This window comes from Asticcacaulis benevestitus DSM 16100 = ATCC BAA-896, from assembly GCF_000376105.1.
Classification (GTDB): domain Bacteria; phylum Pseudomonadota; class Alphaproteobacteria; order Caulobacterales; family Caulobacteraceae; genus Asticcacaulis; species Asticcacaulis benevestitus.
The window spans coordinates 1-112,589 of sequence record NZ_AQWM01000007.1; the positions used below are offsets into that span (position 1 = coordinate 1).

General features: G+C 59.5%; 112 protein-coding genes (1 of these 112 running past the window's edge). 50 read left to right on the top strand and 62 right to left on the bottom strand.

The features are described 5' to 3' along the window. Positions 1-1,040, bottom strand: a 1,040-nt coding sequence (locus tag B060_RS0110145; protein ID WP_018081671.1) for an IS701 family transposase, incomplete at its 3' end; no start/stop codon positions are given. Positions 1,041-1,152: 112 nt separating this feature from the next. After that, positions 1,153-1,380 (bottom strand): hypothetical protein, encoded by a 228-nt coding sequence (locus B060_RS0110150; protein WP_018081672.1) that lies wholly within the window; start codon positions 1,378-1,380, stop codon positions 1,153-1,155. Positions 1,381-1,630: 250 nt separating this feature from the next. Here B060_RS0110150 and B060_RS0110155 point away from each other — a divergent pair, with 250 nt between their 5' ends. Beyond that, the gene (locus B060_RS0110155; protein ID WP_018081673.1) at positions 1,631-2,272 is read left to right on the top strand and encodes a TetR/AcrR family transcriptional regulator; all 642 of its coding nucleotides are present in this window, start codon (positions 1,631-1,633) and stop codon (positions 2,270-2,272) included. A gap of 18 nt (positions 2,273-2,290) precedes the next feature. On the opposite strand, the gene B060_RS0110160 is transcribed toward B060_RS0110155, so the two are convergent. From B060_RS0110160 to B060_RS0110180, 5 genes are all read right to left on the bottom strand, one after another. Next, positions 2,291-4,357, bottom strand: coding sequence for a protein-disulfide reductase DsbD family protein (locus B060_RS0110160; RefSeq protein ID WP_018081674.1), 2,067 nt, complete (start codon positions 4,355-4,357; stop codon positions 2,291-2,293). A 167-nt stretch (positions 4,358-4,524) separates the two neighbouring features. Then, positions 4,525-6,780, bottom strand: a complete 2,256-nt coding sequence (ptsP, locus tag B060_RS0110165; protein ID WP_031220277.1) for a phosphoenolpyruvate--protein phosphotransferase — start codon at positions 6,778-6,780, stop codon at positions 4,525-4,527. A 193-nt stretch (positions 6,781-6,973) separates the two neighbouring features. After that, a complete protein-coding gene (locus tag B060_RS0110170; RefSeq protein WP_018081676.1) occupies positions 6,974-8,659 on the bottom strand; it encodes a methyl-accepting chemotaxis protein in 1,686 nt (561 codons plus the stop codon). A 210-nt stretch (positions 8,660-8,869) separates the two neighbouring features. Further along, entirely contained in the window at positions 8,870-10,561 is a 1,692-nt protein-coding gene (locus B060_RS0110175; protein WP_031220279.1) for a methyl-accepting chemotaxis protein, read from the bottom strand. 171 nt (positions 10,562-10,732) lie between these two features. After that, the gene (locus B060_RS0110180) at positions 10,733-12,001 is read right to left on the bottom strand and encodes an aspartate kinase (RefSeq protein WP_026172738.1); all 1,269 of its coding nucleotides are present in this window, start codon (positions 11,999-12,001) and stop codon (positions 10,733-10,735) included. A 129-nt stretch (positions 12,002-12,130) separates the two neighbouring features. Here B060_RS0110180 and ubiG point away from each other — a divergent pair, with 129 nt between their 5' ends. From ubiG to B060_RS0110195, 3 genes are all read left to right on the top strand, one after another. After that, a complete protein-coding gene (ubiG, locus tag B060_RS0110185) occupies positions 12,131-12,919 on the top strand; it encodes a bifunctional 2-polyprenyl-6-hydroxyphenol methylase/3-demethylubiquinol 3-O-methyltransferase UbiG (protein WP_018081679.1) in 789 nt (262 codons plus the stop codon). Positions 12,920-13,001: 82 nt separating this feature from the next. Next, a complete protein-coding gene (prmC, locus tag B060_RS0110190; protein WP_018081680.1) occupies positions 13,002-13,871 on the top strand; it encodes a peptide chain release factor N(5)-glutamine methyltransferase in 870 nt (289 codons plus the stop codon). A gap of 288 nt (positions 13,872-14,159) precedes the next feature. Then, on the top strand, positions 14,160-15,191 hold the full coding sequence (locus tag B060_RS0110195) for a DUF4167 domain-containing protein (protein ID WP_157405630.1): 1,032 nt from the start codon (positions 14,160-14,162) through the stop codon (positions 15,189-15,191). Positions 15,192-15,232: 41 nt separating this feature from the next. On the opposite strand, the gene B060_RS0110200 is transcribed toward B060_RS0110195, so the two are convergent. Genes B060_RS0110200 through B060_RS24220 form a run of 4 tightly spaced genes read right to left on the bottom strand, consistent with a single transcriptional unit; the run spans position 15,233 to position 17,713 of the window. Continuing rightward, positions 15,233-15,715: a DUF1178 family protein gene (locus B060_RS0110200; protein ID WP_018081682.1), complete on the bottom strand. Its 483-nt coding sequence runs from the start codon at positions 15,713-15,715 to the stop codon at positions 15,233-15,235. Beyond that, positions 15,712-16,578 (bottom strand): carbon-nitrogen hydrolase family protein, encoded by an 867-nt coding sequence (locus B060_RS0110205; RefSeq protein WP_018081683.1) that lies wholly within the window; start codon positions 16,576-16,578, stop codon positions 15,712-15,714. The genes B060_RS0110200 and B060_RS0110205 overlap by 4 nt, the downstream gene beginning before the upstream one ends. Continuing rightward, entirely contained in the window at positions 16,578-16,832 is a 255-nt protein-coding gene (gene grxC, locus B060_RS0110210; protein ID WP_018081684.1) for a glutaredoxin 3, read from the bottom strand. The genes B060_RS0110205 and grxC overlap by 1 nt, the downstream gene beginning before the upstream one ends. 5 nt (positions 16,833-16,837) lie before the next feature. Continuing rightward, positions 16,838-17,713 (bottom strand): ComF family protein, encoded by an 876-nt coding sequence (locus tag B060_RS24220; protein WP_023447274.1) that lies wholly within the window; start codon positions 17,711-17,713, stop codon positions 16,838-16,840. 14 nt (positions 17,714-17,727) lie between these two features. Here B060_RS24220 and B060_RS0110220 point away from each other — a divergent pair, with 14 nt between their 5' ends. Further along, positions 17,728-18,627, top strand: coding sequence for a methyltransferase domain-containing protein (locus B060_RS0110220; RefSeq protein WP_018081685.1), 900 nt, complete (start codon positions 17,728-17,730; stop codon positions 18,625-18,627). 132 nt (positions 18,628-18,759) lie between these two features. Here B060_RS0110220 and B060_RS0110225 read toward each other — a convergent pair whose 3' ends face one another. The 3 genes from B060_RS0110225 to B060_RS0110235 form a co-directional block, all read right to left on the bottom strand. After that, entirely contained in the window at positions 18,760-19,317 is a 558-nt protein-coding gene (locus B060_RS0110225; RefSeq protein ID WP_081606833.1) for a YqhG/Tai3 family protein, read from the bottom strand. A gap of 112 nt (positions 19,318-19,429) precedes the next feature. After that, positions 19,430-19,828, bottom strand: coding sequence for an 8-oxo-dGTP diphosphatase MutT (gene mutT / locus B060_RS0110230; protein WP_018081687.1), 399 nt, complete (start codon positions 19,826-19,828; stop codon positions 19,430-19,432). 61 nt (positions 19,829-19,889) lie between these two features. Continuing rightward, positions 19,890-20,192: a DUF1330 domain-containing protein gene (locus B060_RS0110235; RefSeq protein ID WP_018081688.1), complete on the bottom strand. Its 303-nt coding sequence runs from the start codon at positions 20,190-20,192 to the stop codon at positions 19,890-19,892. A 129-nt stretch (positions 20,193-20,321) separates the two neighbouring features. Between B060_RS0110235 and B060_RS0110240 the strand changes: the two genes are divergently transcribed. Further along, entirely contained in the window at positions 20,322-20,750 is a 429-nt protein-coding gene (locus B060_RS0110240; RefSeq protein ID WP_018081689.1) for a hypothetical protein, read from the top strand. A gap of 40 nt (positions 20,751-20,790) precedes the next feature. Here B060_RS0110240 and argJ read toward each other — a convergent pair whose 3' ends face one another. After that, on the bottom strand, positions 20,791-22,221 hold the full coding sequence (argJ, locus tag B060_RS0110245) for a bifunctional glutamate N-acetyltransferase/amino-acid acetyltransferase ArgJ (RefSeq protein ID WP_018081690.1): 1,431 nt from the start codon (positions 22,219-22,221) through the stop codon (positions 20,791-20,793). A 117-nt stretch (positions 22,222-22,338) separates the two neighbouring features. After that, positions 22,339-23,445: a peptidylprolyl isomerase gene (locus B060_RS0110250; protein ID WP_018081691.1), complete on the bottom strand. Its 1,107-nt coding sequence runs from the start codon at positions 23,443-23,445 to the stop codon at positions 22,339-22,341. A 246-nt stretch (positions 23,446-23,691) separates the two neighbouring features. Here B060_RS0110250 and secA point away from each other — a divergent pair, with 246 nt between their 5' ends. The 4 genes from secA (at position 23,692) to B060_RS0110270 (ending at position 29,522) form a co-directional block, all read left to right on the top strand. Beyond that, positions 23,692-26,589: a preprotein translocase subunit SecA gene (gene secA / locus B060_RS0110255; protein ID WP_018081692.1), complete on the top strand. Its 2,898-nt coding sequence runs from the start codon at positions 23,692-23,694 to the stop codon at positions 26,587-26,589. A 140-nt stretch (positions 26,590-26,729) separates the two neighbouring features. Beyond that, positions 26,730-27,317 (top strand): hypothetical protein, encoded by a 588-nt coding sequence (locus tag B060_RS0110260; protein WP_023447275.1) that lies wholly within the window; start codon positions 26,730-26,732, stop codon positions 27,315-27,317. A gap of 39 nt (positions 27,318-27,356) precedes the next feature. Next, positions 27,357-28,292, top strand: a complete 936-nt coding sequence (locus B060_RS0110265; RefSeq protein WP_155847606.1) for a hypothetical protein — start codon at positions 27,357-27,359, stop codon at positions 28,290-28,292. Between the two features lie 102 nt (positions 28,293-28,394). After that, a complete protein-coding gene (locus B060_RS0110270) occupies positions 28,395-29,522 on the top strand; it encodes a succinylglutamate desuccinylase/aspartoacylase family protein (RefSeq protein WP_018081695.1) in 1,128 nt (375 codons plus the stop codon). Here the strand turns inward: B060_RS0110270 and B060_RS0110275 are convergent. From B060_RS0110275 to B060_RS0110290, 4 genes are read right to left on the bottom strand one after another with little or no spacing between them, the layout of a single operon-like run. Further along, entirely contained in the window at positions 29,519-30,250 is a 732-nt protein-coding gene (locus tag B060_RS0110275; RefSeq protein WP_018081696.1) for a lysophospholipid acyltransferase family protein, read from the bottom strand. The two genes, B060_RS0110270 and B060_RS0110275, sit on opposite strands and share 4 nt — an antisense overlap. After that, positions 30,250-30,930 carry a YdcF family protein gene (locus B060_RS0110280; RefSeq protein WP_018081697.1) on the bottom strand — a complete coding sequence of 227 codons (681 nt, stop codon included), beginning with the start codon at positions 30,928-30,930 and terminating at the stop codon, positions 30,250-30,252. Before B060_RS0110280 ends, B060_RS0110275 begins: the two co-directional genes overlap by 1 nt. 46 nt (positions 30,931-30,976) lie before the next feature. Next, entirely contained in the window at positions 30,977-31,873 is an 897-nt protein-coding gene (locus B060_RS0110285) for a cell division protein FtsX (protein WP_018081698.1), read from the bottom strand. Then, positions 31,870-32,658 (bottom strand): cell division ATP-binding protein FtsE, encoded by a 789-nt coding sequence (locus tag B060_RS0110290; RefSeq protein ID WP_018081699.1) that lies wholly within the window; start codon positions 32,656-32,658, stop codon positions 31,870-31,872. Before B060_RS0110290 ends, B060_RS0110285 begins: the two co-directional genes overlap by 4 nt. Positions 32,659-32,809: 151 nt before the next feature. Between B060_RS0110290 and B060_RS0110295 the strand changes: the two genes are divergently transcribed. Together B060_RS0110295 and B060_RS0110300 are read left to right on the top strand one after the other, a co-directional pair. After that, positions 32,810-33,748, top strand: a complete 939-nt coding sequence (locus tag B060_RS0110295; protein WP_081606834.1) for a zinc-ribbon domain-containing protein — start codon at positions 32,810-32,812, stop codon at positions 33,746-33,748. Positions 33,749-33,775: 27 nt separating this feature from the next. Beyond that, positions 33,776-34,306: a phosphoribosyltransferase gene (locus B060_RS0110300; protein WP_018081701.1), complete on the top strand. Its 531-nt coding sequence runs from the start codon at positions 33,776-33,778 to the stop codon at positions 34,304-34,306. A gap of 133 nt (positions 34,307-34,439) precedes the next feature. Here the strand turns inward: B060_RS0110300 and B060_RS0110305 are convergent, their stop codons facing one another. From B060_RS0110305 to argH, 4 genes are read right to left on the bottom strand one after another with little or no spacing between them, the layout of a single operon-like run. Continuing rightward, complete coding sequence (locus tag B060_RS0110305; protein WP_018081702.1) at positions 34,440-34,976, bottom strand: DUF4175 family protein; 537 nt, start codon at positions 34,974-34,976, stop codon at positions 34,440-34,442. Between the two features lie 23 nt (positions 34,977-34,999). After that, positions 35,000-36,316, bottom strand: coding sequence for a diaminopimelate decarboxylase (gene lysA / locus B060_RS0110310; protein WP_018081703.1), 1,317 nt, complete (start codon positions 36,314-36,316; stop codon positions 35,000-35,002). Positions 36,317-36,326: 10 nt separating this feature from the next. Next, the gene (locus tag B060_RS0110315; protein WP_023447276.1) at positions 36,327-36,671 is read right to left on the bottom strand and encodes a hypothetical protein; all 345 of its coding nucleotides are present in this window, start codon (positions 36,669-36,671) and stop codon (positions 36,327-36,329) included. Then, on the bottom strand, positions 36,668-38,035 hold the full coding sequence (gene argH / locus B060_RS0110320; RefSeq protein ID WP_018081705.1) for an argininosuccinate lyase: 1,368 nt from the start codon (positions 38,033-38,035) through the stop codon (positions 36,668-36,670). Before argH ends, B060_RS0110315 begins: the two co-directional genes overlap by 4 nt. Before the next feature lie 58 nt (positions 38,036-38,093). On the opposite strand from argH, the gene B060_RS0110325 reads away from it, so the two are divergent. Continuing rightward, entirely contained in the window at positions 38,094-38,900 is an 807-nt protein-coding gene (locus tag B060_RS0110325; RefSeq protein WP_018081706.1) for a TlpA family protein disulfide reductase, read from the top strand. 2 nt (positions 38,901-38,902) lie between these two features. Beyond that, a complete protein-coding gene (locus B060_RS0110330; RefSeq protein ID WP_018081707.1) occupies positions 38,903-39,481 on the top strand; it encodes a CDP-alcohol phosphatidyltransferase family protein in 579 nt (192 codons plus the stop codon). Between the two features lie 9 nt (positions 39,482-39,490). Here B060_RS0110330 and B060_RS24225 read toward each other — a convergent pair whose 3' ends face one another. The 5 genes from B060_RS24225 to B060_RS0110355 all read right to left on the bottom strand — a co-directional run bounded on the left by B060_RS24225 (position 39,491) and on the right by B060_RS0110355 (position 43,810). Next, complete coding sequence (locus B060_RS24225; RefSeq protein WP_018081708.1) at positions 39,491-40,672, bottom strand: DUF418 domain-containing protein; 1,182 nt, start codon at positions 40,670-40,672, stop codon at positions 39,491-39,493. Continuing rightward, on the bottom strand, positions 40,669-41,118 hold the full coding sequence (locus B060_RS0110340) for a hypothetical protein (protein ID WP_018081709.1): 450 nt from the start codon (positions 41,116-41,118) through the stop codon (positions 40,669-40,671). The genes B060_RS24225 and B060_RS0110340 overlap by 4 nt, the downstream gene beginning before the upstream one ends. 2 nt (positions 41,119-41,120) lie before the next feature. Further along, positions 41,121-41,996 carry a 3-hydroxybutyryl-CoA dehydrogenase gene (locus tag B060_RS0110345; protein ID WP_018081710.1) on the bottom strand — a complete coding sequence of 292 codons (876 nt, stop codon included), beginning with the start codon at positions 41,994-41,996 and terminating at the stop codon, positions 41,121-41,123. A gap of 127 nt (positions 41,997-42,123) precedes the next feature. Next, a complete protein-coding gene (locus B060_RS0110350) occupies positions 42,124-43,062 on the bottom strand; it encodes an electron transfer flavoprotein subunit alpha/FixB family protein (RefSeq protein ID WP_018081711.1) in 939 nt (312 codons plus the stop codon). Between the two features lies 1 nt (position 43,063). Continuing rightward, positions 43,064-43,810, bottom strand: a complete 747-nt coding sequence (locus tag B060_RS0110355; RefSeq protein ID WP_018081712.1) for an electron transfer flavoprotein subunit beta/FixA family protein — start codon at positions 43,808-43,810, stop codon at positions 43,064-43,066. Positions 43,811-44,065: 255 nt separating this feature from the next. On the opposite strand from B060_RS0110355, the gene B060_RS24230 reads away from it, so the two are divergent. Further along, on the top strand, positions 44,066-44,368 hold the full coding sequence (locus B060_RS24230; protein ID WP_018081713.1) for a hypothetical protein: 303 nt from the start codon (positions 44,066-44,068) through the stop codon (positions 44,366-44,368). Here the strand turns inward: B060_RS24230 and B060_RS0110365 are convergent, their stop codons facing one another. Genes B060_RS0110365 through B060_RS0110375 form a run of 3 tightly spaced genes read right to left on the bottom strand, consistent with a single transcriptional unit; the run spans position 44,369 to position 45,712 of the window. Continuing rightward, positions 44,369-44,872, bottom strand: coding sequence for a hypothetical protein (locus B060_RS0110365; RefSeq protein ID WP_018081714.1), 504 nt, complete (start codon positions 44,870-44,872; stop codon positions 44,369-44,371). A gap of 14 nt (positions 44,873-44,886) precedes the next feature. Beyond that, entirely contained in the window at positions 44,887-45,453 is a 567-nt protein-coding gene (locus tag B060_RS0110370; protein ID WP_018081715.1) for a cob(I)yrinic acid a,c-diamide adenosyltransferase, read from the bottom strand. Between the two features lie 55 nt (positions 45,454-45,508). Continuing rightward, the gene (locus tag B060_RS0110375) at positions 45,509-45,712 is read right to left on the bottom strand and encodes a twin transmembrane helix small protein (protein ID WP_018081716.1); all 204 of its coding nucleotides are present in this window, start codon (positions 45,710-45,712) and stop codon (positions 45,509-45,511) included. 224 nt (positions 45,713-45,936) lie between these two features. Between B060_RS0110375 and B060_RS0110380 the strand changes: the two genes are divergently transcribed. Continuing rightward, positions 45,937-46,611 (top strand): TetR/AcrR family transcriptional regulator, encoded by a 675-nt coding sequence (locus B060_RS0110380; protein ID WP_236621557.1) that lies wholly within the window; start codon positions 45,937-45,939, stop codon positions 46,609-46,611. Positions 46,612-46,618: 7 nt separating this feature from the next. On the opposite strand, the gene B060_RS0110385 is transcribed toward B060_RS0110380, so the two are convergent. From B060_RS0110385 to B060_RS0110395, 3 genes are all read right to left on the bottom strand, one after another. Then, the gene (locus tag B060_RS0110385; RefSeq protein ID WP_157405631.1) at positions 46,619-47,869 is read right to left on the bottom strand and encodes a glycosyltransferase family 87 protein; all 1,251 of its coding nucleotides are present in this window, start codon (positions 47,867-47,869) and stop codon (positions 46,619-46,621) included. A gap of 56 nt (positions 47,870-47,925) precedes the next feature. Further along, complete coding sequence (locus B060_RS0110390) at positions 47,926-49,026, bottom strand: aromatic ring-hydroxylating oxygenase subunit alpha (protein ID WP_018081719.1); 1,101 nt, start codon at positions 49,024-49,026, stop codon at positions 47,926-47,928. 99 nt (positions 49,027-49,125) lie between these two features. Then, positions 49,126-49,980 carry an NAD(P)/FAD-dependent oxidoreductase gene (locus B060_RS0110395; protein ID WP_018081720.1) on the bottom strand — a complete coding sequence of 285 codons (855 nt, stop codon included), beginning with the start codon at positions 49,978-49,980 and terminating at the stop codon, positions 49,126-49,128. A 185-nt stretch (positions 49,981-50,165) separates the two neighbouring features. Between B060_RS0110395 and B060_RS0110400 the strand changes: the two genes are divergently transcribed. The 3 genes from B060_RS0110400 (at position 50,166) to rarD (ending at position 52,844) form a co-directional block, all read left to right on the top strand. Further along, on the top strand, positions 50,166-50,567 hold the full coding sequence (locus tag B060_RS0110400; protein ID WP_155847607.1) for a response regulator: 402 nt from the start codon (positions 50,166-50,168) through the stop codon (positions 50,565-50,567). Positions 50,568-50,796: 229 nt separating this feature from the next. Further along, entirely contained in the window at positions 50,797-51,825 is a 1,029-nt protein-coding gene (locus B060_RS0110405; protein WP_018081722.1) for an aspartate-semialdehyde dehydrogenase, read from the top strand. A gap of 116 nt (positions 51,826-51,941) precedes the next feature. Next, complete coding sequence (gene rarD / locus B060_RS0110410; protein ID WP_018081723.1) at positions 51,942-52,844, top strand: EamA family transporter RarD; 903 nt, start codon at positions 51,942-51,944, stop codon at positions 52,842-52,844. 3 nt (positions 52,845-52,847) lie between these two features. On the opposite strand, the gene B060_RS24235 is transcribed toward rarD, so the two are convergent. After that, the gene (locus B060_RS24235; protein WP_018081724.1) at positions 52,848-53,243 is read right to left on the bottom strand and encodes a hypothetical protein; all 396 of its coding nucleotides are present in this window, start codon (positions 53,241-53,243) and stop codon (positions 52,848-52,850) included. After that, on the bottom strand, positions 53,243-54,379 hold the full coding sequence (locus B060_RS0110420; RefSeq protein WP_018081725.1) for a serine hydrolase domain-containing protein: 1,137 nt from the start codon (positions 54,377-54,379) through the stop codon (positions 53,243-53,245). Before B060_RS0110420 ends, B060_RS24235 begins: the two co-directional genes overlap by 1 nt. Positions 54,380-54,530: 151 nt before the next feature. On the opposite strand from B060_RS0110420, the gene B060_RS0110425 reads away from it, so the two are divergent. Both B060_RS0110425 and B060_RS0110430 read left to right on the top strand, forming a co-directional pair. Next, positions 54,531-55,049 carry a protoglobin domain-containing protein gene (locus B060_RS0110425; RefSeq protein WP_018081726.1) on the top strand — a complete coding sequence of 173 codons (519 nt, stop codon included), beginning with the start codon at positions 54,531-54,533 and terminating at the stop codon, positions 55,047-55,049. Between the two features lie 61 nt (positions 55,050-55,110). Next, entirely contained in the window at positions 55,111-55,923 is an 813-nt protein-coding gene (locus tag B060_RS0110430; protein WP_018081727.1) for a class I SAM-dependent methyltransferase, read from the top strand. Between the two features lie 10 nt (positions 55,924-55,933). Here the strand turns inward: B060_RS0110430 and B060_RS0110435 are convergent, their stop codons facing one another. Together B060_RS0110435 and B060_RS0110440 are read right to left on the bottom strand one after the other, a co-directional pair. Further along, on the bottom strand, positions 55,934-56,755 hold the full coding sequence (locus B060_RS0110435) for a TIGR03915 family putative DNA repair protein (protein ID WP_018081728.1): 822 nt from the start codon (positions 56,753-56,755) through the stop codon (positions 55,934-55,936). Next, entirely contained in the window at positions 56,752-57,984 is a 1,233-nt protein-coding gene (locus B060_RS0110440) for a putative DNA modification/repair radical SAM protein (protein ID WP_018081729.1), read from the bottom strand. The genes B060_RS0110435 and B060_RS0110440 overlap by 4 nt, the downstream gene beginning before the upstream one ends. 38 nt (positions 57,985-58,022) lie before the next feature. Here B060_RS0110440 and cutA point away from each other — a divergent pair, with 38 nt between their 5' ends. Together cutA and B060_RS0110450 are read left to right on the top strand one after the other, a co-directional pair. Then, positions 58,023-58,355 carry a divalent-cation tolerance protein CutA gene (cutA, locus tag B060_RS0110445; protein WP_018081730.1) on the top strand — a complete coding sequence of 111 codons (333 nt, stop codon included), beginning with the start codon at positions 58,023-58,025 and terminating at the stop codon, positions 58,353-58,355. Between the two features lie 79 nt (positions 58,356-58,434). Continuing rightward, positions 58,435-58,857, top strand: coding sequence for a DUF3597 domain-containing protein (locus B060_RS0110450; RefSeq protein WP_018081731.1), 423 nt, complete (start codon positions 58,435-58,437; stop codon positions 58,855-58,857). Between the two features lie 118 nt (positions 58,858-58,975). On the opposite strand, the gene ahcY is transcribed toward B060_RS0110450, so the two are convergent. Both ahcY and B060_RS0110460 read right to left on the bottom strand, forming a co-directional pair. Further along, positions 58,976-60,367, bottom strand: a complete 1,392-nt coding sequence (gene ahcY, locus B060_RS0110455; protein WP_018081732.1) for an adenosylhomocysteinase — start codon at positions 60,365-60,367, stop codon at positions 58,976-58,978. A 90-nt stretch (positions 60,368-60,457) separates the two neighbouring features. Further along, complete coding sequence (locus B060_RS0110460) at positions 60,458-61,564, bottom strand: aspartyl protease family protein (protein ID WP_018081733.1); 1,107 nt, start codon at positions 61,562-61,564, stop codon at positions 60,458-60,460. 116 nt (positions 61,565-61,680) lie between these two features. Between B060_RS0110460 and bioB the strand changes: the two genes are divergently transcribed. The 3 genes from bioB to B060_RS0110475 all read left to right on the top strand — a co-directional run bounded on the left by bioB (position 61,681) and on the right by B060_RS0110475 (position 65,857). Beyond that, a complete protein-coding gene (gene bioB, locus B060_RS0110465) occupies positions 61,681-62,673 on the top strand; it encodes a biotin synthase BioB (RefSeq protein ID WP_018081734.1) in 993 nt (330 codons plus the stop codon). A gap of 25 nt (positions 62,674-62,698) precedes the next feature. Continuing rightward, positions 62,699-64,216, top strand: coding sequence for an AMP nucleosidase (locus tag B060_RS0110470; protein WP_018081735.1), 1,518 nt, complete (start codon positions 62,699-62,701; stop codon positions 64,214-64,216). A gap of 237 nt (positions 64,217-64,453) precedes the next feature. Next, positions 64,454-65,857, top strand: coding sequence for an anthranilate synthase component I family protein (locus B060_RS0110475; protein ID WP_018081736.1), 1,404 nt, complete (start codon positions 64,454-64,456; stop codon positions 65,855-65,857). Here B060_RS0110475 and B060_RS0110480 read toward each other — a convergent pair. The 3 genes from B060_RS0110480 to B060_RS0110490 form a co-directional block, all read right to left on the bottom strand. Next, entirely contained in the window at positions 65,854-66,570 is a 717-nt protein-coding gene (locus B060_RS0110480; RefSeq protein ID WP_236621558.1) for a TadE/TadG family type IV pilus assembly protein, read from the bottom strand. The two genes, B060_RS0110475 and B060_RS0110480, sit on opposite strands and share 4 nt — an antisense overlap. Beyond that, entirely contained in the window at positions 66,468-66,992 is a 525-nt protein-coding gene (locus tag B060_RS0110485; protein ID WP_018081738.1) for a TadE/TadG family type IV pilus assembly protein, read from the bottom strand. Before B060_RS0110485 ends, B060_RS0110480 begins: the two co-directional genes overlap by 103 nt. 111 nt (positions 66,993-67,103) lie before the next feature. Further along, positions 67,104-67,565 (bottom strand): pilus assembly protein N-terminal domain-containing protein, encoded by a 462-nt coding sequence (locus tag B060_RS0110490; RefSeq protein WP_035422946.1) that lies wholly within the window; start codon positions 67,563-67,565, stop codon positions 67,104-67,106. 441 nt (positions 67,566-68,006) lie between these two features. Here B060_RS0110490 and B060_RS0110495 point away from each other — a divergent pair, with 441 nt between their 5' ends. The 10 genes from B060_RS0110495 to B060_RS0110540 all read left to right on the top strand — a co-directional run bounded on the left by B060_RS0110495 (position 68,007) and on the right by B060_RS0110540 (position 77,904). Further along, on the top strand, positions 68,007-68,189 hold the full coding sequence (locus B060_RS0110495; protein WP_018081740.1) for a Flp family type IVb pilin: 183 nt from the start codon (positions 68,007-68,009) through the stop codon (positions 68,187-68,189). A gap of 129 nt (positions 68,190-68,318) precedes the next feature. Continuing rightward, positions 68,319-68,513 carry a Flp family type IVb pilin gene (locus B060_RS0110500; RefSeq protein ID WP_031220289.1) on the top strand — a complete coding sequence of 65 codons (195 nt, stop codon included), beginning with the start codon at positions 68,319-68,321 and terminating at the stop codon, positions 68,511-68,513. A 90-nt stretch (positions 68,514-68,603) separates the two neighbouring features. Beyond that, a complete protein-coding gene (locus B060_RS0110505) occupies positions 68,604-69,110 on the top strand; it encodes an A24 family peptidase (protein ID WP_051081053.1) in 507 nt (168 codons plus the stop codon). Between the two features lie 209 nt (positions 69,111-69,319). Continuing rightward, positions 69,320-70,273: a Flp pilus assembly protein CpaB gene (gene cpaB / locus B060_RS0110510; RefSeq protein WP_018081743.1), complete on the top strand. Its 954-nt coding sequence runs from the start codon at positions 69,320-69,322 to the stop codon at positions 70,271-70,273. Next, the gene (locus B060_RS0110515; RefSeq protein ID WP_018081744.1) at positions 70,270-71,817 is read left to right on the top strand and encodes a type II and III secretion system protein family protein; all 1,548 of its coding nucleotides are present in this window, start codon (positions 70,270-70,272) and stop codon (positions 71,815-71,817) included. Before cpaB ends, B060_RS0110515 begins: the two co-directional genes overlap by 4 nt. A gap of 8 nt (positions 71,818-71,825) precedes the next feature. Continuing rightward, a complete protein-coding gene (locus B060_RS0110520; protein ID WP_018081745.1) occupies positions 71,826-72,521 on the top strand; it encodes a CpaD family pilus assembly protein in 696 nt (231 codons plus the stop codon). 64 nt (positions 72,522-72,585) lie between these two features. Further along, a complete protein-coding gene (locus tag B060_RS0110525) occupies positions 72,586-74,085 on the top strand; it encodes a CpaE/TadZ family protein (protein WP_018081746.1) in 1,500 nt (499 codons plus the stop codon). Positions 74,086-74,199: 114 nt separating this feature from the next. Next, positions 74,200-75,789 carry a TadA family conjugal transfer-associated ATPase gene (locus B060_RS0110530; protein WP_018081747.1) on the top strand — a complete coding sequence of 530 codons (1,590 nt, stop codon included), beginning with the start codon at positions 74,200-74,202 and terminating at the stop codon, positions 75,787-75,789. An 84-nt stretch (positions 75,790-75,873) separates the two neighbouring features. Continuing rightward, positions 75,874-76,875, top strand: a complete 1,002-nt coding sequence (locus tag B060_RS0110535; RefSeq protein WP_018081748.1) for a type II secretion system F family protein — start codon at positions 75,874-75,876, stop codon at positions 76,873-76,875. Positions 76,876-76,887: 12 nt separating this feature from the next. Continuing rightward, positions 76,888-77,904: a type II secretion system F family protein gene (locus tag B060_RS0110540; RefSeq protein WP_018081749.1), complete on the top strand. Its 1,017-nt coding sequence runs from the start codon at positions 76,888-76,890 to the stop codon at positions 77,902-77,904. Between the two features lie 133 nt (positions 77,905-78,037). Here B060_RS0110540 and B060_RS0110545 read toward each other — a convergent pair whose 3' ends face one another. The 3 genes from B060_RS0110545 to B060_RS0110555 all read right to left on the bottom strand — a co-directional run bounded on the left by B060_RS0110545 (position 78,038) and on the right by B060_RS0110555 (position 81,298). Beyond that, on the bottom strand, positions 78,038-79,867 hold the full coding sequence (locus B060_RS0110545; protein WP_413783234.1) for a ribonucleoside-diphosphate reductase subunit alpha: 1,830 nt from the start codon (positions 79,865-79,867) through the stop codon (positions 78,038-78,040). Positions 79,868-80,164: 297 nt separating this feature from the next. Then, positions 80,165-80,542, bottom strand: coding sequence for an aspartate 1-decarboxylase (gene panD / locus B060_RS0110550; protein ID WP_018081751.1), 378 nt, complete (start codon positions 80,540-80,542; stop codon positions 80,165-80,167). Between the two features lie 81 nt (positions 80,543-80,623). Further along, a complete protein-coding gene (locus tag B060_RS0110555) occupies positions 80,624-81,298 on the bottom strand; it encodes a TetR/AcrR family transcriptional regulator (RefSeq protein ID WP_018081752.1) in 675 nt (224 codons plus the stop codon). 277 nt (positions 81,299-81,575) lie between these two features. Between B060_RS0110555 and B060_RS0110560 the strand changes: the two genes are divergently transcribed. After that, positions 81,576-82,655, top strand: coding sequence for a glycosyltransferase family 4 protein (locus tag B060_RS0110560; RefSeq protein WP_026172743.1), 1,080 nt, complete (start codon positions 81,576-81,578; stop codon positions 82,653-82,655). Between the two features lie 42 nt (positions 82,656-82,697). On the opposite strand, the gene phnD is transcribed toward B060_RS0110560, so the two are convergent. The 3 genes from phnD to B060_RS24240 all read right to left on the bottom strand — a co-directional run bounded on the left by phnD (position 82,698) and on the right by B060_RS24240 (position 85,851). Next, on the bottom strand, positions 82,698-83,750 hold the full coding sequence (gene phnD, locus B060_RS0110565; RefSeq protein ID WP_026172744.1) for a phosphate/phosphite/phosphonate ABC transporter substrate-binding protein: 1,053 nt from the start codon (positions 83,748-83,750) through the stop codon (positions 82,698-82,700). 112 nt (positions 83,751-83,862) lie between these two features. Then, positions 83,863-84,972: a serine hydrolase domain-containing protein gene (locus B060_RS0110570; protein WP_018081755.1), complete on the bottom strand. Its 1,110-nt coding sequence runs from the start codon at positions 84,970-84,972 to the stop codon at positions 83,863-83,865. Positions 84,973-85,041: 69 nt separating this feature from the next. After that, complete coding sequence (locus B060_RS24240; protein WP_018081756.1) at positions 85,042-85,851, bottom strand: helix-turn-helix domain-containing protein; 810 nt, start codon at positions 85,849-85,851, stop codon at positions 85,042-85,044. A gap of 363 nt (positions 85,852-86,214) precedes the next feature. Between B060_RS24240 and B060_RS0110580 the strand changes: the two genes are divergently transcribed. From B060_RS0110580 to B060_RS0110595, 4 genes are read left to right on the top strand one after another with little or no spacing between them, the layout of a single operon-like run. Continuing rightward, entirely contained in the window at positions 86,215-87,489 is a 1,275-nt protein-coding gene (locus B060_RS0110580) for a type III PLP-dependent enzyme (protein ID WP_018081757.1), read from the top strand. Between the two features lie 32 nt (positions 87,490-87,521). After that, positions 87,522-88,097: a flavin reductase family protein gene (locus B060_RS0110585; RefSeq protein WP_236621559.1), complete on the top strand. Its 576-nt coding sequence runs from the start codon at positions 87,522-87,524 to the stop codon at positions 88,095-88,097. Between the two features lie 56 nt (positions 88,098-88,153). Then, positions 88,154-88,615, top strand: coding sequence for an Rrf2 family transcriptional regulator (locus B060_RS0110590; protein ID WP_026172745.1), 462 nt, complete (start codon positions 88,154-88,156; stop codon positions 88,613-88,615). Beyond that, positions 88,605-89,516 carry an NAD(P)/FAD-dependent oxidoreductase gene (locus tag B060_RS0110595; protein ID WP_018081760.1) on the top strand — a complete coding sequence of 304 codons (912 nt, stop codon included), beginning with the start codon at positions 88,605-88,607 and terminating at the stop codon, positions 89,514-89,516. The genes B060_RS0110590 and B060_RS0110595 overlap by 11 nt, the downstream gene beginning before the upstream one ends. A gap of 11 nt (positions 89,517-89,527) precedes the next feature. Here the strand turns inward: B060_RS0110595 and B060_RS0110600 are convergent, their stop codons facing one another. Then, a complete protein-coding gene (locus B060_RS0110600) occupies positions 89,528-90,547 on the bottom strand; it encodes an AraC family transcriptional regulator (protein WP_018081761.1) in 1,020 nt (339 codons plus the stop codon). 516 nt (positions 90,548-91,063) lie between these two features. On the opposite strand from B060_RS0110600, the gene B060_RS0110605 reads away from it, so the two are divergent. After that, positions 91,064-92,119, top strand: coding sequence for a 1,9-bis(guanidino)-5-aza-nonane synthase (locus tag B060_RS0110605; protein ID WP_018081762.1), 1,056 nt, complete (start codon positions 91,064-91,066; stop codon positions 92,117-92,119). Between the two features lie 313 nt (positions 92,120-92,432). Here B060_RS0110605 and B060_RS0110610 read toward each other — a convergent pair whose 3' ends face one another. Then, positions 92,433-93,896 carry an ArnT family glycosyltransferase gene (locus B060_RS0110610; protein ID WP_155847608.1) on the bottom strand — a complete coding sequence of 488 codons (1,464 nt, stop codon included), beginning with the start codon at positions 93,894-93,896 and terminating at the stop codon, positions 92,433-92,435. 250 nt (positions 93,897-94,146) lie between these two features. Here B060_RS0110610 and B060_RS0110615 point away from each other — a divergent pair, with 250 nt between their 5' ends. Next, positions 94,147-94,425: a hypothetical protein gene (locus B060_RS0110615; protein ID WP_023447280.1), complete on the top strand. Its 279-nt coding sequence runs from the start codon at positions 94,147-94,149 to the stop codon at positions 94,423-94,425. Here the strand turns inward: B060_RS0110615 and B060_RS0110620 are convergent. The 6 genes from B060_RS0110620 to B060_RS0110645 form a co-directional block, all read right to left on the bottom strand. Next, positions 94,422-95,132 (bottom strand): MarR family winged helix-turn-helix transcriptional regulator, encoded by a 711-nt coding sequence (locus tag B060_RS0110620; RefSeq protein WP_035422952.1) that lies wholly within the window; start codon positions 95,130-95,132, stop codon positions 94,422-94,424. The genes B060_RS0110615 and B060_RS0110620 overlap by 4 nt on opposite strands. A 104-nt stretch (positions 95,133-95,236) precedes the next feature. After that, positions 95,237-95,998: an inner membrane-spanning protein YciB gene (locus tag B060_RS24245; protein ID WP_018081766.1), complete on the bottom strand. Its 762-nt coding sequence runs from the start codon at positions 95,996-95,998 to the stop codon at positions 95,237-95,239. Positions 95,999-96,000: 2 nt separating this feature from the next. Then, positions 96,001-96,954 carry a signal recognition particle-docking protein FtsY gene (gene ftsY, locus B060_RS0110630; protein ID WP_018081767.1) on the bottom strand — a complete coding sequence of 318 codons (954 nt, stop codon included), beginning with the start codon at positions 96,952-96,954 and terminating at the stop codon, positions 96,001-96,003. Then, positions 96,951-98,237 (bottom strand): tRNA (N(6)-L-threonylcarbamoyladenosine(37)-C(2))-methylthiotransferase MtaB, encoded by a 1,287-nt coding sequence (mtaB, locus tag B060_RS0110635; protein ID WP_018081768.1) that lies wholly within the window; start codon positions 98,235-98,237, stop codon positions 96,951-96,953. The genes ftsY and mtaB overlap by 4 nt, the downstream gene beginning before the upstream one ends. After that, positions 98,234-99,067 carry a diaminopimelate epimerase gene (gene dapF, locus B060_RS0110640; protein WP_018081769.1) on the bottom strand — a complete coding sequence of 278 codons (834 nt, stop codon included), beginning with the start codon at positions 99,065-99,067 and terminating at the stop codon, positions 98,234-98,236. Before dapF ends, mtaB begins: the two co-directional genes overlap by 4 nt. 180 nt (positions 99,068-99,247) lie before the next feature. Then, the gene (locus tag B060_RS0110645) at positions 99,248-101,383 is read right to left on the bottom strand and encodes a M3 family metallopeptidase (protein ID WP_018081770.1); all 2,136 of its coding nucleotides are present in this window, start codon (positions 101,381-101,383) and stop codon (positions 99,248-99,250) included. A gap of 147 nt (positions 101,384-101,530) precedes the next feature. On the opposite strand from B060_RS0110645, the gene B060_RS0110650 reads away from it, so the two are divergent. Genes B060_RS0110650 through B060_RS0110660 form a run of 3 tightly spaced genes read left to right on the top strand, consistent with a single transcriptional unit; the run spans position 101,531 to position 104,342 of the window. After that, the gene (locus tag B060_RS0110650; protein ID WP_018081771.1) at positions 101,531-102,397 is read left to right on the top strand and encodes a glutamate racemase; all 867 of its coding nucleotides are present in this window, start codon (positions 101,531-101,533) and stop codon (positions 102,395-102,397) included. Between the two features lies 1 nt (position 102,398). After that, a complete protein-coding gene (locus B060_RS0110655; RefSeq protein WP_081606836.1) occupies positions 102,399-103,358 on the top strand; it encodes a TraB/GumN family protein in 960 nt (319 codons plus the stop codon). Between the two features lie 51 nt (positions 103,359-103,409). Next, a complete protein-coding gene (locus B060_RS0110660) occupies positions 103,410-104,342 on the top strand; it encodes a TraB/GumN family protein (RefSeq protein ID WP_018081773.1) in 933 nt (310 codons plus the stop codon). 163 nt (positions 104,343-104,505) lie between these two features. Here the strand turns inward: B060_RS0110660 and ahpF are convergent, their stop codons facing one another. The 3 genes from ahpF to ahpD all read right to left on the bottom strand — a co-directional run bounded on the left by ahpF (position 104,506) and on the right by ahpD (position 107,516). Next, entirely contained in the window at positions 104,506-106,092 is a 1,587-nt protein-coding gene (ahpF, locus tag B060_RS0110665; protein ID WP_026172747.1) for an alkyl hydroperoxide reductase subunit F, read from the bottom strand. 191 nt (positions 106,093-106,283) lie between these two features. Continuing rightward, complete coding sequence (gene ahpC / locus B060_RS0110670) at positions 106,284-106,847, bottom strand: alkyl hydroperoxide reductase subunit C (RefSeq protein ID WP_018081775.1); 564 nt, start codon at positions 106,845-106,847, stop codon at positions 106,284-106,286. A 135-nt stretch (positions 106,848-106,982) separates the two neighbouring features. Continuing rightward, positions 106,983-107,516 carry an alkylhydroperoxidase, AhpD family gene (ahpD, locus tag B060_RS0110675; protein ID WP_018081776.1) on the bottom strand — a complete coding sequence of 178 codons (534 nt, stop codon included), beginning with the start codon at positions 107,514-107,516 and terminating at the stop codon, positions 106,983-106,985. A gap of 74 nt (positions 107,517-107,590) precedes the next feature. Here ahpD and B060_RS0110680 point away from each other — a divergent pair, with 74 nt between their 5' ends. Continuing rightward, positions 107,591-108,511: a hydrogen peroxide-inducible genes activator gene (locus B060_RS0110680; protein WP_026172748.1), complete on the top strand. Its 921-nt coding sequence runs from the start codon at positions 107,591-107,593 to the stop codon at positions 108,509-108,511. A gap of 3 nt (positions 108,512-108,514) precedes the next feature. Continuing rightward, positions 108,515-108,934, top strand: a complete 420-nt coding sequence (locus tag B060_RS0110685; RefSeq protein WP_018081778.1) for a hypothetical protein — start codon at positions 108,515-108,517, stop codon at positions 108,932-108,934. 3 nt (positions 108,935-108,937) lie between these two features. Here the strand turns inward: B060_RS0110685 and B060_RS0110690 are convergent, their stop codons facing one another. After that, the gene (locus tag B060_RS0110690; protein WP_018081779.1) at positions 108,938-110,947 is read right to left on the bottom strand and encodes an NAD(+) synthase; all 2,010 of its coding nucleotides are present in this window, start codon (positions 110,945-110,947) and stop codon (positions 108,938-108,940) included. A 230-nt stretch (positions 110,948-111,177) separates the two neighbouring features. Here B060_RS0110690 and B060_RS0110695 point away from each other — a divergent pair, with 230 nt between their 5' ends. Further along, positions 111,178-112,380, top strand: a complete 1,203-nt coding sequence (locus B060_RS0110695; protein WP_018081780.1) for a threonine ammonia-lyase — start codon at positions 111,178-111,180, stop codon at positions 112,378-112,380. Positions 112,381-112,453: 73 nt separating this feature from the next. Further along, positions 112,454-112,589, top strand: partial view of an FKBP-type peptidyl-prolyl cis-trans isomerase gene (locus B060_RS0110700; protein WP_018081781.1) — the beginning only. 308 nt of this gene lie beyond the right edge of the window; the window shows 136 of its 444 coding nt (coding positions 1-136); the start codon lies at positions 112,454-112,456; its stop codon lies beyond the right edge, outside the window.

A 112,589-nucleotide genomic window follows, 5' to 3' on the forward strand; every position in this document is an offset into this window, starting at 1 on the left:
AGTGACGTGTCGGCTGGCAGGGTGGCAAGCCAGTATTTGAGCGGCGCTTCATCGCCTTCAGGCCATTCGATCAGCAGCCATTCCTCAGGGCGGGGTTCTGTCAGGTTATAGTCGCGGGAGGCCNGGTGCAGCCAAAGAGCTGTAAAGCGTGAACTCAGGTCCACATTCGTACCTTCTCGCCAGCAGACCGTTTTCCAGGCCTCGGGCGGCAGCTCCCGTGCCAGCGCCTTGGCCGAGATGGGCGCGTGGTCGGGATTACGTTGCAGCAACGACGGTGGTCGTCCCCGGCCACTCCAAGGTTTTGGAGGCAAAGGGGCTTGCCCTGGACGCCAGACACTGAGTGTCGGCTGTACACCCACGACATAGGTGAGGCCAAGCGTGGTCAGGCCAGCGNGGAAGCTGCCATCCGCTCCGTAGCCAGNGTCAGCCAATACCACCCCAGGCGCAACACCGGCAGNCTTAGCGGTGCGGACCTGATCAAGTGCGATAGCTGGCTTTGTTTGGAAGCCTATCTCCTCAGGGACCTTCACTTTACGCCGCCGCTCTGGATCATCGCACCAAGTCTCAGGCAAATAAAGCCGATAGGCGATCGGTAGGCTGGCCGCAGCGTTCGCAACCGACAGGCTGACGGCGACCTGACAGTTATCCTGCTTGCCGAGTTGACCACAATATTGTCGCGCTACGCCCACTGAGTGCTTGCCCTTTTTGGGAAAGCCGGTGTCGTCGATGATCCAGGCCTTAATCGGTCCACGCTGCTCGATTTGCGGAAGCACCCTCTCGCGAACCCGCGCCAAAAGCGCCTCGTCCGACCACGGTGCCTGCCCAACAAAATGCAACAAAGATTGGTGTTTCGATGAAACTCGCGAAGGCGAAGTCACCGCTGCCAACGGCTCAACGCTCTTTCGTTCAACGGGCAAAAGCAGTCCAAGACAGTAATCCTTCAACGGAACTGCACGGTCAGCATGGCCGATTACATCAACCAGGCTATGGACAAAATCCGAAAACGCTGTTTCACTTATACCGGTAATTACGCCACTCATACAGCTTCTCCTGCTGACTATGAATCGCTCTGGCTAACATATTTTAAAACAGCGCGAATCCCGTATTTTATGACTCAGTAAGATTAGGGCTTTCCGAAAAGTGCTCTAAGGCTTAAGGCCGCACCGTCGCCGGGTCCATGACCTTTCGCACCTTACCGGCGTAGCTGGCGCCATCGACCGGCTGATATTTGAGCAGTTTAGGCAGGTCATTGCTCATCAGCGCCATATCACGATCCCAGTCGCGGTCCGGCATACTGAACGCGCGCAGATTGGCGCTGGCGGCCTGAAAAGCGACCACAACAGCCACCGCAGTAACGGCGATAAAGATCAGGCGTTTCATCTCGAAAATCCTCAGAGGAGGCGGGCGACGGCCCAATGCCGCCGCCCGTTACGCTTCACAGTGCAATACCCCCCGTTTATCCGGACCGATATTCTGGCCCCCCAGACTCCGGAAGTACGTGTGAACTAAGCCCTTTCTCATGGGGGCGAACCATGATATGAACATCGTTCACAACATCTGTATAGCTCTACCTTGAACGTCGTTCAAGCTATTTTGTGAACTTTGTTCAAATTTATTGAGAATCGTTGCCATGCCCACCAAAACCCCTGTTAAAGCTTCGGCAAAACCTGCCAGCGCGACCACCGCCGATCGCCGTCAGGCGCAATTGGGGGCTTTGATCTCCGCTGCGGAAAAGCGCATCTGCGAATCGGGCACGCATGGCCTCAAGGCGCGTGATCTGGCGGCCGATATCGGCGTGGCGCTGGGCGGGCTCTATAATATCGTGCAGGACATGGACGCTTTGTTGCTGCTGGTGACGGCGCGCACGCAAGGCCGTCTGGATGCCGCCTTCGCGCAGCAAACGGGGCATTTGCCGATGACCAGCCGCACCGAGGCCGTAGAGCGCCTGGTGGCGGTGGCAGAGACCTATCTCAGGTTCGCGCGAGAGAACCTGCCCCTGTGGCGGATGATGTTCGAGGTGCGGATATCCGCGCCTTTGCCGGAGTGGGCCGCGCAGGATCAGCTTCGTCTGTTCCGCTATGTCGGGGAACCGCTATCGGTCGTCATGCCGCATCTGTCCGCCGAGGCCCTGACCGTCCGCGCGCGCACCCTGTTCTCGGCCGTGCACGGCGTCATCTATATCGGGCTGGAGGAACGCCTGATCGCGGTGCCTGCGCAACAACAGGCCGAGGAGATTAGCTGGCTCGTCCGCTCGGCGTGCGGGGTATCCTAAGGCGCATGGAGGAAGCCCTTATTTTCCGGCGCGCACCAGCTTGACCACGTCGGCCGTCTTGAGGATCTGCGGCAGCACCACAGGCTCGGCGTTATTCGGCCCGTAATAGACATAGAGCGGCACGCCCGAACGTCCGAACAGAGTCAGGTAATGGGCGATCTCGGCGTCCTGATTGGTCCAGTCGCCGACCATATAGACCGTGCCGGTGTCATTGACGGCTTTTTCAAATTCCGGCGTGGTCAGGACAAGGCGTTCATTGACCTTGCAGGTGACACACCAGGCGGCCGTGAGATCGACAAAAACCGGCTTGCCCTCGGCGCGCAAAGCGGCCAGGCCCTCGGTGCTGAACACCTTATGCGCCATCAGTCCGGATGAGGCCGACGGCGCCTTTTCAGCACGCGGCAGCGAGGCCGCCAGCCCGCACAGCACAAGGCCGCCAACCAGCACCACCGGCTTGATGAATTTCGGCAGCGGGCTTTTCAGCACAGCGATAACGACCAGCACCAGCGCGAAGGCCAGCAGGATCACGCCGTAAACCTGCACCTGCTGGGCGAACACCCAGATCAGCCACACGCAGGCGGCGTACATCAACAAAGACAGGGCGTGTTTGAGAATATCCATCCACTTGCCGGGCTTCGGCAGGGCCTTGGCTACGGCCGGCACCAGGGTGATCAGATAGGTCAGGACCACGAACGGCAGGGCGAAACCGACGCCAAGCGCCACGAAGATGGCAAAAGACACAAGCCCGCCTTGCGCCAGCGCCACGCCGATGGCGGTGGCCATGAAGGGCGCGGTGCAGGGTGCGGCGACGACCACGGCCAGCACGCCGGTCAGGAAGGCGCCAAGACGTGGGCGGTTGGCAGACACCTGAAGACCACCAACGGCTTGCAGCGATGCGCCGACCTCGAACAGGCCGGACATATTGAGCGCTACCAGAAGCATGATCAGGCTTAAGCCTGCGGTGACGTAGGGGCTCTGAAGCTGAAAACCCCAGCCGATCGACTGTCCGAACAGACGCGCCGCGGTCAGGATCAGGGCCAGACTGACGAAGGTAATGATTGTGCCCGCGCCATAAAACAAGGCTTCCTGTTGCGCCAGTCCTTTATCGTGGCCGGAACGCGCCAGGCTGAGCAACTTCATGGAGAGCACCGGGAAGACGCATGGCATTAGGTTGAGGATCAGTCCGCCGACAAAGGCGAAAGCCATGGCAATCAGCACGCCGGTCAATGTGGTGTCGGTCTGGCTTACCGGTGCCGCGCCAAGGCCATGCACCGAGGGCGACAGGGGGGCGCGCGTCAGCGTAACGCGATAGGCCTTGCCGTCTGCCAGTTTAAGCACACCTGAAAGCACGCCATCGGGCAGGGCCGCGCCCGCCGCCTTGCCGCTCAACGAAAAGCCGGCCGAGCCTGTGTCCAAAGCCTGCGGTGATGCCGCCGCGATGACATTGCCCTGCTCGAAGAAGAAATAAGCGCCTTGGGCTTTGATATCCTTCACGGGGAAACCGAGTTCCACCTGATCGCCACGCAGATCGACCGTCGCTTGTGCACCGAATGGCGCGGGCATGGCCTGCCTGGCCTTGTCAATGACCCCGGCATCCGGTCCCGGTTTCGGCGCACCCACCTTAAGATCGAGGCTGACATCGAGGCTTTCGGGGATACAGACATCGGCGCAGACGAGGAAATCGACATGGGCCTTGATCGGCAGTGTATCGCCCGCCGTCAGTTTCGAACCGTTGTGGGCGGGGATCAGCAGGACGGTCTGGCCGTTGAAACCGTAACTCACCAACCCAAAGGTCGGCAGCAGTTCCGGCGCGGGGAATTGCGCATCCGCCACACTCAGGCCATCGGGCAGGTTCCATTTGAAACGCGGCGGCAGGCCGGTATCGCCGGGATTGATCCAGTAGGTATGCCAGCCAGGCGCAGGCGTATAGTCAAGCGCCAGAGTGATGTCGCCATTAGGCGCCACGGTTGCCGATTCCGCGATCAGACGGGCGGTGATATGGGCGGACTTGCCCTCTTCAGCCTGCGTGGGCAGAGCAAAGGCCAGCAGGAAAAGACAGACGACAAAGCGAAGAACTGAAGACACACGCCACCCGTTTAGAATTGGTTTCGTTTCTCTATACGTCGGAAGCGGCCGTTTGGTGACACAAATTTTCAGCTACAAAGCGCGAAAATCGCACTTCCTGTAGCGACAAGACATCGGCGCGTAAAAATGTGAGGTTTGAGACGAGGTCTTGGCCAAAAATCGCGTTTTTACATATCCAGGTCCAGCTTGCGGGCGAGCGACAAGACCTCGTTGCGCAAACTGCCATTGGAGCTCGACATCAGCTTGTTGATCGCCTTGTTGGCGGCCTCACGATCGCACGACAGGATCATGCGCTTCACCTGCCCCAGACCGGCGGGCGGCATGGACAGGCGGTCAAAACCGAGCGCGATCAACACAAAGGCCTCAAGCGGACGGCCGGCAATTTCACCGCACACCGATACCGGTGTGCCTGAGTCTCTGGCGGCCTTCTGGATCATCGACAGCGCCGTAAGGAAGGGCGGCGACAACGGATCGTAGCGATCCGACATCTTCGGATTGGTGCGATCGGCGGCGAAGAGATACTGCATCAGGTCGTTGGTACCGACCGAGGCGAAATCGACCAGCGGCAACAGCGCATCAAGATGGAACAGCAGCGAAGGGCATTCGATCATGGCCCCGACGCGCAGAAGCGCTGGCAGCGGGCGCCCGCGTCGCTTGGCCCAGGCGCATTCCACATCGACCATCTCGCGCGCCTGACGGAACTCATCAATCGAGGCGACCATGGGGAACATGATACGCAGTTCGCGACCGCGCGCCGCCGTGATCAGGGCGCGAAGTTGCATCCGCAGCAAGGCCGGGCGATCGAGCCCCATGCGGATGGCGCGCCAGCCAAGCGCCGGGTTTTCCTCGCGCTCCATCTCCATATAGGGCAGGATCTTGTCACCGCCGAGATCGAGCGTGCGGAAGGTGACAGGACGGTCGCCGGCGCCATCCATGATGCGCTCGTAAAGCTCGGTCTGGCGCTTGAGGCGCGGCAGATCGTCCGACACCATGAACTGAAATTCGGTGCGGAACAGGCCGATGCCCTCGGCGCCGGTCTCATTCATGATCTCGATATCAAATTCGAGGCCCGCGTTCATCAGCATGGTGATGCGGTGGCCATCGCGCGTGACGGCCTCGACATCCTTGATCTTGCTGAATTCGGCGCGCTGCTGAGTGCGGACATCGATACGCGCCAGGGCGGCGTCGATAATATCCGGCCGCGGCCGCAGATAAGCCTCGCCAGTTTCGCCGTCGACGATGACCTGATCGCCCTGTGACACGCGGTCACGCAAGGCTTGCAGGCGGCCGACACACGGGATTTGCAGGGCGCGCGCCACGATGGCGGCGTGGTTCGAGGCCGAGCCCTCTTCGAGCAAGATGCCCTTGAGGCGGGTGCGATCGTATTCGAGCAGATCGGCCGGACCGAGGTCACGGGCGACCAGGATCGAGTTTTCCGGGATTTCGCGCGCCGTGGTGATGACGCCGGCCAGAACGCGCAACAGGCGATTGGCCAGGTCTTCGAGATCGTGCAGGCGCTCGCGCATATAGGCGTCGCGGGCGTTGTTGAGCTTGGCGCGCTGTTCGTTACGTACGCGATCGACCGCCGCCTCCGCCGTCAGGCCGTTGCGCACGGCCTCGGTCAGGTTGCGCACCCAGCTCGTCGAGTGCGCGAACATGCGGTAGGTTTCGAGCACATCAAACGTAGGCCCGGCAAGGCCGTGCGTGCCTTCGAACATGGCGTCGATCTGCTCACGCAGGGACACGATGGCATCGTTGAGGCGCACCTCCTCGACCACCGAATCGTCGCTCAGTAAATGATCGGAGGTGACCGGCACTTCGTGCAGGATGACCGTGCCGATGCTGATGCCGTCGGCGAAAATCGAACCCTTCAGACGCTCCGGCTTCTGCGGCGCGAGTTCGATGTCCTTCAGTTCTTCGAGCCCGACCAGCTCGCCCGCCGTCACGATCTCGGACAGCACCATGGCGATGATCTGAAGGTCTTCGACCTCATCTTCCTCGTAGCGGCGGGCAGCCATGTTCTGCACGACCAGCACGCCGATGGTGCGGCCACCGCGCAGCAGGGGCACGCCCAGGAAGGATCGATACGGATCTTCACCGGTTTCGGGACGATAGGAGAAGCTCGGATGCGCCGGGGCATCCATCAGATTGAGCGGTGCACCGGCGCGCGCCACCTCACCGACCAGACCTTCTGAGAGACGCATCCGCGTCTTGTGGACGGCCTCTATGTTCAGGCCCTCGGTGGCGAAAAGTTCGAGTTCTTCAGATGTGCGGCGCAGATAGATAGAGCACACCTCGGCCACCATGGAGGAGGCGATGATGCGCACCACCGTATCGAGACGCGACTGGGCCGACTGGCCCTCTTCCATCGTTTCACGAATCTGGCGCAGCAGGCCGCGCTGGCCGCGCACGGCGCCCGGCATCTTCGGAATTTCCTCTAGCGGCCCCAGCTTGCCCACATCACGTCCCCTTTGGTGCGCCACATGCGGCACCACAATCCATACCCTAGTTTGGGACTTCTTGTGCGCGCTGTCTAGCGGCTGGCGTTACGCCAAGGCAAGTCACGAACCGGTTACAATCACATTGGTTTAACAGTATGATACAAATAGAGGAAAGTCAGGCCGCGCGCAGGCTTTTGACAAAATTTTGCACTTCTTTTTGCAGATCGCCGGCCTGCTCGCTCAGGTCTCCGGACAGCCCCATCAGTTGCGTCGAGGCGGCTCCGGTCATTTCCGCCGCGCGACCAACGCCAAAGATGTTTTCGGTCACCTGATGCGTGCCGTCTGACGCCTTCGCCGTATTGCCGGCGATCTCATGCGTCGCCGCCCCCTGCTGCTCGACCGCCGAGGCGATATTGGCGGAGATATTGCGCATGTCATTGATCGTGGCGACGATCTTGCCAATCGAACTGACCGTGCGCTCAGTGGCCTCCTGAATCTGATCAACCCTGTCACCGATATCCTTGGTGGCGCTTGCCGTCTGCGTAGCCAGGGTCTTGACCTCGGAGGCGACCACGGCGAAACCCTTGCCGGCCTCGCCGGCGCGGGCGGCCTCGATTGTGGCGTTGAGCGCCAGAAGATTGGTCTGGGAGGCGATATCGTGGATCAGCTTGACCACGGCCCCGATACCCGCCGCCGCTTCGGAAAGGGCGCGGATTTCAACCTCGGTATTGCCAATCTCATCGGCGGCCTCAGTGGCGACCTGCGCCGCACGCACCACCTGAGCGTTGATCTCATGCACCGAAGCAGCCATTTCCTCAGTGGCGGCGGCGACGGTCTGGACGTTGCTGGCGGCTTCCTCAGCCGCGCCGGTGACGACCTGCGCCTGACGCGAGGTCTCCTCGGCGGTCGCGGAAAGACTCTGCGCCGCATCGGACACTTCAGAGGATGAACGGACGAAAGAGTCGGCAAGATTAACCATCTTGCCCTGGAACGATTCGACCACATGGCGTTCGCGTTGCAGGCGCTGAAGCTCGGCCGCCTTGGCGGTTTCTGCTGCTTCGCGCAGGTTCACGGCCTCTTCCAGTCCCTTGCGGAAGGCTTCGAGGGTGCGGGCCATGCCACCCAGTTCGTCCTTGCGTTCCTGACCGGGCACGGCCACGTCAAGCGTGCCCTTGTCCATAGAGGTCATGGTGGCGTTGAGGTTCGAGAGGGGGCGGACGATGCTTAAGCGCGTCACCATCACGGCGGCCAGCATGACAAGAACCAGACCGAACCCGACGCCGGCCCAGGTCGTAACGATCGTCTGGCGCGTGTCTTCGCCCGCGGCGGCGGACGCGGCGGCATTGGCCGCGATGGTTTCATCGACCACCACAGCCATGGTCTTTTCCAGTTGGGCTATGGCAGGATCACACTTTGACTGCATCAGGCGCAAGGCGGTGACATCATCGCCCTTATCGGCCAGGGCCTTCGTTTCGGCGCAGGTTTCGTCAATGGCGGTGTTATAGCTGGCCTGAATGCCCTCGATGCGTTTCGTTTCTGCGGGCAGAGCCTTCAAGGCCTCGCTTGTTTCCTTGGAAAAAGAGCTTTGCGCCTGCTTCAACTCACTGTTGGCGTTGGCGATATCGTTGGGATCACTCGACGACACTAGCTTATAGAAGGCCGTCTCGACGCGCAGGATGTTCTTGCTGGCGCGCTCCATATCCACCGAAGCGACACCCGGCCCGGAGATCACAGCGCTGTAATCGGCGCTGATGGCGTGCATACGGGACGTGGCGAACGCGACCGCCAGAATGGCGACCAGACCCAGGCAACCCAGCAAGCTCAATATCTTGCCAAGCATGGGCATATTCTTCAAAGACATCCGAAACCCCTTACAACTCATACTGTACGCCCGGCGATCTCAAAAAGCGCCTCATCCCGGCACGCGGGATTGCCTATCTGAACGTTAGAGGCTCAAAGTTGTAGCAAACTGTTATTAACGCTCGCTTAACCCAATAAACAAAGGTTTTATATTACCGTTCAATAAGTATGGTTCCTTTTAAGAACTGACCTTAAGGAGAAAGAATGCTCTTTAAGCCGCGCGGTGTTGCGCCACGAAAGCCTGCACCTCTTGCTGCAGATCTGCTGCCTGATCGGTCAGATGGCCGGACAGGCCCATAAGCTGGGTACTTGCCGCGCCGGTCATTTCGGCCGCGCGCCCAACGCCGAAAATGTTCTCGGTCACGGCCTGCGCGCCATCGGCGGCCTGCGCCGTATTGCCGGCGATCTCCTGCGTGGCGGTGCCCTGCTGTTCCACGGCCGAGGCCAGTATCGTCGAGATGCTGCGAATATCGCTGATGGTTGTGACAATCTTTTCGATAGAGACGACGGTGCGTTCTGTAGCGCTTTGAATTTGCTGCACCTTGTTGCCGATATCCTTGGTAGCCTGAGCGGTCTGGGTGGCCAGCGCCTTGACCTCGGAAGCGACGACCGCAAAGCCCTTGCCGGCGTCACCGGCGCGCGCCGCCTCAATGGTGGCGTTGAGAGCCAGCAGATTGGTCTGGGCGGCAATGTCGTTGATCAGATTGACCACTTCACCAATGCCCTCGGCGGCTTCGGCAAGAATGCGGATGTCCGCCTCGGTGCGGACGGCCTCGCTGGCCGCTTCATGCGCCACCTCGGCAGTGCGCCCCACCTGTCCGTTGATCTCACGCACTGACATGGCCATTTCTTCGGTGGCGGCAGCGACGGTCTGGACATTGATAGCCGCCTCTTCGGCGGCGCCCGAAACGACGCCCGCCTGCCGCGAGGTTTCCTCGGCCGTGGCGGCCAGGCTCTGTGCAGCATCGGAAACCTCAGCCGACGAACGAACGAAGGCATCGGCCAAGGCCCCCATGCGACCCTGGAAGCGGTTAAAGGCCTCAAGTTCGCGCTTCATACGCGCGGCGGCGGCCTGCTCTCCGTTGCGAGTCGCTTCGCGCATCTCTTCAGCTTCGATCAACCCCTTGCGGAAGACCTCGACCGCGACGGCCATCGCGCCCAGTTCATCACGGCGGCTCTGTCCTGCAACCTGCGTATCGAGCTGTCCGTGAGTCAGGCTCTGCATGGTGTCCGTCAGGGCGCGGATCGGGGCCACAATCCCTGAGCGGGTCAGCCAGACCGCGAGGCCAAGCACAAGCGCCAAGCCTGTCAAAACGACAGCATAGGTCACGATGATGATTTCGGCGGTGTCCTTCGATGTCTTGTCGCTGATAGCGTCCAGATGAAGGACCGTATCGTCAACCACCCTTGTGACGCGGGCTGAGATGGCCTTCAACTCGGGGTTACAGCTTGTGTTCATGGACGCGGCGGCCTGTGCATTGGCAGCAGGATCAAGCGAGGCCGCCTCTTGGATGGTCGCGGCGCAAGCCCCCTCCAGCGCGGCATGCAGCGCGGCTTTTATGCCTGTCAGTTCCGCCGCCTCATCCGGCAGGGTCGATACGGCGGCATCGAGATAGGTATCGAACTTGGCTATGGCGGCGGCGCGATCGGATTCCGCAGTAGCATTATCGGTCTCGGTCACCGCCGTGGCCTTCATATAGAGGGAACTGGTGATCATATTGACCTGACGGTTGGCCCGCGCCATGGCGACCACGCCTTTTTCCGGCTTGGCGATAATCTCACTGTAACGATCGTTGATAACGCGCATCCTGGAGGTGGCGAACACGGTGGCCCCGAGACTGACCAGCCCCAACAACATCAGAAGTACGACGATCTTACTGATCATGCGAAGATTATTGTACATATGAACCATCCCCCAAACGCCTTATGCGAAAAGACCGGGGCACAGATAAGCGGTATCGGGTTAATTGTAACTTAACTCATCACACATTGTTTTAAATCATGAAAAACCCCGCCGGCCCACGCAGCGGGGTTGTGTTGACACAAGAATATGTTCGCCAAAGCGCCCCTCCGATCAGGCGCCGATTTTGTCGAGGCCATAAGCCGCGTGCAAGGCCCGCACGGCCAGTTCGGTGTAGGCTTCGTCGATCAGGACCGAGATCTTGATTTCCGAGGTCGAGATGACCTGAATATTGATGCCCTTTTCCGACAGGGCGCGGAACATGGTCTCCGCCACGCCGGTGTGCGAACGCATGCCAACACCGACGATCGAAATCTTCGACACGCCCTCGTCCACCTTGAGGTCGTCAAAACCGATATCGGCCTTGGCCTCGTTCATGATCTCGGCGGCGCGCTGCGCATCACGACGACCAACGGTAAAGAGCTGGTTGGCGTAATCACCGGAGCGCTTTTCCGACTGGACGATCATGTCGACATTGATATTGGCGGCGGCCAGACGACCGAAGATGGCGGCCGAAACGCCGATCTTGTTGGGCAGGCCCAGAAGGGTGATCTTGGCCTCATCACGGCTGTAGGCCACGCCGGAAACGATATGTTTTTCCACGATTTCTTCCTCGTCGCACACCAGGGTGCCTTGATTAAGGTTTTCGCCGGGTTCGACGAAGGATGAGAGCACGCGTACCGGCATGCGGTAGGCCATGGCCAGCTCGACCGAACGCGTCTGCAGCACTTTGGCGCCGAGCGACGCCATTTCCAGCATTTCCTCGAAGGATATCTTATCGAGGCGCTTGGCCTTGGCTTCGATGCGCGGGTCGGTAGTGTAGACCCCATCGACATCGGTATAGATATCGCAGCGGGTAGCCTGGGCGGCGATCGCTACGGCGACGGCGGAGGTATCCGAACCGCCGCGGCCAAGCGTGGTGATGCGGCCATCATCGCTGATACCCTGAAAGCCGGGAACGACGACGATCTGGCCGGAATCCATGGCGTTGATCAGGTTATCGGCCGGGAAATCGGCGATGCGCGCCTTGGCGTGCAGCATCGAGGTCTTGATCGGCACCTGCCAACCCATCATCGACCGCGCCGGATAGCCGAGATTGCGCAGCGTGATGGCCAGCAGGCCGGCGGTCACCTGTTCACCCGAAGCCACGACCACATCGTATTCGTCGTCGCTGTCGGCATGGACTTCGGCGGCCTTGCCCGTGGGCTGGCCCGCGCCATCCGTCCAGGCGACCAGTTCATTGGTCTTGCCGGCCATGGCCGACACGACCACCGCCACCTTATGACCCGCGTCAACCTCGGCCGCCACCAGTCTTGCCGCCCTGCGGATGCGTTCGAGGTCGGCCATGGAGGTGCCGCCGAACTTCATCACTAACCGCGTCATTTCGCCACTTTCTTTCTGACGGACAGGGTTCTATCCTTGTCCTGACTTATTGCGCGGCCTAATTAGCGGTTAAGCCCCTGTGCCGCAAGGCCGATTCCGGCGACAAAAGATGAGAAATAGGCAGTCAAAATGACCGAAACGCTAAACATTTTGGATTCAGGTTCTGCGGCCGGCTTCAGCATCGACGAGGGCGAGGTTTCACGTTTCTCCGCGCTGGCTGCCAAATGGTGGGACGTCAAAGGGGAATTCGCGCCCTTGCACCGCTTCAACCCGACCCGCGTGAAGTTCGTCCGCGAGACCTGCCTTGAGCACTTCGAACGCAGTTTCCGTGAGCGCGCACCGTTTGGGGGCTTGCGCCTGCTCGATGTTGGCTGCGGCGGCGGACTGCTGAGCGAGCCGATGCGCCGCATGGGCTTTACCGTTACCGGCCTCGACGCCTCGGAAAAGAACATCGGCACGGCGTCGGCCCACGCCACTCAGGGCGGGCTCGATATTCGTTACCTCAACCAGACGGTCGAGCAACTGGCCGCTTCGGGTGAGCCGCTTTACGATGTGGTGCTGACCATGGAGGTGATCGAGCACGTCAGCGATCCGGAAGCCTTCCTCAAGACCTGCGCCGCGCTGGTAAAACCAGGTGGTCTGCTGTTCGTGGCAACACTCAACCGGACGATCAAGGCGCACGCCCTGGCCATTGTCGGCGCCGAATACGTGCTGCAATGGGTGCCCAAGGGCACGCACGACTGGAACAAGTTCCTGATGCCTGGCGAGATCGCATCCTTCCTCGATGGTACCGATCTGGTGCCTGAGCCGCCCGTCGGCGTCACTTATAACCCGCTGACGCAGGAATGGGCCTTGTCGGAGGATACCGATGTGAACTACATGGTGGTCGCGAAATATCCGGTTACGGCCGCGTTTTAAAACCGTAAACAAGACACCCCACCACCACGCCTTTCTTGCGCGGTCCCCCTCCCCGGCAAGCGGGGAGGTATAAGAGATTTTCATGACCACACTCGTCAAAGCCTGGACCGGCGCGCAGCAGCGCCTCAAAGCCGCCTCGATCGATTCCCCCGCCATCGACGCCCGCCTACTGCTGGAGGCCGCCACCGGCGCCACCCGCGCCGATATCCTCACCGATCCGTATCGTGAGTTGACGCAAGAGCAGGAAGCGACACTTGACGGCTATCTCGATAAGCGCATCAAGCGCATGCCGGTGGCGCGCATCCTCGGCCGCAAGGGCTTCTGGAAACTGCTGTTGAATCTGTCCGAACATGTGCTGATCCCGCGGCCGGAAACCGAGGTCATCGTCGACATGATCCTCAAACGCAGCCTGCCCGGCGACAGCTTCCAGCTTGCCGACCTCGGCACCGGCTCGGGCGCCATCCTGCTATCGGTGTTAAGTGAGCGCCCGGCCGCAAAAGGGCTCGGCACCGACATCAGCGAGGATGCCCTGGCCGTGGCGCGCGACAATGCCGCCAATCTCGGCCTGACAGGTCAGACCGCCTTTCTGCGCACCTCGTGGGGCTCAGGCCTGCAGGATGAAACCTTCGATGTCGTGGCCTCCAATCCGCCCTATATCCGCTCCGATGTCATCCCCACGCTCGATCCGGAGGTCAAGAATCACGACCCGATTCTGGCGCTTGATGGTGGTCAAACCGGCCTTGAGGCCTACGAAGTGCTGGCGCCGGAGATTTTCCGCCTGCTCAAACCGGGCGGCATGGCCTATCTCGAAATCGGTTTCGACCAGGCGACCGACGTTGAAAACCTTATGAAAAATGCGGGTTTTGATGACGTGACGACCTATCTTGACCTATCCAATCTGCCGCGTGTCGTTACCGGACAAAAGCCGACACAAAAATTCCGCTTGGCATGACGCTTCAGAGAGGTTAGACATATTCCTGTCTTCCTCCCTTCGTGAACACGCCCGACTTAATCTTTAAGCGGCATTATCGCGCCAGGGGACTGTGAGAGCGTGAGGTTTCGGGTCAAAAAAAGCATGACCCCCGCGCATCCTTTAAAGCCAAGACAATTGCAAGGTTCCTTATCGTCCGGTCCGCTTTGACGATGTCCCTTGAAATTCTAAGCACATATCGCCGCCTGCATCACATCGACAGGCGGAGCGTAAGAGAGACGATAAGACCACATGAAAGATTTCAGGGGCATGAAACGGCAACGCAGCCGTAGCAACCGCAAACCCGCTGGTAATTCGAACAATCCCAACCGTGCCTACGAATCGAATGGCCCGGAAGGTACGAAGGTCCGCGGCAACGCCCAGACCATCTACGAAAAGTACCAGCAATTGGCGCGTGATGCGAACTCGTCCGGCGACCGCGTGCTGGCCGAAAACCATCTGCAACATGCCGAGCACTATTTCCGCATGATCCGCCAGATGCAGCCGACCCGTCCGGTGTCGGAATTCGTGCAGCGCGATCCGTTTTCCAACGGCTTCGACGATTACGATGACGAGATGGACAACGACGGCAACGACGATGAAAATACCGTCGTCGGTCCGGAAGATCCTCAGCCGAGCTTCGACGAGCCGCGCTATGAGAACCGCGACAACGGCAACAACCGCGATCGCAACAACAACCGTGATCGCGATAACCGCAACAATCGTGATCGCGATAACAACCGCAATTTCAAGGATCGTGACAACCGCGAGCCGCGGAATAACGAACCCAGAAACGAACAACGCTCGTTCGAGCCGCGCAACAACAATCAACCGCGTGACAATGCGCCCAGAGATAATGCGCCGCGCGATAACGATCCTCAGTTCGATGAGAACGGCAATCGCCGCGAGACCCGCCGCGAACGCTATGAGCGCCGCCGCCAGCAGCGCTTCGCCGAGCAGGAGCAGATTGTTAGCGCACCCGCCAGCTTGGCGCCTTCGGAAGACGCCTATATCGCACCGGCCTTTATCGCCTCGACCCAGCCGCTCGGCGCCCCCCCGCGTCCTACGCAGGTTGAGTCAGCGCCTGAGCCTACCGCTGATGCGGCACCGGTAAGAGAGAAGCGCGAACGCAAGCAACGCAGCAACGCCTCGGCGGATGCCGCGCAACTGCCGGCCTTCCTGCACCGTCCCACGCCGGTGAGCGCAGAACCTGCGGCCTCTGTTGCCGAAGAAGCGCCCGCCAAGCCCAAGCGCGCGCCACGCAAGCGCAAGGAAGACGCCAGCGCCTCGGAAGAGGCCTGAGATTAAAAAAAGCCTCCGGTTTCGCACCGGAGGCTTTTTTTTTAATTCAATTTCTTGTCGATCGCCGGCGGAATGACCGGCACAACCGGCTGCACCTTAGCCTCTTCGACCTTCGGCTTGAAAACCGGCAGGGCCGCGACCGGCACACCGTCCTCGACCAGCCCCCTCACCTCGTCCGGCGTCGCTTCGCCATAGATCGGCCGGTCGGGCGCCATGCCCTGATGGATGTCACGCGCCTCATCGGCAAAACCGTCACCGACATAATCATGCGTGGTCTCGACATGGCGACGCAGACGATGCAGGGCCTCGGCCACCGCCTGTTGCGCTTCGGCCAGAGAGCCCGGCGCGTCCTTGCCCTTGGTGGTGCGCACCATCGGCGCCATGATCGCCTTGGTCACGGCCTTCGAACCGCACATCGGACATTCGACAAGGCCTTGCGCCACCTGTTCGTCAAAACCATTCGACGATGAAAACCAGGCCTCGAACTCGTGCTCAACGATGCATTTCAACGCATAACGGATCATACGGAAAAATCCCGGTCGTGGCGCAGCGATGGCAAGGCCTGACGTGCGGCGGCGACCTCACCGAAATCGAGTTGCGCTTCCAGCACCGCCGGACGATCATGGTCAAGCCGGGCGATGATCTCGCCCCACGGATTGACGACGAGCGAATGACCATAGGTGACACGGCCATCGGCGTGTGATCCGCCCTGCGCCGGCGCCAGCACGAAACAGCCGGTTTCGATGGCGCGGGTGCGCAGCAAAACTTCCCAATGGGCGCGGCCGGTCGGCACGGTGAAGGCTGCGGGGACGGCGATCATATTGGCGCCGGCCTTGGCCAGCGTGCGGTAAAGATGGGCGAAACGAACATCGTAGCAGATGCTGAGTCCCAGACCTCCCCACGGCGTCGTGGCCACCACCGCCTGCTCGCCCGGTTTGACCGAGGCACTCTCGCGATAGACCTTGCCGTCGGGCGTATCCGCATCGAAAAGATGGATCTTGTCGTAGCGCGCCACGATATCACCATGGGTATTGACGAGGAGCGTGCGGTTCACATTTCGCATTGCACTACCGCTATCGCTGCTTGAGTGCTCCCTCTCATCCACGCCGGATTTCACGATCGCCGAACCGATCAGGATCTCAACGCGCATCTGTTTGGCCAGATCGCGCACGCCTCGGATAAAGACATCCTCATCCTCGCCGGTGACCACCAGCGCCTTCTGTTCCTTGCGCGCCTCCATTAGGTTGGCGCATTCAGGCAGCAGGATGAACTGCGCACCATTGCTGGCGGCCTGCATCAGCAGCGGACGCGCGTGCTCCAGCGCCTCGGCCGGATGGGCCGGGGTACGCGTCTGGATCAGCGCCACGTTGAGGATATCAGCCGACATCAGGCCGCCAGCAAAGGATCAAGTGCGCCGCGCGACTCGAGCGCCATCAGGTCATCACAGCCGCCAACATGGGTGTCGCCGATAAAGATCTGTGGATAGGTCAGGCGACCCGAACGTTCGTTCATTTCAGCCCGTAAAGCGGGATCGTGCGAGGCGATGATTTCGTTGAACTCGACACCCTTCTTTTCCAGCAACGCCTTGGCGCGCTCGCAATAGGGACAATAGGGTTTGGTATAGATATCGATCTGGGGCATGGACTCTACTCTGAAAGAAAAATACTTTTTTTAATATAGGGCAAACAGCGCAGAATTAAAGAGTTGAAGACAGAACCGCCCGCGCCAGTACACAGACATCGACACGTGCCGCGCCGCCTTTTCAGCAGGGTTTCCGTGCAGGCCCTGAGCGTGGCGCCGGTGGTGAAAACATCATCGACCAGCACGATGCGCTTATCCCTGATCTGCGCCACGCCACGCGGGCTGAGCGCAAAGGCGCCGCGGACGTTTTCCCAGCGCGCTTCCGCCCCCTTGCCAAGCTGATTGGTCATGCGTGTGCGTTTCAGCACGTCGCCGAGATAGGTGCGTTGCAGCCGCCGCGCTACCGGCCGCGCCAGCTCGGCCGCCTGATTGTAGCGACGATGCAGCAGGCGACGCGGATGCAGCGGCACCGGCATAACGATATCGGCCGCCAGAATGACATCGGCGCCGGCGCGTTCCAGCCAGCGCGTCAGCATAGGGGCCAGGTCAAGCCGGTCGCCGTTCTTGAAGCCTAGGATCAACCCTCTGACGGCCTCATCATAGATACAGGCGGCACGCGCCTGTGAGAAAGGGAAGGGCTTGTCGGAACACGAACTGCACAACGTATCGGCGCCAAGAAACAGACCGCCTTCAAACGGACGGGCGCACATGGCGCAGCCGTCGTGATCGAGAAAACGCACACGCGACCAGCCTTCGCTCGCCAGTCCGGCCCCCATCAGCGGCAGAGGCGCGGCCTCCTCATGGTTATCGAAGCTGTGCGGGGGAAAGACGGTATCGAGCATATGGCCCAGCGAAGCGCGCACATGCGACAGGCTCATCCGGTCATCGACAAAGGCCTTAACCTCGGAACGAATTTGGCCTAAACGGGAGGTCAGTCGCATTCCGAGTGCCCCATATGTCCGTTCCCCCCCGTTTATTTGACCGCAACCTTCTGGCATCCCGTCTTGATCGCGCGGCGGCCGGTTTCGCGCAAGCACAATTTTTACGCGACCGCGCGGTTGAAGATACCATCGAGACGCTGTCGGCCATCAACCGCCAGTTCGATGTGGCGCTCGACATGGGCGCACGCGACGGCAGCTTCGGGCGCGCCATCGTCGGTACGCCGGTAGCCGATAAGATAGGCTTCCTCATCGAGGGCGAACTGTCGCCGCGCCTGAGCGCACAACAGAGCGGCACCGCCCGCCTGATCATGGACGAGGAAGCCCTGCCCTTCGGCGATGACAGCCTGAACCTGATCGTCAGCAGCCTGGGCCTGCACACTGTCAACGATCTGCCGGGCGTTCTGGTGCAGGTGCGACGCGCCCTGCGACCAGACGGTTTGTTTATCGGCACGCTGTTTGGTGGCGAAACGCTAAAGGAACTGCGCGGGTGCCTGATGGAGGCCGAGCTTGAGGCGCGTGGCGGCTATGGCCCGCGCATCGCGCCCTATGCCGAAAGCCCCGACCTGATCGATCTTTTGAAGCGCACAGGCTTCAACATGCCGGTGGTCGATTCGGACCGCGTAACGGTCTCCTACGCGCATCCTCTGCGCCTGATGGCCGACCTGCGCGCTATGGGCGAGAGCAATGTGCTGCACCAGCGCCCGCGCAAGGGCCTCAACCGCGCTATTATCGAGAAGACCTGCGCGCTCTATGTCGAGCGCTTCGCCGACGATGAGGGCCGCGTATCGGCCACCTTCGAGATCATCACCCTGTCCGGCTGGAAGGCTCACGACAGCCAGCAGAAACCGCTACGGCCGGGGTCAGCCAAGATGCGCCTGGCTGATGCTTTGGGGGTGAAAGAGGGGAAGCTATGAAATCCGATGATCTATGTGCGACAATAGCGCTAAGAGCTTGTGTTTAAGTCTTCGAATGCATGAGTAGAAGATGCTCGAACAGACTGGCACTTGCTGGCGCAGAGCTCATTGCACAGACCATCCAGGTGAAACCTACAAAGAAGACTGAGCGTCTTGTGCCTTCATGTCCGCATTAGACTTGATAAGTCTGTGCCGCAGACTTTCGCCACGTGAACCAGTGATATCGTGAATGCGCCAGCCGCCTTTGACCTTCACCAGATCATAGACCAAGGCGAGAGTCGATGGCGGCGTAACCCCACTATCGCTCAGGACCACACGGGCCTGTGCAGACGTCTGGGTGAGGTTGATAACCTTTATGTCTGCCGTCAGCTTTCCATAATCCTGACAATCACAAATCGGGTCGGCCTCGATAGCCCCAGTATACCCTTCGTTCAGACGCGCATCTTCCTGCATAAGCGCCACCATGGAGGGGGCGAACCAATCCGCAGCGCGCACCCCCATCGGACTCCAATCGCTGTCGACCGTATAATGATCATAGAGCGCTGTGAGAAACGCCTTAGCCTCGACCGCATCCGGCGATAGCTTGGCCAAGGGCGTATCAACAGGTAGACGTCCAGACAAAGCAAAGCCGCCGGCCACAACGAGCCCGGCAACACACACCAGTCCTGCAATCAATGATGATGTTTTCATACGTCCCCCCAAGCGATTAAACCTAGCGGATCATTGCCGTTTTGGCCAGATCCTTGGGGCGAGCCTTGTGCGTTTGTAGCAGGTATTGAGGCCCGCGACCGCTCCCGCGGCCTCAGATAAAATCGCGCAGCCAGGCGACCAGCGGATCGTCGGCCGGCGGCATGGGGTAGTTGCCCATATCGTTGGGGCGCACCCACTTGATCGCCTTGTGCTCCTTGGCTTCCGGCTCGCCTTCCCAGCGGCGGATCAGATACAGCGGCATCAGCAGGTGGAAGGTCTCGTAGGTATGCGAGGCGAAGACAAACGGCGCCAGACAGGCCTGTTTGACCGTGATGCCCAGCTCTTCTTCGAGTTCGCGGATCAGGGCGATTTCCGGCGTCTCTCCCGGCTCGACCTTGCCGCCGGGAAACTCCCACAGACCCGCCAGTTGCTTGCCTTCGGGGCGCTGGGCGATCAGCACACGACCATCTGAATCAACAAGCGCGGCGGCAACGACGAGAACGGTTTTCATGAAAGGCTTTCCTGACGGTTTCAGCCCTTTTGAAACAAAAAACACATCAAGGCAAACAGTCTCAGTCGAGATAGGTCACGAACTGATCGGTGACATAAAGGCGCGCATCGCGGATAGCGTGCCGCCGCTGTTCCATTTTCGACAACGAATCCGGATCGTTTCTGAAGTCGTCAAAGGCCTGCATGTCTGGAAACTGGAGAATATGGATTTCGTCCGGATCGCCGGGGCGCGGTGCGGAAGGGTGCGAGGCTGAGACAATCTGCCCGCCATGGCGGTAGATAAGCGGCACCATTTCCGCCTCGTGCGCCCTGAGCGCCTCAATGCCACCATCGCCCACATAAAGAAGCACCACAATCTGGATCATACACGCACCCTTTACGCAACTCTTTGATAATCATTGTCTTTATATGACGCATCACTTTCGAAATCATAAACACGCTTGCCTTGCAGCCGTCACGGGTTCATGATCATCACCATATCAGGGGGATTTATCATGCTGCGCGCGTTTATTCTGTCACTGGCTATGCTGTTCGCCATGCCCACTCTGGCGCATGCCGAGGTATCGGAAGCGGACAAGAAGGCTATAGACGTCAAGGTCGACGCCTTTTTCAACGGCTTGAATGCCGGCAAGACGGAAGAGGCGATGGTGACGATCTTCCTGCCGCGCATGACCGACAAAAAACTGGAACTGCAAAATCTGGCTGGCCAGACCGACATGGCAGTTAAGTATGCCGGAACGCCGGTCAAGTGGGTCGTCATGGACCAGAACGCGTTGGCGGACATGCTCGTCTACCGCAAATATCTTGTTTACAGTGACGACATGCCGTTCAAATTCACCTTCGTCTTTTTCAAGACGTCAAAAGGCTGGTTTGCACAGAGCGTCAACTTTTCCGATATCAATCCAAGCGATCTGGAGAAATAGTGGGCAACAAGACGGCCGCCTTTAAGCGGCCGTTATGCACCTACGACCGGTAGTCGCCGTTGATGCTGATATACCCGTGGGTCAGGTCGCACGTATACACATGCGCCATGGCGCGGCCGACACCGATATCGACGCTGATTTCCAGCTCGGCGTTCTTCATATAGGCACTCATCGCAGCCTCGTTGTAGCTCAGCGACACGGCGCCATGCTCGGCCGCCACCAGATCGCCGAAGCGGATGGCGATGCGGTCACGATCCACCGGCTCTTCGGTCTTGCCGACGGCCATGACGATCCGGCCCCAGTTGGCGTCTTCGCCGGCTAGCGCCGTCTTCACCAGCGGGCTTTCGGCGATCGACTTGGCGATCTTGCGCGCCGAGGCCGGTGAGGACGCGCCGGTCACATTGACCTTGACGAACTTGGTCGCGCCCTCGCCGTCACGGATCAGTTGTGTGGCCAGAGAGTGCATGACCTTTTCCAGCTTGGCCTTGAAATCGGCCAGGCGCTTGTCACCCGCACGGGAGATTTTCGGTGCGCCGGCCGCGCCGGTAGCGAACAGCAGGCAGGTATCGTTGGTCGAGGTATCGCCATCCACCGTCACCGAATTAAAAGTGGTGCGAGTGTAGAGCGCCAACAGGCTTTGCAGCACGCCGGGAGACAAAGTGGCGTCCGTAGCAATGAAAGCCAGCATGGTGGCCATGTCGGGCGCGATCATGCCCGAGCCCTTGGCGATGCCGTTGATACGCACGGTGACGCCATCGATGACGGCCGTTTCCGAGGCCCCCTTGGGGAAGGTGTCGGTGGTCATGATGGTGGCGGCGGCCTCAGCCCAGGCATCGGCGCGCAGGTCTTTTTCAAGATCGAACAGGCGCGCCGCGATCTTGGAATCATCGAGCACCTGCCCGATCACGCCTGTGCTGGCCAGCATGATGTCGCGCTGGCGGCAATCGATGCGGCGGGAAAGCGCCGAGGCCGTGCGGCGGGCGGCGTCGGCGCCGGGCTTGCCGGTGAAGGCGTTGGCGCAGCCGGCATTGCAGATCAGGGCGCGGACATCGCAGCCGTCATTGGCTTCCAGTTGTTTCTTGCACCAGTCGACCGGCGCGGAGCCGATGGTGTGGCGTGTGAAGACGCCGGCGCAGGTCGTGCCCTCGACGAACTTCATCAGCAGCGTATCCTTGCGGTCGTGCTTGTAGAAACCGGATTGCGCGGTCGAAAGCTGGACACCGCCGACCGGCGGCATGGGCGGAAAGGGCACGGCCAGGGGCGAGACGGCGAGACCGGGCTTGCCGGGTGCGGCGGCCTTGGGGGCCTCTTCGGTGGCCGTATGCGTCAGGTTGGCCACGGCGTCCGCGCCGGTCTGGACCGCGCGTTTGACCGCGTTGGTGAAAGGATCAAGCGCACGCTCAAGCCCCTGCGCCGCCAGAGTGGTGATCTTGGGGGAGGAAGGAGTTTTGGACACGGGCGGCTTGGTCACAGGCGCGGCTCCTGAAGTAAGGAAAAACAGTCCTGCCCCTTACCAGACCCCCACCGCTTCGCCAAACACTTTAGGCACTTTATCAGGCTCAAAACGCCGTGTCAGCGGCGGACGGCCCTAACCCTTATGTCCAGCGCTGGCAGGCGGGAAGAATTTCTTGCCCGCCGGCAGGGGCGGATCGGCGGCGATCAGGCGTGTGGACGCATCAGTCGCCTTGCCGAGCGGCTGCGAAAGCGCCACGACCTTTTTCTTCGCCGGCACTGCCGACGCGCTTGAACTCTCGGCTGAAGCCGAAGCGCCATCATCCGACATGGCTTCGGCAGACGCCGGCGCCGAGTCCGGCTCCTGCTGGCCGCCGCCGGTCGGTTTGGCGATCAGGAACTCAACCTTGGCCTTCTTGCGCAGCGAATTGAGCATGCCGGCGACCTGGTTATAGATCAGGTAACGCATGATGATCGGACGCTCTTCCTCAAGCGTCGGCACCTGTTCGGGACGGCGATCCTCAACGCGCAGCAGCGCCCAGCCGCCATCGGTCTGCACCGGCCCGACCGTATCGCCGGCCTTGGCTGTGGCCAGCACGCCCTTATAGGCCTTGGGCATGATATCGGTAGTAAAATACCCCATGTCACCGCCATTGAAGCGCGTGGTCTGGTCGATGGACTTCTCCATGGCCATGGCCTCGAACAGAGCGCCGGCCTGAATGGCCTTGAGCGCGGCATCGGCTTCGGCCTTGCTCTTCAGCAGGATCAGGCGCGTGCGGATTTCCTCGGACTGCTTGGAAAGCTGCACCTGCTCGTCATAATGTTCCTTGACCGTCTTTTCGTCGATATCCCGGTCGATGCTGTTTTCCACCAGCATATCACCCAGAATGCGATCGTGGGCGGCGCGCAAACGGCGCTGCGCGGTGGTCGATTTTTCCAGCCCCTTGGCCATGGCGGCCTTGGCCAGCAGGCGCTGGTCGATCACCTCTTCCATGGTACGGGCAAAAAGGTCGGAGGTAATATCGAGCGGTTCGCCCGGCCCGATCTGGCCTTGTGCGATGGCTTCGGCGCGCACATCCGAGGTCCAGATGGTTTCGCCGTCGATGCGCGCCACGGCGACATCGCCCGGTTCCGGCGGCCGTTCGTTGCTGACTGTGGTCTTGTTACAGGCGGCAAGGGTAAGAGAGAGCGCCGCGATCATCGGAATAACCGCCAAAAGCGAAAGGCCGGACCGTTTCTTCATAAATCTTTCCCCAACTTAGGCCCTCCGCCGGGCTCCAGATTGACATACACTAACGGGCCGCTTAAGTCAGTGCCCGTGCTTGAAAAGCGCAGATCGAGGCCTATTTGACGTAACAGTCGTTTCTTTCAGGTTACGAACCCGTCAATTAAGTAGATTTCGCGCAGCTCACACAACTCTCTACATCCAGCAGGCTAATCCGGCGCATATATGTCCGGGCCTGTGAAGGTTTTATATTTAAGGTTTCTCATGCTGGCCATCGCCAAAATGCTCTTCGGCTCCTCCAATGACCGCAAGGTCAAGTCCATGATGACGCGGGCCGCCCGCATCACCACGCTGGAGCCCAAATACAAGGCGATGAGCGATGAGGAACTGCGCGGCCAGACGCAGATTTTTCGCGATCGCCTGTCCAAGGGCGCCAAGCTTGATTCGCTGCTCGATGAAGCCTTTGCCGTCACCCGCGAAGCCGCCTGGCGCGCTATCGGTCAGCGCCACTATGATGTGCAACTCGTCGGCGGCATGATCCTGCATGACGGCGGCATCGCTGAAATGCGCACCGGTGAAGGCAAGACCCTCGTCGCCACCGCGCCGGTCTATCTCAACGCACTGGCCGGCAAGGGCGTCCACCTGATCACGGTCAACGACTATCTCGCCAAGCGCGACGCCGACTGGATGGGCCGCGTCTACCGTTTCCTGGGACTCTCGACCGGCGTCATCGTCAATGGTCTGAGCCAGGGCCAGCGCAAGCAGGCCTATAATGCTGATGTCACCTACGGCACCAACAACGAATTCGGCTTTGATTATCTGCGCGACAACCTGGCCTACCAGACGCAGGAAATGGTCCAGCGCGGCCACAATTTTGCGATTGTCGACGAAGTCGATTCGATCCTGATCGATGAAGCCCGCACCCCGCTGATCATCTCCGGCCCGACCGAAGATCGCTCAGAACTGTACAAGATCCTCAACGCTATCACCCTGGAACTGATCAAGGATCCGGATACGTTCGAACTCGACGAAAAACAGCGTCAGGTGCTGTTGTCCGAAGCGGGCTCCGAGCGTCTCGAAGAAATGCTGGAAGCCGGCGGTCATCTGGCGGAAGATTCGGCCGGTCTCTACGATCCGGTCAATATCTCGCTGGTTCACCACTCCAACCAGGCCCTGCGCGCTAATACGTTGTACCAGCTCAACAAGGATTATATTGTCAAGGACGGCGAGATCATCCTGATCGATGAATTCACCGGCCGCATGATGACGGGCCGCCGCCTGTCGGAAGGTCTTCACCAGGCTATCGAAGCCAAGGAAGGCGTCGATATCCAGCCGGAAAACCAGACCCTCGCCTCGGTCACCATCCAGAACTATTTTCGGATGTACGGCAAACTGTCGGGCATGACCGGCACGGCCGCAACCGAAGCGCAGGAATTCGGCGACATCTACAAGATGGATGTGTTAGAGATCCCGACCAACCGTCCGATCAAGCGGATCGATGACGACGATGAGGTCTATCGCACCGAGGCCGAAAAATTCAACGCCATCGCCGCCCAGGTCGCCTACTGCTACGTCAAAGGCCAGCCGATCCTCGTCGGCACCGCCTCCATCGAGAAGTCGGACGACCTGTCGAAGTTCCTCAACAATTACAGCTACAAGGTCGAGCAGTCGCGCGAATTGCGCGCGTCGTTCGCCAATGCTGACAAGAAGGACATCGCCAAGGCCGGCGACGACGCCTACGATATCGTCTACAAGTCCGGCAAGGGCATCCCGCACAGCGTGCTGAACGCACGTTTCCACGAGCAGGAATCCGAGATCGTCGCCGACGCCGGCGTGCCGGGCGCCGTCACCATCGCCACCAACATGGCCGGCCGCGGCACCGACATTCAACTCGGCGGTAACGTCGACATGCGCGTGCAGAAATGGATCGCCGAACAGGACGCCGCCGGCATCGAGGTGACGCAGGACGCCCTTCTGGCCAAGCGCGCCGAGATCGAAGCCAATATCAAGGACCTGAAGCAGCAATCCCTGGCCGCCGGTGGTCTGTTCGTGCTCGGCACCGAGCGCCACGAAAGCCGCCGTATCGACAACCAGCTCCGTGGCCGTACCGGCCGTCAGGGCGACCCCGGTCAGTCGAAGTTCTTCCTGTCGTGCGAAGACGACCTGATGCGCATCTTCGCCGGCGACCGTCTCAACGCCATGATGAAGAGCCTGGGCGTCGAAGAAGGCGAAGCGATCACCCACAAGCTGCTCAACGGCGCCATCGCCACCGCGCAAAAGCGCGTGGAGCAACGCAACTACGAAATCCGCAAGAACCTGCTCAAATACGACGACGTGGTCAACGACCAGCGCAAGGCCGTCTTCGAGCAGCGTCAGGAATTCATGGATTCGACCGATCTGTCCGAACTGATCAACGAATTCCGCACCGACACGATCCACGATCTGGTCGAACGCCACATGCCGCCCAAGGCCTATGCCGAAAAGTGGGAAATTCCCGAACTGAAGGAAGCGATCCTGTCGCTGACCGGACTTGACCTGCCGCTCGAAGACTGGGCCGCCGAAGAAGGCATTGCCAACGAGGAATTTGAAGAGCGCATCCAGAAGCTGGCCGACGAGAAGATGGCCGAGCGTCTGCGCCTCCTGGGCGACGACCAGATGAAGGCGCTGGAAAAGCAGTTCCTGCTCCAGATGATCGACATGCACTGGCGCGAACACCTGATGCACCTCGATCACCTGCGCGCCGTCATCGGCCTGCGCGGCTACGGCCAGCGCGATCCGCTCAACGAGTACAAGACCGAGGCCTTCACCCTGTTCGAGACCCTGCTGACCAATCTGCGTCACTCGGTCACGCGCTGGTTAATGACCATGGAAATCCGCTTCGAACAGCCGGCTGAAGAGATCGAGCCTGTGCCGGTGGCGCCGGCCCTGCCGCAACAACCCGATTCTTCTTTAAGAATGAGGCAGTTCCAGGAAGTCCACCTCGATCCGAATACCGGCCTCAACGAGCGTGCAGCCAAGCTGACCGACGATCTGACGTCGGAACAGCGCGCCGCCCTGCCGCCGCAGGCCCTGCCGGCCGGCTGGGAACAGACCTCACGCAATGGTCTGTGTCCTTGTGGCTCGGGCAACAAGTTCAAACACTGCCACGGCACACTGGTTTAAAAACAAAAAAAGGGGCGGCGGTGAAGACACACTGCCGCCCCTTTTGCCTTTCAGCGTATCCCATTTGGATTCCGCCATTGCCATGACCTGTGGATAGCGTTAACCTTAAGATGTGACCAGTGATGTAGCGGAGGTGGGCCGTGATCAGCCAGATTTTCAAGGCAATGATGTTGACGGGTGGCCTGGCTGCCCTGGCTGCGCCGTGTATGGCGCAGGATATCGCTGACGCTCATCCGTCCAACCAGTATGCCCTCGCCGCCGGCGATGTGGCGACCTCTGCTGTCGCCCAGCTCAATGATGCCGCCGAAAACTCCAGACTTCATGAAAAGGTCGAGCTTTACAAGCAGTTGATGGAGCTGAACGGCGTATCGCGCAATGTCCGCCAGGTCATCAGCAACACCAAGATCGCCACGCGCCTGATCGTGATCGATCGCGCCGGTCTGACCACCCTGACGCCGGAACAGGACGCGCGTTACAACAAGATCGCCGACGGTATTCTGCTCGATACGCAAAACACCCTGATCGACAATATCGCCATGGCTCAGGCGCCCGCCTTCAGCGCGGAAGAAATTCAGCAGCTTATCACCGCCAATGCGTCGATCGCAGCTGCCAAATACAATGCCGGCAAGTTCATGGGGCAGGACGAAGCCGCCACGCAAGTGCAGAACTATATGATCGAGGCGGTGATCAAGATCATAAAGACCTTTACTGAATCACAAGCCAGCTAAGGCAGCAGCGAAGTAACAAGCTTTTGGGGGATATGGGTGTTGCTGACTTTTCGAACTTACCTGCTGGCGGGTGTGCTGGCTCTGTGCGCCGCCTCCGCCTCGGCGCAAAGCCCTCTGACGTTAGAACAGGCCTCGCAACTCAAGGCCTATCTCAAGGATAGCGCCGCCCTGCATAACCGGGTGGCTGCGCCCCTGCCCTCCGCGACATCCGTAGCCCTGAATGACGCCTTTCTGGCGGTTGTTGGTCAGGCCCAGGCCGCCGCGCCGGTTCTGGCGGCCTCCGCCACGCCCGCCACCGGCGATACGGGCGCCGCCCTTGTCACGAAGCTACCGAAAAGCAAAGGCATGCTGGCGATCCTCAATCTTGGCGCGCCGGCCTCTTCGATCTCCGGCATCACCTATGGTCTGTCTGCCGGTCAGGGCGTGGCGCCCGCCGTGCCGGTCAGCGAAACTTTCAACCATGATACGGCGCTGGCTGTCGTGGCGGCCATGAAAACTCCCGGCAACACCACCGCCGAGGCCGCTGCCGCCTATGCTGCTACGCCCGCCATCGATGCCGAACCTCTGCTGGAAGAGCGCATCGCCCTTGTCCGCGCCGTCTACCGCATCGATGGCACCGAAGAGCTTATTCGCCACTTCGTCGGCACCCAACATATGCAACTGATCGTCGGCGAGGTGGCGCGGCATATCGATTTCTCCAAACTGTCTGAGACCGACAAGTACCGGCTGGCCGCCATTGCCGCCGTGGCCCAGACAGATCTGGAAGACAAGATCATCCGCATGAACGCACTCGTGCAGGCCCAAAACATGTCCAAGGCCGATCTGCTGCAACTGCTGGCGGCCTATGATAACGATGCCCAGCGCAAATTGACCGACCTGCGCCTGCATGATGATGGCAAGGTCGATCGCGCCGCCGAACTCGATATCCGCCTGGCACAATATCAAATCACCAAGGCCTTCGAGAGCGGGCAATAAGCCGCTTGCCGCCGCGGGGAAACCGGTTAAGACTGATCGACGCTCGTAGGTTTAACCGTTCATGACGTGTTGACCGCGCCTGTCAGACATGGGTTACCTCACATGAAACTTGCTCACCTGCTTACCGCAACCGCCCTGATCGCTGCCTTCAGCCTGCATCCGGCCACGGCCCAGACTGTTTACACCGGCGACCGCATGGATGGCGCGGCGGTGATCGACCGGTTGGACGTCAGCGATCTGCCAGCAGGCCTGACGCGGCTCTATTTCCGCGTCACCGACACCTCGATCGGCCAGGGCTGGTTTGTGCCGGTCATCGTCGTCAAGGGGGCGAAGCCAGGGCCGAAACTGCTCCTCACGGCGGGTATCCACGGCGATGAGCTGAACGGCATCGCCGTGCTGCAAAAGCTGGCGCACGATCTCGACCCGCAGACACTTTCGGGCACCCTAGTCGCCATTCCCGGCCTCAACACCCCCGGCCTGTTGCATTCAACGCGCGGCTTCACGGCCGACGAGATCGGCACCAATGGCGATAATCTCAACCGCACCATGCCGGGCGACACTGAGAACGGTGGCCCGTCATCGCGCTATGCCGGTCGTCTGTGGAAACAGCTTTTCATCGGCAATGCCGATTTCGCCGTGGATCTGCACACCCAGTCGCGCGGCGGCGCCTATCCGGGCTATGTCTTCGCCCAGACCAGCGCGGCGCGCAAGATGGCCGACGCCCTGCGTCCCGACGTTATCGGCATGGACGCCGGCATCGAAGGCACGGTCGAGAACATGCTCAATCCGGCTGGCATTCCGGCGGTGACCTATGAACTGGGCGCGCCCGAGACGTTCGACGCGGCCATGGTGGCGCGCGCCTTGCGGGGCGTCCGCAACCTGATGATCGACAACAAGATGCTGACCGGCCAGATGGATCTTAGCGATCCGGCGCCCTTCGTCGGCAATGTGGTGACCGATATCCACAGTCCGCGCGGCGGCTGGGCGCATGTCGCGGTCAAGCTGGGCGACAAGGTGAAAAAAGGCCAGACGGTCGCGGTCGTCGCCAATCCGTTCGGCGACGCCATCGCAACCATCACCGCGCCGATCGACGGTCAGGTTCTGTCGCTCAGCACCGATCCGCGCACCGAACCTGGCGATATGGTGGTGCGGCTGATGAGCTGGTCGGACTCAGGCATCTGCACCAGGGACGGCTGCCCGGATACCGCGCAGATGGTCAAGGCGCATTAAACTTTAGCGTTTTGCTCGATCAGAAGGTTTGAGGCGGCGTCGAGCTGCGCCTTCATCTCCTTCATCAGTTCACCGCGTTTCAGTCCGGCTGGCAAAGGTGGCAGGAATTCGAACACCACCGTGCCCGGCTTACGATCAATGCCATGCGCCGGCCAGAACTGGCCACTGTTCGTGGCCAGCAGATGACACGGCACGTCGAGATCGCGGTAGAGGGCCGCGACACCCGGCTTGTAGTCCGAATCCTGGCCCACCTCGGCGCGCGTGCCTTCGGGAAAGATCACAATCTGACGGCCGGCCTTCAGGCGATCGCGACAACGCGTCACCATGCCCTTGAGCGCCTTGGCTGCGTCTTCGCGGCGGATCGGCACCATGCGGGTACGCGCGGCGTACCAGCCGAGAAACGGCATATATATCAGGGATTGCTTCAGCACGTAGCAGGTATGCGGCAGGATGGTGAACGGCGCGATGGTATCGAGCATACTGAGATGCTTGCCGGCCACCAGAGCCGCACCGGCCGGGCGATGCTCAAGCCCGCGGAACTCGACCTTGATCCCGACGATCCAGCGCGCACCGAACAGAACCGTATGCGCCCAAAGGCGGATCACCCACATGGACGCCGCCTGCGACACCAGCAAAAGGGGCGAAAAGCCCAGACCGATCAGAGCCATGGAGCCATACAGCCACAGGATAAAAAGCAGCGAGCGCACCCGCGTTACAAGCGATGTCATCAGGATGTTTTACCTGCGGCGACCGGGGCATCAGGCGCCGCTTCTGTTTCAGAACCCGCCTTCGGCGCGGGCGTGCTGCCCTTGTCACCGAATTTGCGCGACACGCTGAGAATGGCGTCGCGGCCCAGGATGGCGAGATATTTGCAATATTCCAGCACGATGAGGCGCTGGCCTTTGCGTGATTTCCACCAGCCGCGCGCCACCAGATCGGGCGTCGTCACCGGATAGGCGATCAGCTTGGTGCCCGGCATGTCGGCCTTAAGCTCCAGCAGCGAGCGTGGCATGTGATAGTCGGAGGTCACCACGATCAGGGTGTAGAAGTCGTGGCCGCGCGCCCAGTCGGCGATCTCCTTGGCGTTGCCCACGGTGTTCTCGGCCTCATAGCCAAGATCGACGCAACACTCATAGAGACGCTTCGAGCCTTCGGTGACATTGCGCAATTCGCTGCGCTTGACCTCGGGATTGACGCCGGAAATGAACATGCGCGCACCCTTGCGGCGCTCCAAAAGGCTCATGCCCTGCTTGAGGCGCTCATCGGAGGCGCCCGTCAGCACGACGATGGCGTCCGCCGGTTCGGCGGGTTCGAGCGCGGGCGTGGAATCAATGACGCGGTCGGCGAAGACGAACAGGCCCGCCGTCCACAGCAGCAGGACCACGAACAGGGCGATCAGGGTGCGCATGTGCTTAAGAATGATCCACCCTCCCTCTAGACAAGATCTTGGCCCTCTAAACGTTATTGGCCAGAAGCCGCAACGTGACCATCCGCGCCGTGATCGCACCAATTAGCGCCACCAGAAACGGACATGGAATTAATATTAACAGGTCAAGCCATGAAAAGGGAAGAGCTATGGCGAAGCTTTGTGATGAGCCAGTGGTTTTTATGATAGCCATGGCGCCCGAAGCGATGGTGGCGCCGAGCAATCCGGACTCGAATGTCATGCGTGCAAAGCGCCACTGGAAGCGTTCGGCGATGAAAATATCGCTGGCACCGCACAGCGACAGCACCTCGACGATATTGGCGCGCGCCGTCAGGCCCGCCCGTGTGGCGAAACCGATCACCGCCGCCGTGGCCGAGAAGATGATGAGGAAAATACTGAGCGCGATCAGGCGCATGATCATGGCGCTCTGCTCGATATCCTTGAGCCAGGTCGAGTGATCATCAAGGCTGGCGTCGATTTCTGCGTTCTCCAGCGCCTCCATCATAGCCTTCGGCGTGGCCGGATGGCGCGGATCGAGCGTCACCTCGACCAGGTTGGGGATCGGCAGGTCATCGATGATGGCGTCACCGAGCCACGGCTTGATCAGTTCCTTGGCTTTTTCCGGTTCAAGCGCCGTTACCTGCCCCACGCCCTTGACGCCGGCCAGAACCTCCGCCGCCTTGGCCGCCGCCACTGAGCCGCTTTCCAGGCCGGTAGGGCGCACCTGCACGGTGACCTCGGCGCGGATATCGCGTGACCAGCCGTGCGCCGCGCGATCAGAGGCCATGACGACCAGCGCCGCCATGCAGGCGAGGAAGCACAACACGCCGATGACATAATGCAGGGCGATCTCGCGCTGATCCTGCTGCGGCAGCAAGCGATTGGCCCGCATGGCGCGCAGGTGTGTGACGAGCGGCCCGATCATTTCGCATTCCGTGTTAAGTCGGTCTTTGTCAGGTCGCGCCGGTGCAGTTCGCCATTGGCCAGCTCCAGCACCGGCATCCCCGAAGCGCGCACCAGACCTTCATCGTGCGTGGCGATCAGCACCGTGGCGCCCAGTCGGTTCAGTTCGATGAACAGACGCATGATGCGCAGGCCCATGGCGTAGTCGATATTGCCGGTCGGTTCATCGGCCAGAATAAGCGTCGGGCGCGTCACCACCGCGCGGGCAATGGCGAGGCGCTGCTTTTCTCCGCCGGAAAGCACATGCGGCATAGCGTCGAGACGGTTTTTCAACCCCACCCAGTTGAGCAGTTCGGTAACGTCGTCGCGATAGCTCTTGAAGCTTTCGCCATGCACGAACAAAGGCAGGGCGGCGTTATCGAAAACGTTAAGATGCTCAAGAAGGCGGAATTCCTGAAACACGATGCCGAAGCGACGGCGCAATTGGGCCGTCTGGGTACGGTCGCCGGTCCGCACGGTCTCGCCGAACAGCTCGATCGTGCCGATGGTCGGCTTCTGCGCCAGATAGATCATTTTCAGCAGCGAGGTCTTGCCGGCACCCGATGGCCCGGTCAGGAAATGGAATGATCCGGCAGGCAGTTGAAAGTTCAGGTTTTTCAGGATCAGGTCATCGTCATTGACGCCAAGCGACAGCGCCTTGGGCATGCCGAGGTCATAGCCAAGCGACACGTCGTGAAAGCTCACGACGATCTCTTCATCGGCGGTGGCCCTGGTCTGGCCGGATGTCCGTGAGGTCTGGGGACTCATACGCGGGCGAAGCTGTTCTCTCGTGGTGGGGCTTGATCAGTTGTTAAGACTTTTGCGGCTAAAAGGTTAAAAAACCCCAAGATGGTTAACACGGGTTTTATGTACTGATTCGCCTTGTTCCCACGGTTTTTGGGTCTGATTAAAGCTGCTCATGATCCTTAGTTGTCCTAATTGCGCGACAAAATACACCCTGTCTGAGGCTCAATTGGGGCCCAGGGGGCGCACCGTGCGCTGCGCGGCCTGCAAAACAACGTGGCACGCCGAGGTTCCCGAAAAGCCGATCGATCTTTCCTTCAACGATATGAAGAAAAAAGAAAGCGTCGAAGACCTGCAAAAGGTCAAGGCCAAGAAGCTTCCGCTGAAATATCGCGCCATCCTCGAAGACAAGAAACGCCTCAAGGCCCTGACCGCTCAAGCGATGATCTGGGGTGGCATGGGCGCGGCCTTCGTGGTCATTCTGGCGCTCGGTTTTTTCCTGCGTGTAAATATCGTTCAGGCCTTCCCCAGTGTTGCCGGCGCCTACGCCATGGTCGGCATGAAGACCAACGGCACCTATCTCGATTTCGGCGCTGCCGAGTTCGACCGCGGCGTCAAGGCCGGCCGCTTCATCATTACGGTCAAGGCTCAGATCAAGAACACCAGCAACAAGCCGGTGCCGGTGCCGCCGGTGCGCGTCAAGCTGTATGACGACACCACCCAGCAGTTTGATTCCGTGCTGATGCCGTCAGGCGGACTGGTGGTCGAGCCGCACGCCACGCGGACGCTGGTCTTCGATGTCAGCGATCCGACGAACAAGACGGCATCGCTGGCGATGGATTTCGATCTCGTCGCCATGAAGAAGATGAAGAAGGCCGGACCAAACCTTCGCGTTACGCCGACGGATCATGGTGAAGGCGGCCACGGTGAGGCCGCCGCGGCCGCGGATGCCGGTCATGAAGCCGCCGCCACCGCACCTGAGCCCCCCCACGAACAGGCACCCACCGCCGATGCGCATGGCGCGCCGGCCGAGAACCACGCGGAACCTGTGTCGAACCATGCCGCCCCGCCGCTGCGCAATACAGCTCCCGCTGAATCGGCTCCCCATCATTAAATTTCAGTTTTCAGTAGAGAGTAAACGATGACGCTCCCCGCCGTTCTGCTCAGCGAAGAGGAAGTTCAGGGCCGCGTCACCGCGCTGGCCGAGCTGATGAGCGATTACATCAAGCCCGATTGTGTTGGCATCTGCTTGCTTACCGGCGGCATCTGGTTCGCCGCCGATCTTAGCCGCGCACTCAATCGCGCCGGCCGCGACATCGCCTTTGATGCCCTGTGGCTCTCCTCCTACGCCGACAACCATGAAAGCGGCGCCATGCTGATCCGCGCGCCTTTGCAGCGCTCGGTCGAGGGCCGGCAAGTGCTGATCATGGACGATGTGCTCGATACCGGCGCCTCGTTGAAAATCGCCTGCGAAATCGCCCGCGAGGCCGGCGCGTCCCAGGTGCTGACGGCGGTTTTCGCCTGCAAGCCGGATCCTATGAAGGATGGTAAGGCGCGTGACATGGAAGCGGACTTCTCTGCCTGGGAAGCCCCGGCGCGCTATCTCGTCGGTTATGGTCTGGATGACGGCGGCCGTTTCCGCGCCCTGCCCTATGTCGGGGTTATGGATTAGGTTTTAAAAGTAAGAAACCCCAGCACCATCTTCGCTTCGCTCTAGGTACAAGGTTCCCATTTTCTTATACCTCCCCAGTTTACTGGGGAGGGGAACCGCGCCTCACTTGAGGCGTGGTGGTGGGGGTTCTTGCTTACTTCTCCGCCATACTCAAGCTGGCGAAAGTCTGCGGCAGGTTGCCAAACAGGGCAAAGCCGCTGGCCAGGCGCTCGACCGGCACCGGCCCCAGGATCAGAAACCCGAGAAGGGCCGCGGCCAGCGCCACATAGCGCAGGGCGAGCGGATCGGACGCCGCAATGCCCGCCTTGGCCTTGCCGATTTTCAAAGGCGGCTGCCTCTTTTCATGGCGCATGGCCAGCAGGCGCTCCGGGCGCAGGGCGTTATCGACTGCCAGCCGCGTGTTGATCTCCGTAAAAGTCGGCATACGGAAGCGCAAGGCAGCGCGCACCGACGCCACCACCGCGAGGACGAGACCGGCGCCCAGAAGCGCCAGATGCGCAAGTCTCGGCAAAGGCGCGAACAGCCCCCATTGTCCGGCCACAACGATCAGCAGGACCAGCAGCACATAGGGGAACAAAAACGGCAGAACCAGACGCTCCCAGATCATCGTCATCTTCGTAAAGAAGAGCCCGCGATTGAGTGGCGCCAATGGTGATTTGTTGCTCGACATAAGTTCCCCCAAACTCTTTCGCTTTAAGCCGTCTTCACCTTCGGCGCCGGCGTAAACCAGGCCGGTATCGGCTCACGCGCCATCATCTCATCATAACTCGGCCTAGGGCGCACGATCGACCAATCGGCGTCACGCACCAACACCTCAGGGGCGAGCGGACGCGAATTATATTCGCTTCCCATCACCGCGCCATAGGCCCCGGCGCTCATGAAGGCGACCAGATCGCCGGCCTTCATGACCGGCATATCGCGGCCACGCGTGAAGGTGTCGCCGGTTTCGCAGATCGGGCCTACGACATCATATTTGGCCGTCTCGTTACCGGGACGGGCGACGGGGCGGATATCGTGGAAGGCATCGTAAAGCGCCGGACGAAGCAGGTCGTTCATCGCCGCATCGAGCACCAGGAACTGCTGGCCGCTGTCTTCGCGCTCATGGACATGGATGACACGCGAGATCAGCACGCCGGCATTGGCGGCGATCAGGCGGCCAGGCTCGAAGGTATAGCGAACCCCCAGATTGCCCACGGCCAGCGCGGTCATGTCGGCGTAATCGGCGATGGTGGCCGGTTCTTTCTGGTTGAAATAGGGCACGCCCAGGCCACCGCCAAGATCGAGGCGCTCGACGCTCAGGCCGTTGGCGCGCAGTTGTTCGACCCAGCCGCGCATCCTCGTGAAGGCTTCCTGCAGCGGCTTCAGATCAAGGATCTGGCTGCCGATATGACAGGCGATGCCCATGGGCGCGAGATTGGGATGACCGGCCGCGCCGGCATAGAGCGAAAGCGCTTCTTCGGCCGAAATACCGAACTTATCCTTGGCGCCGCCCGTGGTGATCTTTTCGTGACCGCCAGCGCCCACGCCCGGATTGATGCGGATAACAAACGGCGCGACCATGTTCAGTTCGGCCGCCACGCGCGCCAGACGCTCAAGCTCCGGACGCGACTCGACATTGAGCTGATAGATGCCGTCTTTCAGCGCGAAGGCCATTTCCGCATCGGTCTTGCCGACGCCGGAAAAAACGATGCGATTGGCCGGCACGCCGGCTTTCAGCGCCTTGCGGATTTCGCCCTCGCTGACCGTATCGGCGCCGCAGCCCTGCGCCGCCAAAGTGGCCAGAACGCCCATATTGGAATTGGCCTTCATGGCGTAGGCCACGAGCGGCGCTTCATCACGCGGACTGCGCAAGCCCGGCTTCGATGACAGCGCGTCGGCGAAGACGTTATAATGGCGTTCCAGCGTGGCCGACGAATAGACATAGAGCGGCGTGCCGACCGTATCGGCCAGCTCGGTCAGGGAGACCTGCTCGCAGTTCAAAGCATCGTCGTGGTAGTCGAAATGGTTCATCTAAGGCTTTTTACTTAACGGGCGGATTGTTGAAGCCGGTATTGTTGCCCATGCCTTCGAGCGGGGCGTCCTGCATCTTCTTGTTGCCGGTGTAGGGACTGGCCATGCTGTTCTTGGCGTCGGCATCCGGCAGGGCCCGTTCAGTTTCGCGCGAGGCTGAGCTATCGGTGGTCAGGGTGATACCGCCGTCAGGGTTTTTCGAGGCCGACCACGAGGCCTCAGCCTTGCTGTTCATCACCGGCGGCGCGGTTTCCAGATCGCCCAGCTTGCCGCAGGCGCCAAGAAGCGACGCGCCGATCAGGGTGGCGCCGAGCGCGGTGATCATCACGAGGCGGGTTTTTGTAGGGTGGCTCATGAACGGAGATCCTTCCAGCGCTGGATTTGCAGTCGAACCTGATCCGGCGCAGTGCCGCCGTAGCTTTGACGGCTGGCGCAACTGGCCTCAGGGGTTAAGACCTTATACACATCATCTGTGATCCTGGCTTCCAGATTTTGCAGATCGGACAGGCTTAGTTGCGCCAAATCCACACCCTGCGTTTCGGCCAGCTTCACCGCCGCGCCGGTAATATGGTGAGCGTCGCGGAAGGGGATGCCAAGGTTGCGCACCAGCCAGTCGGCGAGGTCCGTGGCGGTCGAGAAACCGGCGCCGGCGGCGGCGGCCATCCTCTCGCGGTTGGCCTGAAGATCGAGTACCATGCCGGTCATGGCGCGGATGGCGAGATCAAGCGCATCGAAGGCCTCGAACACCGGCGGCTTGTCTTCCTGCATATCCTTGGAATAGGCCAAGGGCAGGCCTTTCATGACCGTGGACAGCGCGATCAGCGAGCCGGTGATGCGGCCGGTCTTGGCGCGCACCAGTTCGGCGGCGTCCGGGTTGCGCTTCTGCGGCATGATGGAGGAGCCGGTCGAGAAGGCATCACTCAGGCGGATAAAGTTGAAATAGGGCGTCGTCCATATGACGATTTCCTCGGCCAGGCGCGACAGGTGACCGGCGCAGATGGCGGCGTGGCTTAAAGATTCCAGCGCGAAATCGCGATCGGACACGCCATCGAGGCTGTTGCCGGTAGGGCGATCAAAGCCGAGCGTTTTTGCCGTGTCATGGCGGTCGATCGGGAAGGGCGAACCGGCCAGAGCCGCCGATCCGAGCGGATTTTCGTTCATGCGGGCGCGGGCATCGACGAAGCGCGAGCGGTCACGGCCAAACATCTCGACATAGGCCATCAGGTGGTGGCCGAAGGTCACCGGCTGGGCGGGCTGGAGGTGCGTGAAACCCGGCATCAGGGCGTCAGCATACTCTTCCGCGCGCTTCAGCAGCGCACCTTGCAGGTCATAAAGCTGCTGGATGGTGATATCGACCTGATCGCGCACCCACAGCCGGAAGTCGGTCGCCACCTGATCGTTGCGCGAACGGGCGGTATGCAGGCGGCCCGACACCGGCCCGACCAGCTCACGCAGGCGGGCCTCGACATTCATATGGATGTCTTCAAATTCGGCGCGAAAAGGGAAAGTGCCGTCTTCGATCTCGGCCGTGATGGTTTCCAGCCCGTTCAGGATGATTTGGGAGTCGCCAGAACTTATGATACCTTGCTTGGCGAGCATGGCACAGTGCGCCTTCGATCCGGCAAGGTCTTGTTGCCAAAGGCGTTTGTCGACATCGATGGAGACATTGATGGCTTGCATAATCTCATCGGGTCGGGCAGTAAAACGACCGCCCCACATTTTTTGCCCCTGTTGCGGGGTCCCTGTGGTTGGGCTTTTTTCGGCGGATTGATCGGTCATGACAGAACCTAAACTGAATGAGAACGGCCAGCCGCAGCCGCAGTCCCCGGCGCAAGCTGATATTCAAGGGCAACCGGCCACAGGGCCAGTCGTGAAGCCTATAGACGAGCCGGTCGCAGAACCCAAGACGGGGGACACAGAAAAATGGCGCGATACGGCGATTGTGCGCAAAAGACGTCGCCCGCCTCTGGCGGTGGTGATCGTGGTGTCGGTCGTGGTGCTGACCCTCATTGGCCTGATCGGCTGGCGTTTCCTGGCGCCCAAGGCCGCACCTCTGGCCGCCCTGACCGCCGCGCAAAGTCTCGCCCCCGTTGAGACCGCCAGGGGGCCGCTGGCCGTCTACGCCAAAGGCGCCATGGCCAAGCTGGTGACCTATGAAACGCCGCAGACCATCGAAAACATTTTCTTCCTCGACCGCGAGCAGAAACCGGTGCAACTGACCGATTTCAAGGGTCAGGTCGTGGTGCTGAACGTCTGGGCCACCTGGTGCGCGCCGTGCCGCTTCGAGATGCCGACCCTGGCGCATCTGCAGACCCTCTATGCCGGAAAGGCGGTCAAGGTGCTGCCTTTGAGCGTCGATCGCGCTGAGGATTTCGCCGCCGTGAAATCATTCATGGACGTGCAGCAACCGCTGGAGGTCTATGCCGACCAGAATTTCCAGGCGCCGTCGAAATACAAGATTTCCGGTATGCCCGGCACCCTGATCCTCGACAAGCAGGGCCGCTTGGTGGCGCGCCTCGATGGCGAGACGAAATGGGACACGCCGGAGGTGCAGGCCTTGCTGGATAAGCTGCTGGCTGAGTAGGCATGATCCGTCCTCAGCAAGTGCCTTTCGCCCTCGTTCTGTTTCGACTGGTGACCGGCCCTGTTATAGCCATTCTCTGTGGGTTAAAGCCGCCGCTTACGCCCATTATCTGCACGGTGCTGCTGGCGCTGGGCGTTATCTCCGACATCTTTGATGGTGTGATCGCCCGACGTCTCGACTGTGTCACCCCTGCCCTGCGCCTGTGGGACAGCCGCTGCGATGTCGTCTTCTGGCTGTGCGTAGCCGTTGGCGTCCATCTGCTCTATCCGCCCCTGTGGCAAACGACATGGATCATGCTGGCCACGCTTGGCACCATGGAACTGACGACGCACCTCATCAGCTATCTGCGCTTTCGCCGCGAAGCCTCAACGCATCACCTTTTGTCGAAGATATTCTGCCTGTTTCTGTGGGCGCTTCTGTCGCAGATGTTCCTGACCGGAGAAGCCGGCTGGTTGTTCTGGCTCACGCTCGGTGTGGCTATAGTATCGCAGGCAGAAGCGATGCTGATTACGCTCGTAATTCCGCACTGGCAGGTCGACACGAAAAACCTGAGTACAGCTCTGAAATTACCTAAGGCATAAGCAAAATAGCTACTTCGCCAGCCTCATCCAGGGCCCATAGGTCAAACACCGCCAGCCCCACTCGAACGGACCATAGCGGAATACCGACATCCAGACCGTGCTGACGACAAGCTGGCCGATCCAGATGCCCACCACGATTGGCACTAGCGCCGCGTGGTTCATCTCGCCGAACCAGCCACCGAATCCCAAAATGCCGCGCCCGCCGTAGAAAAGCCCCGTCATGATCAGCGACTGCATCAGATAATTGGTGAAGGCCATGCGCCCGGCGCAGGCCAGCGGATATAGCAGCCATGCGCCCAGCCGCATCCGTCCCAGCAGGATCAGCGCGCTCGCATAGCCCAGCGCCACCGGCACGCACAGGAGATTGTTGGCCACGGCATAAAGACCGAAAATCTGCGGAAACGGAAAAGCCTGCTTCATGATCACATAAGACTGCCAGCCGATCAGGCACAGACAGATGGCCGCAACCGTCATCAGGATCATATAGGTCCGCGTGCTGGCGTCACCGCTCAGAATGCCCGCCTTGAACAGGCCAAGGCCCACCATCATCAGGCCCAGGGTCGTCGGCATATAGCCCAGGATCTCGGCGAATTCGCCCTGCGCCCACACCTCGGCATTCTGCGCCAGCGAGTCGAAGAAGCCGCCGCGCATCCGGGCGATCAGCGGGCCAAAATCAGCCGCCGTTTCCGTCGCCACATCGCCGGCCAGTTGATGCCAGATATTCGGTCCGAGCAGCAGCGCCTCGCCTGCCAGAAACAGCAGGCCGCCCCAGATCAGCAGCTTGCGCGCCGAAGCGTCCTGCCAGCGCCAGAAGACAAAGCCGGTCAGGGCATAGGAGAGCAGGATATCGCCGTGCCAGATCAGCGCACCATGGATCAGACCAAACACCACAAGCCATGACAGCCGGCGGAACAAGGCGGTGCGGTAGGCAGGTTGGGCAGAATCACGGTCGCGCCCGACCAGATAGAGACTGATCCCGAACAGCAGGGTGAAGCCGGTGATGAACTTCTCTTTGAAGAAGGTCTCGGTCAGCCACCAGACGATCAGATCGTCATGGCTGAGCGGCACCGGCGACAGGCGCGGCAGCACATAGACATCGAACGGCTGGGCGAAGGTAATGGCGTTGACCAGCAGAATGCCGAGGATGCTCAGGCCGCGCAGGTAATCGAGCGACCTGATGCGCGCGTTCATTGCGCTTGGGGCATGCGCTTCAGCGCCAGGCTTTGCAGCAGGATCGCCGAGGGCACGGCCAGCGACATCTGAGTCAGGAACAGCATGATGCCGACCATGGAGAAGGTTTTGAGCAGCTCAGCACCCCAGCCATAGCCATCGACGAAGACCAGCTTGATCAGGGCGGCGGCCGTGCCGAGCGTGACAACAAACAGGGCATACATCAGCACGCCGAGCGTGGCATGCAGGCGCGACGGCGGCAGCGAAATCTTCCACATCACCAGAACACAGACCATCCAGGTCAGGGCCAGGGTCATCTGGCGCTGGGTTTCCTCGACGGCGTTGGGATCGCCCCACAACACGCGGGTGACAAACCAGCACAAGCCATGCAGGCACAGGGCCGCGATGGCGGATATGATCATCCAGCGCATTTCAGGCTGGCGATAGCTGAGCCCCGGAGTGTTCATGTCTAGCGCGTCGGCACCGGCTTTTCGCCGCGATAATCATAGAAGCCGCGCCCGGTCTTGCGGCCGAGCCAGCCGGCCTCGACATATTTGGTCAGCAGCGGGCACGGGCGGTATTTCGAATCGGCCAGACCGTCATAAAGCACGTTCATGACAGCGAGAACGGTATCGAGACCGATAAAATCGGCCAGTTCGAGCGGGCCCATTGGATGATTGGCGCCGAGCTTGAGCGCCGTATCGATGGCCTCGACCGTACCTACGCCTTCATAGAGCGTGTAGATCGACTCGTTGATCATCGGAATCAGGACGCGATTGACGATAAAGGCCGGAAAGTCTTCGGAATTGGCGGTGATTTTGCCAAGGCTCTTAGCGAACTCGACGGCGATTTCGTAGGTGCCGGCATCGGTAGCGATACCGCGGATGATCTCAACCAGCTTCATGATCGGCACCGGATTCATGAAGTGCAGGCCGATGAACTTGCCGGGACGGTCGGTGGCGGCGGCCAGGCGAGTGATCGAGATCGACGAGGTGTTCGATGCCAGCAGGGCTTCGGGCTTCAGGTGTTCGCACACCGCCTTGAAGATGGCGTTCTTGACCTCTTCGCGCTCGGTGGCGGCCTCGATGACGAGATCGCAGTCCTTCAGGTCCGAGATGGCGCCGGCGGGCATCAGCTTCGAAAGCGCGTCGGTGGCCTGAGCGCTCGTGATGGCTTCCTTCTCGACCAGACGGTTCAGCCCTTTTTCGGTACGGGCAAGCGCGGCCTTCACGGCATCGGCGGAGGCATCATAGAGCAGGACATCGTAGCCGCCCTGCGCACAAACCTGGGCGATCCCCGCCCCCATCTGGCCGGCACCGATAATGCCTACGGTTTTAATGGTCATGCTGTCCGCCTTACCTGAATCTGTCGTTCATATGGAGATAGTGCGCAGCCCGGCGCAAGGCAATACGGAAAAGGGATGCGCCACAAACTTGTCCCTCCCCGAACACGTCGGGGAGGGACAAAGAGAGTTAACCCAGCGCCTTCATCAGATCGGGCACGGCGGTTTTGTAATCGGCCACCAGACCATAGTCGGCGACCGAAAAGATCGGCGCTTCCGGATCCTTGTTGATGGCCACGATCACCTTTGAGTCCTTCATGCCCGCCAGATGCTGGATCGCGCCGGAAATGCCGACGGCGATATAGAGCGCCGGCGCCACAACCTTGCCGGTCTGGCCAACCTGATAGTCATTGGGGGCGTAACCAGCATCAACCGCGGCGCGTGAGGCACCAACAGCCGCGCCGAGCTTATCGGCCAGCGGATCGATCACGGCGTCGAATTCTTCTTTCGAGCCGAGCGCACGACCACCGGAGACGACAATCTTCGCCGCGCCCAGTTCCGGACGGTCGGAGACGACCTTCTCTTCCGAGATAAAGCGCGTGCCGGCCTTGGAAGCTGGCGCGGCGACGGTTTCGACCGTCGCTGAACCGCCTTCCGCTTCCGCCGCCGCCTTGAAAGCGGTGGTGCGGACGGTCATGACCTTCTTGGCTTCCGAAGTCTGGACGGTTTCCAGCGCGTTGCCGGCATAGATCGGGCGCACGAAGGTGTTGGCGTCGACCACTTCCATCACATCGCTGAGCAGAGACACATCGAGGAGCGCGGCGACACGCGGGGCGAAGTTCTTGCCTGCCGACGAGGCCGGAATGGCGACGACGTCATAGTTCGCAGCGAGGCCGGTCACCAGGGCGGCAACGTCTTCGGCGATATCCTGCTTGAGGTCGGCCGACTGGCTGAGCAGCACCTTGCGGACGCCGCTCAGTTTGGCAGCGGCATCGGCGATCGATTGCACGCCGTCGCCATAGACCAGCACATCGACATCGGTGCTCAGTTGCAGGGCGGCGGTCAGAGTCTTGTTGGTGGTGTCGCGGAGGTGGGCGCCGTCGTGATCGGCGATAACGAGAACGGCCATATTACAGAACTCCTGCGGACTTGAGATTGGCGACCAGTTCGGCGGCGTCGGCCACCTTGATGCCGGCGGTACGCTTGGGCGGCTCGGTCACTTTCAAAACTTTCAGACGCGGCACCACATCGACGGCGTAGTCGGTGATCGCCTTGATCTCCAGCGGCTTCTTCTTGGCCTTCATGATGTTGGGCAGCGAAGCATAGCGCGGCTCATTGAGGCGCAGATCGGTGGTGATGACCGCCGGCAGCTTGACACCGAGGGTTTGCAGACCGCCGTCGACCTCGCGGGTGACGTGCGCTTCGCCGTTTTCGACCACAACCTTCGAGGCGAAGGTGGCTTGCGGCCAATCAAGCAGGGTGGAGAGCATCTGGCCAGTGGCGTTGTTATCGCCGTCGATGGCCTGCTTGCCCATGATGATCAGGTCGGGTTGCTCAGCCTCGGCCACAGCTTTCAGCAGCTTGGCGACGGCCAGCGGCTCGATATCCTGATCGGTCTGGATCAGGATGCCGCGATCGGCACCGATCGTCAGTGCGGTAATGATGGTGTCCTTGGCCTGCGCAGGCCCGATGGACACCGCCACGATCTCGGTGGCAATACCCTTTTCCTTCAGGCGGACGGCTTCCTCGACCGCGATCTCATCGAACGGGTTCATCGACATCTTGACATTGGCCAGATCGACACCCGACTGATCCGCTTTCACGCGAACCTTGACGTTGTAATCCAGCACCCGCTTCACCGGGACCAAAATCTTCATGGCATTTAACCTCTGCAATAATTTTTCCGCCTGCCCTGAATAACGTCAGGAACGGCGTGATCGGTTGGCGACTAAGTGACGATCCGCGTTCGCAAAGTCAATCTCCCAAAGCCGCTTTCGGGGACTTTTGCAGGCGCTTTCGCCATCGAAAGTGGTGATTTTCAATTGCCCTCATGTCGCGTTTGGCGCATAAAGGAGTACACCCATCTTTACGTTCGCGTCAAGTTACACTTATCAAAACGCTCCGGATCGCCCATGCCCAGCCAGATCGGCAAACTCAAATATGTGTTCGTGCTTCTGCTCGGCCTCATCAGCGCCAGTATCCTGGCCTATAGCTGGCTTTACAGCATCCCGAACAAGAAGTGTGAAGCGGCCGAAGGCTGGTTCTCATGGAAGTATCGCAAATGCTATGCGCCGATCGCCATCTCGACCATCACCGGCCGCAGGCCGGGCGAACCGGTCAAGGTCGATTTCCACGACGATGCACGCAAGGCCAGCAATGCCCGCGCCGTCAGGCAAGCTGATGCTCCTGCCGAAGCCGCGACCGCTTCTAAATAATCAGGGCCTTGCAATGTCGCATTTCAGGACAGGCACCTTGGCCTGCGCCTGATCGATGCGGGCGCGATAATAGCCGCACGTCACCTGATCATCCTTGGCGCCGACCTTGGTGACGCTATAGCCATCGAGCAGCACCATGGCCTCTGCATTGGTGACATCGCTGAGCCCCGCCTTATCGAGCTTGCCGAGGAAATGCACCTTCGGCGTGGCAAGATTGGCGACGACCTTTTCCTGACCCAGGTCGATCTGGCGAAGCTGGTTGGCCTTGGGCCGCGCGGCTTCGGTCGGGTAGCCATAATAGGAAACGTCGAGCACCAGGTTCGTGCCCTGTGCTTTCATGCGCGCCAGGGCGGCAGGGGTGATTTCGAACGACGCGTCGAAAGCGCTGGCCGGGTCCGGCGCGAAATCACGTCTGGCACTGCCGCCATCGGCCTTGTGGCCGTCACAACCGATAAGCGTCAAACACGAAAAGGCAAAAAGCGTGGCGGTGAAGGTTTTCGACATCGTTTCCTCAAAAGCTATTTAGATGGCACCCATAGCACATCGGCGCGCCCCTGATCGTTAGCATGGCGCGCCAGCACGAACAACAGGTCGGACAGACGGTTGAGGTATTTGACGACCTCCGGCCCGACCGCTTCACCCTCAACTTTTAAAAGCGTGACACAATCCTGCTCTGCCCGGCGGGCGATGGTGCGCGCCATGTGGAGATGCGCACTCAGAGGCGATCCGGCGGGCAGGATGAACGACGTCAGAGGCGCGATCGGCTCATTATAAGCATCCAGCGCCTCTTCCAGCGCGGTTACCTGATGCGCTTTGATGCGGATGGGGGGCCACGAGATATCATCCGAAGGTGTGGCGAGATCGGCGCCGAGATCGAACAGGTCGTTTTGCACCCGCGCCAGCAGGGCATCAAGGTCAGGCCGGGCGGCGCTATAAAGCCGCACCAGTCCGATAGCAGCATTGGTTTCGTCCACGCTACCGATCACGACCAGACGCGGATCATTTTTCAGGCGGCGCGAACCGTCGGCAAGACCTGTGGTGCCGTCGTCACCGGTGCGGGTATAGATTTTGTTGAGCTTGACCATGCGGCCTCAGTAACAGGCAGCGCCGGATTCGCCAAATCTCATTTGGACAGCAGCTTTAAGAAGAATGCTGTGTCGCCCAGACGGTCAGGAGCAGCAGGACAATAGCGACGGCCTGCAACAGCACCCGCAGACGCATCAGCTTGTTGGACCAGTTTTCACGAAACGTACCGCCGCGCACGAGGCTGAATAGGCCGATCCCCAGAACGACCAGCACAGAAAACATCGCCACGAGGGCCAAGGGAAGCAGAATGTCGCGCATGATGCTCTATCGCCTTTTTATAGCCAAAAGTCGAGATTTTTATAGAAAGCCACGACGGAACTCGTATTGCCGATCGTTAAAAGCCTTGGTTTGTGCGTACTTCATGACAACGTATAAAATAACACTAGCGTCCATTGTAATAGGCCAAACCGTATACTAAGTAGGGAGCAAGGCCGGATAGCCCTTCCCTATAGGTAAACTTTTTGTGTTTCGAGTAGAAGCGTATGTATGAACTCCCCAAGACTTTAGCCACCCCCGTGAACCGTGAGGAGGCACCCGTGCCGCTCGGCAGCCGCGCCAAATCTAAAGAACGTAATCGCCTCAAGATTCTTGACTCGGCGACCCAGCTTTTCCGCGAACGCGGCTTTGAAGCGGCGACCCTGCGTGACATCGCGCGCGGCGCAGGTCTTTCAACAGGCGCCCTGTTCGCAAATTTCGCCGACAAGAACGAGATTTTCCTGACGGTGATCGAGAGTGAGAACGTACGTGTGGTCAGCGCCATGCGCGAGGCCCACGATGATAAGCTCGATCTGGTGTGCCGCCTGCACAAACAACTCCTGCGCGGCTACGAAGTGGCCCAGAACAATGCCCGCCTGATCCTCTCGGCCTTTGTCATGAAATGGAGCCAGGGCGCTTCGAACGTCAACGACGTGGCCCGCATGAGCGACATGATCCGCTTCGTCCTGCTCGATACGCTAAAAGCGGCCCAGGCTCGCACGGAATTGCCACAAAAAGCCGAACTCGACTGCGCCTCGCTGATCCTTGAGGACCTGTGCTTCGCCAATATGCGCCGCGCCTTTCAGGCCACCGATGAAACCGGCGGCTTCGATCTTGACGCCATGAGCAAGAACCTGACGATTCAGGTCAATATGATTGTTTTGGCGCTGAAAAGCGCCTGATCTTGACCTAAATGGCAGGTTTCAAAACGGCGGGCATCTCTATGTCCGCCGTTTTTGTTATCCGGCTCTGGACGAGCATAAACATCGCGCCCACCATCAACGCGCCGACAGGTATATGCGTCATGTCGGTCAGGCCGCGCGCCAGCGCCGGCAGTAAATACAGTCCGACGCACACCATCTTTTCCCATGGCCGAAACCGCTGGTGCGCGCCTTGCACGATCAGCCAGGCCAGCGGCAGCGCGAGCAGCATCAGATCGTAATTCACCAGGAACGGGCTGAGAAGCAGGGTGACGGACACCAGCAAGGCGCCCAGAGACAACGCATCGGGCCGGTAGCGGCGTATGATAAAGACCGACCACGTCAGGCCCGTCAGGGCAATAAGGGCATGGCCGGCATAGGCTACCCCGTTCGGAAGGCCGATGAGCTTCAGGCCTGCAAAAGCGCTTTGCATAGCCGAGGTCTCGACCAGGCCCTTGTCCAGGGTTTCGCGGGCCAGATGGCTATCGGCGAAAAAGGCCATATAGCCTTCCTGACCCACCACGAAGAAGGCCGCCAGCGACAGGGCAGCGGCGCTGAAAGCGGCAGCGAAAAAGGTTTTCCAGCGCCCGTCGGCCGCCAGAACAAACGGAATGGCGATGGCCAGTTGCGGCTTGATCACCAGCAGGCCGAACACCAGTCCGGAGAGCACCGGCGCGCGCTGCAACAGCAGGCAACCGCCCGTCATAATGGCCGCAGTCAGGGCGGCGTTTTGCCCGCAGGCAATGTTCATCCACAGGCCCGGAAAGGCCATCAAAGGCAACCAGACGCCCGTGATATCCGGCATCATGCGCTTCATCCACAGGTGCAGCAGCTTGACAGCGGCCAGAGTCGTGGTCGCCATGGCCACCACGACTGACCAGCCATAGGTCAGAAGGGCCAGAGGCAGGCAGACCAGCAAATAGGCCGGCGGATAGAAGAAAGCCCAATAGCCATTCAGTTGACGATCGAAGACCGTGTCTTGCGCGGCCTTGTGCAGCTCCGGCCGCCACGCATCTGCGGCATGACCCGCGAGGGCCAGTTTGGAGGCGGTGTAGAAGCTGATATAATCGCCGCCGAACGGCACCCCGAACCTGTCGATCAAGCCATCCCCCGTCACCAGACGCGTGACAATCGGCAGAATACCGATCAGCACGAAGGCGATCAGGGCGTAGAGACGTGCGCTTCTGGCGTTCAGCCAGTCGGCGTCACGAATCTGGGATAAGTGGTTTGAGAGGGCCAAAAGCGGGTCTCCGGCAGCAGGAACCGGCACCATGACATTAAAAGCTCAAATGGCGGTTAAGACGTCCACTTTAAGGTCGTGGCCTTCACCGGATTGACGAACGGGCGCTTTTCAGCGCGCGACTGCATCCATTCGCGCTTGATCTGCTGATACCATTTGGCCTGGGTGTCGGCGTCATCGATCCAGATCAGTGACCTGTCGTATTTCAGGCCCTCATTCTGCAGATTGACCATGTTACCGTCCTGTTTAAGGAAGGCCTTGGCGCCGAAGCGGAACAAAGGCGCTATAAAGCGGAAGAGGCCGTGATCCGACCAGAAGATCTGTGTGATGCGCGTCCTGTTGTCGTCAATCGGCGTCAGGCAGGTCAGGCCCAGAACCTGCTGCGTGCCGATCTCGATATGCTCATAGCGGATGCCCGGCAGACGGAAGGTGATCTCGGTGGCCGGCGCGCCCCCAAGGATCTTGTAGGCCCGGCTGTTGGATGAGGGCTTGTGGCGCACCATCGAGAAACCGAACTCGCGCGGCTCGAACTGCTTGATCTTGGAAAGCTGCTTCTTGGCCGAGCGCCACCACCACTGCTGATGCACATAGGGACCGTGCGCCGGGTCCATCAGGCCCACGACGGCGTGGTCGATATGGCTGTCGAAATCCATAGTCTCGACGATAATAGGTTTGCCACCTACCACACCGGGAAGAATAGGCGGCTCATGATCAGGCTCGGCGGGGCGGCGCGGATCGGCGGTGATATAGATCCAGACAATGCCCTGTTGCTCGCGGATGGCGTAGCTGCGCACGCGGATTTTTTCGACATCCATAGGCTGATCGGCGGTCAGTGACGGGATGCTCTTGCAGGTGCCCTGCGTGTCAAAGGTCCAGCCATGATAGCAGCACTGCACGACGCAGCCACCGCCCTTGCCATCGCGGACCATCTCGCCGGCGGATAAGGGTGCGGCGCGGTGCGGACAGATATCGCGCACAGCGTAGGCGTGGCCATCAAGATCGCGCGCCAGCAGGACGGGTTCGCCAAGGATAACATAACGTTGCAGCTTACCGGCCACCAGATCTCCGGAGAGCGCGGCAAACCACCAGCAATCCTTCAGGAAGCCCTGTCCGAAGGCGATTTTTGCAGAGGTGGCAGGGGCGGCTTGATCAGGCATGGGGCATCTTCGGCTGTGACAGTATCGGCAATATAGATAGCATAGCCCGAAACCGCAAACAGCGCGACATTTTCGCACTGCGGCAAAAAATGCTGCCCCCTACCTCGCCAATATCAACGATATCTGTTTGGCCACCTGCACCCCATGCGCCGCCGCGGTGGTGACGCACGGATGCCAGTAGTTCGTGACCTCGCCGCACGCATAGACGCCAGGGACGCTGGTTGCGCCGAAGCGATCGACATCTATATAGCCGTCCAGCCGTCGCAGGTCCAAGCCCTCAGGCACCACCGCCTCGAAGCCATACATGACGCCAAACGCATCGAACGATTCGCCATTGACCGTCATGCCGACCTGATCCGCCGTGTAATCGCCGATAACAACGCGCACATCGGTGATCATGTTCTGCAACAGCTTCTGCGCGCGCGGAGCCTTGCGAGAGACAATCGTCACCTGGCCACCGCGATCGCGCACAAACCGCGCCTGATCAAAGGCGTTATCGCCGCCGCCAAGGATGGCGACCTTGCGGCCCCTCACCTCCAGCGCCTCCATCGCCGCGCCCGGCCCAATAGCGACATTAGCGGCCGGTCGAAATCGGCCGGCGCGCGGCGTCGAGCCCGTCGCCAGGACGAGATAGGGCGCGAACAGAAAGCCCGCGTCCGTCTGCATCGCCAGACCATCTTCGGACACCCAAAGTGCCGGCGTATTGATGCGCACTTCAACGCTTAAAGCATCAGCATGGGCGGCAAGGCTGGCGGCGACCTCCTGGCCGGTGCGGCCCTGCACCCCCGGAATCCACAGATTCTCATAGGGGCTGCGCGTTTGCAGTCCGCCCAATCGATCGGAGGCTTCGAGGAGCACAGGCGCCAAACCTAACTTTTTCAGCCAGATGGCGCACGACAGGCCCGCCGGTCCGCCACCGATAATGATCACATCTCTGTTTTTGTTGCCGCTCATGCGTAAGTCCTGAATCACGGGCATAGTTTATGCAGGAAAATCCTTCGCGGCCCGTCTTTTTCTCAAAATGAGCCGTATAAAAAAGCAATGTCCTTGTTCAGGTTTGGATAAGACACGTATTGTATAAGAATGTTACAGGCCACGTTTCATCACCCCATGAACCGGCCCAAGTGGAGGATAAGGTTGTGAGACTGTTGTGCGTTGAAGACAATTCGACCCTGCGCAAGATGATCGATCTCATGTTGGCACCGACCGGTATCGACGTCGATTTCGCCGCCGATGGCGTTGAAGCCGTCGAAGCGTACCAAATCAACGAATATGACGCCGTCCTCATGGATATGGAAATGCCGGTGATGTCGGGCATCAAGGCGGTGAAGGCCATTCGTCAGATGGAAGACGGCCACAACCTCGGCTACACGCCCATCCTTTTTCTGAGTGGTAATGAAAGTGCCGAACATGTCGATCAAGGCTTTGAAGCTGGCGGCGACGGTCATCTCAGCAAGCCCTTCACCACCGAAGCGCTGATTGGCGCGCTCGATGGCGTGTTGCGCTCCGCCAACCGCCATGGCCTGCAGGCGTGGCGCTAAAGGGCGTTAAAGATTGGGCGCTAAAAATACCCCCAAATCCAACACATTAGCCGCCAATAACCCACCGGTTAGCAATTCGTTCTTGTAAAACGCCTGAAAAGGGCTCATTTGCGCCCTGCGCAGACTGTCTGCGTGTTCCCGGTCACTGTATCCGACCGCGCGAAGCGCCCAGGCGCCCGGCGCGCTCAAGCAGCGGAGCGGTAGCGCACATTTAAAAAGGAGTGGTAGTATGGGTTATCGGGTCGCCGTAGTCGGCGCCACCGGCGCTGTGGGTCGTGAAATGATGACGATCCTTGAAGAAGTGAACTTCCCCGTCACAGATATTTACGCGGTCGCTTCGCGTAAATCGGTGGGTATTGAGATTTCCTTTGGCACAAAAACCCTGAAATGCCTCGACCTCGAAACATTCGACTTCACAAAGGTCGATATCGTGCTGATGAGCGCCGGTGGCGACGTCTCCAAGGCCTGGTCGGAAAAGATCGGCAAGCTCGGCCCCATCGTTATCGACAATTCGTCGGCCTGGCGCATGGATCCGGACGTGCCTCTGATCATTCCGGAAGTGAACCCGGATGCGGTCTGGCACGCCAAGAAGAAGAACATCATCGCCAATCCGAACTGCTCGACCATCCAGATGCTGACGGTTCTGAAGCCGCTACACGATGCCGCGCAGATCAAGCGTATCGTCGTTTCGACCTACCAGTCGGTGGCCGGCGCCGGCAAGGCGGGCATGGACGAACTGTGGGATCAGACCAAGGCCATCTACGGCATGGGCGACAAGACCCCTAAGAAGTTCACCAAGCAGATCGCCTTCAACGTCATTCCGCACATCGACGTCTTCATGGAAGACGGCTCGACCAAGGAAGAGTGGAAGATGGTCGTGGAAACCCACAAGATCATGGACCCGACCATCGAGGTCACCGCCACCTGCGTGCGCGTGCCGGTGTTCGTCGGCCACTCGGAATCGATCAATGTCGAGTTCGAGAGCCCGCTCGATGAGCGCGAAGCCCGCGAGATCCTGCGTGAAGCCCCCGGCGTCGCCGTGGTCGACAAGCGCGAGCCCGGCGGCTACATCACGCCGATCGAAGTGGTCGGCGAGTTCGACACCTACGTATCGCGCATCCGTAACGACCCGACCGTACCCTATGGCCTGAACCTTTGGTGCGCTTCGGACAACCTGCGTAAAGGCGCGGCGCTCAACGCCGTGCAGATCGCACAACTGCTCGACGAGCGCGGTGTTATCGTTTCCGTAGACGCTTAAATTTCACAAATCGTGATGTTTGAAGCCGGCGGAACCAGATGGTTCCGCCGGCTTTTTCGTTTTGCTCTGAGGAACTTAAAGGTGCCTCTGGCACTTTCTTTTCTGGATATACGTCCATGCCTACGCTTACCTCACGGCTCAGTTCCCCGATCAGCCTGGCCATCTTCTGTTACCTGATCTGGGGCTTCGTGCCGCTGTTCTACCTGCCGATTCATGCCTTTGGCGGTGGCGCGCTTGAGATCATCGCCCATCGTTCGGTATGGGCGCTGGTGTGGGCAGGCGGCCTCGTCTTCCTGACGAAGCAATGGCCCGATGTCTTCGCGGCCTTTGCCTCAGCGCATCTGCGCACCATGTTGCTGATCACCTCGATTCTGGTAGCGACCAACTGGGGCGTCTATGTCTGGGCGGTGACCAACGGCCACACCATCGAGTCCTCGCTTGGCTATTATCTCAACCCGCTATTGAACATGGCGGCCGGCGCGGTGCTCTTCAAAGAGCGCCTCGATAATTGGGGCAAGAGCTCCATCGCACTGGCAGCCGCAGGCGTTGTTATCCAGGCGTTCGCCATCGGCCATGTGCCGTGGATTGCCCTGACCCTGGCGGTGACCTTTGGCTCCTACGGCATCCTGCGCAAGCAACTGGTCGTGCCGGCGCTGGCGGGCCTGTTCGTCGAATGCGCCTATCTCTTTCTGCCGGCGCTGATCTATCTGGTATGGTTTGAATCCCACGGACAAGGACACTTCTTTGTGCCGTCACAGGCCTTCTGGTTCATCCTGACCGGCCCCATAACCGTGCTGCCGCTGGCGCTCTTTTCCTATGTGGCGCGCAGGCTGCCGCTTTCGACCATGGGCTTTATCCAGTTTATTGGCCCGACCAGCACACTGGTCATCGGCCTGTTCCAGGGCGAGCCGTTCACCCTGCTGCGCGGCGTGTCATTCGCCTTTATCTGGGCTGGCGCGATGGTGTTTGCGTTTGGGGCGTGGAGACGGTTGAAGGCGATCAAGGTGGCTGCAATTTAGCCTTTAATTACGATGGAGTTCGTAATGGTCACGATTGGCTACGTGCCATTCGTTCTGCTCATCCGTGTAACCGCGCAAGGTGCCTTCCATGCGCTCCAGCGTATCATCCCAACCACATTGTTCAGACAGTCGCCGCATCAACTCGTAAGCCTTGAACCGCCACTCCTCTCCTGGCAGGGCGAACAAGACAAAGTGTAGTTCCACCCCTTGCTGGGTACAAACCCAATCATAGCGCATTAACTGGCCATTTTTTACATGCCTTTGAAAAGGCTGGTCGCCCAAATAAAAGGCTTCATCCTCGCCTGCACGGTACGAAAAGGCCGCGAAAGGCTTGGTTCCCGCCAGCATAAGCTTCAACTCATGATTGGTATGAAGCTTATAAGGACGTTTTGCCTTCATCACAAACAGCCATACAGCTTGTCGATCAGCCCGACCGGACGCGGATCGCCGATCAGATAGGCCGACTGCTTGTTCATCACATAACCGACGCTCAGGCGCTTCTCCGGGTCGGCCATGGCGCACGAGCCGCCCCAGCCGCTATGACCCAGGGCGCGGTCATTCGGCCCATAGATCTTGAGGCCGGTGTTGCGCAGGAAGCCCGCCGCCCAGGAGAGCTTGAACGGCAGGACGCGATCCTGACCATAGACGCGTTCGCGCGTCGCCTGCCCCAGCGTGCTGACCGACAGGATGCGCTGCCCCTGCAGCGAGCCGCCGCTGGCGACGATACCCATAAACTGCGCCAGAGAGAGCGCCGTGGCGTGCGTATTGGCCGATGGAATCTCCATACGGCGCCAATCCGCGGAGCCCTTGCCGGCAGGGGCCGAGCCCTTATCGAGAAAGGCCGCCTGTTTGATGGCATCGAGCGTGCCAAGATCAGGCGCGGTGGTCGGTTTCTGCATGACCGCGATGCGCGGGGCATACGCATCGGGCGTACCGATCATCAGATCGAGACCGAACTTGCCGGCGATATCTTCGCTCAGGGCCGTGCCCATGCTGCGGCCATCAACGCGACGAAAAACCTCGCCCAGCAGATAACCGCCGGCGATGGGGTGGTAGCCCGACCCCTCACCCGGCGTCCACAAGGGCGCCTGCTCGCACAGAGCTTTCAGGGTGGCCTCAACATCGAACCAGATCATCGGGTCCTGCGGCGGCGAGAACCCCGGCAAACCGCCCTGATGCGAGATCAGTTGCCCGACCGTAATGCCGGCCTTACCGTTCTGGCCAAACTCCGGCCAATAGTGCGATACCGGCGTTTCGTAATCGAGCTTGCCGGCCTCAACCAGCCGCGCGATCAGCACCGCCATCACCGCCTTGCCGGTCGAAAACACCGGCGTCAGAGTCGAATCGCTGAACGGCACGGCGCCTTCGCGGTCGGCCTGACCGGCCCAGATATCGAGCATCGCCTCACCCTCGATCACCGCCGAAAATCGCGCGCCGCGTTCTTTGCCCTCTTTAAAATTGGCCGCGAAGGCGTCCTTTACGGCGGCAAATTTCGGCGGACAGACGCCACCAATCTCAAGCGGGCTTTCGGCCATGAACGATCTCCGGACGGATACTGAAACGACTGTGTCTATGTAGTGGTATATTTAGCCTCAGGGCAAACCGCAACAGGGATTAGTTAACCCTTAAACCCCTATACCCTTATAAAGTTTGTGATTATCGCGTACCAGTAAGGAGTACAAACCCATGAGCCATCTCACCGCCACCGACATGGACCGCGCCACCAAGTTGTCCTTGTACCAGATCGATGACAGATGCCGCGCTCATGCCGCCAGCCATCAGGCCTTCATCATGGCCTTGCTGCCAGAGGCCATGGATCAGTTTTATACCCACATCACCGGCTATGACGCGATCAGGGCCTTTTTCACCGATGCCGACCACATCGTCAGGGCCAAGCGCCTTCAGTCGCAGCATTGGGCCCTGATCACCGCCGCGAATTTTGACGACGTCTATCACGACTCCGTTTTACGCGTCGGCATGGCGCACTATCGCCTGGGCCTGCCACCCAAGCTCTATATAGCCTCCTACAGCGTGCTGATGACCACGCTTGGCACACTCATCCATGATCGCTACGCCGAACACTTTCCCGACGCGCCGGCTTCGGCCGCCTTTCAACTGGTGCAGGATATGTCACGGTTACTGATCTACGACATGGAATGCGCCATCACGGCCTATGTCGATAATACCAACAGCATCTATCTCTGACCAATTGTGAGGCGACAAGCCTGGATGAATTTGATATCCATTCACAAAACAGGAGGACATCATGCCCACGCCCTATATCGGCCGCCGTACCCTTGTCGCCGCATTCGCCGCCCTCAGCCTCACCTCTGCCCTGCCCGCGTTCGCCGCCGATCCGGCGCTTGCCGCTGCCGTAGGTGGCGCCTGGCGCAGCGAGGCCAATAAGGCCCGCGACGCCTATCGCCATCCGGTCGATGCCCTGACCTTCTGGGGCCTCAAGCCGGGCATGACAATCGTCGAGGTCGATCCCGGCGCCAAGGGCTGGTGGACCGAAATCCTCGCGCCTTACGCCAAGGCGACCGGCGGCCATTACATCGCCGCCCTGCGTAATCCCAAGGATGAGAACTTCTGGAAAGAGGTCGCCGATACATCCGTTTACGGCACGGTTTCGACCAAAACCCTGACGCCGGACGGCAGCGACCTGCCGGCAAATTCCGCCGACTTCCTGCTGGTGGCGCGCGCCTTCCACAACTGGTCGAGGCAGGGTGCTACCACCGACACCTATATGAAGATCTTCTTCGACACCTTGAAGCCCGGCGGCATCCTGGCGGTGGAGCAACACCGCGCGCCTGAAGGCTCCGACCCGAAGGCCGGCACCGGCTACGTGCCGGAATCCTACGTGATCGCCGCCGCCCAAAAGGCTGGCTTCGTGCTTGATGGCAAGTCCGAGATCAACGCCAATCCGAAGGATACCCGCGACCATCCCTTCGGTGTCTGGACCCTTCCACCTGTGCGCCAGAGCAAGAATGACGCCCGCACCCTGACCGAGGCCGAGCGCGCGCACTATGACGCCATCGGGGAATCGGATCGCATGACGTTGAAATTCAAAAAACCATAAGGTCGGCGGCTCAGGTTTTGCGAGACTGAAGCCGAGCATGAAAAACGGGCGCGCTGTTGCTGGCGGCGCGTTCGGCCATCTCGCGCACGCGCTGTTCGGCGCCAACGATCAGTTCGGGAATCAGCACGGCTTCCGGCAGATTTTTCCAGTATTTCTTCGGCATCTCGGTCTGCATCATCTTCACCTTGAGCCGCGCCGGATTGAAGATATTGGCGTAATAGGTGCGCCATAAATCATCGGCGTCGTCCATGATATCGGGCTGCTCGGCCGGTTCATCGCAGAAGCGCACGCTTTCACCATCCCAGACGATCGAGCCTTTAGGCGTGGCGATCATCCAGTCCATATCGGTGAAACGGCGCTGGAAGAAGCCAGCATTGCGCGCCACGATCCAGTGATCCGGCTCGAACCAGGCCACAAAGGCGCGACGCAGCCCTGGCGCCGGTACTTCCTTAAAGCGCACGAAAGCGTGCATCTTATGACCGTCGCGGTGGACCGAGCGATTGAGCGCATGAGCGCGCTCCACGTCCGGATCGGACTTGATCAGCAGCAGGTTTTTATCACTTTGCAGCCGCCACAGCAGACGATAGGCGAGATCAAATCGCGCCAAATCGCTGTGGCAGATCAGGCTTTCGGCCAGCGGCAGGAAGTCCTTCGGCACGGAGACGCGATGGGCTGCGGATCTGGGCGCCGGCACTGGCGGAAACAACTCCTGACCAACAGCTTCTTCGCTGAGCCAGTCGATATCACGCGGATCTACGCCCTGCGCCAGCAGACCGCGCGCGGTGTCACGCCATTCGCCAAAGTCACCACGGGCACGTAGAACGACTCTCATAAAAGGCTCAGTTGCACAGGTTCGGGTAGGAACATAGTGCGCAAATCAGCGCGATCGATCAGCTTGGCGGGCGTCCAGCCGGCGGCCTCGATAAAGGCCTGCACCTTCTTGATCGACACCTTCAATCGCGCCAGATCGTCAAGCGCCAGACGCTTGAAACGGCGGGTATTGAGAATGGCGGTCACCGTCTTGACGCCAAAGCCAGGCACGCGCAACAGCATCTCCTTGTCGGCCTTATTGATATCGACCGGAAAGCGTGCGCGGTTTTCCAGCGCCCAGGCCAGTTTCGGATCGACAGCCAGGTCAAGCATCCCGTCCGGGCGCGCGGCGGTAATTTCATGAATTCCAAAACTATAGAACCGATAAAGCCAATCGGCCTGGTAGAGGCGGTGTTCGCGCATCAGGGGCGGTTTGATCAGCGGCAGGGCCTTCGAGGCATCGGGAATGGGCGAGAAGGCCGAATAATAGACACGCCGCATCCGGTAACGATCATAAAGACCGGCGCTGGCGCCCAGGATAGTGGCGTCACTGGCCTGATCGGCGCCGATGATCATCTGCGTGGTTTGGCCCGCCGGCACAAAGCGCTTGCGGCGCTTGGTCTGCAAGGTTGGCTCGCTGGCCTCGTCGATCTTCGCTTTCAGTTCACCCATGGAGCGACGGATATTGGCCGGATGCTTTTGCGGTGCGAAGGCCTCGACCCCGGCATCCGTCGGCAGTTCGATATTGATCGAGAGACGATCGGCGAAAAGACCCGCTTCCTCGATCAGTCTGGCCGAGGCTTCGGGAATGGTCTTGAGGTGGATATAGCCACGAAAATTGTGCTTGAGCCGCAGGTCACGGGCGATCCGCACCATCTGCTCCATGGTGTAGTCGGAACCCTGGATAATTCCGGACGACAGGAACAGCCCCTCGATGTAGTTGCGACGGTAAAATTCGAGCGTCAGCCACACCACTTCTTCCGGCGAAAAGCGCGCGCGCTCGACATTGGACGACGACCGGTTGATGCAATAGGCGCAGTCATAGATGCAGAAATTGGTCATCAGAATCTTGAGCAGCGAGCTACAGCGGCCATCGGGCGCATAGGCGTGGCAGATGCCAGAGCCTTCGGTCGATCCCAGGCCGCCGGAAGCCGAGGAGTCGCGCTTGCTGGTGCCTGATGAGGCGCAGGACGCATCATATTTCGCCGCGTCGGAAAGAATAGCCAGCCGAGCCTTAAGCGTCTTTTTCATTTGTTCATGTTATGTTCTTTTGGCAAATGGGTCAATAGATGTATGCTGACGATATGAGCGATATTGTTACCGTTTCGATTGCCTGCGCCAATGAAACCGAAGCCCAGAGCCTGACCGGTCTGCTGGTGACGGCGCGACTGGCCGCCTGCGTGCAGAGCCATGAAATCCGTTCGACCTACCGCTGGAAGGGCGGGATCGATACGGCCAATGAGATCATGCTGACCGCCAAGACCCTCTTGGAAAAGCTGCCGATGCTGGAAAAGCTGGTCAAGCAGCATCACAGCTATGATGTACCGGAAATTCTCGCCGTGCGGGTGGCCTGGGCCAGCGCGGATTATGCGGCGTGGTTGCGCGAATCCCTTGAGGTTTGACGCAAAGCCCTTATCGCATTTTTACAATCGACTGGCCTACAGAGACAGGCAGGGGGTTTGGCACGACGGAGTAAAGCTTATGAGCATTTTTAGCCAAATCAAGGATTTCATCTTTCACAAACACGGCGACCAGATTGTTCCGGCGCCACGGCAACCGATACCGGCCGAAGAGTCTCTCCATACGTCCGAAGCCATTGCACCGGCCACCACCATGGTGGACCCGATGCCGGCGCCGGTCATGGAGCAGGTCGATGTCGCGGCCATTCTCGATCAGGAAAACGCCAAGCATGATCCGAAGTTCAACTGGCGCATGTCGATCGTCGACCTGTTGAAGCTGATCGGGCTGGAGTCGGATCTTGGCGTTCGTCAGGCCCTGGCTGAAGAACTGGGCTTTACCGGCGATATTCGCCATTCGGGCGCTATGAATGTCTGGCTGCACAAGCAGGTCATGCAGAAGCTGGCCGAAAATGGCGGCAAGGTGCCGTCGGAACTGAAGAACTAATGGGGCGTGGGGTCCGTGACCCCACAAACCTGACTGCTTCAATAAAAAAGCCTCACCCGAAAGGGCGAGGCTTTTTTATTGAAAGAGAGAAGACTTGGGGCCAAAGGCCCCAAACCCCTTAGTAGCGATAGTGATCCGGCTTGTAAGGACCGTCGACCGGTACGCCGATGTAGTCAGCCTGTTCCTGATTAAGCACGGTCAGCTTGGCGCCAAGCTTGGCCAGGTGCAGCAGCGCGACCTTTTCATCGAGATGCTTCGGCAAGGTATAGACCGACTTCTCGTACTTCGAAGCGTTGGTCCAAAGCTCGATCTGCGCAAGGGTCTGGTTGGTGAACGAGGCCGACATCACGAAGGACGGGTGGCCCGTGGCGTTGCCGAGATTGACCAGACGGCCTTCCGAAAGCAGGATGATCTTCTTGCCATCCGGGAATTCGACATGGTGGACCTGCGGCTTGATTTCGTCCCATTTGAAATTCTTCAGGGCAGCGACCTGAATTTCCGAGTCGAAGTGACCGATATTGCAGATAATGGCGTTGTGCTTCATCTCGCGCATATGCTCAAGGCGCAGCACGTCCTTGTTGCCGGTGCAGGTGACGAAGATGTCGGCGTTTGCGGCCACCTCTTCCATGGTGCGGACTTCATAGCCTTCCATGGCGGCTTGCAGGGCGCAGATCGGATCGACTTCGGTGACGATGACGCGGGCGCCACCGTTACGCAAGCTTGCAGCCGAACCCTTGCCGACATCGCCATAACCGAGGACAACAGCGACCTTGCCGGCCAGCATGACGTCGGTGGCGCGGCGGATGGCGTCGACCAGAGATTCACGGCAACCATAGAGGTTATCGAACTTCGACTTGGTGACCGAGTCGTTGACATTGATGGCCGGGAAAGGCAGCTCGCCCTTTTGCGCCATGGCATAGAGACGGTGAACGCCGGTGGTGGTTTCTTCCGAAACGCCGGTGATCGCCTTGGCGATGGCCGAATAGAAGCCAGGCTTCTCGGCGATATAGCGCTTCATGACCTTGTAGAGCGCTTCTTCTTCTTCGTTCTGCGGGTTGCTGAGCAGCGACAGGTCTTTTTCAGCCTTCGGGCCAAGCACGCACAGCAGCGTGGCGTCGCCGCCGTCATCGAGGATCAGATTCGGATAACCGCCATCGTGCCATTCGAAGATCTTGTGGGCATAATCCCAGTATTCTTCCAGAGTTTCGCCCTTGGTGGCGAAGACGGGCGTGCCGGTGGCGGCGATAGCGGCGGCGGCGTGGTCCTGCGTCGAGAAGATATTGCAAGAGGCCCAGCGCACTTCGGCGCCCAGGGCTTGCAGAGTTTCGATCAGCACGGCGGTCTGGATCGTCATGTGCAGCGAACCGGCGATGCGCGCGCCTTTCAGCGTTTGCGTCGGGCCGAATTCGGCGCGCGTGGCCATCAGGCCCGGCATTTCGCCTTCGGCGATGTCGATTTCCTTGCGGCCAAAAGCCGCGAGCGAGATGTCTTTGACAATGTAGTCAGCCATGATGGGGTGTCCCGTTTTGTAAGATATGTAACCGCTTATAGCGTTAGATAGGCATTAAGGCAATAAAGATATAAAGATATCTTTATATGATCAATAATAGTCAGCCAGATCCAGAGTACGGGTTTCGCCGCTGGCGGTGCTCAGGCGCACCGAGCGACGCGCTGGATCGCGTTTCCAGTCACCGGCGGCATCCGCAGGCCCGCCGTCAACCGCGGTGATGATGTCGTTGGCTTTCCAGCCGGCGCGATCTGCCGGGCTGCCGGGCGCCACAAAGACCACCCGAAGACCTTGCGCATCGGGCAGGTAGGCCAGGCCAGCGCGTTCGCGGGCAAACGGACGTGCAAGCGCTTCATCGGTCGCCGACAGGCATAGCTTCGAGGCTGCCAGGCTCCACACCGAATGACAGCGCATCAACAGTTCGACCCCAATGGCCGCATCGCTGTCCTGCTGGAATTCTGCGATGCCAGTGGGAACATGGGCGAACACATAGTCACCGATAGAGACCGTGCGCATACTGGTCATCTCGATCTTGTAGATGCCGGAAAGATCGGCACTGATCCATTGCGACACCGGTCGGTCACGCAGAAGGCCATGCTTTTCGGCCCACGAGCGCCGTACCGTCAGGGCGTCATTGCTGCCGGTATCGACGTGGGCGCGCAACCGCTTGCCTTCGATGGTGATATCAACGCTGAGGCCATGCGATGAGGCGGTCAGTGGAATGGCCGACATGCCGTCTGGAACATCACCGGCATAATCTGTCGAAAGACGCGCATAGCCGGTGGCGATATCGAGATCGAGCCGAAAGGCTTCCAGCAGATCGCAGCCGAGCAGCACATCGAACGGCCGGCCATTGGCACGCAACTGGCCCAGTGCCAGGGTGGGGGTGAAGACCGCTTCGCCCAGCGTGACGCGAACCGGCGCGGTCACCGCCATGCGGCCGGCGGCATAGACCAGATTGACGTCGATGCGGCTGCGTGGACGCAAACCGAGCTCCGCCGCCACGCCGGAATCGATGACGCTTTGCGTGGCGCCGCAATCAAACAGGGCGATCAGGGTGCGTCCCTTGATGCGCACGGGCAGGGTGAAACCATCACCCGACATCGTCATGGCGATACGTCCGGCCTCGGCAGCACGAACGGTCGTGGCCAGGGTCATGGCGCTCAGACTGGCCAGAAACAAACGTCGATTGAGGTGCATGAAAAGCTCCGGTTGGCCGGCGACGCTATATCACGAAGAAAGCGGAAATATGGTTTTGCTTTGACCGGAGCAAGGTTTGGACTAAACCTCCCTCATATATCTAAGGAGCCTGCCCCATGAACGCACCCGCCTTTACCCTGCGCCACGACTGGACGACCGCAGAGATCGCTGCCTTATTCGACCTGCCCTTCATGGAGCTGGTGTTTCAGGCGGCCAGCGTGCATCGCCAGCATTTCGATCCGTCGGAAGTGCAGTTGTCGCAATTGCTCTCTGTGAAAACGGGTGGCTGCGCGGAAAATTGCGGCTACTGTTCGCAATCGGCGCATTTCGACACCGGCCTGAAAGCCGGCAAGCTGATGGCCGTCGAAAAGGTATTATCTGAAGCCAGGGCCGCGAAGGAGGGCGGCGCGCAACGTTTCTGCATGGGCGCGGCGTGGCGCGACCTGAAAGACCGCGACGTGCCGGCCCTGGCCGCCATGATCGGTGGCCTGAAAGCCATGGGGCTGGAGACCTGCGCCACACTGGGTATGATTACACCGGATCAGGCGCAGTCGCTGAAAGACGCCGGCCTCGATTACTACAACCACAATCTCGATACGTCGCCGGAATATTATGAGTCCGTGGTGACGACCCGCACCTACCAGGAACGTCTCGATACGCTGCAGGCCGTGGCAGATGTCGGCATGAAGACCTGCTGCGGCGGCATTATGGGCATGGGCGAGGCGCGTTCTGATCGGGCGTCGTTCCTGCACCAACTGGCCACCCTGCCCCATCATCCGGATTCGATCCCTATCAACAACCTGGTCGCCATTTCCGGTACGCCTTTGGGTGACAAGGTGGGGGCTGAGGGTGGCATTTCCGGTTTGGAGTTTGTCCGCACCATCGCCGTGGCGCGGATCATCTGCCCGAAGTCGATGGTGCGCCTGTCGGCCGGCCGCAACGAGATGAGCGAGGAACTACAAGCGCTGTGTTTCATGGCCGGCGCAAACTCAATCTTTATTGGTGACACCCTCTTGACCACGCCCAATCCGCAGCGCGGCACCGATGCCCATCTGCTGCGCGAACTGGGTTTGCGACCGATGACGATCGGCACCGTCATAGATAATTGACATTCCATGTGGTAGTTTAGACGCCATGAAAAAAGAAAAGAAAAAGGCCGCGCAGAAGGACAAGACGTCCCCTTCCGCGGCAGCTATCGTCGCACAGCTCCACACGATCTATGCCGATGCCGTCAGCGCCCTGCAAGCCGATCTGCACGCCTATCTGGAGCAGAAGGAAAAACCGTCGCGTTCGCTACGTAAGGCTGGGCGCTACTGTTATCCCAAGCTGACTGTGGTGTGGAAAGGTGTGCTCGATGAAGACGACGAAGCGCTGATCCTCAACAACCGCCATCCGGAGGTTAATCGCGCCTATGCCCGCTTCTCACGGCCCGGCACCTATTCCTCTTCGATCACGCGACCGGATGTTTTCGGCAGCTATATCGAAGAACAGCTCGAACTGCTGATTCGCGATTACGGCGCCGAATGTTCGGTGTCGCTGTCCGATCAGGAAATCCCCTACCCTTACGTGCTTGATGGCGCCGGACTCGATCTCAACAGCGTCTCCGCCATTGACTTATCCAGGCATTTCCCGGCCACCGAATTGGCCCTGATCGGCAACGAAGTGGCCGACGGCATCGACTTCATCGACGCGCTGGGCCACCGGCCGCTGGCGCTTTTCGATGGCCTGCGTACCGATTTTTCGCTGGCTCGCCTGCGCCACTATACCGGCACGCCCGCCGAGCATACGCAAAGCTATATCCTGCTGACCAACTATAACCGTTATGTCGATGTCTTCGTCGCTTACGCGCTGGAACAACTGAAACTGCCCGACAGCCCCTATACGGCGCTGTCCTGTTGCGGCAATTTCACGATCACCAAGGAAACGGTCAATCCGGAAGATATCATCGCCGCCTCGCCGTGGCGCAAGCACCAGATGCCGGCCTATCACCTGATGGCGGAAGGTCACAAAGGCATATCCTTGGTCAATATCGGCGTCGGCCCCTCCAACGCCAAGAACATCACCGACCATCTGGCGGTCATGCGGCCGCACGCCTGGCTGATGATCGGGCACTGCGGCGGATTGCGCGCGTCGCAAAGCATCGGCGACTATGTGCTGGCCCACGCCTACCTGCGCGACGATCATGTGATGGATGATGTCCTGCCAATCGAGATTCCTATTCCGCCGATCGCCGAAGTGCAGCAGGCTTTCCACCAAGCCGCCGTGCGCATTACCCATCAGGACGGCGAGGACCTCAAGAAACGTCTGCGCACCGGCACCTTGGTCACTACCGACGACCGTAACTGGGAACTGAAATATTCCTTATCTGCCAAGCGCTTTTCGCAATCGCGCGCCATCGCCATCGATATGGAATCAGCCACCCTAGCGGCGCAAGGCTATCGCTTCCGCGTACCCTACGGGACGCTGTTGTGCGTATCCGACAAACCACTGCATGGCGAACTGAAACTGCCGGGTCAGGCCAATCTGTTTTACGAGCGAGCGATTGCCGAGCATATCCAGATCGGTATCGAGACGGTCAGCATCCTGCGTGATTTCGGCTCTAAACTGCACAGCCGCAAGCTCAGGGCCTTCGACGAGCCGCCCTTCAGGTGAGTCCAAAGTCGCAGACTTTGGCAAGGGGGGACGCCTAGTCCGTCGCTTGAGCTATATTAATGAAACAAAAGGAGCGGATTGCTGTCAGGCAAACCGCTCCAGTCAGATCAATGGACCTCCATCCATAGGATTGGTCGATGCGGGCGGGCGTTGCTCAACGCGGGCTTGTCGCCACCGGCTATATCCTGATATCATTCTGAGCCTTTTAGCTTTCACTATCGAATCAAGTTGCTGTGAATGTTGCCGTTTTCGGCTATCTCCCTGCGTTATGTCACCCGCAAGTCCCAGCCCTATGAGGCGGTGGGCGCACGCCTGCAAGGCTGGCTGGAGCACGCTTTTGCGGCGGGCTTCCTGTCCGATGGTGGGCCTTTGGGACGTTACAGTTACCTGCTGGCGCAACCGATAGCGCAGGGTCAGATCGCCTATGACGATCCGCGCGAAACGGCAGATTTTCTGCGCGAGGCGACGGACTTTCTGCCCGATAGTGACGCGGCGATCACGCCAGATCACGAAAACTGGCCACCTTTTACCGGCGGACTGGTCGGTATGGCATCTTTTGAGCTGGGTCTGCGTCTCGAAGGCATGAAGCGCCGGCCCTTCCGCATCGAAGGCCGCAAGCCGTGGCCCGAACTCGTGGCTCTGTGCTATCCGGCGGTGCTGGTCTTCGATCATCACGCTCACACCCTAAGCGCTATCGGTCGAGGCTCTACGCCTGCCGAGGCCGAAGCTGCGCGCGATACCCTCGCCGATCTCTATGCCGTGACGCCGATTGCCGAGGCGCCCAACGGGCCTTTCAGCGACGGTCCGCTGCAACTGGAAACACCCGACGAGGTACACGAGGACAAGGTGGCGACGCTGATCCAGCAGATTCACGCCGGCGACCTGTTCCAGGCCAATCTGGCACGCGGCTGGAGCGGCAAGCTCAAAGCCGGCGTCACGCCCGGACAGGTGATGTCAGCCCTGCAGGCCTCCGGCGCTGCGCCCTTCGGCGGTTTTCTGAGCCTGGGCGAACGCTGCATCCTGTCGAACAGCCCGGAGCGCTATATCCGCCTCGATAGCGCGGGCGATCTGGAGACCCGGCCGATCAAGGGCACCCGTCCCCGCGGCAAGACACCGGATGAAGACGCAGTGTTAGCCTCCGAGCTGACCTTAAGCGAAAAAGACCGCGCCGAAAACCTGATGATCGTTGATCTGATGCGCCATGATCTGTCGCGCGTCTCCGAGGTCGGCAGCGTCAGCGTCACCGCCCTGCATGCACTCGAATCCTATCCTAATGTCCATCATCTTGTCTCGACCGTAACGGCGCGTCTAAGCCCCGGCAAAACGGCGGCCGATGTTCTGTGCGCCACCTTCCCGCCTGGGTCTATTTCCGGCGCGCCCAAGGTGCAGGCCATGAAGGTGATTTACGAGATGGAGGCGGCGCGCGGTCCCTATTGCGGGTCGCTATTCTTTATCGATGCCAACGGCGCCATGGACTCCAGCGTGCTGATCCGCACCCTGGCGCTCGAACGTGACGATGACCAGCGCTGGCATGTGCGGGCGTGTGCGGGGGGGGGCATCGTCGCCGACAGCGAACCGGTGTGCGAACGTATCGAGACCGAGACCAAATTGTCGCTAATCAGGACCGTGGTGGAGGACTAGGGTGAGCAGGGCGAAAACACCACCGCGGCACCATTGCGTGGATGGTGGTAGAAGGTATTTTTAAAGATCGAACCGTCCTTAACGAACGCGTATAAGTCCAGTTTTATTGGCGATTCATAGGTATATTCGACATCTGTGACCATCAGACTTTCGCCCACGGCTATCTGCGCGGTGGTGATGTTTTTGATTTCCTGATCATTTTTTGTCAGAGGCATCCAATTTGACGCCTTGCTACAACCGACAACAGGGCCGGTAGCTGTCATGGTGACCGAGGTAATACGAAGTTTGAGCGATGTCTTGTCATCCGTAGAAACCGGAAGCGTCGGAAAAGGCTGCATCATGCTGTTGGCGATCGCCCACAGGTCAGTAATATTGGCGGTCGTCAGGGTTTCGGATTGCGCCGCCAGGTCACCGATCGTCGCGGCCAGGTGTGAGGTGCGGCGTGACGCCATCATGCCCAAGGTCAGATCAGCCATGCCGAGATAGGCCAGGATGAGGATGGGGGCCACAAACGCAAATTCGATCGTCGACACCCCGCCCCTGTCGCGGATAAATGTCCGGCCAAAGGCCTTGAGCGTCATTACCTTTTTAAGTCTGGAAAGCGAGATCATCAGAAGGGCTCGTTTCTGAAAATGACGGTCGAGGTGATGATGATATCCTTGTTGCTGAGGCTCGTGAAAGCCTCTTGCAACAGAGGTGTGAACATCGGCCATTCATAATAGACACGCGCCATCTGAATCTGGGATCCCGCGCCTATCTCGCACGTCTCGCCAAAGCTCCATCTGCCGTCAACGACGGGCGGCGGCGCCGTTGCCACCAGGGCAAAACTATCAAATTTCCGCACATCTATGCGCAGGCTGGACTTACATCTGCCGCTCATCAACGCCATGTTGGCGCAGACAAGATCCTTGAAATCGTCAACCGTGGTCGTCGCCGGAATCGTACCTGTGCGAATTTGGCGCGAAGCCATATCAGTCGCGTTATCAAGCGTAACCGACAACAGGATGATCATGGCCAGTTCGATACAGGCACAGATCATAAAGATCAGTGGACCGGCCACAAGCGCGAACTCCAGGGCAGCGGCGCCACGTGAATCGGTTTTCCATTTTCTGAAAGCGGCCAACCTTGCCAGCATGTGATATCGCGCCCTTATTCCCAAGCTGGCGATCACTCTATACAACTGAAGTCAATAGTCCGTTAAGGCTCAGTCATTCAGACTAAGAACCTGGTCTTTATAATAAGGCCCTTACTGAACCTGCATAATAGCGGGCGCGCCAGACGTGTCCGGCGCGGCGCTGAAAACAATCGGCGGCGTGCCGTTGCCGGAATTGGTGGTCGTCGCATCTTCAGAAATACAGACGTTTGAGCAAACCATCAAAGAGGGTTTCAGGCCCTTATAGACTGTAATGGCCCCCTTCTTTCCGGCGGTCACGACAATCTCGCCATCGAACAGAACGCGCCCGCTGCGATCGGTGATGGTAACCTGACTGTTGCCAAAGCCCTTGCCCATTATGTAGACGGTGCGCGAGTCGATGATGGTGACATCGGCGATGTCGGGGTTGGCGACGATCACGGCGCCGGCAGATCCGGATAGCGCCAGGCGCTGCGAGTGGTTCTTTTCCACCACCATGCTCGGGGCGGCCATTGCCGATGTGGCGGACAGGGATGCAAGCGCGAAAGCCAGAACGCTGATCAGTTTCATAGTCATGTGTTTGCTCATCCTAAGCCTCATATCCAAGTTTCCCTCAACGCCGGCAGCACGCCTTATAGAGCGCAAAGGGCACACAAAAGAGCCGGATCACGTCACGCCTGCGCCATGCCCTGCATACTTTATAAAGCGCAGTGCTGAGGGGTCGGTTAGGAAAGACTGTAAATAACAAATCTTTAAATTTGTTAAACACAATATTAATAACAAAAATACGCCTTAATACAACGATAAACACGATTAAAAACAATTAACGTTAACTGAAATTAATAGTAACAAAAGATTAACTATAGATTATTTTCGTTTTTATTTTGATGTTTACTTGGTTTTAATCATGAGGTTGTAAATTTACCTCGTGTTCGGGAGCAAATGAGCCGTTTACTCGGTAACCCGATGCGAAAAAGGTTCACTTGCTTACTATTAATTCATCCAGGAGAAAATCACATGACCAAGTTCTTCAACCAATTCGCTTCCGACGAATCCGGCGCCACGGCTATTGAATACGGCCTGATCGCCGCCCTGATCGCCGTTGCCCTGATCTCGATCCTCGGCACCGTCAGCACCAGCCTCACCGGCACCTTCAACAGGGTTGCAACTGATCTGGACGCAGCCAACTTGAAAAAATAGTCATCTGATCTAGATATAGATGACGGTCCTTAGCGACTGAAACTGACACAGGCCGCAAAGCTGCCCGCTAAACTCTTGGGCACCTTGCGGCCTGTTCTTCTTTCAAATTCCACCTTCGCGGAAATCAACATGTTCAGGCGATCAGGATTGAGCCTAGCGAGACTTGACCGCTTTTGGAAAGACCAAAGTGGCGCGACCGTCATTGAATACGGCTTGATCGCTGCCATCATGTTTCTCACCATCGTGACAGCCTGTTCTGCCTTTGGTGATAGCACCACCGCTATGTTCCAGCGCATTTCAGATGAAATTGATAAAGTGATGTAATCCAAGCAATGCTCGCTAAGATAAGCACATCCTTAACTTTCGCTCTGCTACGAACGGCTCCACGTTAATCATGATCGAGGCTTGTCGTCCGTGTCCATCGCCGTGCTGTTCGCGCAAATCTATCCGCTCTGCCTGTTCTGGGCGGCCATTTCCGATCTGACCACCATGACCATCCCGAACCGCCTGACCCTGGGGCTGGCGGTTGCCTTCGTGCCCGTTGCGTTGTTAACACATCTCAGCCTCGCCGGTTGGGGAATCCACATAGGCTTGGGTCTGGCTGGCCTCGTCCTCGGCATGATTTTTTTCGCACTGCGCTTTATGGGCGGTGGCGACGCCAAACTGCTGGCGGCATCAGCTCTTTGGCTGGGCTGGGATGGCTTTGTCGCGCTCTTCCTCTACACGGCACTCTTCGGTGGCGCCCTGACGCTGAGCATCATGGCCATACGTCAGTTTTTCTCCATTCATGGCCCGAAAATGCCGCCGTGGCTCGGCCGTCATTTTGAGCCCAAGGGCGACATTCCCTACGGAATCGCCATCTGCGCCGGCGGCATCACCGCCATCTGGCAGAGCGATTTCCTGATAATCTTAAGACCCTGATCATCATACGCCCGGCACAAAAAGCTGCGTTTAGCGCAGCTTTCGTCCCAATCCCGATGAAACTGACGAATTTAACCCCCGTAAACGCTTCTTTAGCGCGACGTTAACTAACCTTAAGCGAAGATTCCCTAATCAAGAGGATCAAACTGATTTGGTTTGTCAGCGGTCATGTGCGCCGCGGACCAGGTTATTCAGGGGAATTTGGGTAGATGAAGACGTCACGATATGCCGTTTTCGGCCTTGCGGCTGTCGCAGCGCTGATTCTGGCCTTTCTGGTGCGGGGCATGATCGCCGGCAAGGGCTCACATGAAGCCGCCGCATCGGTTCAGGCGCCGCCGCCTCAGCCGACAACCCGAGTTCTGGTCGCCGCGCACGATCTGCCCGCTGGCACCCGTATCGCTGATGCCGACCTGATGTGGCAGGACTGGCCGGTCAGCACGCTCAACCCTGCCTATATCGTCGAAGGCGGCACAGTCCTTGCCGCGACCACGCCGGCCGGTGCGCCCGCCGCGGGAACTGAAGACGCCGCGGTCAAAGGTGACGCGCCCAAGGGACAGGCCGTCGCCAAGAAGACAAACGACATCGTACAGGCCGTGACCGACAAGGTCGCCCCTTCGCCCACCAAGGAAGCCTATGTCGGTGGAGTTGTGCGCGAAAACATTCTCGCCAACGAGCCTATCATCGACGCCAAGATCGTGCGCGCCGATGAGGGGGGCTTCATGGCTGTCATGTTAAGCCCTGGCATGCGCGCCCTCGCCGTCCCGGTGAGTGTCGATAATACCGCTGGCGGCTTTATTCTGCCCGGTGACCGCGTCGACATCCTTGTCACCCACCAGCGGCCCTCGGCCAACGGCGGACCGGCGGTCGACTCGGTTCAGCCGGTGCTGCGCAATATTCGCGTGCTGGCCATCGACCAGCAGGTCGCCGCCGAAGAAGGCAAGCAAAGCGTTATCGGCGCCACGGCCACACTGGAAGTCGCACCCGCCGATGGCCAGATCGTCACACTCGCCAAGGCCTCAGGCACCCTGTCGCTGATGCTGCGCTCCTATGCCGATGCTGGTGGCCCCTCAGGCGCCGTCTCCGCCGCCCCTACTGGCGCGGGCGATCAGACGGTCCGTGTTTTCCGCCCCGGCCAGACCACAGAAGTGATGGTGTCACGATGAGATCACAGCTTCCCTCCCTTCGCGTGCGTTTCGCGGGCGCATCCGGCGCCGCACTCCTGGCCATTGCGGCCTTTGGCGCAGACATGACATCTGCAGAACCTGTGCCTTACAGCGGCGCTGGTCTTATTGTTCATACGCAAAACGCGCCGGTCAAGACACAGGTCATGAACCTGCCCAAGGGGCGGTCTGCCGTGATCGACCTGCCGGTGGATGCCGCGGATGTCTTCGTCTCCAATCCGGTCGTGGCCGATGCGGTTTTGCGCACGCCACGCCGCATCTTTGTGCTGGGCGTCGCTCCCGGACAATCCGACGCCATCTTTTTCGACGGCATGGGCCGCCAGATCCTCAACCTGTCGATTCGTGTTGACGCGGCGACGGACGAACTGAGCGACACTATTCATCGCCTCTTCCCTGATAGCCGTATCGACGTGCAGAGTGCGAACGGCCATATCATCTTGTCGGGCATGACGCGCAACGACGGCGAAGCCGCGCAGATCGGCCGTCTGGCGGCCAGCTTCGCTGATAAGCCAGAAAATGTGCTCAACCTCATCAGCATCGCCGGCAAGGATCAGGTGATGCTCAAGGTGCGCATCGTCGAAGTCAACCGCTCAATGATCAAGCAATTGGGGCTGTCTACGGACATTACCTATAGCTATGGTACGCAATCCTACAGCTACGGCAATGGTGGCCAGTTCAGCACCAATGGCGCTTTCCAGGGCAGTAAGGGTGCGTGTTATACGCAGGCCGGAACCGCCAAATTTGACGGCACAAACACCACGACCACCGGCACCGCCGCAGGGCCCGGAGGCACCAATACCATAACCAACAGCGGCACCGCTTCCTATGGCACATCGAACAAGACGTGCCTTCAGGCCTTCGAGCGCGTCGGTCTGGCGCGCACCCTGGCTGAGCCCAACCTGACCGCCGTGTCGGGTGAATCAGCCAAGTTCCTGGCGGGTGGCGAATTCCCTGTCCCGTCCGGACAGGACGATCAGGGCCGCGTTTCGATTGAATTCAAGCCCTTCGGTGTCGGCCTGGGCTTCACACCCGTCGTGCTGTCGAGTGGCCGCATCAATCTCAAGATTTCCACCGAAGTGTCGGAACTGACCAACGTCGGCGCGCTGCAGATGACCAGCTCTCTGACCATCCCCGGCCTGACCGTACGCCGCGCCGAGACCAGCGTGGAAATGCAGTCCGGATCATCGCTGATGATCGCCGGTCTGCTGCAATCAAAATACAAGCAGTCCATCGACAGCCTGCCGGGGCTCACCACCCTGCCCGTTTTGGGCGCTTTGTTCCGTTCGCGTGACTTCCTGCAGGATGAAACCGAGATGGTGGTGATGGTCACGCCTTACATCGTTGATCCGGCGCACCCTGACGCCTTCCAGACGCCGGCCGATAATCTGCAGATCGCGTCCGACATGAACACGGTTTTCATGGGTAATCTCAACCGCGTCATCAAGGAGAAGACCGGCGATACGGCTTCCGAGCCCTCATCACCATCTGCACCTTACGCCGCACCCATCGGCTATGTGATTGAATAGGACGAGTCATGACCGCACATCCGTCACACACCCTGGTTTCACATTTGGCGCTGGCAATGATCGCCGCGCTCACCTTAAACGCCTGCGCCACGACGGGTAGCGGGAAGGTGGCCAAACTTGATGACCCTGTCCTGGCCACCGAGCAGTTCCCGCTGCAGGCCCAGTCGATGACCAAGTCGATCAGCCTGCGCATTAATCCAAATGGCCTGTCCGCCAACCAGCGCACGGCGCTGGATCTGGTGGCCGCCAAGGCCAACTGGATCAACGGCGAGCCGGTCAATGTCGAGATTGTCACCAGCAGCGACCCGCGTGCCATATCGACCGGACGCATGATCAGTGGTTATCTTTCTGATCGCGCCGTCAGCGACGACACTCTGAGTCAGGTCAGTCTTCAGGAACAACCGGCTGATATCGTCACCATCAACACGGTCTATTACCGGGCGCGCACCTATGCCTGTAATGAGACGTGGGAAAACATCACTGCCACGCGCGATAACAAGCCCTATAAGAACTTCGGCTGCGCGATCAATTCCAACATGGCTGCCATGATCGCCGATCCACGTGATCTTGACCATCCTGCGACGGCGACAGCCGTCGATACGACACGCAAGGCGGACGTTATCACCAAGTACCAAAAGGGTGAAAAGACATCTTCAGCGACCGATGATGGCGCCAAGGGATCAATCTCCAACGCTATCAAATAGGTCGCTATTCGCTTACCTGCCGTAAAACCGGCTCTGTTAAAATTACTGGCAAACAAGGCAACCCATGGCAAACCCCGCCAAACATAACGATCCGTTCGACAGCCTGGATGATCTGGACGACGAGTTCGTCGATTACAAGGCCAAGATGGCTGTCGAGGACGACTTCGCCAGCCTGGATAATCCTTATGCGGCGGATGCCCCTGCGCGTGATCCTTTCGCTGATGATTTCGACGAGCCCGATGCTTTCGACGCGCCGGCGCAACGCCAGGCGTTCACGCCACCGCCACAACGCGAATCGACACCGCGCGATCTTGCTCAAAGGGATCTCGGTCTTCACGCCGCCATGGCCAGTCATGAGGATATCGGCGCGATTTCGATTCCGCGCATCGCCATCCATTTCTTCCCGGATAATGAAACCTCGCTGGCCGCTTGCGATACGGCAGCGCTGGATCGCCGCATGTCACGCGCCCAGTGCCTCGTCAAGCGCGGCGGCATCATGGAAGCCATCGAAACCTATCGCCATGAACCGACGCCGTCACTGATCTTTGTCGAAAGCAAAGCCCATGGCCGCGACCTGCTCGACCAGCTTGGACAACTTGCCGAAGTCTGCGACGCCAATACCAAGGTGGTCGTGGTCGGGGCGCATAACGACATTTCCCTTTATCGGGAATTGATTCGCCAGGGCGTAAGCGAATATATGGTCAGCCCGGTCCAGCCGATGCAACTGATCAAGACGATTGCTGGCCTGTTCAACGATCCGGAAACACCGTTTGTTGGCCGCACCATCGCCTTTGTCGGCGCGCGCGGCGGCGCGGGCTCATCGTCGATCGCGCACAACTTCGCCTATAACCTGTCCGAACACATGCAGTCGAACACGGTCATCGTCGATTATGATCTGCCGTTCGGCACCGCTGGCCTCGATTTCAACCAGGACCCGCTGCAGGGTATGGCCGACGCACTCAACGAGCCCGACCGCCTCGACAGCGTTCTGCTCGACCGCATGCTGACCAAGTGCACCGAGCGCCTGTCGCTGTTCTCCTCGCCGGCAGCGCTTGATCAGGACTATACCGCCGATCAGGAAACCTATGACGAGGTGACGCGCAAGATTCGCTCCGCCGCCCCTTTTATCGTCATGGACCTGCCACACGTCTGGACGCCGTGGCTGAAGTCAAACCTGATCGCTGCCGACGTGGTGGTGATCGTGGCGACACCTGACCTTGCGTCCTTGCGCAACGCCAAGAACATCATCGACCTGCTCAAACCGTACCGTCCGAATGACTCGGCGCCAAAACTGGTGCTGAACCAGATGGATATGCCAGGCCGCCCGGAAATTCCGGTCAAGGATTTCACCGCAGCACTTGGTGTTGAGCCCGCCGCCCTTATCCCCTTTGACGCCAAACTCTTCGGTCAGGCCTCCAATAACGGCCAGATGATCGCGGAATGCGGCCCCACCAGCAAGGTGGCCGAAAGCCTGGTGCAACTGACCTCGCATATCTCTGGCCGTAACCCGGAACCGAAGACCAAGAAGTCCTCATCGTTCCTGGCCAACCTGTTCAAGAAGTAAGGCACACACAACGTGTTTGGCAAACGTCCGACGGCACAAGAGAATCGGAGCTTAAGCTCCAAACCCGCCCCCCCAGCGGCCGCCCCAGCTTCCGGCGGTTCGCAGACGGCGGGCATGAGTGCGCCCGGATTTCAGGACGCTGCCCGTGGCGCCGAAGAGCGCGCACAGGCCCTGAGCAAGAAAAGCGGCGGCGCACCACCACCCGCTTCTGCGAATTCTGATATCGCCACCCGTCCTCAGACCCTTGACGGCAAGGCGTCAGCCCAGAATACCGGCACCCTCCGCACCGCCCTGCCCGAACTCAGCCAGGAAAAGCGCGTCGGTGGCAGCAACAAGGCTGCAGCAGCCCCCGCAGCCGCCAAGGCTAAGCTGGCCCAGGGCCTTGAGCAGATGAACCAGGCGCAGGCGGTCACCGAGATCGTCCGCGAACAGTCAGACTATTATCACGCCACCAAGACCGCGATCTTCAACGCCCTTTTGAACACCATTGATCTGAGCCAGTTGGCCTCGCTCGATCATAAGGCGGCTTCGGAAGAAATCCGCGATATCGTTGCCGAACTGGTGGCGATCAAGAACGTATCGATGTCGGTGGTCGAACAGGACAACCTGGTTCAGGACATCATCAACGATGTGCTGGGTTATGGCCCGCTGGAGCCCCTGCTGGCGCGCGACGATATCGCCGACATCATGGTCAATGGCGCATCGCGTGTCTTCATCGAAGTCGGCGGCAAGGTGCAACTCACCAATGTCCGCTTCCGCGATAACCAGCAGCTTATGAACATCTGCCAGCGCATCGTCAGCCAGGTCGGCCGCCGCGTCGATGAAAGCTCACCGGTCTGCGACGCCCGCTTACCCGATGGTTCGCGCGTCAACGTTATCGCCCCCCCGCTGGCGCTCGATGGCCCTACGCTCACCATTCGTAAGTTTAAAAAAGACAAGCTCACCATGCGCAACCTGGTGGAGTTCGGCTCCATCAGCCCCGAAGGTGCGCGTGTGCTCGGCGTTATCGGCGCCTCGCGCTGTAATATCCTGATTTCGGGCGGTACGGGCTCCGGCAAGACCACCCTTCTCAACACCCTCACGGCCTTTATCGACCCGACAGAGCGCGTCATCACCTGTGAAGACGCCGCCGAACTGCAACTTCAGCAGCCGCATGTCGTCCGCCTGGAAACGCGCCCGCCCAACCTTGAAGGCCAGGGCACGATCACCATGCGCGATCTGGTCAAGAACTGTCTGCGTATGCGCCCCGAACGTATCATCGTCGGCGAAGTCCGCGGACCGGAAGCCTTCGACCTGCTGCAGGCCATGAACACGGGCCACGATGGCTCGATGGGCACGCTCCACGCCAACTCGCCGCGCGAAGCCGTGTCGCGTCTGGAATCGATGATCACCATGGGGGGCTACGGTTTGCCGTCGCGCACCATCCGCGAAATGATCGTTGGTTCGATCGACATCATCGTTCAGGCCGCCCGCCTGCGTGATGGTTCGCGCCGCATCACCCACGTCACCGAAGTGCTGGGCCTCGAAGGCGATGTGATCGTGACCCAGGATCTCTTTATCTACGAGATGGAAGGCGAAGACAAGCAAGGCAAGATCATCGGTCGTCACCGCTCCACCGGCATTGGTCGCCCGCGCTTCTGGGACCGCGCCAAGTATTACGGCCTTGAGCGCGAACTGGCGGAGGCCCTCGATGCCAGCGAATAAGCCAGAACGTCCTGAGCCCTCGACCGCGCGAAGCGCTCCGGGCTCCCAATCGCGCTCAAGCAGCGCCAGCGGGAGCGTGCTCACATGTTAACGACCCTCCTGATCGCCTTTCTGGGCTTTGTGATCATCGCCAGCCTCGGCTTCGCCTTTACCGGCGGCGGCAGTGGCGGCGGCTCAGCCGCGCTCACCAAGCGCACACAAACCATTGGCCTTGGCACCAATACGCGCACCAAACGTCAGAAGAATGCCGCCAAGACACCGGAAGAACGCCGCAAGCAGATCACCGAACAGCTTAAAGAGGCTGAAAAGCGTGAGCGCAAGGCGCGTCTGACCCTGCGCGCCCGCATGCTGCATGCCGGTCTGACGCCCAACACGACGCAGTTCTGGATCTACAGCGGCATTGTCGGCGCTGTCGCCTTTGTCATTCCCCTCCTGTTACTCAATCAGATGCCGTTCCTTGGCCGCCTTGGCGTTGCTGCGGGCGCTGCTGCGGTCGGCTGCTACGGCCTGCCGCGTTGGGTGCTGGGCTTTATGGCAGCCGGTCGCATCAAAAAATTCACCGAAGAATTTCCCAATGCCATGGACATTATCGTGCGCGGTATCAAGTCCGGCCTGCCGGTCAATGACGGCCTGAAACTGGTCGCCAAGGAATGCGCGGCACCGCTCGGTCCTGAGTTCCAGCGGCTGATTGAAAACGTCGCCGTCGGCATGTCGCTGGATGGCGCGCTGGAAAAAATGAGCGAGCACATGCCCGCACCGGAACTGCGCTTTTTCACCATCGTCATTGCGATTCAAGCCAAGACAGGTGGCAACCTGTCCGAAGCCCTGGGCAATTTGTCGACCGTGCTGCGCGCCCGCAAGATGATGCGTGAAAAGATCAAGGCGCTGTCGTCAGAAGCCATTGCCTCGGCCTCGATCATCGGCGTTTTGCCTCCGGGTGTGGGCGCCATGATCTCGATCACACGACCGACTTACCTCGCCATCATGTTCACGGATGTGCGTGGTCAGTTGATGCTGCTGGGCGGCGCTTTATGGATGTTCTTCGGCATCATGATGATGCGCAAAATGATCAACTTCAAGTTCTAGGGAAGGCCGCACATGCAGGATTTCGCCGCCTTTGTCATGAACCCCAGCAACCTGATCGCCGGTGGCGTGGCGTTGCTCGTTTTCTTTACGGTCGTCACGCTTGGCCAGAGCCTGATGTCGGGGGAGCAACTCGACAAGCGCATGAAGGCGGTGGCCACCCGCCGCGATGAACTGCGCCGCCTGTCGCGACAAGGTGTGGCGGCCGGCAGTCATGGCCTGCGTCATACCGACACCAGCCCTTACCGCGCTCTCGTCGAAAAGCTGAACCTGAAAAAGCTGCTGGAAGATCCGAAGGTGGTCGATAACCTGGCCATGGCAGGCTATCGCGGCCCTAAGCCGGTCTCGACCTTTTATTTCTTTCGCCTTGCCATGCCGTTCGTTCTGGGCGCCGTCGCCGCGTTTGAAATGTTCATTGTCGATGTCGGGCATTACTCTTTTCAGATCAAGATGCTGATCACCGTTGGCGCCTTTGTGGCCGGCTATTACGCCCCCAACATCTACATCAAAAACAAGGCCAGCAAGCGGCGCCTTTCCATCATGTCCGCCTTCCCGGACTCGCTGGACCTGCTGCTGATCTCGGTTGAGGCCGGCATGTCGATCGAAACGGCCCTGCAAAAGGTCGCTGCGGAAATGGGCCCTTCGTCCATAGAACTGGCGGAGGAACTTTCGCTTCTGGTTGCAGAACTGTCCTATTTGCCGGAACGCCGCCAGGCCTATGACGGCCTTGCCAAGCGCACCAATCACCCCGGCATCAAGGCGGTCTGCACCGCCATGATCCAGGCGGAAAAATACGGCACGCCACTTGGCACCGCCCTGCGCGTCATGGCCAAGGAAAACCGCGAGATGCGCCTGTCCGCCGCCGAAAAGAAGGCCGCCGCCCTGCCGGCGCAGCTTACCGTCCCCATGATCGTCTTCTTCCTGCCCGTTCTGTTCCTGGTTATCCTGGGGCCGGTTATCCTGCGCATCGGTGACATGCAGAAAAAGGATTCATCAACGCCCATCGTCAATGTAAAGCCGACTGAAAAGTAGCCGAGGCAGACTACGCCTTGTTATTTGGTCGACGTTTCAGCGGTGATATTTTCCTAATAGGGCTTGGCGCAAAAAAAAAGGTGGAGAGCCTGAGCTCACCACCTTAATTTCTTAAAGTATCAGAAAATTCAGCCTATTGACAGGCGAGGCACTCTTCATAGTCCGTCTTCGGCGTGCTCATGATGTCCGCGGCGATCGCATTCTGATCAACCGCTTCCGAGCCGGCGAAGGCCGCGCGCTGCACCGACTTTGAGCGCAGGTAATAGAGCGATTTCACGCCCTGTTCCCAGGCGGTCCAGTGCAGCATGTGGAGATCCCACTTATCGACGTCGCCGGGCAGGAAGACGTTCAGCGACTGCGACTGGCAGATTTCCGGCGTGCGATCGGCAGCCAGTTCGATAACCCAGCGCTGGTCGAGTTCGAACGCGGTCTTGAACACGCCCTTTTCACCTTCGTCGAGGAAATCGAGGTGCTGGACCGAACCTTCGTGCTCGACGATCGAGTTCCAGATATCGGTGGTGTTCTGGCCCTTGTCTTCGAGCAGCTTGACCAGATACGGGTTCTTGACGGCGAAGGAGCCTGACAGGGTCTTGTGGGTATAGATATTGGCCGGGATCGGCTCGATGCCGGCAGAGGTGCCGCCGCAGATGATCGAGATCGAAGCGGTTGGGGCGATGGCCAGCTTGTGCGAGAAGCGCTCCATGACGCCACGCTCGGCGGCATCCTCGCAAGGGCCACGCTCTTCGGCCAGCTTGACCGAGGCCTTGTCGGCTTCGCGGCGCAGGTGCTTGAAGAGGCGCATGTTCCACGATTTGGCCATGGCCGATTCAAACGCCACATTCTGCGATTGCAGGAAGGAATGGAAGCCCATCAGGCCGAGGCCGACCGAACGCTCACGGATGGCGGAATAGACGGCGTTATCCATCGAACCCGGCGCGCACTGGATGAAATCTTCCAGCACGTTATCGAGGAAGCGCATGATGTCTTCGATGAAGCCCGGCTGATCGCGCCATTCCAGGAAGGTCTCGGCATTGACCGACGACAGGCAGCACACGGCGGTGCGGTCCTTGCCGAGGTGATCGACGCCGGTGTGCAGCATGATTTCCGAGCACAGGTTCGACTGACGGACCTTCAGGCCCAGTTCGCGCTGGTGCGCCGGCATAGCGCGGTTGACCGTATCGGAGAAGATCAGATAGGGCTCGCCGGTTTGCAGACGGATCTCGAGGATCTTCTGCCACAACGAGCGGGCATCGATGAAGCGCACGATTTCGTCGTTCTTGGGCGAACGCAGGCCGAACGGCGTACCGTCGCGCACGGCTTCCATGAACTCGTCGGTGATGCCAATGCCGTGGTGGAGATTCAGCGATTTGCGATTGAAGTCGCCCGAAGCCTTGCGGATTTCGAGGAACTCTTCGATTTCAGGGTGGAAGACGTCGATGTAGACGGCGGCCGAACCGCGGCGAAGCGAACCTTGCGAAATGGCGAGGGTCAGCGAATCCATGACGCGGATGAAGGGGATGATACCGGAGGTCTGACCGGCGCCCTTGACCTTTTCACCGATCGAGCGGACGCCGCCCCAGTAGGTGCCGATGCCGCCGCCGTTCGAGGCAAGAGCAACGTTTTCGTTCCAGATCGACACGATGCCTTCGAGATTATCGGGCACGGCGTTGAGGAAGCAGGAGATGGGCAGGCCGCGCTTGGCGCCGCCATTCGAGAGAACGGGCGTGGCGGGCATGAACCACAGGCGCGAGATGTAGTCGTAGATGCGCTGGGCATGGTCGGCATCGTCGGCATAGGTGGTGGCGACGCGGGCAAACATGTCCTGATAGGTTTCGCCCGGCATCAGATAACGGTCGTCGAGCGTGGTCTTGCCAAAATCGGTCAGCAGCGAATCGCGCGCAGGGTCGGTGACGACCTTGGTGACCAGCTTGAACTCCGTGCGCTCCTTCGGGCGGACCGCCATGCGGTGGGAGTTGGAGGCACCTGTTTCACGCTTGACTGCTTCGTTCGCTGACATCGTCTACTAAACCCTTAAATCTCAAAATCGCTCCGTACCCGGAGACTACCCATATGGGAGACGCGAACAACTATATCTAGTGTGTGCGCCGCCCCGCCCGTCTATATAAGGGGCCATAGGCCAGAGTTTTCGTCAAGGATCAAGTCGATGTTTTGGCGAACTTTTTCGTTAATGAGGGGTTAAAATTCCGCTTTCCCTATACCGCTCAAGGGCTTGTATCGGTGCGACACTTTTTCGCCTCAATCACGATTCCTGTGCAAGAATCGTGGACGGCGTTTCGGACAGATAGCGGTCAAGTTTATTGTGCCGGTCAACGAGCACAACACTGGGGATAATCGGTGTGTCGGTCAGCTCAAAACCCATGATGATGATCTGTTCCGACTCATTGATCAGGTGCGCCGCCGCCCCGTTCATGGCGATAGTGCCCGAACCGCGTTCGCCGGTGATGACATAGGTCTCGAGACGGTGGCCCGATGTGTTGGAGACCACCAGCACGCGCTCGCCTTCCCATAGTCCCACGGCATCCATCAGGTCTTCGTCGATGGTGATCGAGCCGATATAGGCCAGGTTGGCCTCGGTGACATAAGCGTTATGGATCTTGGAGCGGAGAACGTGACGCATGCGGAATACTCACAAAAGGAAGGGGGCTGCCTCTTTACGTTTGTTAGCCGGCGCCGTCCACCCGGAAGACAGATGCAGCGATCAGTCGCCCCACAAATCCGTGACGTCGCCCTTGCGGTTGAGCATATGGACAGCGCGTTTGATCACGGTCAGGACATTCTCGATGCGCGCGTCATTCTCATAGGTCAGCGCGGCGCGGTGCATACCGTCTAGCGCGAAACGCGCCAGATCGCGGCTGGCCTGAAAGCGTGCATCGTTGCCGGCCATGATGAAGCCCGGCGTGGCGCGCCCCATGGCGGCGTTATCGAAGGCTTCCTGCGCCGGGCGGATAGCCTTGGCGACATCGACATCCTGACGCGCGGCGCGCTCTAACGCCAGGAAGGCTGCAAACGGCACCGAACTAAGCAAGCGCCAATAGGCCTCTATCGCGCCATCGAGCGCGTCCTGATCGGGCTTCAGTTTCTTGGCCTCGGCCTCAAAAGCGACTTCACGCGCCGCATGGATATGCCAGGCGGCGGCTTCGACCAGATCTTCACGGGTAGGGAAGTGATACAGCATGGCGCCACGGGTCAGACCGCAGGCCTCGGCGATGGCGGCATTGCCGGCACGATCATACCCCAGCTCGGCAAACAGGCGCATCGCCGTTTCCAGAATTTGCACGCGGGTGCGCCGCGATTTGGGCGTATCCTTGGCGCCGCCATCTTTGACAGGGGCGGCTTTATCCCGCAGTTGCGTAGGCTTGGGTCGGTCGGTCATCGTGCTTTCATTACGCCCTGTTTCACGCCGTTTGTTCTGATAGACGTAAAGGTCGGCATTCCTGACTTAAAAATAAAGGATTTTCATCCTTTCAGCAAGGCGCAACCGAAAAATGACTTCGCAATTCGTACACCCTGAACGTTTTGTGCATCGCAAAAAGCGAATCCCGCAAGGCAACTTGCGCAAAGGCTGTGTCCTTATATGTGGCGCTTGCCAAGCCTCAATGAAATAGGGCATGGAGATTTAAAGCTATCATCACGCCTAAGGGACTATGAATTTGCGTATCTTGCTGGCAACCGACGCATGGGAACCTCAGGTCAATGGCGTGGTGACGACGTTGCGCCGCACCATCGAGGAATGTGAAAAGCTCGGTCATGAGTTCCACATCATCGACTATAACCAATTCAAGACCGTGTCATGGCCTGATTATCCCGAGGTCAAGCTGGCGCTTGGCTGCTATGAGGAAGTGCGCGGCATCATGCTCGATTATGAGCCCGACGCCATACATATCGCCACCGAAGGCTTCGTCGGTCTGGCGGCACGGCGCGTCTGCCAGGAATTCAAGCTGCCCTTCACCACCAGCTATCATACCAAGTTTCCCGAATATGTCAGTGCCCGCCTGCCGGTGCCCCTGAGCGTCGGCTATGCCTTCATGCGCTGGTTCCACAAGCCGTCGGGCCGCGTGATGGTGGCGACGCCAACCCTGCAAAAGGATCTGGAAGCGCGCGGCTTCGTCAATATCTCGCCGTGGACGCGCGGTGTCGATACCGAGATGTTCCGTCCTGGCCTTGAGCCAATCAATGGCGACCTGCCGCGCCCGATCATGACCTATGTCGGCCGCATCGCCATCGAAAAGAACCTGGAAGCCTTCCTCAAGCTCGACATGCCCGGCACCAAGGTGCTGGTCGGCAAGGGGCCGCAACTGGAAGAACTGAAGGAAAAGTACCCTGATGCCGTTTTCGCCGGTCCGCAGTTCGGCGATGATCTGGCGCGCTACTATTGCGATTCCGACGTCTTCGTCTTCCCGTCGCTGACCGACACCTTCGGCCTGGTGATCACAGAGGCCATGGCTACCGGCACGCCGGTCGCGGCCTTCCCGGCGCACGGCCCCATCGATATCATTCCTGGCTCCGGCGCCGGCGCGATCAATGATGACCTGAAAGTCGCCATCGAAGAAGCGCTCAAGATCGATCGCAAGAACGTGCGGGCCTATGCCGAGAAGTTCTCGTGGCGGGCCTGCGCAGAAGAGTTCCTGCGCAATCTCGAACCCTATCCCGAACCGGCCAAAACGAAACTTTGGACCAAGCTGCGCCAACTTCCGCGCAAGATGCGTCGCAAGAAAAAAGAAACGGCCTGATTTAATGTCTTGCCTCGAAGGGATTCGAGCGGGCCTTGGCGGTTATTTTGCCGAACTGGCCGGCGCTTCCGGATCTGCCAGCAGTTGCGGCGCCGTTTTGGCGTCGAGCGCTCGCTGTTCGGCCTGAATATCGCTGAGGTTTTGGCGCGCCGTCTCAATGTCATGCGCCTTGCCGCCACGTTCAGCCTTCATAAGCTCAACCGACGCCCGCATCAGCCGGATGGGTACGAAATGGCCATCATCTTCCGGCGAGAAGCCCGCAAAACCCAGCCGGCTCAGCACGGCGCGCTGACGATCACCTTCCGCACCCGGCGCACGACCGTAGCTCAGGAAAAACGAGCGCAGCTTTTCCTTGGTAACCGGATCGAGATCCTCACGATAGATCAGCACGTCTTCCGCCAAAGGCTCGGAGGCCCATATCACCTTGAGCTTTTTAAAGGTTTCCGCGTCGCCTTGCTGCACCTTGAGCAGGTGGGCGGAATCGATGGCAGCGGCACTGAGGGTCCCCTTGAGCACCCCGGCGATCGCCTTGTCCGGCCCCGTCTCACGGGTCGCTTTGAAGCAGGTTTCAGGATCGACCTTGGCAGGTTGAAACAGAGTATACAGCGGCGTATCGAAGGTCGAGGGCGTATCGCCCAGGGCCAGGCTCAGGCGCTTGTCGCACTTCAAAAGGTCGGCAGGGGTGAGTTTCGATTCCACCGGCACGATGATCAGGCTTTGCAGCGCATCGACGCCTTCGACTGCGGCGAACACCTCGCCATGTTCCTGCGTCACCGCCTCGGCGCCCGACAGGTTTTCAAACCAGCCGGCCTGCACCTTACGGCCCTGAAAGGCGCCGCGTTGCGCCTCATAATCATCGGCATAGACGGCCTTGATGGTCAGGCCGGTCTGTTTGGCCAGATCGGCCAGCAACGGCGCCCAACGCGCCTCGGTCTCGGCCTTGGTCTCTGGCGTTTTTTCAGCGGTCGGGATGGAAAAGCCAATTTCGGAACGGGCCGTAATGCCGTTGCCAAAGCGCTCACAGGCCGGCAAGGCCAGCAGCGCGGCCATGCCGCACAGCCCGGCCACGCACGCCTTGCGTGATAAAGCTTTCACACTCGTTGCCCGATTTGGCATTGCCAGATTTGGTTCCCAAATACCACCCATCGAAATCATATGGGGGATTTCAGGGGCTTGGCAACCGCTTTGGTGTCGCAGGCGACATTTATCAGGGTTCGACAGCGTCCAGTATGACGTCACTGATCAGCTTATCGCTGATGACGTGCGGATTCCGGACGCCATAATTGGTGGTCGTGATTGTGATGACCATATCCAGATCCGGAATAGCGACCACCTTGTTGCCTCCGGTGCCGGCCATCTGCCATGACGGATGTGACACGCCCTTATGGGCATAGGGATAAAGCCACAAAAGATAACCATAGTTGCGCGTATCATCGACCTGAGCCTGCGGCGAAACCGATGCCTTCACCCAGGCGGCAGGAATAATCTGCTGCCCGCCCCATGTGCCGCCATTGGCATAAAGCTGACCGAGCTTGAGCAGGTCACGGCTTTTCAAGCCCAGTCCGCCACCACCTTGCGCCTGCCCCAGCGGTGAAAACTGCCATTCCGCAGTCTCAATGCCCAAGGGCGCGAACAAAACCTTGCGGGCATAATCGGGCAAGGGGGTTTTGGTGGCGCGCTGGATAACGGCGCCAAGCGTGGTAACGCCCGCCGTGCAATAGGCAAAGGACCTGCCGTACGGCGACTCCGCCGGCTTTGGCACCCAGGCGGGAAACCCCTTGACCGGCAAATCGAGATAGAACTTCACCCAATCCTCGATCAGGTACATGCGCTCCTCATTGCCGCGTGAAAACTGGTTTTCATCGTCGCATTCCAGCAGGGAACTCATGGTCAGCAGATCCTCAACCGTGATCTTGCCTTTTCGCGGGTCAGCATTTTCCAGGGGCTGCTTATCGGCCAGATAGGGCAGGATCGGCGTGGTGATCGCGGGAATGTCGCCGCGCGCTATGGCCGCGCCGGCCAGCATCCCGGTCACTGTCTTGGTAGCGGAGCGGGTGTTGCGCACACCATCCGCACCCCGATCATCGTAGTAGTCCTCAAAAACAAGCTGGCCATGGCGGGCAATCAGCACGCTTGTAATCTGCTGATAGTCACCCTTGCGGATGGCGGCCGACATGGCCGCCAGCTTATCGGGCGACAAACCCTGCGAGGCGGGTGCGGCGACCGGCCAATCGTTTTTAGGGCTCTTGTTTTGAGCGGCGACCGGAGAGGACAATACAAACGACAAAGACAACACAGCGGCAAACAGACGGGACATAGATAACTCCGATGACAAGCCGCCCTTGTATACGGATGCCACGAGACAATCTTGGACGTTTGCAACCGGTTAGCGCGTCAGACGCTGGAATTGTGCCGGCGACATGCCCCAATGGGTGGCAAAGACGCGGTTAAGATGGCTCTGATCGCAGAAACCGGCAGCAAGTGCGATGTCGCTTAAGGGCGCCTTTCCGGTCATCATCAGGTGCGTAGCGCGATCAACCCTGCGGCGGCGCAAATCATCGCCCGGTGAGCAACCCAGCCAGCGACGATACTGCCGCGCCAGATAGACGCGATGGACGCCCGCCGCTTCGGCGACATCCGCCACGCCTATATCGTCGAAGGCGTGGTCGGCAATGAAGCTGCGCGCACCGTCAAGCCACGAGGGATAAAGGTTGGACAGCCTGTGAGGCTGTGCGGCCCCTGCGACCAGTTCCAGCGCCAAGGTTTCGAGATCGAGCCTTGTCGCGTCACCGCCGGCGGCGCGCAGAAGCCTCATCGTGGCGCGCAAAATCGCCATGTCGGAAAGGCCACGCGCATAGGTCGGAAGTGTAGCGTCGCTCGTCACCTCGGCCCACAGATCGCTATCGAAACTGAGGGCGAAAAACCAGTCCCGGCCCTCGTTGCCGGCGGCGAAACGATCACGATGAACGATATCCGGCGGATTATAGATCAGCACCGGTCCTTCATGATCGTCGCAATCGGCTGCGGTCGAGATATAACGGCCGCGCGTCGCCAGCACGAAGTGCGCGCCTTCGTGGCTGTGCTCCCTCACCTCATGCTCAGGAATGGTGGCGTTGATATGCGCCAGCCCAAGACCGGGCAACCTGCGCCCGAACGCGCTGGCGCCGTAAAAGTCTCCAGACTGAAAACCTGCCATACCATCCCCCTCCTAACTTTACGCAGTCGTGTACGCAGTTAGCCGTCAAAACCGGCTGCCACGCAACGCTCAATTTAGAGCGTTAAAGAGGATTTACCACGACTAGACATAAAGTTTAACATGCTGATTTAAATCAACATTAAATTATAACCATGCTACATATGGCCCTGTGGAAAACCATGCTGAAATTACCCCTTTACATCGGAAACTAAATCACTATTTTACGCCTCACTTCCGGCGGACCCCGAGTTCAAATGGTCCTGCCTCATTTCTTTCGCAAAGATGTTGTATCTTTAGAGAGATTGAGGCTCAGGCATCGCTGCTAACGCCGGTCTGGGTTTAACGTATCTAAGGGTGTGTCTGGTGGAAAACTACCAATCAGCCCTGGACCTGGTCCGCAAGCAGCCTCCGGAACGTCCCGTCGCCCTCGTGCGACGCGCGCCCGTAACAGTTGCCGCGCAATGGTTCAGAGCCAATTTTAAAGGCGATGTCTTCTATGCCGTGAAGGCCAATCCGTCCGTGTGGGTGCTTGAAACCCTGTGGGCCGCTGGCATTCGCTCGTTCGATGTCGCGTCGATTCAGGAAGTCGAGCTGGTTCGCTCGACGCTTCCCGCCGCGCGTCTGGCCTTCATGCACCCGGTCAAGAGCCGCGTCTCGATCGCGCGAGCTTATTTCGATTTCGGCGTTCGCACCTTTTCGCTCGATACGCATGAGGAACTGGCCAAGATCCTGGCCGCGACCAACAATGCCCGCGACCTCAACCTGATCGTACGCCTAGCCACCTCCGGCGAAGGCTCGAACCTGCCGCTGACCAACAAATTCGGCGCCCAGACGCATGAAGCGCCGTCGCTGCTGCTGGCCGCGCGCCAGGCCACGCAGGACCTGATGGGCATTTCGTTCCACGTCGGCTCTCAGTGCATGCGCCCGACCGCCTATGCCGCCGCCATGTCCGCCGCCTCGCGGTCGCTGGTGCGCGCAGGTGTCTTTGCCGATATTGTCGATGTCGGTGGCGGTTTCCCGTCGGTCTATCCCGGCATGGTGCCGCCGGCGCTGTCCGAATATATGGATGTCATCGATCGCGCCTTCAACGAGATGAAGGTGCACGAGACTACCGAGCTGTGGGCCGAACCCGGCCGCGCCTTGGTGGCAGAATCGACCTCAGTCCTGACCAAGGTCGAGTTGCGCAAGGGCGACGCCCTCTATCTCAACGATGGCTCCTACGGCAATCTGTTCGATGCCACCCACGCCAAGTGGCCCTTCCCGGTGCGCCTGCATCGCCCCGACGAAACGCATGATGACGAGCAACTGAAGCCCTTCCGCTTCTATGGCCCGACCTGCGATTCCATCGATTCCATGCCCGGCCCGTTCTGGCTGCCGGCTGACGTCAATGAAGGCGATTATGTCGAAATCGGCATGCTCGGCGCCTATGGCGTCACCATGGGCACGCGCTTCAATGGCTATGGCGAAACCGAAACCGTCTTCCTCGATGACGCGCCGATGGCGTCGCTATTCGGCCTCGGCCCCCGCAGCGTCAACAATCCTCGCTCGGTCTTCGATACCGAAGACAACAAGGTCGTCCGCCTGAACCGTCCGAAGGGCGGCAAGCGCGGCAAAAAGCGCGTCAAGGCCAAGGCTTGATTCATTCCTACGAACCGTCGAAGGGTCATGGTTTGCGCCATGACCCTTTTAACGCGATTGTCGGGCCGCGCCCGATCGGGTGGATATCGACGGTCAATGCCGAGGGGCAGCGCAATCTGGCGCCCTACAGCTTCTTCAATGCCTTCAACTACACACCGCCGATCATTGGCTTTTCTTCGACCAGCCTGAAGGATACGGCGCGCAATATACGCGATACTGGTGAGTTTGTCTGGAACCTGGCCACGAAAGACCTGGCCGAGGCGATGAATGCCTCATGCGCCATGGTGCCGCCGGAGGTGGATGAGTTCGATTTGGCTGGCCTGGAAGCCATACCGTCACACCGCGTCAAACCGCCCCGTGTGCGCTCAAGTCCCGTGAGCTTTGAATGCCGCCTGACCCAGCAATTTCCTCTGCTGGCGGCGGATGGCACAGAAACGCCCGCCGTCATGACCTTCGGTGAAGTGGTCTGCGTCCATATCGATGATCGCCTGCTTGACGATGGCGTCTATCAGACGATCGCCGCCGATCCGATCCTGCGCGGCGGTGGTCCCGGTGACTACTTCACCCTCTCCGAAGCCGCCAAATTCGTCATGCTGCGCCCGCTCTAAAATTTTCTGTCTGGCAGGACTTGAAACGTGTCAAATCATGTAACATATGAAGTTACATGAAACGGGACAGCAAACTTTCGGGCATTCTCCACGTGGTTCTCCACATGGCGAGCCTCGACACTCCAGTCACTTCCGAAAAGCTTGCGGCAATGATGGGCACCAACCCGGTGGTCGTCCGCCGCATCATGGCGGGCCTGCGCGAACGCGGCCTAGTCCACTCGGAAAAAGGCCATGGCGGCGGCTGGACCATCGCTCGCGATCTCGAAGACTTCACCATGGCCGATGTCTATGCCGCCGTCGGGGCGCCCGAGATCTTCGCGCTCGGTCACCGCAGCGAACAGCCGTTATGCCTGGTCGAACAGGCGGTCAATGCCGCCCTCGACGACGCTTTCGCCGAGGCCGAAGCGCTGCTGATGTCGCGCTTCGCCGGCGTCACACTCGGCGCTCTGGCCGCTGATTTCAGGCAGCGTCTAAAGACGCGGCACCAATCCGTTGAGGAGCAACATCATGATCTATGACGTCATCATCATCGGCGGCAGTTTTGCCGGTCTTTCCGCCGCCATGCAACTGGGGCGTGGCTGTCGCTCGGTCTGTGTGATCGATACCGGCCAGCCACGCAACCGTTTCGCCAAGCACTCACACGGCTTTTTTGCCCACGATGGTGACGCCCCCCTGGCCCTGATCGGCGCCGGACGCGACAATGTGGTTGCCTATCCCAATATCACCTTTATCGATGCGGAAGCGACAGATGTACGTGGTCAGAACGAAGGCTTTATTGTCAGCGCCGGAGACCAGGACATCCACAGTCGCAAACTGATCCTCGCCTTTGGCATCCGCGACAACCTGCCCGACATGGCGGGTCTGAGGGAGCGCTGGGGCACTTCGGTGCTTCATTGCCCCTATTGCCATGGTTATGAGTTCAAGGGGCGTCCGCTGGGCGTGCTGAGTACAACGGCCATGTCGGCCCATCAGGCCTTGATGATTCCCGAATGGGGACCAACCACTTTCTTCCTCAATGGCGGCGAGATGCCCGACAGCCAAACGCGGGCGCGACTGCAACAGCGGCAAGTGGTTATCGAACCGGGCCGCATCACCGGATTTACCGGCGAGGCGCCCAGCCTGACAGGCATTACGCTGGAAGACGGCCGGACGGTGCCGGTAGTCGCGCTCTATCTCGGCTCTCGTACCGAACTGAATAGCCCGATCGCTGAGAAACTGGGCTGCGTTTTGCAGGATGGCCTGTTCGGCCCTGTCGTCCAAATCGACACTATGGGCCAAACCAGCGTGGCCGGCGTGTATGCGGCGGGTGATATCGCCTACTCTGCCCATAACGCGACCTGGGCCACCTCATCTGGCGTGATGGCAGGCTCGGCGGCACACCGCTCCCTGATCTTTGATCCGCTCGACATGACGTTTTAAGCGGCCTATCCTTAAGCAGAAGGTCCTTTGCGGCGCGTCTGCGACGGTGTTTCGCCAAACAGATCGGCATAGTATTGCGCAAACCGTCCTGCGTGCGGAAAACCATGTGCCGCGGCCACATCGGCAATGGAGCGCTGATCACGTCCGTCACTCAGGGCCTCGCGCGTCATCTTGAGCCGGACGGTGCGCAGATAAGTGTGGGGCGTTACGTCCATATGGGTGCGGAAGCTGGTTTCCAGCGTACGGACACTGATATTGGCTGCCCTGGCCACCGCGTTCATGCTCGGATTGCTGCGCGCCTCGCGGTGCATGTAATCGCGCGCCACCCGCAGATAGTTCGGCACCGGATCGGCCTTGCCGGTCTTCATGCGTTCCGAATAACGATGCGGAATACTCTCCAGCAGCAGATGGCCGAAGGTCTCTGCCAGACGGTGCTGAAGCGTGCGCGACAGATCGCGGCTCTGGAAGGTGAAGGCATCCGAACACAGGGTCGCGATCAGGCGTGACAACACTTTTGCCTGGGGCGAAGACAAATCGATCACCGGCCCCAGATGCAGGTCGCGCTCAACCGGCAACTGAACGATATCGAAAAGGAAACGCTGCACCCAAGTGAAGCCGAGCTTGATGATATAGGCTTCACCGGTCTGGCCATCTGCGACGTGGCTGATATGGGTCTCGCCCAGAGGCTGGTAAATCATTGCCTTGCCGGGCATGACCTTCTGACTGTCGCCACCGCGCTTGAGCATCAGGTAGCCTTTGACCGGCATAATGATGACAAGATCCGAGGCGGAATCGGCCTGAATCTGCACGAAACCCGAGGTCGAGATCAGGCGCGCCATCAGGATATGTGGCTGGTGGTTATCGTCTTGTGACTTCAACACACCGAGATTCATCTGCCACTGAAAGTCAGGGGCGGCGCCGTCATGGGCGCAGTTCCACTTGAAAAAATTGCAGATGACATCCTGAAATTTATCGAAAGTATCGCCGACGCACTGCCATGTCTCGAGAGAATCCAGTGGGTTGCTTTCCATGGCGTCATCCCTCGTCACACGCACTCCGGCACGGTCCGGATGAGTCGGGTTCGGGAGTAAATCAAAAACTGTCATGTTAAAAGATGACCACTGTCCAATAATAAACGCGGAAATCCGCATTACGAAAAAATCGTTCTGAACAGTAAAATAATCCACAAAGTCAAAAACCTCAAAACTTATAGTGATTTAGAATTACCCGTACTTTTCAAAGTTATCCATAAACAGCATGGCTATATCCGGAATGCGCGCACAGTTGTTTGAGCGTTGCTGATGGGCTTAAATCGTCCTCACCGCCTTGTTATCACAAATGTTTCACGCGCCAGCGCTATTGTGGGCCACCTCGGCAAACGCCACATCAAATCCTTACAAAGCTGAATTGCCAAAGGCTTCGCTTTGGTCTATAGCCCGCCCCTTACTCATACCCTCCCCATCGCACCGTCTGGGGGATCAAGGGCGAATGACGGGCGTCCACCTTTATCCACCCCGATCCCGGGGCGCTTCTCAAAGGAACGCACAATGAGCGCTGATACCACCCCCCAATCCAACATGAAGGCATCGCTGCTGGCCGAAACGGTCGAGCATGTCGATATCACCTCGTATGACGCCCGTCCGATCATCGATTCGATGCGCAAGATGAGCTTCTCAAGCCGCGACACCGCCCGCGCGGCCGACATCTTCAACATGGCGCTTGAAGACAAGAGCTGCTCGCCCTGGCTGATCCTGGCCGGCTCCACCTCGGCCGGCGGCTGCATGCACGTCTACCGCGACATGGTGAAATTCGGCATGATCGACGCCGTGGTCGCCACCGGCGCCTCGATCGTTGACATGGACTTCTTTGAAGCCCTCGGTTTCAAGCACTATCAGGCCGCCGGTCCGGTGGACGACAACGTGCTGCGCGACAACTACATCGACCGCATCTACGACACCTATATCGATGAAGAAGAACTGCAGAACTGCGATCACACGATCCTGGAAATCTGCAACCGCCTTGAGCCGCGCGCCTATTCGTCGCGCGAATTCATCTGGGAAATGGGCAAGTGGCTCTCCGAGGGCAATGCCAAGAAGCCTGGCTCGCTGATCCAGACCGCCTATGAAGAAGGCGTGCCGATCTTCTGCCCGGCCTTCGTCGATTCGTCCGCCGGTTTCGGCCTGGTCAAGCACCAGAAGGAATGCATCAAGGCTGGCAAGCCTTACCTGATGATCGATGCCGTGGCCGATTTCCGCGAACTGACCGACATCAAGATCGCTGCCGGCACCACCGGACTGTTCATGGTCGGCGGCGGCGTGCCGAAGAACTTCGCGCAGGATACTGTTGTCTGCGCCGAAATCCTCGGCGTCGAAGCCGACATGCACAAATATGCCGTCCAGATCACCGTCGCCGATGTGCGTGACGGCGCCTGTTCGTCCTCCACCCTCAAAGAAGCCGCCTCGTGGGGCAAGGTCAACACCACCTACGAGCAGATGGTCTTCGCCGAAGCCACCACCGTTGTGCCGTTGATCGGTTCCGACGCTTATCACCGCGGTGCCTGGCAAGGCCGCAACAAGCCGCGCTGGGCCAAGCTTTTCGCTTGATCTTCGACTAGTAAAGCGGCGTTCAAGTAAATGTGAGCCGCTTTACGGCAAAAAACCGCGGATATGTTGTGCGCTGCACTAGCATTTTCCGCATGACGTATTAAGTAAGGGTTCAAGGCAGCTAGACGTCAAGGATTCGACGAAGCTTTCGTTAATCTTTTTGACCGATACTTGAGCCTGTAAGTTCGCCGCCGGGATCACCCCCCCCTCGAAACCGGCGGTATGCGACGGAGACCATTGCCCCCCAATGGTCTCCGTTTTGCGTTTTGGTGTATGTGGCAATGGTCGTGGACTATTGCGCCCCATCAGGGTCTCACTCAGATGTAACGCTTGCGGCCACGGGATCAATTTTACGGCGGTAGATAGAGAAGTGGTCCCAACGGCCGCTGACCTCGGCGACGCGGTCGTAATCCGCTGCCAGAACAGGTTCGACGATCTTCAGACGGTCCAATTGCGCGCAGCCAATCATGTAGTCGGTGCCGGAAAAGACGATAAAACGAGGGCGAACCGACAGAGCTTCCGCCAGCGGGTCTTTGTCGGGTGTCGGAAAGACGCACCAGAGGTGCATGGCGTTGAAGTAGCGAGCATTGGGCATGGCATGGGTGAACACATGCACATAGTGGCCACGGCTTAGAACCAACAGGGAGTCGTTGTGGCGCAGGCCTGCGGCTTTCAGACTCTGCGCAGCTCGGACATTGCCGATATAGTCCGGGCGACCGTCCGGTCCATCCGAAAACAATATCTTATGATCCATGAGAAGCGGCTGAAGGCAGGCGATAACACTATAGGCCACGATCCATGGCCGGCGCTGGTGCGGCGAAAAAGCCATGCCATGACACAGGATGCCACAAAACAGGATCAGGGCGGGCGGTATCAGGTCGTAGCCGTACCAGATCTCAGGGGACCTCAGGACCAACAAGCCAACCACAACGGCCGCGTACCAGATAAGCGTCAGTGTGATCAATGGGCCGGTAAAGACAAGCTGTAATCGCCTTAAACGCAAAAGCGCCAACACGCTGCCGGCGATCAGCACAATCACCGGCTTGATGATCGCCATGACATGCCAGAACCGCAGAATCAGCTCCGGACAGGCGCCGGCGTCTGCCGACATGTTCAATTGCGATCGCTGCACCGCCGTCATGGTAATGGCTTCGATGGCGTCACCCAAATGGCCCGCAACAGCGAAGTACAGGCCGAACGCCATGACCGGCAAGGCGGCAGCCGCACAAAAGATCAAGGACGGCCTCACGTCTTTTTTCAGCCATGCCTGCCAAACGAGCCAGCCCAGCAGACCCAGGGCTTCAAAAACCGCCGTTTGCTTGACCAGGCAAGCGCACCCGATCATTAAGCCTGCCCATCCGGCGCTGAGAAGGGCTTGCCGGCGCGCTGCCGCCACACCACTATCCAGAAGCCAGACGAAGGCGGCGATCGTAAAGGCGGCCTGAATAAGCTGACAAGGTGAAGACACACCGACAAAAAATAATGAAAAAACCGGATACAACAGACCAATCAAGACGGAAGCTTCAGGCGAGCCATGCCGCTTCATCAGTTTGTGCAGGCTATAGGCGCCCCACGCTGTGAAGAGAATTTCCAGACCTTTGATGGTCGCCAGACTGCTGCCGAACAGCATCTGGGCCACGGCGAAAATGGCGAATAGGCCGGGGGGCTTGATGTCGAAGCTGGCGCTGTAGGGTAACTCACCTTTTAGCCAGCGCGAGGCCACAACACTGTAAAAGGCTTCATCGTTATCAATGACGTGCGCAAATGGCAGACGCACAAGGCAGGTCCATAACAAGCACAGGATTCCGGCCGTGAAGGCCGGCCTGGCGGTACAGAATTGCCGGATCAGCGTGAAGGATTTTAAGATGACCAAAGGGAACCCGGAAAGAGACGTTTGTTATCTCATATTACCGTAACACTCTTAAGGTTCTGTGGACGCCTTCTGGCGCGTCATACAGAGCGCCAGTTCTCCGGAACCTTAAGGCGCATTAACCATTTAAATACCTGATTATGTGTAGGGTTCGGACATGACAACGCCGATTCGCCCCTCCCTCGCCCAGATGCTCAACCCTCAGCCGACGCCGGCCGCCAAGCCGGCTACGGACGGCAGTTTTGTCAGCGCGCTTTCGGCACAGAAGGCTTTCTTTCAGCAGATCACGGCTCCCAAGATCACGCCGGCCACCTATACCGCAGCCGACATCACCCGCGCCACGACGCCAGCGCCCGCCCCGCAGGTCAGCGCCAGCGCGCAGGACGCTGCCCAGCCGCTGCGGCGGCCGGGCTCTTACCTCAATATCGTGATCTAGCCCTTGATCTCTTTGATGACCGGCGCATGGACCAGCTCTTCGGTCACCGCCGCTGCGTTGATGCCTTCAGACAAGGGCGGAAACGGCAGCTTCTTCATCTTCTTGGCGCTGAACTTGTCTTTTTTCTTGCCCGGCTTCTTCTCGGCCTTCTCAGCCACCTTTTCCGGTTTGGGCGCCTTGAGAGCTTTCGGCGCCTTTTCCTTGCGCGGCTTGCCATCGGCTTCGCTCAGTTCGTCCTCACGCGCGTGGGTCAGCTTGCGCAGCAACTTGACGAAGCTGTCGCGCTTGGGTGGCGACAACAGGCTGAGTATCTTGTCATCAGCAGCCAAAACGCGCGGCTCCATGTCGGAGAGCGCCGTCTTGCCGGCTTCGGCGATCTGAACCAGATTGGCGCGGGCGTCGGTAGCTGAGCGCTCGCGCGCCACCAGCCCCTTGGCCAGCATGCGTGACACCAGGTCCGCCAGGGTCGAGCGGTCAATGCCGGTCACCTTGACCAGATCTGTCTGCGACAGGCCTTGTGTGCCTTCCAGCGCCTTCAGGACGGCATACTGGCGCTGGGAAAGCGCGCCTTCGCCGGCTTCAGCATTATAAATATCGAGCGCGATCTGCAAAACGCGATGCAGCAGATGCGAGGGCGAATCATCGAGCCCGTTCTTTGACATGGCTTTTTCACTATTCTTATTGTTAAGGGATTTGGATTTCTTCATGACGCCCTCCCAGGGTCCGGCCGAAACACGCTGAACCTTGTCATGATTATATGTCGCTTTCACGACAATTCAATCCGTATGCGGAATATAAACTTCAGCCATGCTTAAGCGGCTTTATCTGTAACCTGTTCATCGCTCATGCGATCAGTGATCATGTTTTTCATCAGGAAGGGCAACAGGCAGATCGACAGCAGGATCGGGCCGCCGATCATCGAGCCCATCTTCCACAGCATCCAGACGCTGTCGCTCTGCGTGCGCCAGACCACCTCATTGACCGCAGCCATGGCGAGATAGAACAGGGCGTAATAGAGGGTAAGGCGCGGCCAGGCCGCATCCTTGAGCTTGAGCGCATCGCCAAGCAGGACTTTCAGCGGCTGCTTTTTGAGCAGGAGCGCACCCAGCAAAATACCGCCGATCAGCACATCGACGATCGTCATCTTGATCTTCACGAACATCGGATCGTGGGTGAGCACGGTCAGGATGGTCATGGGAATGGTAATGACGCACGACACGAGCGGAATCCACGCAATGCGCTTTTCCATGATCAGACCGGCGATCAGGGCGATCAGCGAGGCCGCCCCAAGCGCGCCGGAGGCCCAGATCAGGGCGTCCTTTTCCGGCGCGATCTTGAGCAGCTTGTAAACGAGGAAGGTCAGGCCAAAGGCGATGAGCGGGCCATAATCGACCGCCATCTTGACGTGGTTCTGCTTCGGTGTATCCGGCTTCAAGGCCAGTTCAGGATTGGTTTCGCCGAATTTTTCCGCCGCACCGGCCAGAGCCTTATCGACAATCCTGTCACCTTCCCGGATCTCCTTGGCGAGATCGACAGGGGTGGCATCCGGTTCAGACTTTGGCGGCAGGCTCATCGCTATTCCTTATCCGAAAGGGGCTCTAACCCAACCATGGAGCGGGCAAAATCGCGCGCCTTGAAGGCGTGCAGGTCTTCGATATCTTCGCCGACGCCTATCAGCTTGATCGGGGCATCGGAGGCCTTGGCGATCGGAATGAGAATGCCGCCGCGTGCCGTACCATCCAACTTGGTCATGACGAGGCCGGAAACAAAGGCCTGACGGCCAAAAATCTGTTCCTGACTGAGCGCGTTGCGCCCCACCGTGGCGTCTAACACCAGCAGGGTTTCGTGCGGCGCCTCGGGATCGACCTTCTTGATGACCCGCACGACCTTGAGCAGTTCATCCATCAGGGCTTGCTTGTTTTGCAGGCGGCCAGCCGTATCGATCAGGACGACATCGTAGCCTTCTTCCTTCGCCTTGACGAAGCTGTCATAGGCAAGACCCGCCGCATCGGCGCCGGTCTTACGGCCCATGAAATCGGCGCCGGCGCGTTCCGACCAGACCTTGAGCTGCTCGACGGCGGCGGCGCGGAAGGTATCACCCGCCACGATCAGCACCTTGGCGCCGCTCTTGGTCAGCTTCGCGGCGATCTTGCCTAATGTTGTCGTTTTGCCGGAGCCATTGACGCCGACGAACAGCACAACATAGGGCTTGGGGCCGGAGAGCGGATCGAACGTGCCTTCGTGACCGACCAGTTCATCCGCCAGCGCCTCGGCCAGGGCCGAGCGCACGGCATTGGCATCCTTGGCAGAACTGAACTTTTGCTGTGCCATCTTGGCCGCGATGGTGGCGGATATCTGCGGGCCTAAGTCGCTTTCGACCAGCAGGTCTTCCAGCTCTTCAAGGGCGGCATCATCCAGCGCTTCCTTTTGCTGGAACACTTGCGTCACTGACTCGGTCAGGGTTTGCGAGGTGCGCGAAAGGCCCTGCGTCAGGCGCTGGAGCCAGCCAGTTTTCTTCTGTTCAGTCATATCGCTTGCTGTAGCTCAGTTTGCACGAGGCTGCCAATGACATGTTTGCCATCGTGGCCGTGGATAAAAATATCGCTGATACCGCCGACGACCGCGTCTCCGCTGAAAACCACCTCGGTAAAATCAGCGGCGCGAGCGAAGCCGGGCTTCTCGACCACGCAGGAGAGCGTGCGGCCATGCTGACGGCTGAGGTGGCGGGTGAGCGCTTCCTCCGCCTTGGCGCGCAGCCGGGCGGCGCGCTCCTTGATCAGCGGGCGGGCCAGTTGCGGCATCTTGGCGGCAGGAGTCTGCGGGCGCGGCGAATAGGGAAAGACGTGGACGAACGACAGATCGCAGGCATCGACCAGCGACACAGCGTTGGCGAACATCTCTTCTGTTTCGGTCGGGAAACCGGCGATCATATCGGCGCCGAAAGAGATATCCGGACGGACGGCGCGCACCTTCTCGACCAGAGCAATGCTATCCGCACGCAAATGCCGCCGCTTCATGCGCTTGAGGATCATGTCGTCGCCATGTTGCAGCGACAGGTGCAGATAGGGGGCGAGGCGTTCTTCTTCGGCAAAGGCGCGCAGAAGCGTATCGTCGATCTCGGCGGCATCGATGGAGGAGAGACGCAGGCGCTTGAGGTCGGGCACCAGCTTTAAGATCCGCGTCACCAGGTTGCCGAGTGGCGGCGTGCCGGGCAGGTCCGTGCCCCACGAGGTCAGGTCGACGCCGGTCAGCACGATCTCGTTATAGCCCTGCGCCACCAGTTTTTGCGTCTGGCTGATGACATCGCCCGCCGCAGCCGAGCGCGAATTGCCGCGGCCATAGGGGATGATGCAGAAGGTGCAGCGATGATCGCAGCCGTTTTGCACCTCGACAAAAGCGCGCGCGCGATCCTTCAGACCATCAATCAGATGGCCAGCGGTTTCCTGAACCGAGAAGATATCGTTGACTGTGATGCGCGCGCTATCGGGCGTCAGCTTGTAACTGCCAGCCTTTTGCTTGTCGCCGTTGCCGATGATGAAATCGACCTCAGCCATATTGGCGAAGGTGTCCGGATCGGTTTGCGCCGCGCAGCCGGTGACGATCAGCTTGGCGTCGGGGTTTTCCTTGCGGGCGCGACGAATCGCCTGACGCGCCTGGCGCACGGCTTCGCCGGTGACGGCGCAGGTGTTGAAGATGATGGCGTTGTCGAGCCCATCCTCAGCGGCGGTCTTGCGGATGACCTCGCTCTCATAGGAGTTCAGACGGCAGCCGAAGGTGACCACATCGACCTTCTTTTCATTTTCCGGGCTCACAGCGTGCCCTCAAACTCGACCTCAATCGGGCCGGTCATGATGACGTGATCATTTTCCGCCCAGGCGATATGCAGCGGCCCACCATCCATGATGACGGTGGCGGATCGGTCGGTCAGGCCGCGGCGGGCGGCGGCCACAAGCGTGGCGCAGGCGCCGGTGCCGCAAGCCATCGTGATGCCAGCGCCGCGTTCCCAGACGCGCATCCGGATGGTCTGACGATCAATGATCTGCGCGAACTCGACATTGACACCTTCGGGGAAAAGCGGATGATTTTCAATCAGCGAACCGGTGGCGGTGACATCGACGCGGTTGACATCGGCGACAAAGAAAACGACGTGCGGATTGCCCATGCTGACGGCGACCGGCGTATGATAGAGCGGCGCGTCGATCGGCCCGACCTGCAATTCAAGGCGCTCGGTATTCATTTCTTCGGAGAGCGGAATTTGGTGCCAGTCGAGGCCCGGCTTGCCCATATCGACACTGGCCGTGCCGGTCTTGGCGTCGGCGCGCAGCACGCGCGCCTTGGCCAGACCGCCCAAGGTGTCGATCTTCAGCGTCTTGTCGGAAGCATCCCGGTTCAAGTACCAGGCAACACAGCGCAGAGCATTGCCGCAGGTCTCGACCGTGCCGCCGTCATTGTTCCAGACGCGCATAAAGGCGTCGCCCTGCGGCGACCCTTCGATGCTGATAAGCTGATCAAAGCCGATACCGGACGCGCGGTCGCCCCAGGCACGGATCTGCTCCGGCGCCGGCGTAAAGGCGGTGTCGCGGGCGTCTACGACAATGAAATCGTTGCCGAGGCCGTTCATCTTGAGAAAAGGACGGGTCATTTCCGGCTTATATAGTCGTAATGGGGCTGAAAATGTAGTGCTTTCTTTAAGTTATGGGGTTTGTGGCCTGCGGCCCCAAGACTTCACCTTAATCCAATAAAAAACCCCGCCCCATTGGGGCGAGGGTTTTATTGGACTGAAGCCAGGTTTGTGGGGTCACGGACCCCACGCCCCATAACCTTAAGCGAAGCCACGCAGCCGCATCAGCGCATCACGCTGCACATCGCGGCCGAGGAAGTTGCGATAGGCCACGTCCTGCGGAAGGGTGTCACCCACGCTGAGAATAGTCTCGAAATAATGCTTGGCGGTAGGCCCTTCAAATGGCCCGCCCTCCTTCATGAACTTCTCATAGGCATCGGCCACCAGAGCGTCCGACCACAGATAGCTGTAATAACCCGCCGAATAACCGTCATCGGCGAAGATATGCGCGAACTGCGTCGGGCGGTGGCGCATGACGATTTCCTTCGGCATGTTCAGCTTGGCCAGTTCGGTCTTTTCAAACGCAACGATGTCGATATCGGTGTCGCCGGCCAGGTGATACATCATGTCGATCAGGGCACAGGCCAGGTATTCGACCGTGGCGAAGCCCTGATTGAACTTCGACGACTTCACCAGCTTGGCCTGCAATTCGGCCGGCATCGGCTTGCCGGTTTCATAGTGGATGGCGAACTGGTTCAGCACCACCGGCAGCGGCAGCCAGTGTTCGTTGAGCTGCGACGGGAACTCGACGAAATCGGTCGCCGTGTTGGTGCCGCCCTGCGATGGGTAATAGGCATTGGACGACAGGGCATGGAGCGCATGGCCGAACTCATGGAACATGGTTTCAGCGTCGTCCCATGAGATCAGGATCGGCTTGCCGGGCTCGGCCTTGATGAAGTTGCAGTTGTTCGAGCAGATGCAGATGTGGCCCAGCATATGGGACTGGCCCTGATACTCGGTTTCCCAGGCACCGGAAGACTTGCCTTCGCGCGCATACGGATCGTAATACCAGACGCCGACCTGCTTGCCGGCGCGCAGCACCTTATAAGTCGTCACATCCGGATGAAAGACCGGCACGTCGGTCACCTTGACGAACTCGAAGCCGTACATCTTGTTAGCGGTCCAGAACATGGCGTCCTGCATCTTGTCGAGCTGGAGATAGGGCTTCACTTCAGACTCGTCGAGATCGTACTTCGCCTTCTTCACCTTCTCGGAATAGAAGCGATAATCCCACGGCGCGATCGTGATTTTGGCGCCTTCACTGTCGGCGATCTTCTGCATGTCGGCCACTTCCTCGTGGACGCGGTTGACCGCCGGTCCCCAGACCGCTTCCATCAGGTTCATGGCATTTTCGGGCGTCTTGGCCATGGCGACTTCGAGGCGCCAGTGGGCGTGCGTCGGATAGCCAGAGAGCTTGGCGCGCTTGGCCCTCAGCTTGAGGATCTGGGCGCCAATCTTCTTGTTGTCCCACTGATCGTTATTGTCGCCGCGCATGATGTAGGCGGTCCACACCTTTTCACGCAGGTCACGGCGCGTTGAATAAGTGGTGAAGGGCTCCATGGCCGAGCGCGTGTTCTGCACGGCGTATAGGCCCGGCTTGCCCAGCTCCTTCGCCTTGGAAGCGAGGGCAGCAATGAAAGGCTCCGGCAGGCCGGCCAGATCGTCCTTGGTGATGAAGGTGGCCTGCGCCTCATCGTGCTTCAGGTTGTTGGCAAAGGTGTTGAACAGGGTGGCCAGTTGCTGATTGATGTCAGCCACCGCCTTCTTATGTTCGGGCGAGAGCTTGGCGCCGGCGCGGACAAAGCCGTTGTACTTCTTCCACAACAGGCGATCCTGCTGCGGATTGAGCTTGAAATGGGCGCGGTTGTTATAGACCGTCTCGATGCGCTGGAAGAGGTCGGCGTTCTGCGTGATCTCATCACCAAAAGCCGCCTTGATCGGCGACAGTTTGGCGGAAACGTCCGGGAAGCCGCCGGTCGAGAGGTTTGAGTCCCATACACTGTAAACCGAACCGACGCGATCATAGGCCGCACCGGACACTTCAAACGGCTCGATAATGCTCTCGAAGGTCGGGACCGAGCGCTTCATGGTGATCGCCTTGATCTCTGCGCGCGTGGCGTCCATGGCGGCCAGGGTGGCGGGCTCGAAATCGGCGATCTTCACCTTGTCGAAGGGCGGAACACCACCATAGGGACCGGTCCAGGGCTGGGTCAGATAAGCTGTGGCGATGGCTGCGCCTCCCATAGTTTCAGAGTGTGCAAATGTAGGGGTAACAAAAGCGGCAGCGCTGGTGCCGGCCATCAGACCGAGGGCCGTGCGGCGGTTCATATTCGACATGGTGAAGTTCTCTTAGGGGGTGACACTTTTGACTCTTTTGTGACCCATACGCCTGTTTACGACGGCTGGCAAAAATCGTAGGAATTGCAAGCTAGGCTGCATACCATATGCGGCCAAATTAAGTTTTAGTAATATAGGATACTATGTATGGCGATCGGCGTTTTTGATTCCGGCATCGGCGGTTTGAGCATCCATCGCGCGCTGGTCGACCGGATGCCCCAGGCCGATTTCATCTATCTCGCCGACCAGAAGAACACACCCTATGGCGATAAGAGCGGCGAAGAGATCGTCGAGCTGACACGTCAGGGCTGCGAAACGCTGTTCGAGGCCGGCGCCTCGCTGGTCGTGCTGGCCTGCAACACCGCCTCCGCTGTCGCGCTGCGCCGCCTGCAATCCACCTGGCTCGCGCAGTTCCGCAAAACCTACAAGCGTCCGGTCAATGTGCTGGGCATCATCGTGCCGACCATCGAGGCCGCCACGGGCTTGCCATGGGAACACGAGGCCGAGCGTCGTGGTGAAAAGATCCAGAAACTGGATGTTGTCGGTGTTTTCTCGACCGTCGCCACCGCCCGTTCACGCGTCTATGAGATCGAGATCGACAAGCGCCGTCAGGACCTGGCTGTTTTCACCGAGGCCTGTTCGGGACTGGCCGATCTGATCGAACGCGACGCACCGCGCGAAGACCTTTCGGCCAAGATCAAGGGCCACGTCGAGAGCCTGAAAATCCGCATCGGTCGCTACCCGGATCGCGCCATTCTTGGCTGCACCCATTATGAAATCGTCGCCGATCTGTTCCGCGAACACCTGCCCGCCGGCACCCCGCTGATCCATCAACCGGCGCCGGTATCAAAAGCTCTGGCCGAGTATATCGAGCGCCATCCGGAATACACCATTGGCGACACCGGCCGCCGCACCTTCCTCACCACCGGCGAACCGCGCACGCAGTCCCGCCTGATCGAAGCCTTCTGGGGGGCGCCCCTGACCTTCGAATCCGCCGCCGCCGTGGTGGGCTGATATGAGCGGACGGCTTGCGGCACTGGTGTTTATGGGGATGCTGCTGGCCGCCAGCGCGCATGCCCAGGATTCGGCCCAGACTCCAGAACCGCAAGCCTGGTCCGACGTCACCGAGGTGGTCGTGCGCGCCAAGGTCGCCGGCCCGGCCATGTGGAAACTGACGCGCGGCCAATCCAGCGTATGGGTGTTGGGTACGCTCGCCGAAACGCCGGAAAACCTGACCTGGGACACCACCCGCGTGAAGCGCCTGCTCAAGGGCGCGCACTACGTCATCGTGCCGGGCGCCTCGCGCGGCGGCGACATCGCTGGCAAGCGCTGGCTCAAAGGCTCCGAACTGCCAAGCGGCACCTATCTTTACGATCTCGTGCCGCCCGCGGCCTATGCCCGCTTTGAAAAGGTCGTGGCACACACGTCAGGTCTCAGAGCCAGCGATTACGCCTACAAGATTCCGATGCGCGCCGGCATGGAGCTTTTCTCCGATGTGCTGGCAGCCAACCATATCCGGCGCTACGACATCATGCGGCAGGTCACCGCCCTGGCCGCCAATGCCGGTGTGGCGTCACGCATCGCCTACACGGTCAATGCTGACACCCTCTCCGATCAGTGGCTCAAGCTCGATGCTGGGGCCAACAGGGCCTGCTTCAACACCTTTCTCGATGGTATAGATTATAACCTCACCGTCCTGCCGGGCATGGCGCAGGCTTGGGCGCAGGGCGACGTCAAGACCGCCCTGTCGCAGTATCGCGAGTCCGCCCTTCTGACCTGCAATCTGTCGACGCCGGAATGGGGCCAGCAATACGATGCCCTCTTCATCGGCGGCATGACCACAGCGATTGAAGAGGCGTTGAAAACCCCTGGCAAGAGCCTGGCGGTCGTGCCTTTCAGCGATCTGCTGCGCAAGGATGGCGTGCTCGATCGTCTGCGCGCCGCCGGTGTCGTGGTGACCTCACCCGCCCAATAAAAGAGTCACAGAAGTCACGTAAACTGACGTTTTCATCCCCTGGAAAATGCCATGTCCCTGAAAGCTCTTTTCCTCGCCCTGATAGTCATGCTCGCCCTGCCGCCTATGGCCGTGGCGCAGGAAGCCTGGCCGGAAACCGAGGTGGTAGTGCGCGGCAAGGCAGCGGTTGGCCCCGCCCTGTGGCGCGTTACCAAAGGCGACTCGCAGGTCATCATTCTCGGCATACTTCCGGTTTTTCCGAAGAAACAAGTGTGGAGCACGAATCGCGTCGAAGGCGCCTTGCGCGGCGCCAACCGGCTGATCACACCGGCGGACAGCAGCACCGGCATCGGTGATGCCTGGATGATGATGTCGAAGAAGGGCCTGCCCAATCGTCAGAACCTGAAAGACGCTTTGCCGCCGGAACTTTACGCCCGCTATGAGACCACAGCCAGGCGTGCCGGCGTTCCGATCAAGGATTTCGCCCGCGACAAGCCGGTCTGGGCCGGCGCCCGTCTGCGCCGCGAGGTGCTGCAAAAGCTAGCCTTAAGCGATGAAGCCACGCTGTCGACCGTGCGCCGTCTGGCCGGACAGGCGGGCGTACCGGTCAAGTCGGCCGGAAGGTATGATATAGGGCCGATCTTCAAGGCCGTAAACGCCATGGACGACAAGGCCAGTCAGGACTGCCTGCGCTACACGCTCGATGATATCGACTTCAATCTGGATCGCGCGCCTCTGGCCGCGAAAGCATGGGCGGTTGGCGATATCGCCACGGTGCGCCGCCACTATCAGGGATCGACCCTGCTGAAATGCCTGTCCGGTTCGCCGCAGGCCGCCGCCATGATGGATCGCAGCGTCACCGATTCCGCCCGCGCCGTCACCACCGCGCTCAACAAACCCGGCAAAACCGTCGCCGTCTTTCCTCTGGCGCTTTTACTGCGCAAGGGCGGCGTGCTCGATCAGTTGCGCGCGCAAGGGTATGACGTGTCGAATCCGAAGGATTAGACAAAGGCAAGGGGTCGCAGACCCCTTGACCCCGAAACTGGACCGTATCTATTTGTATAATACTAAAAAAGCCGGACCTCTAAGGGGCCCGGCTTTTTTAGTATTAAGCGATTAAACACCGTCGAGTTATGAGGTCCAGGAGGCCGCGCCTCCTGGCCTTAACCTACTCCGCCGCGATATCGATCGGCAGGCTCGTGCGGATCAGGTGATCGAAAGCCGACAGCCCCGCTTTGGAGCCTTCTCCCATCGCGATGATGATCTGCTTATACGGCACAGTCGTGGCGTCACCGGCGGCGAAGATGCCGTGCGCCGAGGTCTCACCGCGATCATTGATCTCGATTTCACCACGTGGCGACAGGTTGATGGTGCCTTTGAGCCATTCGGTATTGGGCAGCAGGCCGATCTGGACGAAGATGCCTTCCAGTTCAATCGTGTGGGCCGTATCGTGGATGCGGTCCTTGTACGACAGGGCGGTCACCTTGGCGTCATCACCGTGCACTTCGGTGGTCTGGGCGTTGGTGATCACCGTCACGTTCGGCAGGCTGTAGAGCTTGCGTTGCAGGACGGCGTCGGCGCGCAGTTCCGGGGCGAATTCGAGCAGGGTGACATGGGCCACAATGCCGGCCAGATCGATGGCCGCCTCAACGCCGGAATTGCCGCCGCCGATCACCGCCGTGCGCTTGCCCTTGAAAAGCGGACCGTCACAGTGCGGGCAGTAAGCCACGCCCTTGTTGCGGTATTGGTCTTCGCCCGGCACGCCCATCTGGCGCCAGCGTGCGCCGGTCGAGATGATGACGGTACGGGCGCGCACCGAAGCGCCGCTTTCCAGACGCACCTCAGCCAGACCGCCGGGCTCGGTGGCCGGGATCAGCGACGTCGCCTTTTGCAGGTTCATGATATCGACGTCATATTCCCTGACGTGCTGCTCCAGCGCCGTGGCCAGTTTCGGACCTTCGGTATGCGAGACCGAGATGAAGTTCTCGATCGCCATGGTATCGAGCACCTGACCACCGAAGCGCTCGGCCACCACACCGGTGCGGATACCCTTGCGGGCGGCATAGATGGCGGCGGCGGCGCCAGCGGGACCACCACCGACGATGAGCACGTCGAATTCCGACTTGGCATCGATCCTGGCGGCTTCGCGAGATTGAGCCCCCGTATCGATCTTGGCGAGGATCTGCTCCAGCCCCATGCGGCCCTGACCGAAAGGCTGGCCATTGACGAGGATGGTGGGGACCGCCATCACCTGACGCGCCTCGACCTCGCCCTGGAACAGGCCGCCGTCGATGGCGACATGCTTGATCTTGGGATTGAGCACGCTCATCAGGTTCAGCGCCTGCACCACGTCCGGGCAGTTCTGGCAGGTCAGCGAGAAGTAGGTCTCGAAGCGCAGTTCGCCGTCGATCTCCAGCGCCTTGACCTGCTCGATCACATCGGCTTCGACGCGTGGCGGGTGGCCACCGACCTGCAGCAGAGCCAGCACCAGAGAGGTGAATTCATGGCCCATCGGCAAACCGGCGAAGGTAACGCTGATCTCGGTACCGGGGCGATTGATGGCGAAGGACGGCACGCGGGCGTCGCTGCCATCGGTCTTCAGCGATACCTTGCCGGACGCCTCGACGATATCGTTCAGCAGATCCAGCATTTCGCGCGATTTCGCGCTGTCATCGACCGTGGCGACCAGTTCAATCGGCATCCGGAGATTTTCCAGATACGCTTTCAGTTGCGTCTTCATCCCTGCGTCAAGCATGGTGGTACTCCGTTAGAAAATAGGGGGAAATCATTGTCCATATTTAAGCTCTTTTTTGACGCGCAATTTAACCAAAAACCGGTAGCCACTTTTTGGATTGCGCTCGGAGAGCCCAGATAAGGAGAATGATGAGGGGAGCGAACTCCCCTCAAAGGGGCACATGGGGGAAAGCTTGTTCCCCCATGACTACCTTAGATCTTGCCGACGAGGTCGAGCGAAGGGGCCAGCGTCTTTTCGCCTTCTTCCCACTTGGCCGGGCAGACTTCGCCAGGGTGCGAGGCGACGTATTGCGCAGCCTTGACCTTGCGGAGCAGTTCGGTGGCGTTACGGCCGACGCCTTCCGAGGTGATTTCCATGAACTGGATGATGCCGTCCGGATCGACCAGGAAGGTGCCGCGGTCAGCCAGGCCAACGCCCGGACGCATCACGTCAAAGTTGTTGGTGATGGTGCCGGATTGATCGCCAACCATGTAGTAGTTGATCTTGCCGATGGCGGGCGAGGTGTCGTGCCACGCCTTGTGCGAGAAGTGTGTGTCGGTCGAAACCGAGAACACTTCGACGTTCAGCTTTTGCAGCTCCGGATAATTGTCGGCCAGGTCTTCCAGCTCGGTCGGGCAGACGAAGGTAAAGTCAGCCGGGTAGAAGAAGAAGATGGACCACTTGCCCTTGGTATCGGCGTCGGAGATGTCGACGAACTTGCCTGCCTTGTAAGCGGTGGCCTTGAAAGGCTTGATGGCGGTGTTGATGAGAGCCATGGGATATTTCCTTGATAAGAGTGGAACCGGGTTAAGCGGTACGAGGGGGACAATCGCTCAAAACAATCAATAGAGCAAATTTGTTTTATTTTATTTTTGCATAAATTTTTCTTATAGAGACGTGTGCGGACGGTTTCACGCCTGCAAGGCGCTTTCGGCGCGCAACACCGCCGAGATAGCATTGACCGTGGCGGCGATACGCAAAGCGGCCTGCACCTGCACGGCGCTGACGCCATGGCCACGCAACACTTTTTCGTGGCTATCCATGCACAGGCCGCAGGCATTGACCGCCGAGACCGCCAGCGCCCATAGCTCGAAATCGACCTTATCGACGCCGGGATTGGTCAGGGCGTTCATGCGCAGACCCGAACGCAGCGTCTCGTAGTTTTTGTTGTGCATCAGATGCAGGGCGCGGAAATAGACATTGTTCATGCCCATGATCGCCGCGGCGGCCTTGGCGGCGGTGACGGCTTCCGGCGTCAGCGCTTGCGCGGCGGCGGTCTCGATGTTCTGCACCACCGCCGGCACACCGATCGCATGGGCGCACGCCAGAAAGGTGCCCCACTTCTGCTGATCACTCAGCAACGTTTCCGCCAGCAGATTGCTCAGATTGAGCGACAGGTCGCGGCCATAGGCAGGGATCAGGCTTTGCAGTGTTTCAACAGACATGGCGGTCACTCGACTTTGAATTAAACGTGGTTATGAATTTTGACAATTCAATAAATTGATCTTATATTGCCTTCATGCTCCCCACCCTCAGACAATTGCAATATCTTAAACTGCTGGCCGAACATAAGAGTTTTGGTGGCGCAGCGGAAGCTGCCTTCGTATCGCAGCCGGCGCTATCCTCCGGCATCGCCGAACTGGAGAAAATCCTGGGTGTACGCGTGGTCGATCGCTCGCGCGGCCAGGTCATCCTGACCGCCGTCGGGGAAGAAATGCTCAAGCGCTCGGAAGATATTCTGGCGCGCACGGAAGATCTGGTCGAGGCGGCGCGCGGCGCCAACCGGCCCCTCACCGGCCGTTTCCGGCTGGGGGTCATCCCGACCGTGGCGCCCTTCCTGCTGCCCAAGGCCCTGCTCAAACTGCGCCACGAATTTCCCGACCTGCGGCTGTTCCTGCGCGAAGACCAGACGGCGCGCCTGATTACCTCGCTCAAATCCGGCGCGCTCGATGCCGCCGTCATCGCCCTGCCCTACGATCTGTCGGGGCTGGACAGCGCCTTTATTTGCAAGGACGAGATCGTGGCGGCCACGCCTTTCGGCCACCATCTGTCGATGGGATCGCGCATCTCACCGGAAGACCTGAAACACGAAGAACTGATCCTGCTGGAGGATGGTCACTGCCTGCGCGATCATGCCCTGGCCGCCTGTTCGTGGACCTCGCCTACCGGCACCTCGGAATCGCTGTCGACCTATACGGCTTCGCACGGCGGGGGCTTCGCGGCGACGTCGCTCAATACCCTGGTGCAAATGGTCGGCTCCGGCCTTGGTGTGTCGCTGCTGCCGGCCATGGCGGTCGAATCGGGCCTGATCAAGTCGTCCGAGGTCAGTGTGCGGCCTCTTGCGTCCGATCACGCCTTCCGCGATATTGTCGTCATCTGGCGCGCCGGTTCGAGCCGTGCTGCCGAGGCCCGGTTGCTGGCCGAAAAGCTCAAGGAATAGACCATGCGGATCGCTGCCGTTCTGTTCGCCCTCTTGGCCTTAAGCGCCTGTTCGGAACCCGCCGAGCCGGAACCTCAACCGGTATCGGTCGCCGCACCACCGCCGGTGATCGACCTGTGGCCGGGTAAGTACGAAGGCGACCTTATGGTGCGCATCAATGGCACACCGGGCGCGCATAAGGTGACTTTGGTCGCGGCCCAGGCCGATGGCTGCACCGGCGATATCGGCCTGGCCGGCGGCGAACCGGCGAAGGACGTCTCACCCACCGAACTCAGCCTGACGCTCAAGCCGGCCGACACGACCACCTGCTCGATCCGCATCGTCAAGACCGGCGACAAGCTGACCGTGAGCGAACAGGGCGTCTGCACCACCTATCACGGCCTGTCGTGTACGTTTGACGGAACCGCCGTGAGGATGAAGTAGCCTTTACTCCGGCACATTCGCCTTCAACTCATCCAGCCAGATTTTCGCGTTGCCATCGCTCGGGGCGCGCCAGTCGCCACGCGGGCTGAGCGCGCCGCCGGAGATCAGTTTCGGACCATTGGGCACCGCTGAGCGCTTGAACTGCGAAAGTGTAAAGAAGCGCAACAGGAACAATTCCAGCCATTTCCGGATTTCCGGAAGCGTGTATTTGTCCTTCCACGCCTGGTAACTCAGAAAAGCGACCTTGGACGGTTTCAGACCATAGCGCGTGATGTAATAGAGGTTGAAATCCTGAAGCTCATAAGGCCCCACCTTGTCCTCGGTACGCTGGATCACGCCGGCTTCGATCGGCACAAGTTCCGGCGAGATTTCACGCTCCAGAACCGATTGCAGGATGCGGCCAGTCCTGGCGTCGAACTCCTTGGCCGCCGCCCAGCGGATCAGGTGCTGGATCAGGGTTTTCGGTGCGCCACAATTGACATTGTAATGGCTCATATGATCGCCGACGCCATAGGTGCACCAGCCGAGCGCCAGTTCCGACAGATCGCCGGTACCGACAACGAAGCCCTTCTTTTCGCCCGCCAGTCGGAAAAGGAAGTCGGTGCGCAAACCCGCCTGCACATTCTCAAAATTGACATCGTAGACACGCTCGCCGCGTGAGAACGGGTGGCCTATATCGAGCAGCATGCGCTTGGCTGCCGGTCGGATATCGAGCACTTCGGAAGAGATACCGAGCGCCTTCATCAGTTTTAGTGCGTCATTGCGTGAGCCGGTCGAGGTGCCGAAACCGGGCATCGTATACCCGTGAATATTGGTGCGCGGAATACCCAGACGATCGAACGCCTTGCACGCCACGATCACCGCATGGGTTGAATCGAGCCCGCCTGAAATACCGATGACGACATTCTGCGTATGGCTGGTGGAGAGCCGCTGCATCAGGCCATGAACCTGAATGTTGAAGGCCTCGTAACAATCTTCGTCGAGTCGTTCCTTATCGGCTGGCACGTAGGGAAAACGCGGCACGGAGCGATGGAAATCGGTTAAGTTGTGAGGCGTGTAGGAGAATGTGCGAAACATATCCTGGTTCGCGGCAGAAAATACTCGCGCATCATTAAACGTGCCGTTTCGTAGCCTGTCCTGTATTATGCGGTTCACATCAATATCAGCCAAGGTCATTGTGTCCGATGTAAAGCGTTCGCCTTCAGCCAACAAATCGCCCATTTCGTAGATCAATGACTGCCCATCCCACGCGAGATCCGTCGTCGATTCCCCTGGCCCTGCTGCACTATAGGCGTAGCAACATATCAAGCGTTCGGACGTGGCCGCGCACAATCTCTTGCGGGCCCGAGATTTGCCAACCACAACCGGCGAAGCCGACAGGTTCACAATTATCGTCGCTCCATTCAATGCCAGCCGTGTGGAAGGCGTTACGGGTGACCAGACGTCTTCGCAAATTTCCACACCAAAGCTAAAAGCTTCGAAACCGTACGCTCTGAAAACAGGCACCTTGGAATCAACGAAAAGAGCATATCCGCGTCCTTTAGAGTCTTTCAGCATTGGCGCTTCCCCCATCAACTGAGAACCGGAAGCGAAATATCGCTTTTCATAATATTCTCGGTAATTTGGCAGATAAGTTTTGGGAACGATCCCTATGCAGTTTCCGCGATGCAAAATTGCGGCACAGTTATATATCGCTCCGCTAATGATTAGCGGAACTCCAACGATCAGTATGGATCTTATGTTCTCACTTTCGCGGATCAGCGCTTCTAGCGCTTCTTTGCAAGATTCAAGTAGAACTTCCTGCGTGAACAGATCGTCAATGGCATAAGCGCTCAAACTCAGTTCCGGAAAGACGACCAGATCAGCGCCGGCCTCATCGGCGCGTTTCGCCAGCGAAATATGCTCCGCCAGATTGGCCTGCGGGTCAGCGATATGCACTTTCGGCGTCACGCAGGCGATCCGGACGAAGCCATGCGTGGCCGGCGAGAGGAAGGTTTGCATTTCGTCGGTCATTTTTGGGTATCTCTGCTAAATTTGATCCAAAGATAGGTCTTATAGTTTGAAAAATCAAAAAATCCTGCTGATAAAAGCAGAAAATAACCTGTAAATATGCAAAACAGACAGTCAGGCCACGACAAGTTCATTTTATGGTTTCTAACGATACCACCTCGCGCCCGGCTTTTTTATCTCCACCACCATTTTTTGAAAGCGCAGGGTCTAAGCCTCTGTTATGGGAGGCCATCATGACCGTTACGTTTCAAGACATCGAAGCCGCCGCAGAACGCATCAAGGGCCACGTCGTCCGCACACCCTGCACCTTTTCACAGCGCCTCAGCGCCTCGACGCGCACCAAGGTCTGGATCAAGTCGGAAAACCAGCAATACACCTCGGCCTTCAAGGAACGCGGCGCGCTCAACAAGCTGCTGCAACTGAGCGATGACGAGCGCAGCCGCGGCGTCTTCGCGGCGTCCGCCGGCAACCACGCGCAAGGCCTGGCCTACCACGCCCAGCGCCTGGGCATCCCGGCCACCATCGTCATGCCGGTCGGCACCCCCTTCGTGAAGGTGCAGAAGACGCAGAGCTTCGGCGCTAATATCGTAATCGAAGGCGCCACCTACGATGAATCCTCGGCCATCGCCCAGAAGCAGTGCACGGAAAAAGGCGGCGTTTACGTCCATCCGTTCAACGACCGCGACGTCCTCATCGGTCAGGGCACGCTGGTCATCGAAATGCTGGAAGACGCGCCAGAACTCGACGTCATTCTGGTGCCGATCGGCGGCGGCGGGCTGATCGCCGGCGCGGCCATCGCCGCCAAGGCCATCAAGCCTTGGATCAAGGTGATTGGCGTCGAAGCGGCCATGTTCCCCTCCTTCACCGCCCGCCGGCGCAACATGCCGATCCCCATGGGCGGCGCCACCATCGCCGAAGGCATCGCCGTGCGTGAGGTCGGTGACATCAGTTTCAACCTCGCCAATCCGCTGGTCGATGACGTGCTGATCATCGATGAGGCCGATTTCGAGCGCGGCATCGCCGCCTACGCCAATATCGAGAAAACCATAGCCGAAGGCGCCGGCGCCGCCGGTCTGGCCGCCGTCATGCGCTTTCCGGAAAAGTTCGAGGGGCTGAATGTCGGCCTGATCCTGTGCGGCGGCAATATCGACCTGCGCCTGCTGGCCTCGGTGCTGCAACGCGAACTGGTGCGCGAAAAACGGCTTGTCACCTACCGAATCCTGGGCGACGATCGCCCCGGCATGTTATCGCTGATGGCCGATGTGATCTCGTCCAAAGGGGGCAACATCGTCGATGTGGCGCACAATCGGCTGGTGCTCGATGTACCCGCCAAGGGCGCCGAATTCGACATTATGGTGGAAACCCAGGACGCCCGCCACGCCTTTGAAATATCAGAAGCCCTCAGGAGCACCGGTTATGCCTTACGTATGGACTAAAAAGTCTGGCGCATGGATTAAAAAGACCTCCATTTTCGCTATCGCTTTCATTCTTACCGCATGTGGACAAGCCATGGACAAGACCCAAGCCCAAACTCCCGATCAGATTTCTGTCGCCGAACAGAACCTCAAAACCGGTCAGGACTTCCTGGCGAAGACCGCAGCCGTGCCCGGCGTCGTCACCCTGCCGTCGGGCGTGCTGTACAAGA

What these genes read in the sequence shown, in the direction of transcription:
- B060_RS0110150 (WP_018081672.1), bottom strand. Translation starts at nt 1,380, where the DNA reads ATGAAACGCCTGATCTTTATCGCCGTTACTGCGGTGGCTGTTGTGGTC.
- B060_RS0110155 (WP_018081673.1), top strand. Translation starts at nt 1,631, where the DNA reads ATGCCCACCAAAACCCCTGTTAAAGCTTCGGCAAAACCTGCCAGCGCG.
- ptsP (WP_031220277.1), bottom strand. Translation starts at nt 6,780, where the DNA reads ATGCCGGGCGCCGTGCGCGGCCAGCGCGGCCTGCTGCGCCAGATTCGT.
- B060_RS0110170 (WP_018081676.1), bottom strand. Translation starts at nt 8,659, where the DNA reads ATGTCTTTGAAGAATATGCCCATGCTTGGCAAGATATTGAGCTTGCTG.
- B060_RS0110175 (WP_031220279.1), bottom strand. Translation starts at nt 10,561, where the DNA reads ATGTACAATAATCTTCGCATGATCAGTAAGATCGTCGTACTTCTGATG.
- B060_RS0110180 (WP_026172738.1), bottom strand. Translation starts at nt 12,001, where the DNA reads ATGACGCGGTTAGTGATGAAGTTCGGCGGCACCTCCATGGCCGACCTC.
- ubiG (WP_018081679.1), top strand. Translation starts at nt 12,131, where the DNA reads ATGACCGAAACGCTAAACATTTTGGATTCAGGTTCTGCGGCCGGCTTC.
- prmC (WP_018081680.1), top strand. Translation starts at nt 13,002, where the DNA reads ATGACCACACTCGTCAAAGCCTGGACCGGCGCGCAGCAGCGCCTCAAA.
- B060_RS0110195 (WP_157405630.1), top strand. Translation starts at nt 14,160, where the DNA reads ATGAAACGGCAACGCAGCCGTAGCAACCGCAAACCCGCTGGTAATTCG.
- B060_RS0110200 (WP_018081682.1), bottom strand. Translation starts at nt 15,715, where the DNA reads ATGATCCGTTATGCGTTGAAATGCATCGTTGAGCACGAGTTCGAGGCC.
- B060_RS0110205 (WP_018081683.1), bottom strand. Translation starts at nt 16,578, where the DNA reads ATGTCGGCTGATATCCTCAACGTGGCGCTGATCCAGACGCGTACCCCG.
- grxC (WP_018081684.1), bottom strand. Translation starts at nt 16,832, where the DNA reads ATGCCCCAGATCGATATCTATACCAAACCCTATTGTCCCTATTGCGAG.
- B060_RS24220 (WP_023447274.1), bottom strand. Translation starts at nt 17,713, where the DNA reads ATGCGACTGACCTCCCGTTTAGGCCAAATTCGTTCCGAGGTTAAGGCC.
- B060_RS0110220 (WP_018081685.1), top strand. Translation starts at nt 17,728, where the DNA reads ATGTCCGTTCCCCCCCGTTTATTTGACCGCAACCTTCTGGCATCCCGT.
- B060_RS0110225 (WP_081606833.1), bottom strand. Translation starts at nt 19,317, where the DNA reads ATGAAAACATCATCATTGATTGCAGGACTGGTGTGTGTTGCCGGGCTC.
- mutT (WP_018081687.1), bottom strand. Translation starts at nt 19,828, where the DNA reads ATGAAAACCGTTCTCGTCGTTGCCGCCGCGCTTGTTGATTCAGATGGT.
- B060_RS0110235 (WP_018081688.1), bottom strand. Translation starts at nt 20,192, where the DNA reads ATGATCCAGATTGTGGTGCTTCTTTATGTGGGCGATGGTGGCATTGAG.
- B060_RS0110240 (WP_018081689.1), top strand. Translation starts at nt 20,322, where the DNA reads ATGCTGCGCGCGTTTATTCTGTCACTGGCTATGCTGTTCGCCATGCCC.
- B060_RS0110250 (WP_018081691.1), bottom strand. Translation starts at nt 23,445, where the DNA reads ATGAAGAAACGGTCCGGCCTTTCGCTTTTGGCGGTTATTCCGATGATC.
- secA (WP_018081692.1), top strand. Translation starts at nt 23,692, where the DNA reads ATGCTGGCCATCGCCAAAATGCTCTTCGGCTCCTCCAATGACCGCAAG.
- B060_RS0110270 (WP_018081695.1), top strand. Translation starts at nt 28,395, where the DNA reads ATGAAACTTGCTCACCTGCTTACCGCAACCGCCCTGATCGCTGCCTTC.
- B060_RS0110275 (WP_018081696.1), bottom strand. Translation starts at nt 30,250, where the DNA reads ATGACATCGCTTGTAACGCGGGTGCGCTCGCTGCTTTTTATCCTGTGG.
- B060_RS0110280 (WP_018081697.1), bottom strand. Translation starts at nt 30,930, where the DNA reads ATGCGCACCCTGATCGCCCTGTTCGTGGTCCTGCTGCTGTGGACGGCG.
- B060_RS0110285 (WP_018081698.1), bottom strand. Translation starts at nt 31,873, where the DNA reads ATGATCGGGCCGCTCGTCACACACCTGCGCGCCATGCGGGCCAATCGC.
- B060_RS0110290 (WP_018081699.1), bottom strand. Translation starts at nt 32,658, where the DNA reads ATGAGTCCCCAGACCTCACGGACATCCGGCCAGACCAGGGCCACCGCC.
- B060_RS0110295 (WP_081606834.1), top strand. Translation starts at nt 32,810, where the DNA reads ATGATCCTTAGTTGTCCTAATTGCGCGACAAAATACACCCTGTCTGAG.
- B060_RS0110300 (WP_018081701.1), top strand. Translation starts at nt 33,776, where the DNA reads ATGACGCTCCCCGCCGTTCTGCTCAGCGAAGAGGAAGTTCAGGGCCGC.
- B060_RS0110305 (WP_018081702.1), bottom strand. Translation starts at nt 34,976, where the DNA reads ATGTCGAGCAACAAATCACCATTGGCGCCACTCAATCGCGGGCTCTTC.
- lysA (WP_018081703.1), bottom strand. Translation starts at nt 36,316, where the DNA reads ATGAACCATTTCGACTACCACGACGATGCTTTGAACTGCGAGCAGGTC.
- B060_RS0110315 (WP_023447276.1), bottom strand. Translation starts at nt 36,671, where the DNA reads ATGAGCCACCCTACAAAAACCCGCCTCGTGATGATCACCGCGCTCGGC.
- argH (WP_018081705.1), bottom strand. Translation starts at nt 38,035, where the DNA reads ATGTGGGGCGGTCGTTTTACTGCCCGACCCGATGAGATTATGCAAGCC.
- B060_RS0110325 (WP_018081706.1), top strand. Translation starts at nt 38,094, where the DNA reads ATGACAGAACCTAAACTGAATGAGAACGGCCAGCCGCAGCCGCAGTCC.
- B060_RS0110330 (WP_018081707.1), top strand. Translation starts at nt 38,903, where the DNA reads ATGATCCGTCCTCAGCAAGTGCCTTTCGCCCTCGTTCTGTTTCGACTG.
- B060_RS24225 (WP_018081708.1), bottom strand. Translation starts at nt 40,672, where the DNA reads ATGAACGCGCGCATCAGGTCGCTCGATTACCTGCGCGGCCTGAGCATC.
- B060_RS0110340 (WP_018081709.1), bottom strand. Translation starts at nt 41,118, where the DNA reads ATGAACACTCCGGGGCTCAGCTATCGCCAGCCTGAAATGCGCTGGATG.
- B060_RS0110345 (WP_018081710.1), bottom strand. Translation starts at nt 41,996, where the DNA reads ATGACCATTAAAACCGTAGGCATTATCGGTGCCGGCCAGATGGGGGCG.
- B060_RS0110350 (WP_018081711.1), bottom strand. Translation starts at nt 43,062, where the DNA reads ATGGCCGTTCTCGTTATCGCCGATCACGACGGCGCCCACCTCCGCGAC.
- B060_RS0110355 (WP_018081712.1), bottom strand. Translation starts at nt 43,810, where the DNA reads ATGAAGATTTTGGTCCCGGTGAAGCGGGTGCTGGATTACAACGTCAAG.
- B060_RS24230 (WP_018081713.1), top strand. Translation starts at nt 44,066, where the DNA reads ATGCCCAGCCAGATCGGCAAACTCAAATATGTGTTCGTGCTTCTGCTC.
- B060_RS0110365 (WP_018081714.1), bottom strand. Translation starts at nt 44,872, where the DNA reads ATGTCGAAAACCTTCACCGCCACGCTTTTTGCCTTTTCGTGTTTGACG.
- B060_RS0110370 (WP_018081715.1), bottom strand. Translation starts at nt 45,453, where the DNA reads ATGGTCAAGCTCAACAAAATCTATACCCGCACCGGTGACGACGGCACC.
- B060_RS0110375 (WP_018081716.1), bottom strand. Translation starts at nt 45,712, where the DNA reads ATGCGCGACATTCTGCTTCCCTTGGCCCTCGTGGCGATGTTTTCTGTG.
- B060_RS0110380 (WP_236621557.1), top strand. Translation starts at nt 45,937, where the DNA reads ATGTATGAACTCCCCAAGACTTTAGCCACCCCCGTGAACCGTGAGGAG.
- B060_RS0110390 (WP_018081719.1), bottom strand. Translation starts at nt 49,026, where the DNA reads ATGCCTGATCAAGCCGCCCCTGCCACCTCTGCAAAAATCGCCTTCGGA.
- B060_RS0110395 (WP_018081720.1), bottom strand. Translation starts at nt 49,980, where the DNA reads ATGAGCGGCAACAAAAACAGAGATGTGATCATTATCGGTGGCGGACCG.
- B060_RS0110405 (WP_018081722.1), top strand. Translation starts at nt 50,797, where the DNA reads ATGGGTTATCGGGTCGCCGTAGTCGGCGCCACCGGCGCTGTGGGTCGT.
- rarD (WP_018081723.1), top strand. Translation starts at nt 51,942, where the DNA reads ATGCCTACGCTTACCTCACGGCTCAGTTCCCCGATCAGCCTGGCCATC.
- B060_RS24235 (WP_018081724.1), bottom strand. Translation starts at nt 53,243, where the DNA reads ATGAAGGCAAAACGTCCTTATAAGCTTCATACCAATCATGAGTTGAAG.
- B060_RS0110420 (WP_018081725.1), bottom strand. Translation starts at nt 54,379, where the DNA reads ATGGCCGAAAGCCCGCTTGAGATTGGTGGCGTCTGTCCGCCGAAATTT.
- B060_RS0110425 (WP_018081726.1), top strand. Translation starts at nt 54,531, where the DNA reads ATGAGCCATCTCACCGCCACCGACATGGACCGCGCCACCAAGTTGTCC.
- B060_RS0110430 (WP_018081727.1), top strand. Translation starts at nt 55,111, where the DNA reads ATGCCCACGCCCTATATCGGCCGCCGTACCCTTGTCGCCGCATTCGCC.
- B060_RS0110435 (WP_018081728.1), bottom strand. Translation starts at nt 56,755, where the DNA reads ATGAGAGTCGTTCTACGTGCCCGTGGTGACTTTGGCGAATGGCGTGAC.
- B060_RS0110440 (WP_018081729.1), bottom strand. Translation starts at nt 57,984, where the DNA reads ATGAAAAAGACGCTTAAGGCTCGGCTGGCTATTCTTTCCGACGCGGCG.
- cutA (WP_018081730.1), top strand. Translation starts at nt 58,023, where the DNA reads ATGTATGCTGACGATATGAGCGATATTGTTACCGTTTCGATTGCCTGC.
- B060_RS0110450 (WP_018081731.1), top strand. Translation starts at nt 58,435, where the DNA reads ATGAGCATTTTTAGCCAAATCAAGGATTTCATCTTTCACAAACACGGC.
- ahcY (WP_018081732.1), bottom strand. Translation starts at nt 60,367, where the DNA reads ATGGCTGACTACATTGTCAAAGACATCTCGCTCGCGGCTTTTGGCCGC.
- B060_RS0110460 (WP_018081733.1), bottom strand. Translation starts at nt 61,564, where the DNA reads ATGCACCTCAATCGACGTTTGTTTCTGGCCAGTCTGAGCGCCATGACC.
- bioB (WP_018081734.1), top strand. Translation starts at nt 61,681, where the DNA reads ATGAACGCACCCGCCTTTACCCTGCGCCACGACTGGACGACCGCAGAG.
- B060_RS0110470 (WP_018081735.1), top strand. Translation starts at nt 62,699, where the DNA reads ATGAAAAAAGAAAAGAAAAAGGCCGCGCAGAAGGACAAGACGTCCCCT.
- B060_RS0110475 (WP_018081736.1), top strand. Translation starts at nt 64,454, where the DNA reads ATGTTGCCGTTTTCGGCTATCTCCCTGCGTTATGTCACCCGCAAGTCC.
- B060_RS0110480 (WP_236621558.1), bottom strand. Translation starts at nt 66,570, where the DNA reads ATGGCCGATGTTCACACCTCTGTTGCAAGAGGCTTTCACGAGCCTCAG.
- B060_RS0110485 (WP_018081738.1), bottom strand. Translation starts at nt 66,992, where the DNA reads ATGCTGGCAAGGTTGGCCGCTTTCAGAAAATGGAAAACCGATTCACGT.
- B060_RS0110490 (WP_035422946.1), bottom strand. Translation starts at nt 67,565, where the DNA reads ATGACTATGAAACTGATCAGCGTTCTGGCTTTCGCGCTTGCATCCCTG.
- B060_RS0110495 (WP_018081740.1), top strand. Translation starts at nt 68,007, where the DNA reads ATGACCAAGTTCTTCAACCAATTCGCTTCCGACGAATCCGGCGCCACG.
- B060_RS0110500 (WP_031220289.1), top strand. Translation starts at nt 68,319, where the DNA reads ATGTTCAGGCGATCAGGATTGAGCCTAGCGAGACTTGACCGCTTTTGG.
- cpaB (WP_018081743.1), top strand. Translation starts at nt 69,320, where the DNA reads ATGAAGACGTCACGATATGCCGTTTTCGGCCTTGCGGCTGTCGCAGCG.
- B060_RS0110515 (WP_018081744.1), top strand. Translation starts at nt 70,270, where the DNA reads ATGAGATCACAGCTTCCCTCCCTTCGCGTGCGTTTCGCGGGCGCATCC.
- B060_RS0110520 (WP_018081745.1), top strand. Translation starts at nt 71,826, where the DNA reads ATGACCGCACATCCGTCACACACCCTGGTTTCACATTTGGCGCTGGCA.
- B060_RS0110525 (WP_018081746.1), top strand. Translation starts at nt 72,586, where the DNA reads ATGGCAAACCCCGCCAAACATAACGATCCGTTCGACAGCCTGGATGAT.
- B060_RS0110530 (WP_018081747.1), top strand. Translation starts at nt 74,200, where the DNA reads ATGAGTGCGCCCGGATTTCAGGACGCTGCCCGTGGCGCCGAAGAGCGC.
- B060_RS0110535 (WP_018081748.1), top strand. Translation starts at nt 75,874, where the DNA reads ATGTTAACGACCCTCCTGATCGCCTTTCTGGGCTTTGTGATCATCGCC.
- B060_RS0110540 (WP_018081749.1), top strand. Translation starts at nt 76,888, where the DNA reads ATGCAGGATTTCGCCGCCTTTGTCATGAACCCCAGCAACCTGATCGCC.
- B060_RS0110545 (WP_413783234.1), bottom strand. Translation starts at nt 79,867, where the DNA reads ATGGCGGTCCGCCCGAAGGAGCGCACGGAGTTCAAGCTGGTCACCAAG.
- panD (WP_018081751.1), bottom strand. Translation starts at nt 80,542, where the DNA reads ATGCGTCACGTTCTCCGCTCCAAGATCCATAACGCTTATGTCACCGAG.
- B060_RS0110555 (WP_018081752.1), bottom strand. Translation starts at nt 81,298, where the DNA reads ATGACCGACCGACCCAAGCCTACGCAACTGCGGGATAAAGCCGCCCCT.
- B060_RS0110570 (WP_018081755.1), bottom strand. Translation starts at nt 84,972, where the DNA reads ATGTCCCGTCTGTTTGCCGCTGTGTTGTCTTTGTCGTTTGTATTGTCC.
- B060_RS24240 (WP_018081756.1), bottom strand. Translation starts at nt 85,851, where the DNA reads ATGGCAGGTTTTCAGTCTGGAGACTTTTACGGCGCCAGCGCGTTCGGG.
- B060_RS0110590 (WP_026172745.1), top strand. Translation starts at nt 88,154, where the DNA reads ATGAAACGGGACAGCAAACTTTCGGGCATTCTCCACGTGGTTCTCCAC.
- B060_RS0110595 (WP_018081760.1), top strand. Translation starts at nt 88,605, where the DNA reads ATGATCTATGACGTCATCATCATCGGCGGCAGTTTTGCCGGTCTTTCC.
- B060_RS0110600 (WP_018081761.1), bottom strand. Translation starts at nt 90,547, where the DNA reads ATGGAAAGCAACCCACTGGATTCTCTCGAGACATGGCAGTGCGTCGGC.
- B060_RS0110605 (WP_018081762.1), top strand. Translation starts at nt 91,064, where the DNA reads ATGAGCGCTGATACCACCCCCCAATCCAACATGAAGGCATCGCTGCTG.
- B060_RS0110615 (WP_023447280.1), top strand. Translation starts at nt 94,147, where the DNA reads ATGACAACGCCGATTCGCCCCTCCCTCGCCCAGATGCTCAACCCTCAG.
- B060_RS0110620 (WP_035422952.1), bottom strand. Translation starts at nt 95,132, where the DNA reads ATGAAGAAATCCAAATCCCTTAACAATAAGAATAGTGAAAAAGCCATG.
- B060_RS24245 (WP_018081766.1), bottom strand. Translation starts at nt 95,998, where the DNA reads ATGAGCCTGCCGCCAAAGTCTGAACCGGATGCCACCCCTGTCGATCTC.
- ftsY (WP_018081767.1), bottom strand. Translation starts at nt 96,954, where the DNA reads ATGACTGAACAGAAGAAAACTGGCTGGCTCCAGCGCCTGACGCAGGGC.
- dapF (WP_018081769.1), bottom strand. Translation starts at nt 99,067, where the DNA reads ATGACCCGTCCTTTTCTCAAGATGAACGGCCTCGGCAACGATTTCATT.
- B060_RS0110645 (WP_018081770.1), bottom strand. Translation starts at nt 101,383, where the DNA reads ATGTCGAATATGAACCGCCGCACGGCCCTCGGTCTGATGGCCGGCACC.
- B060_RS0110650 (WP_018081771.1), top strand. Translation starts at nt 101,531, where the DNA reads ATGGCGATCGGCGTTTTTGATTCCGGCATCGGCGGTTTGAGCATCCAT.
- B060_RS0110655 (WP_081606836.1), top strand. Translation starts at nt 102,399, where the DNA reads ATGAGCGGACGGCTTGCGGCACTGGTGTTTATGGGGATGCTGCTGGCC.
- B060_RS0110660 (WP_018081773.1), top strand. Translation starts at nt 103,410, where the DNA reads ATGTCCCTGAAAGCTCTTTTCCTCGCCCTGATAGTCATGCTCGCCCTG.
- ahpF (WP_026172747.1), bottom strand. Translation starts at nt 106,092, where the DNA reads ATGCTTGACGCAGGGATGAAGACGCAACTGAAAGCGTATCTGGAAAAT.
- ahpC (WP_018081775.1), bottom strand. Translation starts at nt 106,847, where the DNA reads ATGGCTCTCATCAACACCGCCATCAAGCCTTTCAAGGCCACCGCTTAC.
- ahpD (WP_018081776.1), bottom strand. Translation starts at nt 107,516, where the DNA reads ATGTCTGTTGAAACACTGCAAAGCCTGATCCCTGCCTATGGCCGCGAC.
- B060_RS0110680 (WP_026172748.1), top strand. Translation starts at nt 107,591, where the DNA reads ATGCTCCCCACCCTCAGACAATTGCAATATCTTAAACTGCTGGCCGAA.
- B060_RS0110685 (WP_018081778.1), top strand. Translation starts at nt 108,515, where the DNA reads ATGCGGATCGCTGCCGTTCTGTTCGCCCTCTTGGCCTTAAGCGCCTGT.
- B060_RS0110690 (WP_018081779.1), bottom strand. Translation starts at nt 110,947, where the DNA reads ATGACCGACGAAATGCAAACCTTCCTCTCGCCGGCCACGCATGGCTTC.
- B060_RS0110695 (WP_018081780.1), top strand. Translation starts at nt 111,178, where the DNA reads ATGACCGTTACGTTTCAAGACATCGAAGCCGCCGCAGAACGCATCAAG.